Source organism: Pandoraea sp. (genome assembly GCF_041919235.1).
Classification (GTDB): Bacteria; Pseudomonadota; Gammaproteobacteria; order Burkholderiales; family Burkholderiaceae; genus Pandoraea.
Map to the genome: position 1 here is coordinate 56,902 of NZ_JAYRUC010000011.1, position 108,383 is coordinate 165,284.

The window sequence follows — 108,383 nt, forward strand, 5'->3', positions numbered from 1 at the left end:
GGCCACGAGCGGCAAAGACAGCATGAGCGCCAGCATGAAGAGCTGGCCGCCGAGCATGGCGAGATAGTGCCAGCCTGCGCTCGCGAGCGGTGCGGCCGAGATCGGCAGCACCGTGAAGCTTTGCACCAGCGTGGCGAACATCATCAAATGGCCGTTGGTGGCGAGGAACACGAGCATGGCCACCACGTTGAGCAGCATGCCGAGCACGGCGGTGCTGCCGTCGCTGTTCGGCGTGAGCAGCGTGGCGAAGGACAGCCCCATCTGCAACCCGACGAAGTCCCCCGCCATGCTGATCGCCGAGAACACGATCTGCATGCACCACCCCAGCGCCGCACCAATCATCACCTGTTGCGCGAGGACCCAGAGGCCTTCCCATGAGAACGGCGAGATGGCGGGGGCGGGCAGGGGGCCGAGCACCGGCGCGAGCGCCAGGGCGACAATGCCCGCCAGGCCGATCTTGACCGTGCCGGGCACGGTGGCGTCGCCGAACAGCGGCGCGCTCATGGACAGCGCAAGCAGGCGCGCGAACGGAAACAGGAACGTCGCGATGACGCCCGAGAGCTGTTCGTAAGTGAAGCTGATCAATGCGGGCGCGGCTTACCCGACGAGGCCGGGAATGCCGGTGAGCAACTGGCGCATGTAGTCGACCATCAGGTTGAGCATCCAGGGCCCTGCGATCACCAGGGTGACGAACACGGCGAGCAGCTTGGGGATGAACGACAGCGTCATTTCGTTGATCTGCGTGGCCGCCTGAAACAGGCTCACGAGCAGACCGGAGACGAGCGCGACGAGCAGCAGCGGCGCGGCGAGCAGCAGGGTGACCTGCATTGCCTGATGGGCCAGCGCCATGACGGTTTCCGGAGTCATCTCGTTCGCCTGGGCTACATGGTGAAGCTCTGGGCGAGCGAGCCCAGCAGCAGGTGCCAGCCGTCGACCACCACGAACAGCATCAGCTTGAACGGCAGCGACACCGTGGAGGGCGAGACCATCATCATCCCCATCGACATCAACACGCTCGCGACCACCAGATCGATGATCAGGAACGGAATGAAGATCGTGAAGCCGATCTGGAACGCCGTCTTGAGCTCGCTCGTGGCGAAGGCCGGCACGAGAATGCGCATCGGCACGTCTTCAGGCCCGTTCATCGGCGGTGTCTTGGCGAGCTTGGCGAAGAGCGCGAGATCGGCTTCGCGCGTCTGCTTGAGCATGAAGGCGTGGAACGGCTTGGCGCCGGTGTCGATGGCCTGCTCGAAACTGATCTTGTTGGCGGCGAACGGCTGATAGGCGTCGGTGTAGGCCTGGTCGAACACCGGCGACATGACGAAGAACGTCAGGAACAGGGCCAGTCCGATCAGGATCTGGTTCGGCGGCGAGGTGGTCACGCCGATGGCATGGCGCAGCAACGAGAGCACGATAATGATGCGCGTGAAGGCCGTCATCATCAGCAGCACCGCAGGCAGGAAGCCCAGCGATGTGAGCAGCAGCATCGTTTGCACGGACAGCGAATACGTTTGTCCGCCGCCGGGAGCCGGTGTGGTGGTGAGCGCGGGCAGCGTGGCCTGTGCGAGGGCCGTACCCGGCAGGGCGATGCACACGAGCGCCAGTCCAAGTGCCAGACCGAGCGTCACGCCCGCCGTACCCGACAGACGCGTCAGACGCGCCGGACCCGCCAGACGCGGCTTCGTCCCGGCGCACAGCAAGCCAAGCACCATCAGGAATCCTTTTTCATCGATTCGCGCAATTTTTGCGCAAACGCTTGTGCGGCACGGTTGGCTTGCGCGCCCGGATGGGCGGGCGTCGGGGCCGCTGGCATGTCGGCGACGCGTTGCGCATCGATCACATGCAGGCCGCGCACCTGACCGGGTGCAACCCCCAGCACAATCCAGTCTCCCGCGACCTCCACGACGACCACGCGTTCGCGCTGGCCCACGGCGGCGCTGCCGACGATGCGCACATTGCCGCCGCCCAGCGGGCGTTGCAGCCCGAAACGCTTGGCAAGCCACGCCAGGCCGAACAGCAGCGCCAGCACCAGCACGAGGCCCAGGCCCGTTTGCACAATGCCCGCACCGCCGAGACTCGGCACGGCTGCCGCCTGCGAGGCGGTGCCTTGCGCGTGGGCAGATGCGGTGCCCAGGAGGGCTACGGCGGCGAGAGCAGCGCCGCGAACGCGGGCCAGACCGGCGAACGGCCGCCCGGCCAGAGCCTGCGAGGCGCGCGCGGCACGTGGGGCATTCGGGGCACGCTCGGCGCAGCGCGCCCCGAGGGTGGCGATGGCCGTCGGCGTCGCGGCGGCTGCCACGGCACGCCGCACGGGGCTGCCGCGGACTTTTGTTGCAATCATCGGTTGAGCTTTCGGATGCGTTCGGATGGCGTGATGATATCAGTCAGGCGGATGCCGAACTTGTCGTTCACGACCACCACTTCGCCTTGCGCGATGAGGCAACCGTTGACCAGCACGTCCATCGGCTCGCCGGCCATGCCGTCGAGTTCCACCACGGAGCCCTGAGCCAGTTGCAGCAGGTTCTTGATGGCGATCTTCGTGCGGCCCAGCTCCACGGTCATCTGGACCGGGATGTCGAGAATCAGGTCGATGTCGTTGTGCGTGGCCGTCGCCGGATTGCCGGCGGTGGCCGCGAGCGGTTGAAACACCGGGGCGGGGGCCGGTTGCGCCGCCGCGTCCGTGGCCGTCTGCTCCGCCATGGCACTGGCCCACTCGTCCGCCATGGCCTGGGCGTCGTCACCGGGCGTTTGAGGGGTATCGCTCATCACTCGTTGTCCTTCGTGTAATCGCTGTGCGAATGGTTGATCATCTGGTTCACGCGCAGCGCGTATTGACCGTTGAACACACCGTAGTTGCAGTGCATCACGGGCACGCCGTCGACCTTGGCCTCCAGCACCTCGGGGACGTCGAGCGGAATCACGTCGCCCACGCGCATATTGAGCAACTGCGAGAGCGTCATGTCGAACTGCGCGAGATTGGTCACGATTTCGACGTCCGCCGCCTGCACCTGTTGCGAGAGCAGACGCACCCAGCGCTTGTCGACCTCGAGCGTCTCGCCTTGCAACGGGCTCGAGAGCTGGTCGCGCATCGGCTCGATCATCGAGTACGGCATGCAGATGTGAAGTTCGCCGCCGACCGAGCCGAACTCGATGTCGAACGTGGTCGTGACCACCACCTCGTTGGGCGTGGCGACATTGGCGAACTGGGTGTGCATTTCGGCGCGCACGTACTCGAACTCGACCGGATACACCGGCTTCCACGACGCGCCGTAATTCTCGAACACCAGATCGAGCAGGCGCGCGATGATGCGCTGCTCGGTCTGCGTGAAATCGCGTCCCTCGACGCGCGTGTGAAACCGGCCGTCGCCGCCGAACAGGTTGTCCACCACGAGGAACACGAGGTTCGGATCGAACACGAACAGCGCCGTGCCGCGCAACGGCTTGATGTGAACCAGATTGAGGTTGGTCGGGACCGGCAGGTTGCGGATGAACTCGCTGTACTTCTGCACACGCACCGGGCTGACCGAAATTTCGGCGCTGCGGCGCATGAAGTTGAACAGGGCAATGCGGAAGAGGCGCGAGAAGCGGTCGTTGATGATTTCGAGCGTAGGCATGCGCCCGCGCACGATCCGCTCTTGCGTCGCGATGTTGTAGGGTCTGATACCGGAATGATCTTCCGACTCGGACCGGTCATCCTGCTCGCCGGTGACACCCTTCAGAAGGGCGTCGACCTCTTCCTGCGACAGGAACTCCTCATGCGCCATGAATCACTCACTGAATTACAAACGCGGTGAACAGCACTTCGCCCACGGCCTGCGGCGGCATGTTGGCCGCGAACGGCTGCGCGACCAACGTGCGGATCTCGCTCGCCAGACGGCGCTTGCCGTCGATCGTGGCCAGATCCTGCGGCTGCTTGGACGACAACAGCAGCAACACGCGGCTGCGCACTTCGGGCATGTGCTGCGTGATGCGGGCCTGCGTCTCGGCGTCTGCCACCTTGAGCGAGAGGCCGATATGCAAATATCGCTCGCCGTCCTCGCCCGACAGATTCACCGTGAACGGATCCATGCCGACGAACACGGGCGGCGGCGGGGGCGGAGGGGCTTTCACCGTTTCGCCGCGCCCGGTCAGCAGATACACGGCCGTTGCCGCACCGGCAGCGGCCATGAGCGCTACCGCAACGATCAACAGAATCACTTTGCGCATGCCCCCTTTGGCGGGAGCCGCGGCTTGCGTCGGTGCGGGATTTGCCATGTGTTCGCCTGCTATTGGGTAATGATTGTCGGCCAACCCGTCAACGGGTGATCGGCCGAAAAGAAGGGACAATCGCGTCTAACTCGCGTCTTTGTCTTAACGGCAGGAAAACCCGCTGGCTTTAGGGCGGTGCGGCGCCCGGTCGCGCCGGCGGGGCCGACCCGGGCGATCAGGCGAAATCAGGCAAACGTGTCCACAAGCCCGTTGCGGGCGCGCACCGGAACGCTCACGGTCGTGGCAAGGGCGGCGTCATCGGTCTGGCCGAAGCCCGGCGTGCCCCTTCCGTTGCCACTGCCGTTCCCGCCGCCGTTGCCGTTCGCGCCCTGCTGTGCGAAAGCCTGCTGCTGCGAACTGTCACTGCTCACGGTCGCATTGCCCAGCGCGATGCCGTTGTTGGCCAGGCTTTCGCGAAGTTGCGGCAAGGCCGCCTGCACGGCGTCACGTACGGCAGCGTGTTGCGAGACGAACATCGCCTGAGCGGAGTCGTTCGCCACGTTCAACACCACGTGCAGGGGTCCGAGGTCGGGCGGATTCAGGCTCAACTGCGCGGTCTGCGCATGGGCAGACGAGAGCCACACCACTTGCTGCGAGAGCTGGTTGTTCCAGTCCTGGGTCCCCACGCGTGCGTTCAGGGCGAGCGCGGCCGGCAGATTGGCCTGGGCCTGCAACTGCGGTTGGGCGTCGATGGCAGGCGTGGCTGTCTGCACCGCCTGCGCGGCCGCTTGCGTGGCGGCGGTGGCGGTCTGTGCGGCGGTGTCGCGGCTGCCCTGCGCTTGCGCCAGGGCGTCGGCCACGCGCTGCGTCTGGGCGTCTGTACCTGCCGGGGCCGTCGCCGTCTTGGCATCGGGGCCTGCCGGTTGTGCGTTGGCCGTCGTCTGCGTTGCCGAGCCGTTCTTGGCCAGCGCGTCGAGCGACAGTCCGCCGGTCTTGCTGCCGTTCGATGCTGCCGGCGTCGCTGTACCGTTGACCGGTGCGCCCGCGTTGGCATTCTTGGCGTCGGTCGCGGCGCCACCGGCCGGCGCTTGGCCGGTCAGTTGTGCGGCCCCGTTCGCCTGCAATGCCCCGTTCACGGCGGCAGCGATGGCCGCGCCGGTGCCGGGTTTGCCGTCGGAAGCCGTGCTTGCGGCCGTCGCCGGTGCCGGCGTTTGGGGCGACAGCGGCGCATTGTTCATGGCGGCCAGCGCGACGGCCAATGCGGCTGCCGGGTCGCCGGGTGCAGCGGTGGCCTGCGTTTCGTCGTCGGCGTTCTTGTCTTTGTCGCTCTCGGCCGTCGTCGATTTCGACGGTTTGTTCGCGGCGTTGGCTTGTCCGGCTTGGCCCGTCTGTCCGGTCTGTCCCGCCTGTCCTGCCTGCGCGGTTTGTTCGGCCGATGTGTTGCTGTTCGCGGCGTTGTCCGCCGACCTCGTGCTGCCGCCCGACGCAGTCGTCTGACCCGACTGCGCGGCGGTGTCGTTCGCGCTGCTCGCGGCAGGCGGGGCGCTCTGGCGCGTCTGCTCGGAGAGCACGGCGGAGAAGGGCAGCGCACTACCGTCGTCGGGGTTCGACGCGCCAGCGCGATTGGATTTCACGGCCTGCAGGGCCGCGCCGGCGGAGTCGGTCAGGAAGCTCAAAATCGACATGGTGGGCTCCTCTTGTCCTTCAAATCGGGGATTCGGCACGACGGCGCAGGCTGCGCGCGGCGTACTCGTCGTTTTCCTTCTGCTCGCGCCGCGCCACTCGAACGGCCGTGCGGGCTTGCTCGCGCGAAGCGAGCGTGCCGAAGGAGTTCAGGCGGCGCTGCTGCGCCTGCCATTCGCGGCGCGCAGCCGCGAGGCGCTCCTCGGCCTGTTCAAGCAGCATCGCTTGCTGTCCGATGGCCGTATCGAGCGTGTCGATGAATTGCTGGAAGTTGCGCCAGTCGCAGCCTGCCATGCCCTGAATCGTCGCCGTCTGCATGCGCGTACGGTACTCGTGACGATACTGGCGCAACGCGACGAGCTGACGCTCAACGTCGGCGCGTTGCGTCTGACGCTCGCCGAGCAAGCGCGCGGCTTCGTCCACATCCTTCTGAGCGAGTTCGATGAGCAGCTTGAGGGGCAGGGTGGAGTTCATGGCCGCCTCCGGTTAGTGGAACAGCGTGTGCATCTGATGCACCGCGTCCGGATAGCTGGACCGCTCGCGCATTCCTTGCTGCAGGAAATTTTCGAGGCGGGGATACAGCTCGATCGCCTGATCGAGCATCGGGTCGCTGCCCGGCGCGTACGCGCCCACATTGATGAGGTCGCGGTTGCGCTGATAGCGCGAGAGCATTTGCTTGAAACGCCGTACCTTGTCGAACTGCGCGTCGTCGATGAGCGCCGTCATGGCACGGCTGATCGACTGTTCGATATCGATGGCCGGGTAGTGCCCCGACTCCGCCAACTGACGCGAGAGCACGATGTGGCCGTCGAGAATCGCGCGGGCCGAATCGGCGATCGGGTCCTGTTGATCGTCGCCTTCGGTGAGTACGGTGTAGAACGCCGTGATCGAGCCGCCGCCGTGGGGGCCGTTACCGGCGCGCTCAACCAGCGCGGGCAGTTTCGCGAACACCGAGGGCGGGTAGCCCTTGGTGGCCGGCGGCTCGCCGATCGCCAGCGCGATCTCGCGCTGCGCCATGGCGTAGCGGGTGAGCGAATCCATGATCAGCAGCACATCCTTGCCTTGATCGCGGAAGTACTCGGCCAGCGTGGTCGCATACGCGGCGCCTTGCAGGCGCAACAACGGCGAGACGTCGGCCGGTGCCGCCACGACGACCGAGCGCGCTAGGCCGTCCGGCCCGAGAATGTTCTCGATGAAGTCCTTCACTTCGCGCCCGCGCTCACCGATCAAGCCCACGACGATGACTTCGGCCTGCGTGAAGCGGGCCATCATGCCGAGCAGCACGCTCTTGCCGACGCCAGACCCCGCGAAGAGACCCATGCGTTGACCGCGTCCGACCGTGAGCAGCGCGTTGATGGCGCGCACGCCAACGTCGAGCACCGAATCGATGGGCGCACGGCCTAACGGATTGATCGGCACCGACGCGAGCGAGGCGCTGTCGGTCAGGCCGAGCGGGCCGAAGTCGTCGAGCGGACGGCCGGCGGCGTCGACCACGCGGCCGAGCAGCGCTTCGCCAACGGGCAGGCGCTTGCCGTTGTGACGTTGACTCGGCAGCGGGCCGTCGGCGGCGGGCTCCATCGGGAACACGCGCGCGCCCGGCAACAGCCCGGCGACTTCCGTCTGCGGCATGAGAAAGAGGCGGTCGCCGCCGAAGCCGACGACTTCCGCTTCCGCCGTGGCTGGCTCGCGGGTGGCGTCGTGCACCGGCAGCTCGATCAGGCAGCCTGCCCCGACCGGCAAGCGCAGGCCGACGGCTTCGAGCACGAGTCCGGCCGCGCGCGTGAGGCGGCCGCAGCGTCGCGTCGGCTCGACGGCGTGCACGTGCGCGATGCGCTCGCGCAGCGTGTTCTGCCAGCGTCGCAGATGCGCGTCGCGTGCAATCTCGCGGGCGTCCAGTGCGTGCACGGCCGCTTTGGGCGCGGCCGGCGCAGCAACGCCTTCCCGATCGATGTCGCCGGACGCGGTGGCCGCGCCAGACAGGCCGGAGGACCCGGACGAACCGGACGAACCAGACGAACTGGTCGGCCGAGCAGGCGCGTCTTCGAGATCGTCGGGTTGCAGGGCACCGGCCTGCGCGACGTGCGTGGGGTGATCGAGTTCATCCCACAGGCGCACCGAGGGCGTCGTGCTGTCGTTCGCCGGGGCGGGAGCGGGTTCGGGCGAGGGGGCAGGCGGTGGCGCGTCGACATGCGTATTCTCGGTGCCGGGGAGCACCGGTGCATGCGCGGTGAGCGGGGTGAGTTCGGCGTTCACCATGGCAGGTCCTTGCCAAGTGCCGCCATGACACGCTGCCAGCGCGTGGCCACGGTGGCGTCGACTTCGCCGCTCGCGGCTTCGGCTTTGCAGCCGCCGCGCTCGATGGTGGGATCGGCACGGACCGTCCAGCCGGCGGCGCGCAGTTCCGCGCCCACATGGTCGTCGACGAGCGCGACATCGTCCGGATTCAGAAGCAGTCGTGGCGAGCCGGTGAGCGGATCGTTGGAAAGCAGCTCGCGCACGATCGGCAGCAACGTTTCCGGGTGAATCGTGAGCGTCTGGCCCAGCGCTTGCCGCGCGATATCGAGCGCCAGCCCGAGCAGCGGCTCGGCCACTTCGCGATCGATCGCGTTGACGGCGTTGCCGAGACCATGGGCGATATCCGCGAGTTGTGCGGCGCGCGTGTCGACGGCCTGCTGACCGGCGGCTTGCCCGGCGGCGTAGCCCTCGGCGTGACCGGCCGCGTAGCCTTGCGCATGGCCCTCGGCGCGGGCGTCTTCACGCCACGCGGCGATCTGTTCCGCGAGTGCCGGATCGTCGAGCGGGCTGGGCGGCAGGGCTTGCGGCGGTGGCGGGGGCGGCGGCGGGTCGAACGACGCCATCTCCCAGCGTTGCCAGGCGGAGAGGCGTTCCTTTGGGATGATGGTCGACATGTGCGCGGGCCCGGTCCGGTTAGACGTAAGCGTCGTCGCCGCGACCGCCGATCATGATGGCGCCCTGATCGGCGAGGCGGCGCACCACTTGCAGCACCTTCTTCTGTTCGGCTTCCACTTCCGAGACCCGCACCGGGCCACGCGATTCGAGGTCTTCGCGCAGCAGTTCGGCCGCCCGGGCGGACATGTTCTTGAAGAACTTCTCGCGCAGCTCGACCGGTGCGCCCTTGAGCGCGATGATGAGCGACTCGGACTCGATTTCCTTGAGCAGCACCTGAATGCTGCGGTCTTCCACGTCGAGCAGGTTCTCGAACACGAACATCTCTTCGACGATCTTCGCCGCGAGGTCCGAATCGTAGTTGCGCACGGCTTCGATGACCGATTCTTCGTGCACGCCGCCCAGATAGTTGAGAATCTCCGCCGCCGTACGCACGCCGCCCATCGGGCTGCGCTTGATGTTCTCGCTGCCCGAGAGCAGTTTCGTCAGCACGTCGTTGAGCTCGCGCAGCGCGGCCGGCTGAATGCCGTCGAGCGTGGCAATACGCAGCACGACGTCGTTGCGCAGACGCTCGGTGAAGAGCGCCAGCACTTCCGAGGCTTGATCGCGGTCGAGATGCACGAGGATCGTGGCAATGATCTGCGGATGCTCGTGGCGAATGAGCTCGGCCACCGCCGTGGAGTCCATCCACTTCAGGCCCTCGATACCGCTGGTGTCGCCGCCTTGCAGAATGCGCTCGATCAGGCCCGCGGCCTTGTCGCTGCCCAGCGCCTTGTTGAGCACCGAACGGATGTATTCGGACGAATCGAGCGAGAGCGCCGAATGCTGTTCGGCTTCGAGCACGAAGTCCTGCAACACATCGGCGATCTGATCGCGCGAGACCTGCCGCAGCGAGGCCATGGCCGCGCCGAGCTTCTGCACTTCGCGCGGCGCGAGGTACTTGAAGACCTCCGCCGCTTCGTCTTCACCCAGCGACATCAGCAGGATGGCGCTGCGTTCAAGTCCCTCAGCCGCGCTCATCGCCACCACCCACCCATGATTTGACTACCGTTGCCACGATCTTCGGATCCTGTCGCGCGACCTGACGCGCGTACTGCAAATTGCGTTCGTAGGCACTGAGTTCGCCCCGCTTGCCGGCTTCGCCGTCGGCGCCCTCGCCATCGGCTGCGTCCTCACCCGCTGCGCCGGTTTTCGCCCCGGCCAACGACGGCTCGGCCGGTGGCGGCGGGCTCAGGTGCTTGCGGATGGCCGGACGTATGACGCCGAACCACAGATAGATGCCGACCAACCCGATCAACGCCCACTTGCCGACCTGTTTGGCCAGTTCGATGTTCTGACGCTGGCGCCACCACGGCAGGTTGGCTTCCGGGTCTTCCTCGACCGTGAAGGGGCTGTTGACGACGTTGAGCGTGTCGCCGCGCTGACCGGAGAAGCCGATGGCCTCCTTCGCCAGATTCTGGATCTGGTCGAGCTGGGCTTGCGTGAGCGCCACCATCGCGGCCTTGCCCTTCGCGTCGGTGCCTGGACGATAGTTCACCACCACGGCCGCCGACAGGCGCTTCAGGCCACCGGTGGCTTGCTGCATGTGGCGTATGGTGCGGTCGACTTCGTAGTTGACCGTGGCATCCTTGCGGTCGCTGCGCGGGCCTTGCGGTGCGCTGACGGCGCTCGCCGGGTTTGCGGCATTCTGCTGGGCGAGCGGCTGTTGGGGCTGCTGGGGCTGTGTAATCGGGGCGGTGGCCTGACCCGGCGGTTGATTCGACAGAGCGCCCGGCACACCGCCTGGCGGCGTGATACCGATCTGCGACGCTTCGCTGTTCTGCTGACTGCGCACGGCCTGCTCGCCCGAGTTCGGCTTGTAGTTCTCGGAGGTCTGCTCGACCTGGTTGAAGTCGACGTCCGCGGTCACCTGTGCATGCACGTTGCCCGGCCCGACGATCGGGTTCAGGATCGCCTCGATGCGGCGCGCATACGACTGTTCGAGTTCGCGAACGTACTTGAGCTGGCTGGCGTCCAGGCCCAACGCGTTGCCGCTCTGCGCGGAGAGCAGATTGCCGTTCTGATCGAGCACCGTGACGTTGTTGACCGGCAGATCCGGTACGGCCGACGCCACCATGTGCACAATCGCGCTGACCTGGCCGTCGTCGAGCACGCGGCCCGGATACAGCGTGACGAGCACCGAGGCGCTGGGCTTTTGCTGCTCGCGTACGAAGACCGACGGCTTGGGGATGGCGAGATGCACGCGCGCGGCTTGCACGGCAGCCAGCGACTCCACCGAGCGGGCGAGTTCGCCTTCGAGCGCGCGCTGGTAATTGACCTGCTCGGCAAACTGGCTGATGCCGAACTTCTGGTTGTCCATCAATTCGAAGCCGACCAGACCGCCCTTGGGCAGACCTTGCGAGGCCAGACGCAGTCGCACTTCGTGCACCTGATCGGACGGCACCAGAATGGCACCGCCGCCCTCGGCGAACTTGTACGGCACGTTCATCTGCTGGAGCGACGTAATGATGGCACCGCCGTCGCGATCGCCCAGGTTGCTGTAGAGCACCTTGTAGTCGGGGGCGCGGCTCCACAGGAAAACGGCGATCAGCAACGCGACGAGGGCCGCGCCACCCACGAGCAACGGCAGGCGCTCGCGCGAGCGCAACTGCGACAGCAGGGGCGGCTTGGCGGCAACGTCCGCCGCCTGGGTGGCGGCATTCATGCGCGGCTCCCCGCCAGGGGCGTTGACACGACGTTCTTCGCGGTGGAAGTGCTCACTAACATGCGACAGAATTCTCCGGATACGCTTGGCATCGCACGCGCGCCTGACGGGCGTTAAGGATTGGAAAGATCCATAACGCGGTGCGCACGATGCCGATGGTCCTGATTATTCGTTGGCGAATATGGAATCGTTTTGAGGATTAGGCGGGTGTTTTGCCGCCAATTAGGGTCTTGGGGGCTTGTCAGAGGGTGCTAAGCTCCGACCTGACTGATAAAGGGCAAACCGATGCGTGCGGCGCGATGTCGTGGCGCGAGCGTTGCCTGTCGAGGACAAGCAAGGACAAGCGAGGACAAGCGTCATGGCCATTCCGGGGATCGAGTCGGTATTGCAGAAGTTGGGCAGTGTGGCGTCGCAGGCAGCGGGCTCGATCATGGGCACGTCGAACGCCGGCGCGGGTGCGGCATCGGCGACGGGCGGTTTCGCGTCAGAGCTGGAGGCGTCGCTCAAGCGCGTGTCGTCGGCGCAGAACGGTGCAGAAGCACAAGCGAAAGCGTTCGAATTGGGCGAGCCGGGGGTGGCGCTCAACGACGTCATGGTCGATCTGCAAAAAGCCAACATCGGCTTCCAGATGAGCTTGCAAGTGCGCAACAAACTCGTTTCGGCCTATACAACCGTGATGAACATGCAGGTGTGACGCATCGCACGAGAGGGCGCGCCCTCGGCACCGGGAAGGCCCCGTTCAGATCGACGGGGCTTTTTTATCGTCTGTGGGTTCGTTGCCACGCTGAGGTTGGACGTCCGCGGGTGATGATGCGGTGCGACGGGTAGGGCACCCACCGGCTACGCCGCACCGGCGCAGAGGGGGTACGCCGGCATGATGCGCTCCAGAAACTCATGAAAGCGCGGAACGGTGAACGCAGCGTCGTCTAACGGGGTACTGTAGAGCATGCCTTTTCCGTCCCATTCCCATCGAACCGGTTCAAGCGCGTCGAAGGGCTTGCCGAGTTCGGCGGCGACGGCATGCAGGTCGTGCGGGCCCTCGCCCAACGCCGCCATGGCACGCAGATAGCGCTTTTCCATCAGGGTCAGACGCTCGAAGCGGAGGCGGTAGAAATTGTTATCGAGGGCATCGATGACCGCCGTCGACGCAAGTCTGACGTGTTCCGAGGTAATCGGACTTTCATCGACCGCCTTCCATACGAGCTATCCCCATCGCGGGATTGCCGGGGAAGCCGTTGCCCCTGGGTGTTCGCTGCTCGTCAGCGGTCAAGGGGCGGGACGGATACTTCACGTCATTCCCGCCAGACGTGCGAAAGGCGGGATCTAGCGCGTGCGGTGGTCTGTGGACGGACCGGCGAGACCGTTGGAAGGTGGCGTGGGCGCGGTCGCCGGCGTGTCGGCTTGATGTTCAGGGGCAGCGACACCCGGTGGCAGCGGCGGTGGATTGCCGCCCCGGCTCGCTTCGAGCTTATAGAGCCACGCCAGCAATTCCGCGACAGCCTGATAGAGCTGCGCGGGAATCCGTTGATCGAGATCGACCTGCATCAGCAGGCTCACCAGTTCCGGCGATTCGTGCACGTACAACCCGTGCTCGTGCGCCGTGCGCACGATCGTCTCGGCGAGCAGGCCGTAGCCCTTTGCGACCACGCGCGGCGCGGTGTCTTTCGCCCCGTAGGCGAGTGCGATCGCCGTTCGACGTTCGGGAGGCAAGGTCATGCGGTACCTCCGGCGGCTCCGGCATCGCGGGTCGCCGACGCGTCGCCTACAGAGGGCGCCGTCGACCCGGTCGCATCGGCGTGCGCCGGTGACGCAACCAGACTCGCGCTCGCCGCCTCGCTCGCTCCGCCCACATTGGCGAGCGCGCCGAACGACAACTGGCTCGCGACGAGTCCGACGGCGGCCAGTCGTTGACGCAAGGCCTCGCCCTCGTGCGACAGGACTTCCGCCGAGTTCGTCGAATCGGTCAACAAGCGGGCTTGCAATTGCTGCCCCGACAAGCCGAGCGTGACGTCGACCGTGCCCAGCAGCGGTAGCGTGAGACGCAGATGGGTATGCCACGTCGACGGGGCGGCCGGCTCACCGGGCGTCGTTTGCCCGGCGCGCTCTTCGACCTGCCATGTCATCGGCGCGCCCGGCCACGCCGCGCCGTTCCACTGAAATTGCGGATTCACCAACATGTCGAGCTGCTGGCGCACCAGTGTCACGCTCTCGGCAGGCGCATTCGCCACGGCGGCAATCGCCCCGGCCGGGCCATGCGGCGCGCCATTGGCGAGCGAGCCATTGGTGCTGGCCGCAAGCGTGGGGTCGCCACCCTGAGCGCCCGGCAGCACGCTGCTCGTCGCGTGCGCAACGCTGGCGGCATGGGCGAGGGCATTGGCCGAGTTCGGCAGATTGGTGCTCGCGTGCAGGCCGCCATCGGCGACCTCGCCCGTCGTGGACGATGTGGGTGATGCAGGTGAAGCGGGAGCGTCCGGCAGTGCCGGCGCAGGATTCACCGCAGTCGCGAGGGTCGGATGGCCGAGCGCCGGCCAGGCGGTGGCGAGTGCGGCTTCCGCGCCCGCCGGTCCGAGTAGCCGCGTGAGCGGCCCAGGGCCGGGCAGGGTGGCGTCGGCACCGGCCGCTCGCAACTGCGCAGCGAGATTCGCAGACGCGGGCCAGCGTAGCTGCGGTTCGGCCTGCAACTGCTCGAACGACCGGCTACCCGACGCCCACTGCGCCAGGTGCGATTCGTAAAAGAGACCGCTCGCGGACAACGCTTCCTTCAACGCGGCGGCGAGCAGCGGCGCAAGCGCTGGCGCGCCGGTGCCGGGGGCGGCAGGCCAGACCGGTGCGCTCGCCTGCACAGGGCCGGGCGAGTCGGGCGCCAGACGCAGAATCGTGTCGATGGTGCGCGCGGCGGCGGAGAGCGTCGCTTGCTGAACCGAGGTGGGGAGCCGATCGGTGCTCGGCGTGGATGTGTTGCCAAGACCCACGGCCGCTGGCGACGTTCTGGCCGCCAGGTTGCCAAGCGCGGAGGTCGCGTCGCCAGTCGGCTGCGAGCCGGAGACGGCGCTGGGGGCGTTGGTCGAGGCGACGCCCGGTCCAATGCCGAGTAGTGAATCGAGCCGCCGTGCGAGCGTTGTGGCCAGCACCGAGTCGAGACCGGCCATGTCTTGCTCCGAAGGGCGGACGACGAGACGCGCTGGCGCGTCAGGTGCCCAGGTTCAAGCCGTAGACTTCGTGCAGGGCACGTTGACGGCGTGTGCTGTTGATCATGGCGTCCAGATGGGCCAGACGCGGCACCACGAGATCGCGAATCGCGGCATCGTCCGCCAGAATGCGCCGGATGATGGCGTGTTTGCGCGCGCGTTCGTCTTCGGTGAGAGGCAGGGCGGCGTCGATCTGTTTGATCGAGTCGACCTGCGCACGATACCGGGACTCGAGATCGATGAGTGCATCCCAGTCGCCATCGCGCGCCACGCCAAGCATGCGCTCCGTGAGGCCGGCAATACTCTCGTAGCAGTTCAGCAAGGTCGTGGCTTCATTCATAGCGCACTCCGGTGCCCGCCTGTGCGGCGGGGGCGCCCGTGCCGGCCGCCGGGGCGATCTCGCGCCAGGCCGAGGCAATCGTATCGAGCAGGGTGTCGACTTCCTGAACCTTCGACACATCGTTCTCGAGATTCGCCTCGAGCAGCTTGCGCGTCATGTGATCGTACAGACTCGCCAGGTTGGCCGAGAGTTCGCCGCCGACCTCCATATTGAGGCCGTCCTTGAGTCCGCCGATGATCGAGATGGCTTTACCGATGGCATTCCCGCGCTCGGCGATATTGCCCTGTTCGAAAAACAGTTGCGCACGAAGCAGCGCGGCATGCGTGCCGTCGAACAACATCATGACGAGCTGGTGCGGGCTGGCGGCAAGCACCCCCGTCTCCAGCCCGACCTTGCGATAAGCATTGGCGGCGTTCTGGCCGTACATGAGCGTTCTCCAGGAGCCGGGCTTACTTCGATGACGACGAAGAAGACGACGAACCGCCAAGCACCTGCTTGAGATAGTCGCTGGTGTTCTGCAGCTTGGCCATCGTTGCGTCCAGTGCCGTGAACTGGGCGAGATAGCGGTTCTGCATCTGCGTCATCTGGTCCTGCCAATCGCTTTCCTGCTGCTGCACTTGCTTGATGCTGTCGTTCAGGTTCGACTGGGCGGTGCTGATGGCCCCCTTGGCGCTCAGGAAGTTGCTGACCTGGTTCGACAGCAGCGACGCATAGCCTTGCGAGAAGCTGATGGTGCCGCGATTGCCGAGATTGGTGCCGGTGACCTGAATCTTGAGACCGTCGGTTTGCGTACCCGCCGCGCCGGTCAGGAACTGGCCGCTGCCCGTCGCGATCACGCCACCGATCGAGCCACCGACATCCACGCCGTCGGTGCTGGGCGACGCGCCCGTGCCGAACAGCGCGGTCAGCGCATTGCCCGACGTGACACGCACGTTCGACGCAGAGCCATAACGGTTCGACGTAATCGAGAGCACCCCGGCGGTCTGCTTGACGGCCACCGTCGAGCCGTTGGCGACGAACTGCGAGTTCCCGTTGATCGCGGCCTGCAAGGCGGCGGCCATCTTGTCGGGTGTGTAGGTGCCGTTCGGGATGGTGATCGACGTGCTCTTGCCGTCGACTTGCACCGTGAGCGTATTGTTGGTCCCGTCGATGACGGTGTTCGCGCCAAGCGTCACGGTCGACGTGAGCGTACCCTGCGTCGCCAGACGCGTAACCACCACGTCGTACTGGCCCGGTTGCGTGTTGCTGGTCGAGCCCTGGTAGCTGATCAGGCTGTCGCTGGTCGTGCCGTTGGTGGCGAGCAGCGAGGCGAGTTGGGCAAACCCGCCCGAGGCGATGGCTTTTTGCAGCTTGCCCGAATCGACTGCGAGCTGACCCGACGTATCGGTGGCGGTGCCGCTGCCGTCGCCGGCCTGGAATGTCACACCGATGTCCGCGAGCGATGTCAGCACCGATCCCGAGACCCCCGGCAGCTTGCCGTTCAGGATCTGTTGAATCTGTGTCGTGATCATCTGCGTGGTCGAGTCGCCGATCAACGGACCGTTGTTATTCGAGGTGCTGCCGGGCGAGGCGCCCGACTTGTCGAAATACGTCAGTTGGGCGATGGCCGAATGCAGCGTGTTGTAAGCGGTGACGAAGTCGTTGACCGACTTGGTGACGCCGTCGCTGTTGTTGCTCACGCTGACGGTGGTCGTGCCGGTCTTGAGCAGGCTCATCGACAGACCTTGCACGGCGCTTTTCACCGTGTTGGTCGGGCTCGACACGGCGAGGCCGTTGATGGTGAGGCTGGCGTTCTGGCCCGCCGCCGTTTGCGTCAGGTTCTGCGTGCCGGTGGGGTCGTACGCCAGCATGTTCGTGAGCGTGGCGTCGCCGCCGGCGGCCACGTCGACCTTCATGCTCATGGTCTGACCGGTCTGCGTCGAGGTCAGGACCAGGCGGTTCGGCGTGGCGCTGCCGTCATTGACGATCGTGGCCGTCACGCCGCCGTTGGCGGCATTGATGGCGTCGCGAATGCCCTGCAGCGAGTTGTTCTGGTTCGTGATCGTGACGGTGAACGGCGACTGCTGGGCATTGGGCGAGAAGCTCGCGCCAGTGTAGGTGCCGTTCGCGAGCGTGCCGCCCGAAATCGTGCCGAAGCTGAAAGTCAGTTGGGTGGACGTGCCGCTGCCGATCGAGGCCGCGGCGTCCGACACGCCCGCCGTCGACAGGCTTTGCGCCTGCGCCAGTTGCGTCGTGTTGATCGTATAGCTGCCGGCCTTCGCCGTGGTATCCGCCGAAGCCGTGAGGAAGGTCGCATCGCCTGGCGTGGCGGTCATCTGAAGAAACGACGACGCAGACGACAGGTTCGACAGCGACGATTGAAACGTACTCAGCGCCGATTGCAGACTGCCGAGTGCCGAGACCTTGGTCTGATAGCTGGCCTCTTGCGACTTGAGCAAGCTTAGCTTTTTCGTAGCCGGCTGCATCAGGCTGGTGACGAGCGCGTTGACGTCCAGCCCGGAGCCAATGCCCGGAGACGAAATGGAGCCCGTTGTAGAACTGCCGCTACTCGCCATAATTGCTCGCTCTCAAAAATAGTTGCACTACTTGCAAAACACCGGCACTCAAGATGGCTGCCTTTGTAATGCTTGCGGCGGCGCCCCCCGCGAAGGTGGCGCCGCCGGCAGCCCGGCCAAGTGGCCGCCGGGCGTCAAACCCTGCCAAACAGGCGCTTACTGGAGAAGCTTGAGCACTTGTTGCGGCAGTTGGTTGGCCTGGGCCAGCATCGAGATACCGGCTTGTTGCAGGATCTGCGACTTGGTCAGGTTGGCCGTTTCCGCAGCGTAGTCGGTATCTTGCACGCCCGAACGCGCCGTGGTCAGGTTCTGCGTCGTGGTCGACAGGCTCGAAATCGTCGACTGGAAGCGGTTTTGAATAGCGCCCAGGGTCGATTGCAGCGTGTCGACGGTGCCGATGGCCGAGTCGATCTGCGAGAGCATCAGCGTGGCGCTGTTGACCGTCTTGACGTCGGCCTGTGCCAGGCTACCGCTCGTGGCGTAGGTCGTGGCAGCCGTCGGCAGGCCCAGCTTGGTCAGAATAGCCGGCGTGCCGCCGCTGATCTGGAATGCCGAACCCGAGCTCAGGTGCATCGCGCCCGTGTTGTCGACATACGCGTTCACGCCGCTGTTCGACGAGTTGATCGCGTTGGCCAGGTCGCTGGCGCTGTTCATCTTGCCAGTGATGTTCGTGGCCTTGCCGTTGACGGTCAGGACCAGATCGCCTGCAGCCAGCGTCTGCGAGAACGTCGAAGCGACGGCAGTCGACGTGGTCGTCACACCGGCGGCGGCACCGGCGACGGCCAAGCCCAGCGTGGTGGCGTCTGCACCAGCGATCGTCATCGTTTGTGCCGCGTCGGTGTTGGTGATGGCGATTTCACCGGCCGAGTTGACCGAAGCGACGTTGCCCGTGAAGCCCGCGGCTTGTGCGGCGGTGTTGATCGCCGTGGCCAGGTCGGCCGAGCTGTTGTACGTGCCGGCCTTGACGTTGACGGCGGTGCCCGTGCCCAGTTGAACGGTCAGCGCGGAAGCGGTGAAGCTCAGCGGGTTGGCGGCCGACGTCGTTTGCGCAACCGAGCCGATGCTGGCGATGGTCATGCTTTGTTGCAGGTTGACCGAGATGGTCTGGCCTGCGTTGGCGCCCACCTGGAAGTTCGCGGTGCCCATCGAGCCGTCGAGCACGTTCAGGCCGTTGAACGACGTTTGCGTGGCCAGGCGGTTCACTTCAGCCAGACGCTGTTGAACTTCCTGGTCCAGTGCGGCGCGGTCCGAAGCCGAGTTCGTCGAGTTGGTCGACTGAACGGCCAGCGTGCGGATGCGTTGCAGGTTGTCGGTGATCGCCGACAGGGCGCCCGCGGCGGTTTGCACCAGCGAGATACCGTCGTTGGCGTTGCGCTGCGCTTGCTGCGTGCCGTTGATCTGGGCCGACATGCGGTCCGTGATCGCGAGGCCGGCGGCGTCGTCGGCGGCGCTGTTGATGCGCATACCCGAGGACAGGCGCGTGATCGAGGTTTGCAGGCCCGATTGCGAAGTGCTCAGGTTACGTTGTGCAACCAGCGAGAAGATATTGGTATTGATGACAGATGACATTTAGCCACTCCTTTCCCAAAATTTTTGGCTCCGGCTTAAGCGCCGTAACTTCGGCTCCACAGCCAATCGCCGAAAGCCGCCGTTGTAGGGGATATCGGACGGCCATTGGGAAAATTTAGGGTGATTTCACAAAATGCTCGGTCACCCCCCACCGACGGGTGCCGTCGATGTAGGAAAAACGCTAGTGAGCCAGTCTACAAATTTCCTCCACGATTGATCGGCCAAGCAAAGGGGCAATGTGCCGCTTATTCATGCCCTGTAAGGCTTGGAGAGGCGGCGAAGGCGATTTCGAGCGCTCGACATGGCGCTCGATTCTCGATCGATGGGGGTGCTGTGGCGGTGTCTAAGAAATTTTTTTGTGCGCGCGAAAATTCTTCGTGGGGCGCGGTGCCGCCAGCAACGACACCCGGAAATGCGCATGGCCCGCTTGCGCGGGCCATGAAGTGATTGCTTACTTTTTGTGGCGGGCGCCGCCGCTTAGTTCAGGCGAAGACGGGCCCCATCTCGGCGCTGACCAGGCCGTGCTGCATCACGTAATACGTGAGTTCTGCGTTGTTGTTCAGGCGCATCTTCTCCAGCAGGCGCGTGCGATACACGCTCACCGTTTTGACCGAGAGCGAGAGCGCGTTGGCGATGTCCGTCAGGCGCTTGCCCGAGCCGATCATGCACAGCGTTTGATACTCGCGGTCGGACAGGCGCTCGTGCGGGGGCTGATCGGCGTCAGGACCGAGGAAGTCGGCGAGCGTTTCGGCGACCATCGGGCTCACGTATTTGCGGCCGGAGGCGACCTGCCGAACGGCCGAGACCAGTTGCTGCGCGTTCGAGCGTTTGCTCAGGTACCCGGCAGCGCCGGCCTTGAGCGCCCGAAGCGCAAACTGGCCTTCGCCGTACATGCTGAAGATCATGACCGGCAGGCGCGGGTGTTTGCGCCGCAGCGTCTTGAGAATTTCCAGGCCGTTGGTATCGGGCAGCGAAATATCGAGCAGGACGATGTCCCACTGCGCCGCGTCGGTCATCTCCAGCGCTTCCGCGCCGCAATCGGCTTCGCCAATGACGGCGATGCTCCCGCTATCGGAGAGCAACTGCCGCACGCCCTGACGCACGATGGCGTGGTCGTCGACGATGAGCACTCTGAGCGTCATGATGGGTATCCGTGAAGAGCCAGGGATTCCGGGACATGGCGCCCGGTGGCGGGGGCCGCCGCCGGGGCCGGCAGGATCTGATGCCAGGGAAGACGTGCGCTCACGAGCGTTCCCGATCCTTGACCACTGCCAATGCGTAACGTGCCGCCAAGCGCTGTGCAGCGCTCGCGCATGCCAACCAATCCGAAATGACCCTGCTTGCGACGAGCGCCGCGGGCCAGGCCGCAACCGTCGTCGGAAATCGTGAGTTTGAGTGAGCGGTGACTGCCGTCGAGTGCCACGACCACGCGCGAGGCGCGCGCATGCCGGGCGACGTTGGTCAGCGATTCCTGCGCGATCCGGTACAAGGCCAACACCGCGTCGGGGGTGAGGTTCGTGACACGCTCGCGCGTCACGTCGTCGCAGCGCCAGATGCACGTGAGGCCGCTTTGCTCGCCGAAGCCGCGCAGCCAGCGGCGCAACGAAGCGACAAGGCCTGCGTCGAGCGCCGGCGCACGGGTGCGGCCGACGAGTTCGTCGGCGGCCTCTTGCGCAGCGTTTGCGGCGCCTTGAATCTCGGCGCAGAGCGATTGCCATTCGGCGGCGTCAGCCGGGGCCCGCAGCGCAAGACGTGCCACCACCAGTTGCAACGCCGTGAGTTGCGCGCCCAGTCCGTCGTGCATCTCCCGTGCCAGACGCGCGCGCTCGGCTTCGCGAGCGGCGTCGATCTTGCGCGCCACGGCCTGCGCCAGCGAGCGCGTTGGCCCTACGCGCACAGTGCGCGCGGCAGGCTCGACCGGCAGCGGCGTGTCGCACCCGGCCGGCGAGTCCGAGATCGGCGTCACGGCGCGCGTGTGCAGCGCGTCGTCAAGCGACACGCGACGTCTCGCAACCTGTGTGGCACGATCGACGAGATACGGCATGAAGGCAAATCCCTGAGAGAAAAAGTCCCGTGCCGCACCCCGCGCGGCCAGACCCACATTCAATTTAACAAACTTTACATTTCGTCACAAATGCGTGCGATCAGCGCCCGAACGGCTGACGAAAGATCATAACTATTTGATTTGGATCAAGAAGTAGTCACTTCCCTAAGAAAGTTTCTGCAATGACCCCAAATCTATCAGGGTTTGTCCTAGCGAAATGCGTCGAGCGCATGTTTCAAACGAAATTTCCGATATAAACAATTGTAACGCCTTAATTTTTATCGCGACTTCATACAGTTGTGATTTTCTTGCAGACAACGACGAGGGTTTTCCGTGCGCATCATCGGTAACGTAGCGCGAGTGCCGTTCACTATGGGGCGTTGCGCTCGATATCAGCATCCAGCGGTAACGTCACGGTGACGATCAGGCCGCGGCCGTCGTCGCCCGGCGCCAGCGTCACCGTGCCGTGACTGGCCGCGACGATTTCCTTGACGATGGCCAGCCCCAGGCCGGTGCCGGGCTGACCCGGCGGCGCGTTGCGGTAGAAGCGTTCGAACACGCGCTGACGTGCCTCGGCGTGGATGCCCGGCCCGTCGTCGACGACGCGCAGGCGGGCCGTGCCGTCCTGGCCGTCGATGGCGACGGTCACGCGTCCGCCTTCGTGGATATAGCGGATCGCATTGTCGACAAGATTCATGACCATCGCGTGAAACAGTTCGCCATTACCCGCGACCCACACATGCGCCTCGACCGTCTCGAGTCCCAGATCGATATTGCGCCGTTGCGCGAGCGCGACGAGTTCTTCGAGCACGCCGGAGGCTGCGGCCACCAGATCGACGCGCGAGCGCGAGAACGCGGGGGTATCGGCCGCCTCGGCCTGCGAGAGCAACAACAGCTTGTTGGTGAGGTCGGCCAGCCCGCGGCTGCTCGTTTGCATGGCGGCGAGCACGTCGACGAGGGCGGCGCGGTCGTCGAGCTGCGCGGCGAACTGCAATTGCGTGTCGAGCAGCGTGAGCGGCGTGCGGAGCTGATGCGCAGCGTCGGCCACGAAGCGCCGCTGTTGCTGGGCCTGCGCCGAGAGGCGTTGGATACACAGGTTGATGGCGTCGACGATTGGGCGCAGTTCGGTTTGCAGATGGCCGGCGCGAATCGGCACCAGCTCCTGCGGCGCGCGTCCGGCGACCTCATCTTTGAGGCGGATGAGCGGATGCAGCTCGACCGTGAGTCCGATGAGCACCAGCACGGCGGCCAGCGCGGCCATTGCGATCTGCCGATGCAGCGACGGCTCCCACAACTGCGCGAGCATCTCGTCGTGGGCGTGCATCGTCTCGGCCACCACGACCGCCACCTGATAGGGCGTGCCCGAGTTGTACATCGTGCGCACGTAGCTGACCGCCCGCAGCGGTTCGCCATCGACGACGACGCTCGAGTAAGCGGGCGACGTGGGGGGGAAGAGCGCGGGACGCGGAAAATCAGGGGGGCCGGCGAGCAGTTGGCCGTCTTGTGTGACGACCTGATAGAACACCCGGTCCCGCGCAGGGGACGCGAACAGTTCCAGCGCGGCGGGCGGCACGCTCACACGCAGCGCGCCATCGACCCAGGAGAGTTCGCCGGCGATGACCTGTGCCGAGGTGAGCAGTGCCCGGTCCTGCACGAGTGCGGCGGTGTCGCGGGCGCTGCGATAGGCAAGCCAGCCGCTCGCGCCGATATAGAACGAGAGGGGCAGCATCAGCCACAGCAACAGCCGCACGCGCAGGCTAAGCATCTTTCTCGCGCAGCAGATAGCCCAGGCCGCGCAGCGTCATGATGGCGGCGTGGCTCGTCTCGAGCTTCTTGCGCAGACGATGAATATAGATTTCGATGGCGTCGGCGCTCGGTTCGTCGTCGAGACCGAATACGCCGTCGACAAGTGCGCTCTTGGCGACCGTTTTGCCCTGCTTGCGCATGAGAATTTCGAGCACCGCGTGCTCGCGCGATGGCAGCGCGAGCGGTGCCCCCGCGATCGTGAATTGCCGCGTGCCCGCGTGATAGCTCAGATCGGCGCATACCAGATCGGCGCTTTGCTCGGGCGCATGGCGACGCGCGAGCGCTTTGACGCGCGCGATCAGCTCGCGCACCTCGAACGGCTTGACGAGATAATCGTCGGCGCCGGCGCCCAGGCAGTCGACCTTTTCGTCGACGGAACCGCTGGCCGTGAGAATGATGACCGGCACGTTGTTGCGCCGCTCGCGCAGCCGTCGCAACACATGCTTGCCGCCCAGCTTGGGCAGCATGAGATCGAGCAGCACCACGTCGTACGTCTCCGTTTGGAGCAGACGGTCGGCGGCGTCGCCGTCGCGCGCGGCGTCGACCGTGAAGTTGTCGTCGCGCAGCATGCGGGCGAGCCAGTGGGCGAGAGTATCGTTGTCTTCGATCAGCAGCAGTTTCATGACGGCAAAAGCGTAATGCGACGGCGAGTGTGCCCGCGTAACCCGCACAAGCCAACAGCGGGTAAACACCCACCTGCCGCGAACGAAAACCTGCATGGAGCGAAAGCTCGATGAAAGCTTCGATTTTCTACAATCGGTACCAAGGCAGAGGACACGATTCAGAGGACCGCTGCCCGGGCCCTGCGGCGAAGCACGCGGGGCCGGCCGGCGCCGCAACCCGACGCTTGAGCCATTATCCCTAAAAACGATGGAGACACCATAATGCGAGCAAGCCTTGGCGTGCATACGCCGAAAGCCTTCGTGAAACCTGTTCTGGCCGCCGTGTTCGGCGCATCGCTGGCGATGGCCGCCGTGCCGAGTTTTGCCGCCGACAGCGGCAAGATCACGATCATGGTGGGCGGCATCACGAAGATGATCTATCTGCCGGCCAAACTTGCCGAACAACTCGGGTACTTCAAGGACGAAGGTCTGAACGTCGAGCTGCTCTCGCAGCCGGCCGGTGTCGACGCCGAGAACGAATTGCTCGCCGGCGCCGTGCAGGCCGTGGTCGGCTTCTACGATCACTCGATCGACCTGCAAAGCAAGGGCAAGGAAATCGAGGCCATCACGGTCTTCGGCCAGGTTCCGGGCGAAGTCGAACTGGTCAACGCGAAGAGCCGCGACACCATCAAGAGCATGGCCGACATCAAGGGCAAGACCCTTGGCGTGACCGGCCTGGGTGCGTCGACGAACTTCCTCACGCAGTACCTCGCTGCCAAGCACGGCATCACGTCGTCGCAGTTCTCGGTGCTGCCGGTCGGTGCGGACAATACGTTCATCGCCGCCATCAAGCAGAACCGTATCGACGCCGGCATGACGACCGAGCCGACCGCATCGCGACTGATCAACACGGGCGATGCAGCGGTGCTCGTCGACATGCGCACGATGAAGGGCACGGTCGATGCGTTGGGCGGCGCTTACCCGGCGTCGAGCCTGTACGTGCAGCGTGCGTGGGCCGAAACCCACAAGGCCGAGGCGACCAAGCTTGCCCGTGCATTCGTGAAGACGCTCAAGTACATCAACACGCACACGGCTGCCGAGATCACCGAGAAGATGCCGAAGGACTACTACGGCAACAACAAGGCGCTTTACTTGCAAGCGCTGCAGAACTCGCTGCCGATGTATTCGCCCGACGGCCGCATGCCCAAGGACGGTCCGGAGACGGTGCTCAAGGTGCTCGCCGCGTTCAACCCGAACGTCAAGGGCAAGCACATCGACCTCTCGAAGACCTACACCAACGCGTTTGTCGACGCCGCGAACGCTGGCAAGTAAGCGTTCGATCGCTCGTCACCCTTTGACGCTGCGGTACCGACTCTGTAGTACCGACCCTGTAGTACCGGCCGCGCGGTCCCCTCGACGCGCTGCCCACCGAGCCGCCCGCACCTGACAACCGTCCGGTGTGCGGGCGGGCTCACCCCTAGAAAACCGCAACGACACCGTTCGCCCTTCGACGTAACTGAGGAGCCGGGCATGACCCAGACCATCACCCCCACTGCGCCGGCACGCGCTGCGAGTACTGTCTCGCGTGACACGCCGGCCATCGAATTCGACAACGTGTCGTGCCGCTTCATCTCGGCAGACGGCCACGCCACCATCGCGCTGCGCAACTTCAACATGTCGGTCGCGCGCGGCGAGTTCGTCGCCATCGTCGGGCCGACCGGCTGCGGCAAGTCGACCACCCTGTCGATGATCACGGGCCTGCTGCGCCCGACCGCCGGCAGCGTGCGTGTGATGGGTCAGCCGGTCAACGGCATCGATCCGCGCATCGGCTTTGTCTTCCAGAACGACGCCGTATTCCCGTGGCGCAGCGTGCGCGAGAACGTGGCCGCCGGCCCGCTCTTTCGCGGACAGTCCAAAGACGCTGCCTATGCCCTGGCCGACCAATGGATCAAGCGCGTAGGCCTGGACAAGTTTGGCGATCACTACCCGCATCAACTCTCGGGCGGCATGCGCAAGCGTGTCGCGCTGGCACAGACGTTCATCAACAATCCCGAAATCCTGTTGATGGACGAACCGTTCTCCGCACTCGACATGCAAACGCGCACGCTCATGCAGGACGAGTTGCTGCAACTGTGGTCGTCGACGTCGGGCTCGGTGGTGTTCGTCACGCACGATCTGGAGGAAGCGATTGCGCTGGCGGATCGCGTGTTTGTGCTCACTGCGCGTCCGGCCACGTTGAAGAGCGTGTACACGATCGATTTGCCGCGTCCGCGCGTGATGTCCGAAGTTCGCTATGAGCAGCGCTTCATCGACATTTCGCGTGAGATCTGGGCGGATCTGCGTGAAGAAGTGAAGATCGGTTGAATTCGAGGTCCCCGCCGGGGCATCGACAGTGATTTTGCGGGCCGCGCAACGACGCGCGCGCCTACGCCGTCAGGAGGAGGGCATGAACATGAGTGAACAGGCCATGCTGGCAGGTTTCAGTGACGCAGATCTCGCGCGCGAGGAAGCCAACGCGCAGCGTCGCATCAAACAACGCCGCGCGCTGGTGATTTTCCTGCGCGTGGCCATTCTGGTGATCGGGCTGGGCGGTTGGGAAGTGGGCGCCCGCGTGGGCTGGATCGATCCGTTCTTCTTCTCGCAGCCGAGTCAGATCGTCGCGCAGATCTACGAGTGGTGCGTGGAAGGCACGTCGCAGGGCCCGCTCTGGACACAGGTGCTCGTCACGCTCGAAGAAACCGTGCTGGGCTTTCTGATCGGCGGTGTGGCCGGTGTGATCTGCGGCATCGTGCTTGGACGCAACAAGCTGCTCTCCGATGTCTTCAGTCTCTACATTCAGATCGCCAACTCGATTCCGCGCGTGGTGCTGGGGTCGATCTTCGTGATTTCGCTGGGTCTGGGCATGGCGTCGAAGGTGGCGCTCGCCGTGGTGATGGTGTTCTTCGTTGTGTTCGCCAATGCGTTCCAGGGCGTGCGTGAAGCCGACCGCTACATGATCGCGAATGCGCAGATCCTGGGGGCGTCGCGTCGCCAGGTGACGATGTCGGTGGTGATTCCGTCGGCGCTGTCGTGGATTCTCGCGAGCCTACACGTCAGCTTCGGCTTCGCTCTGGTGGGCGCGGTGGTCGGTGAGTTCCTCGGCTCCAAACAGGGCATCGGTTTGCTGATCTCGACCGCGCAGGGCGCGTTCAACGCGAGTGGCGTGTTCGCCGCCATGATCGTGCTCGCGGTCGTCGCGCTGGGAGCGGATTACCTGCTGACCTCGCTCGAGAAGCGACTGCTGAAATGGCGTCCGGCGGCGTTCGCCAACGAGTGATGCCCACGCTCATCGCCGGCGCCTGAAGCAAAACGGCGCCACCCATCGCGGGTGGCGCCGTTTTCATTTGAGGTGGGACGCGAGGTGACTCGACCTCCCGGCGTCGTCAAATGTTGAGCTTGGAGACCTTCGTGCCTTCGATGTTCAGGTTGGCCATGAGACCGGCGTTGGTCATGACGATCACTTCGACCGGCGAGGTCGCGGTGTTCAGATCGACGGCACCGTTCGCGCCGATCTTGACCAGGGCGACGGATGCATCGGCACCGGCGGTCCAGCCGTCGGTACGCTGGAACTTGTCGAGGGCGTCCTGCGTCATGAACAGGAAGATGATGGCCTTCGACTGTGCGCCGATCTGCAGGCCGAACGACGCCGTCACGGTGTTGTAGTAGCCCCTCGTGGCCCCGCCTGAGCGCAGTGCGCCTTCACCATATTGACCACCCACGACGAAGCCGGCTTGCAGCACCTTCGGGAACACGAGCACGCCGCGGGCCTTGTTCATCAGCTCGCGCGACCCCATCACGGACGAATACATCTTGGCGAGCGTGGCATCGACGGCGGCATCGATCTCACGGCGCTTGTTGGCGTTCGCGCCGGGCGAGTTCTCGCTCATGCTGGATTGCGACGGACTCGTGGTCGTGCAGCCGGCGAGTGCGAGCGCGGCGGCGGCCGCCGCGACGGAAGTTTTCATCAGGAATTCGCGTTTTTGCATTTTCTCCCTCCAGATGGCATGTGCCGCACGTCGGGCGTGACGGCATGGATTTGGATAAAACGTCGGGCCTGTCAGGCCGATGAAGCGGGTGACGAGGACGATGAAGAGGATAATTCGGCGTCCGACGGATTGCGCTGTCTCGTGAAGCGCGGTGAGTGACGGGCAACGCGTCCGTATGACGTCGATTATGCGGTCTTCGCCTGTATTGTCAAGATAATAGTGCGATAAGTTCCGCTAACTAGCGTTGATCTTTCGCTAACTTGTAGGCCTTCGCCTACATGCACTTGCGCGCGTACTCTTCCTTGAGCGCCTTGCGTGGGTTTGTGCGTTTTGGCATGTCGACGCGATCTCCTGCGGGCGACTCGACTCGCCGCCCACGCGTGTAGACCGGTTTGTCGGGGGTGTTGGCGATCTTGTCCGCGAGGGCGCGGCACTCTTCCTGGAGGGACGGCGATCCCGTGCCGGACGCGGCGGCTTGCGATGCCGCCTGATCGCGTGCGGCCTGCGAGCATTGCTCGGACGGCAGCGGGTGGCCGAAGCTATCGAAACACACGGGTGTTTGCGCGAACGCAAAGCTGCTGACACCGAACAGGGCGGCGGCCGCGACGGTTTGAAAAAGACGTTTGATCGGAGCGCGCGACGACGTTGGCTGGGCAGTGCCGAGCATCGACCGCGCGAAGGGGGGAGCAAATGAAGCGGACATCGGAGGTATCGGGAGCATCGGGAGCATCGGGGACAGCGTGGCGGCGCGGCGTGGCATCGTCTATCTCCTCAATGGAACCGCGCCGAGGCGCGGATGGACCTATTCTGGCATTGCCCCGGCCAGCTTGTCGATAGCCGCGACGCTATGCCACGCCGCGCGCCCCTGCGGGAGCGTCCGTTCGCAACTCGAGCCGATAGCCCACACCATAGATCGACCGCACGATTTCCTCGTCGGGGCGGATCGCCTGCAACTTGCGACGCAGGTTCTTGATATGACTGTCGACCGTGCGGTCCGCGACCACGCGGTGATCGTCGTACATTCTGTCGAGCAAGTGCGCACGCGGGAACGTTTTGTCGGGATGACTGGCGAGCGTGGCGAGCAGTCGCAGTTCCACGGGGGTGAGCGGTAATTCGTGTCCATCGAGTTGCGCATGATGCCGCACGGCGTCGATGACGAGCGCGGGCGGCTGCGGTGTGATGGCGAGGGCGGCCGCCCCCTGCGCTGCCGAGGCGATGGCAGCACCGCGAACCCGGCGCAGGATCGCCTTGACGCGCGCCACGACCTCGCGCGGGCTGAAAGGCTTGCAGATGTAGTCGTCGGCACCGAGTTCGAGGCCCAGCAGCCGGTCGGTTTCCGCCGCGCGGGCCGTCAGCATGACGATCGGCACTTCGCTGATCTCGCGTACGGCGCGACAGACTTCGAGACCGTCCATGCCGGGGAGCATCAAGTCGAGCAGCACCAGCCGGGGCTGCGTTGCGCGTACGGCCGGGAGCACCTCGCGTCCGTCCGAGAGAAGGCGGCACGGCATGCCGGCCACACGCAGGTATTCCGCGAGCAACGCGGCGAGCTTGGGCTCATCTTCGACGATCAGAATCGGGGCTGTGCTGGAGGCTGGCATCGCGTCGGTCGGGAGATCGGAGGGCGGGGAATGCGGTTGCGCAAACGGTGAGGGAAACGAAGCGTTTGAGTGCATGGGCGGCGGGCTCAACACAGGGTTGACGGTGCTTGGGAACCGTGGCCGCAGCGGTGCGTGGCGCCGGACGATCCGCAGCACGCATCGTTCGCGCCGCCGGGCACGGGGCGTCGGCAGGGCAGCGTGATCGCCAACGCCAGCCCGCCCAGCGGGGAATGACGCGCAGCGATCTGGCCGCCGTGCGCTTCGACAATGTGTTTGCATAGCGCCAGTCCAAGACCCGCGCCTCCGCTGCGCCGGCTGCGCGAGGCTTCCACGCGGAACAGGCGTTCGAACAGGCGCGGGAGCGCGTCGTCCGGTACGCCGGGGGCCGAGTCTTCGATTTCCAGCCGCAGTTGCGTGTGCGTCGACGACAGGTACACGCGCACCGTGCCGCCGCCGTCGGTGTAGCGCAGCGAATTTTCGAACAGATTGCCGAGCAGTTGCGTCACGCGGTGGAGGTCGCCGTCGATGACGAGCGTGTCGTCGGGGAGGTGCACGTTGAGCGCGATGCCCTTGGCGTCGAACCAATCGCCAAACGCCGCCACCGTTGTGGCGACGCGCTCGGTCATGTCGACGGGGGCGAACTGATAGGTGAGCGCGCCAACGTCGGAGAGGGACAGTTCGTAGAGATCGTCGATCAACTTGGAGAGCAGCGAGATTTCGACGCGCAGCGAGGCAAGCGCGTTCTGCGTGAGCGGACGTACGCCGTCTTCCATCGCTTCGATTTCGCCGCGCAGAATCGAGAGCGGCGTGCGCAACTCGTGCGAGATATCGGCGAGCAGGTCGCGGCGCAGGCGGTCGTTGCGGATCAGGGTATCGGCCAGGCGGTTGAGGTCGACCGCCAGGCGGGCGAGTTCGTCGGTGCCGGCGGTCGGCGCGCGCACGCTGTAATCGCCCATCGCCATGCGGTGGGTGGTTTCCAGCAGCGGGGTGACGGGCACGAGCAAACGTTTGGCGAGGCGCAATGCAACGGCGCCGAGCAGTGCGACGCCCAGCAGCGCCAGATACATCAGGTTGTCGCCGCGTAGCCAGCGATGCCCGCCGACGGCGGCGCGCACGACGAGCGTGGTGGCCGTCATGGTGATCAGGCCCGTCGCGAAGATGGCGACGAACAGTTTGCGGGCGATACCGGAGTTCATGCGCTTGGTGACTGGGCTAACGGTGACGACTCGGGAAAACGGCGCCTGACGGGTGCGCCTGCGTGGCCTGGCTGGCCGTGGCGCGCCATTTTCTCAGCTTCGGGGCGGTGCGCGATGGGCCTCCACAAATTTTCCTCTATTTGTGCTTAGTGGCTGCACGCGCGGTCCTTACTATCCCTAACGAAGCTGGCCGTCGAGCCGTCTTCGCCATTTGCATATCGTTGATACACCTATCGAAGACGACCGGATAAGGCATCCGGACGCGGCGCGGGGGCGCCTCACCATGTCGAAGCTGTCGATGCCACCGCGCGCTACCGCGTGCGACGCACTCCGCACGGCCGCGCTGTTGGCGGCGACGGGCGTGATGCTGGGCGCCTGTTCGAGCACTGCGCCGGCGCCCACGCCGATGGCCGTGATGCCGATGCCGCGTGTCGCTAACGTGCAGACGGCTGGGTCCATCTACCAGCCGGGCACCGCCACGAACTGGTTCGAAACACCGGTTGCGCATCGGATCGGCGATCTGCTCACGATTGCGGTATCGGAAAGCTCGTCGGGCAGCAACAAGTCGCAGAGCGATATCTCGCGCAACGCGAGCGTCACGGCCAAGAGCGCGAAGGCCGATGGGGCCGATTCGGTGCTGGAGCGGTGGTTCAACATCGGTCAGTCGGCGAGCAGCTTCAAAGGCAATGGCACGAACAGCACGACGACGGCGCTCACGGGCACGATCGCCGTGGCGATTGTGGAGGTGCTGCCCAATGGCGCCTACGTCGTGGGCGGTGAGAAGCAGGTGATGCAGGGGCGCAACATGGAGACGTTCCGCGTGACTGGCGTGGTCAACAAGTTCGATATCTCGCCGGGCAATGTGGTGGCGTCGAGCAAGGTGGGTCAGGCAAAGGTAGTGCGGGTGGAGGACGGCCAGGTCGCCGATGGAAGCAGCGGCGGCTGGCTGCAGGGCATTCTGCTTGGCGTGTCGCCATTCTGATGAAGCGACTGGCGAGGGTGTTGGCGCTGGCGGCGGCGGCCAGTGCGACCTTGAACGGGTGTCTCTTCGCGACGCCGGTGCCGGTGCTGGCTGCGCAGGTGGCGTCCAGCGTGGTGACGACGGGGATGGCGCTGTCGGACCAGTTGCCGTCCGTGACACCGCCGACGGAGCCTGCCGCGCCGGAACTGCTTTCGCACAATGTGTGCATCGAGTTGGCGCCGGACGGCATCTCCGATCTGCTGCCGGCCATTCAGGGACGGTTGCGCGCGTACGGCATCATGAGCGCGATTTATAGCCCGGGCACATCGCCAACGGGCTGCCTCGTGCTCAATTATTCGGTGCGCCGGGCCTGGCGCAATTCGTTGTGGGGGAACGCGCCGAGCGAGTACCTCGCCTACGCAACGCTGACACTCAGCCAGAATGGCGCGGTCATCAATACGGTGTATTTCGACGGCAGATCGAAGTCGGTCGAATCGTGGTCGGCGTCAAACTCGCGCATGGCGCAACTGGTCGACCGGCTGGTGGTGTTTTGAGCGACGTGGACGGGGTGAAATGCGGTGAGTGGGGCGAATGGGGTTGGTACGGCAATTTGGTGCGCCCGACTGGAATCGAACCAGTGACCCTCGGCTTCGGAGGCCGATACTCTATCCCCTGAGCTACGGGCGCTGTGTTGACCACCGGAGAAGAGGGCGCGAACGCGCGACCGGCAGGCAAAGAGGTAGAAGCATAGCGGTTTTGTGGCGCGCCGTCCATGCCCCGTGCATTCTCATGCCCCACAATGCGGCAATTCAATGCCAGGCACCTCGCACGCGCGGATTTGCTGTGCATGCAGTGCCCCCGCACTTTGCGCACGAAGTACGCGGAACACCGCTTTGGGTTTCGCGTAAGCTAGGGAAAACACGGGACTTTTGCGGCGTCTGCGCACCGCCTTGGCATGTCATCGGCCAAGCGTTTGTTGCTACAATGGCTCGTTATTTTGACTGGATGGTGCCTGCTATCCGGTGTGACGCACTCGGTTTCCACAAAAACTATTGAGAGATCCCGCATGAGTGAAGCACATAACGAGCACGAGTCCCTGATCAAAACACCGAAGCAACTCATTCTCGCCGTCATTGCCGGTTTTCTGGTTCCGATCGTTATCATCGTCCTGCTGGTCAATTACGTGGGCAACAACGCCCTGACCGGCGCCGGCAGTGGCGCCATGACCGAAAAGGCCATCGCAGCGCGTATCGCGCCCGTGGCGAAGGTCGAAATCAAGGATGCCAACGCGCCGCGCGTCTACCAAACCGGCGAGCAACTCTACAAGGCCGTTTGTGCCGCCTGCCACGCGACCGGCGCGGCCGGTGCGCCGAAGGTGGGCACGGCCGACTGGGCCCCGCGCATTGCGCAGGGCTACGACGGAATGCTCAAGATTGCGCTCGCCGGCAAAGGCGCCATGCCCGCGCGCGGTGGTACCAGCCCCGACGACGTGACGGACTACGAAATCGGCCGTGCCATCGTCTACATGGCAAATGCATCCGGCGGCAAGCTGCAGGAACCGGCCGAACCGGCTCAGCCCGCGTCGGGTGCTGCTGCGGCCGCCCCGGCATCGGGGGCGCCTGCTGCGGCCTCGGGCGCGGATGCCAGCGCTGCGGCCACCGCCGCTGCCGCGATGGCCTCGCTCAAGACAGCCGCCCCGGTGGCCGCCAGCGCAGGCGGTAATCTCGAAGCGGGTAAGCAGCTTTACAACACCGTTTGTATGGCCTGCCACGCGAGCGGCGTAATGAATGCCCCGAAGTTCGGCGACAAGGCCGCGTGGGCGCCACGCATCGCCACCGGTATCGACACCCTGCACAACGCCGCCCTCAAGGGCTTGAACGCCATGCCGCCGAAGGGCGGTGCCACCAACGCGTCGGACGACGACGTCAAGGCCGCCGTCGACTACATGGTGAGCGCTGCCAAATAAGCGTCAAGCGTCGCGCCTCGCTCGCGCGAGCACTGAAAATTTCCGCACCGCAGCGGGTCATGCCGCTTCGACGTAGATCGAAGCGGCATTTTTTCAGGTTCGTCGTGGATTAGCGAGACGCGTGACGCATCGCTGGGGCTGCCGAGCCCCCTGCCTGCATGCCCAACTCAATGGCATTACCCGCCTCGGCGGGAATACGCATTCGGCGTCCGAACGCGTAGCTGCGCCGCATTACACCCGGACAATCATCCGTGGATCGAACGCAGCATTCTCAATGCGTCCCTCGAAGCAATAGCCACGCGGATTGCATAGCACCCGCGTGTCGCCAACACGATAGTCGAACGAATCGTGCGTATGGCCATGCACCCACAAAGCCGCGTCGGATTGCTCGACGAATGAGGTCAAATCCGAAATGAAGGCCGGGTTGACGAGCGATCCTGCGAAGCGCGGATGAATGCTCTGCGGTGTCGGGGCGTGGTGCGTGACCACGACCGTCGCCCCGTCGTGCGGTATGCCGAGCACGCGCCCGAGCCACGCGACATTCTCGCGGCACAGCGCCGCGCAGTCGTCCGGTGAGAAGAACGGCAGATCCGACCATGGCGCGGCCGGATCTCCAACGCGAATCCGGGTAAAGTCGCGCACGAATTTGAGCGACTCGTCGACAGCGACATCGTGTTGGCCCTGCGCATCGTACAACGCGAAGTCGGTCCACAACGTGGTGCCGACGAAACGCACGCCGTCAATGACCACGGACCCGCGTTCGAGCAGATGCACGTTGGTGCCTGCCGCGAGACGTCGCAATTCGGCCAGCGTCCCCGCGAGCGTCGCGCCGTAGAACTCGTGATTGCCGGGAACGTAGATGACGGGGCGCCCCAGTTGCGTCGCCCATTCGATGGCTTGCGCCGGCCGGCTGATATCGCCCGCGAGAATCGTGACGTCGGCCTCAACCTCGGGAATGGCCAACGGCGCCACGGACAAATGCAGGTCGGACAGAATATGCAGTTTCACGTACCACGCTCCACAAAAGCTTGAGGATCGGTGTCACCCACGCGACGCCGCCGTGGGTGCCAGACGCAGCACGCGTGCAAAGGAGTCGTGTGGGCATTGGGCCGAAATCGACGCAATTCACGTCTTCTTTCGCCCGTTTTTTACTGACTATCACCCGCGTCGAACCGATGGTCAAGATGTCTTTGTCATCGAAAGGATACGCCTCTATAGTGAAACCTCACCTGACGAGTGGAGGCGAGCCTATGCGGAATCTGTTGGTTGCTGTTCTGCTTTGTTTGACGGGTCTGGTGGGCATGGTCGTGGCGTCGAGCCCGGCAGCCGCTTGTGACCAGATGTCTTCGGGTAGTGGCAAATAGCAGCAAGCATTGACTTCACGGCGTTGCGTGCCGCCGCCGACAGCCCCGGTACGCATTCGCCGTTCCTCAAGCCAGCCCCCGCTCGCGGGGGCGCTTCGTTTCAGGGCGACGAGTGGCTTAGGCGCCCGACGACGGGGGTGTCTTGTTCGCCCCGCCGGCGAGCATCGCCTTGAGGCTGGCGAGCCGGTCCTTCGGCGACATGGGGGCGTCTTCGGGCGGCGGAGGCGGCGCTTCGTCGAGTTGCATCTCGGGCACGAAGCGCGACACTTCGCACGAGTAAGTCTCCCGGGCACGCTTGCGCTTTTTGCACCAGGACAACTGCAGCGAGCGTTGCGCACGTGTGATGCCGACATACATCAGCCGACGCTCTTCTTCGATCTTCTCGGCAGTGACTTCCTCATCCTCGCGGATGTGCGGCAAGATGCCTTCTTCCATGCCGACGAGAAACACGTGGGGATATTCGAGGCCCTTCGAGGCGTGCAGTGTCGAGAGTCGGACAGCGTCCGGGTCGTCGCCGTCGCGGCCGTCGAGCATCGACATCAGCGCAATGGTTTGCGTGAGTTCCATCAGGCTCTTGCCGTCGTCGTCGAGGCCGTCGGCCGTGTCGAGACCGGTCGTGGCCGACGCATCGCCGCGCGTGCCCTTGCGCTTCATCCATTCGAGGAATTCGAGTACGGTCGTCCAGCGCGATTGGGCCTGGCGCTCGTCGAACGTGTCGTAAAGATAGGCCTCGTAGTGGATACCTTCCATCAAGTCGTCGATGACCTCATTGGCCGGGTCACGCGCCGCGCGTGCCGCAATGCGCTGAATGAAATCGCAGAAGGCGCGCAGTGGCTCGAGCTGGCGCGGTTGCAGTCGCGCCTCGACGGCGCCCATGTAGACCGCCTCGAACAGCGACACCTTCGCCTGCCCCGCGAAGCTGCCGAGCACTTCGAGCGTCGTGCTGCCCACGCCTCGGCGCGGTGTGGTGACGGCACGAATGAATGCAGGATCGTCGTCGGCGTTGGCCAGCAGACGCAGATACGCGCACAGGTCCTTGATTTCCGCCTTGTCGAAGAACGACTGGCCGCCGGAGAGCACGTAGGGAATGCGCTCGCGCCGCAGCACCTGCTCGAAAATGCGCGCCTGATGGTTGCCGCGATAGAGGATGGCATAGTCGCGGAACTCCGCGCGCCGCTCGAACTTGTGCGCCGAGAGACGAAAAACGACCGACTCCGCCTCGTGCTCTTCGTCGTTCATCGCCGTGACGGTGATCGGATCGCCCAGACCGTGCTCACTCCAGAGTTTCTTCTCGAAGAGTTTCGGATTCTTCGCAATCACGTTGTTCGCCGCCGTCAGAATGCGTGACGTCGAACGGTAGTTCTGTTCCAGCTTGATGACCTTGAGCGTGGGGAAGTCGATCTGCAACTGCTTGAGGTTTTCCAGCGTGGCGCCGCGCCAACCGTAAATTGCCTGATCGTCGTCGCCCACGGCAGTAAACGCCGCGCGCTTGCCCGCGAGCAGCTTGACCAGCAGGTATTGGCAGGTGTTGGTGTCCTGGTACTCGTCGATGAGCAGATAGCGCAGCTTGTTCTGCCAGCGCTCGCGCACGTCTTCGTCGCGCTCGAAGAGTTGCGCGGGCAACCGGATGAGGTCGTCGAAATCGACCGCCTGATAGGCTTGCAACGTCGCCATGTAATTGCGATAAACGAGCGCGGCCTGATGCTCGTCGGCGGTCTCGGCGGCGGCCAGCGCCATCTCCGGTGTGACGAGTCCGTTCTTCCAGAGCGAAATGGCTGTCTGCACGCCGCGAATCATGGCCTTGTCGGTCGTGCCCAACTGTTCCTGAATCAGCCCGAAGCAGTCGTCGGCATCGAGGATCGAAAACTGCGGCTTCAGGCCGACATGCTCCGCCTCGCGTCGCAGAATCTGCACGCCCAGCGAGTGGAATGTGCAAATCGTGAGCTGGTTGACGGGCACCTTGCGGCCCGCCTTGCCCGGGGTGGTGAGCAGCTTGCCTTCCAACTGTTTGGCCACGCGCTCGCGCATTTCGGCGGCAGCCTTGTTCGTGAAGGTCACCGCCGCGATGTGCTTCGGCTCGAACCCTTTCGCCTCGATCAGCCACGCGATCTTCTGCGTAATGACACGCGTCTTGCCGCTGCCCGCCCCGGCCAGCACGAGGCATGGGCCGTCGAAATAGCGCGTGGCTTCGTTCTGAGCAGGATTGAGGGGGAAGGAGGACATGATGTGACGCGATGGGGGATGAAGGCGATGGCCGGTGACGGCGCGCGGATGGCAACGCACGCGCATCGGCGCGTCGGCTTGAGTGAAGCATCGGCATGCGCCGGGCGGTGGGCAAGTCTATCACGCGGCATGCGCGTGGCCGTGACCTCCCGGCGGACGTTGTGCGTGCGCCACCTGTGGGGCTGGCGCGACGACGCAGGCTGGCGTCGATGGCGGCCGGATGCCTATAATAAAGAACGTTGCCATCGTGGTGAGGTCGCCGTGCTATGTCCAACCTGTGGGACGAACAATGCGCCGCGTGCGCTGCACTGTGAGAAGTGCGGCGCGAGGCTTGCGGATGCCGAACCCGGTTTTCGGGTCGACCGCTCAGTGGCGGGGGCAGCGGGTGCCGTCGGCACCCTCGACGGCCTGAGCGCGCCACCGCCCCGTGGCCGAGACGAAGCGGTCGACGCGCTGGGCGCCACCGCCGCCACCGCGACTGCCACCACCGCCGATGACGTCGCCCCCGGCCACAATGTCAGACCCGCGCGCGGCGAAACGCCCGGCTGGATCAACGGTGCACTCGTGCTCGGCACGGCAATTTTCGCCGCCATCGCTTTGCTCGGCATCTGGTGGAATCTGCGGGCGCCGTATGTCGACCCGATGCCCAAGCCACCTGGCGGTCTAACCATCACCCCCTTCAATACCGGTAACGGCACATTGCCGGTTTCCGCTGCGGGCAACGCGCCAGTGGCGGCATCCGAGCGTGCTGCAAGCGAGGTGTCGGCCGCCCTGGCGGGAGCGCAGGCGGCGGTCGATGCTGCGGCGTCCGGCGCGGCTGCCGACGCGGCCTCGGCGAGCGCGCCCGCACCGCTCACCGCGTCTGCCGCCACTGCGGCGTTGACCGCCGCCGCCACGGCGCCGCCCCCGGGCGCGGCCCGTCACAATGCGCCGGACGACATGATGCAACTGCTCAGTCGTCGCGGCACTGGCGGCGCGCCCGGCAGTTCGGCGCGTCCGGTGACCAATGCCGACCTGCCGGCGCATTACGACAACAACGATATTGGCGCCATTGCTGCCGAAGCGCAGCATGCGGAGGCACCGGCGGCGCTCGCCTCGGCACCGTCGGCGGCAAACACCGTTGCCGCAGCGCTTGCACAATGCGACCGCTATCGCTGGTACGAGGTGATTCCGAAGCAGCGATGTGTCTGGGCGGTGTGCAACGGACGTTGGGGCAAGAACGGTTGTCCTGCCGGCGCGAACCCCGGCGAGGCGCGCTGAGCGGCAAACCGGATCGGCGAGCTCAAAAAGCCCGCCATTTCCGCGGCGCGACGACAAGCGTGAAACGCCCGCCCAGCGCTGCTCGGGGCCGATGCGCGCTCAGGAAACCTGTGTCAAATTGACAGCCCTCGGCTTTCCTCGTAAAGTGCGCAAGCGTGGTCGGGAGAGCGCACCGGGAAGCACATGCCGGCGCCGCCGAAGGGGTAATACCCATAAACTCTCAGGCATCAAGGACCGTCCGCGCCGAAGGCATCGCCTTCGATCTCTGGAGAGCGGTTGCGGCGTGCGTGGCACGCGGGCAGCCCACCGAAGGGGCCGGCACAAGCGGCATGGCGCACAGCGCGCCACTCGCACCGGGCAATCTCTCAGGTACCAAGGACAGAGGGGTCATCTCGCCAACTGGCATTGCGCCGGGTACGTGCACCAGCACGTGCCTGACGCGGAAAGTGCCGGTCGTCGAGATGACCCCTTTTTGCGTTTTCGGACGGTGTTTTCCGAAATCCCTGAACCTTGAGCCCCTGAGGCCCCTGAGGCCCCGACGCCCCGATGACCGAACTCAAACGTACCCCGCTCAACGATACGCACCGCGCTGCAGGCGCCCGCATGGTCGACTTCGGCGGCTGGGACATGCCGGTGAACTACGGCTCCCAGATCGAAGAGCACAACGCCGTGCGTACCGACGCCGGCATGTTCGACGTCTCGCATATGTGCGTGGTCGATGTGCACGGCCCGAGCTGCCGCGAATTCTTGCGCTTTGCCGTCGCCAATAACGTCGACAAGCTGCAGACCCCGGGTAAGGCGCTCTACACCTGCATGCTCAACCCGAGCGGCGGCGTGATCGACGATCTCATCATCTATTTCATCGCCGAAGACTGGTTCCGCGTGGTGGTGAACGCCGGTACCGCCGACAAAGACCTCGCCTGGCTCGGTCAACTCAACGCCCACGGCGATTACAGCCTGACGATCACCCCGCGCCGCGACCTGTCGATCATCGCCGTGCAGGGGCCGAACGCGCGCGCCAAGGTCTGGCAGGCGGTGCCCGGCAGCCAGGCGGACAGCGAAGCGCTCAAGCCGTTCAATGCCGCGTTCGCCAAGGACACGCCATTCGGCGAATTGATGATCGCGCGCACCGGCTATACCGGCGAAGACGGCTTCGAGGTGCTCGTGAGCGCCGACCACGTGGCGGCGCTGTGGAAGGCGCTGGTCGCGGCGGGCGTGCGTCCGGCGGGGCTTGGCGCACGCGACACGCTGCGCCTCGAGGCAGGCATGAATCTGTACGGTCAGGACATGGACGACGACGTGTCGCCGCTCGACGCCGGCCTGGGCTGGACGGTGGAGAAGGAGAGTGAGCGCACGTTCGTCGGCAAGGATTCGCTGCTCTCGCGCGGCCAGACATGGCGCTTCGCGGGCCTCGTGCTCGACGGCAAGGGCGGTGTGCTGCGCGCGCATCAGGTCGTGGCGACCGAGGCGGGCGACGGCGAAATCACCAGCGGCACGTTCAGCCCGAGCCTGCAGCAATCGATTGCCTTTGCCCGTCTGCCGAAGGGCGTGCCGGACGGCGCCATCGTCCATGTGCAAATTCGTGACAAGCAATTGCCCGCACGTGTGGTCAAATTACCGTTCGTGCGTCACGGCAAGGCCGTGGTGGCCTGAGCAACATCGGCGCCACGGTGCGGCGGCACGAATCACCGATAACCGAATACCCCAAACACTGAATCCCGGAGCGTCAACATGGCGAATATCCCCGACAACCTGAAGTACACCGAGTCCGACGAATGGGCCCGCCTCGAAGCCGACGGCACCGTGACCGTGGGCATTACCGATTTCGCGCAGGAGTCCCTGGGCGACATCGTGTTCGTCGAGCTGCCGGATACCGGCCGCACGGTGGCCGCCGACGAAGCGTCGGCCGTGATCGAATCGGTCAAGGCCGCAGCCGATGTGCACTCGCCGGTGAGCGGCGAGATCCTCGAGACCAACACGGAAGTGTCGGGCTCGCCGGATCTCGTCAATACCGATGCCTACGGCAACTGGCTGTTCCGCGTGAAGCCGTCGAACGCTGCGGAGCTGGACAAGCTGCTGGGCGCCGAGCAGTACGCCAAGAAAATCGGCGGCTGATGCCGGCACACGGCGCCGCGCGACCTTCGGCTCGCGCGGCGCCGTCTGCGTTTGCAATACCCCCGCCGTCACTTGCCGTGATCGAACGAGAGATTTGACCCATGAATGCTTTGACTGACCTGCAAGCACCGCGCCGCTCGCTCGCCGAGCTTGAGCAGCGCGACAACTTTTCCGCGCGCCACATCGGCCCGGACACCCCCGAACAACAAGCGATGCTCGCCGAACTGGGCTATGCATCGCGCGCCGCACTGATCGACGCCGTCGTGCCCGCGTCGATCCGCCGCGACGGCGCTCGCTTTGCCACGTCGCTCGGCCAGTTCGCCGCACCGCAAACCGAGTCGCAGGCGCTGGCGCAACTGCGCGCGCTCGCCGACCAGAATCAGGTCTTCAAGTCGTTCATCGGTCAGGGCTACTTCAACACGTTCACGCCGGGCGTGATCCTGCGCAACGTGCTCGAGAATCCGGCCTGGTACACGGCCTACACGCCGTATCAACCGGAAATCTCGCAGGGCCGTCTCGAAGCGCTGCTCAACTATCAGCAGATGATCATCGACATGACGGGGCTGGCGATCGCCAACGCGTCGATGCTCGACGAAGCGACCGCCGCCGCCGAAGCGATGACGCTGGTCAAACGCACGGGCAAGTCGAAGTCGAACACGTTTTTCGTGGCCGACGACGTGCTGCCGCAAACCATCGAAGTGATACAAACGCGTGCCAAGCCGCTGGGCATCGAGGTGCAGGTCGGCCCGGTGGCCGCAGCGACCGAAATCGATGCGTTCGGCGTGCTGGTGCAATACCCCGGTGTCGGCGGCGACGTGCGTGACTATCGCGCGCTGGCCGACGCGATTCACGCCAAGGGCGGCATGCTGATCGCCGCCGCCGATCTGCTCTCGCTCGCGCTGCTCACGCCGCCGGGTGAGTGGGGGGCAGATGTGGCCGTCGGTAACAGCCAGCGCTTCGGCGTGCCGATGGGCTTCGGGGGGCCGCACGCGGCCTATCTGGCCACGCGCGACGAACTCAAGCGTTCGATGCCGGGACGTCTGGTCGGTGTGTCGATCGACTCGCAAGGCAAGCCTGCGTTGCGTCTGGCGCTGCAAACGCGCGAGCAACACATCCGCCGCGAGAAGGCGACGTCGAACATCTGTACCGCGCAGGCGTTGCTCGCCATCATGGCCAGCATGTACGCCGCTTATCACGGTCCGCAGGGGCTGCGTGTCATTGCCGAGCGCGTCCATTGCCTGACGGCCGTGCTCGCCGCCGGTCTCACCGCACTCGGCGCCGCTCCGCGCAACGCCACGTTCTTCGACACGCTGACGGTGCCGGTGACCGGTCGCGCCGACACGGTCCACACGGTGGCCGCCGCGCGCCGCTTCAACCTGCGTCGCGAAGATGCCGACACGGTGGGCATCTCGCTCGACGAGACAAGCACGCGCGAGGACGTGATCGCGCTGTGGGAAGTCGTGGCCGAAGGTCTCGGCAAGAGCGCCGTCGCGCTGAACTTCGACGCCATCGAGACCACCGTCTCGAACGGTTTCCCGGCGGCGCTCGCACGTCAGAGCGCATACCTGACGCACCCGGTGTTCAATCGCTATCACTCCGAGCACGAAATGCTGCGCTATCTGCGTAGCTTGTCCGATAAGGATCTGGCGCTCGACCGCACGATGATTCCGCTCGGTTCGTGCACGATGAAGCTCAACGCCACCTCGGAAATGCTGCCGGTGACGTGGCCGGAATTCGGTCAGATTCACCCGTTCGCGCCGACGGAACAAACGGTCGGCTATCGTTCGATGATCGACCAGCTCGAGCAGATGCTGGTGGCGGCCACCGGCTACGCCGCCGTTTCGTTGCAGCCGAACGCGGGCTCGCAGGGCGAGTACGCCGGCTTGCTCATCATTCAGGCGTACCACGCGTCGCGCGGTGAATCGCATCGCGACATCTGCCTGATTCCCGCTTCGGCGCACGGCACGAACCCGGCGTCGGCCCAGATGGCCGGCATGCAGGTCGTGGTGGTCGCGTGCGATGCCAACGGCAACGTCGATCTGGCCGATTTGCAGGCGAAGGCCGAGCAGCACCGCGACCGTCTGGCCGCGATCATGATGACGTACCCGTCCACGCATGGCGTGTTCGAAGCGGGCGCGCGTCAGATCTGCGAAATCGTGCATGCCAACGGTGGCCAGGTGTATGTCGATGGCGCCAACATGAACGCGATGGTCGGTCTGTGCGCACCGGGCGAATTCGGCGGCGACGTCTCGCACCTGAACCTGCACAAGACATTCTGCATTCCGCATGGCGGCGGCGGCCCGGGCGTGGGTCCGGTGGCCGTGGGCGCGCATCTGGCGCAGTTCCTGCCCAACCAGCGCTCCACGGGTTACTCGCGCGATGCCCACGGCATCGGTGCCGTGTCGGCGGCGCCCTATGGTTCGGCGTCGATTCTGCCGATCTCCTGGATGTATGTCGCCATGATGGGCGCGCAGGGTCTGACGGCCGCGACGGAGACGGCCATTCTCAATGCGAACTATCTCGCGAAGAAGCTCGCGCCGCACTATCCGGTGCTGTACTCCGGTCCGGGCGGGTTGGTTGCGCACGAGTGCATTCTGGATCTGCGCCCGCTCAAGGACACCAGCGGCATCACCGTCGACGACGTGGCGAAGCGCCTGATGGACTTCGGCTTCCACGCCCCGACGATGAGCTTCCCCGTGCCGGGCACGCTGATGGTCGAGCCGACGGAGTCGGAATCGAAGCACGAACTCGACCGTTTCATCGAGGCGATGGTCGCGATCCGCGAAGAAATCCGTGCGGTGGAAGAGGGCCGCGCCGACCGCGAGGACAACCCGCTCAAGCACGCGCCGCACACAGCCGATGTCGTGACGGCGGACGAATGGCCGCACGCATACGCGCGCAGTCAGGCGGCGTACCCGGTGAAGGCCCTGCGCGAGCGCAAGTACTGGCCGCCGGTCGGACGTGCCGATAATGTCTACGGCGACCGGAATCTGTTCTGCGCCTGTGTACCGATGAGCGACTACGAGTAAGCGTCGCAACATCTCGACAAACGGGGGCTGGCAGAAACTTGCCGGCCCCTTTTTGTCACTATGGACATTCCGCGAATGCGCCGGTCCGGTGGCATTCTTTGCGTCACAACTACGTTTCAGAACTTCAGGAAAGTCCCATGGCCGTTTCAGTCTTCGATCTGTTCAAAGTCGGTATCGGACCGTCGAGTTCGCACACCGTGGGGCCCATGCGCGCGGCGCTGATGTTCGTGCAGGGGCTCGCGCGTGACGGCCTGCTGCCGCAGGTGGGGTCGCTGCGCGCCGAGCTGTACGGCTCACTGGGTGCCACGGGCAAGGGCCACGGCACCGACAAGGGGGTGCTGCTCGGCTTCATGGGCGAGGCGCCCGATACCGTCGATCCGTCGACGATTGCGCAGCGCTTGGCCACGCTGCGCCGCGAGAAGGTGCTGTCGATTCTCGGCACGCACGAGGTGCCGTTCGTCGAGAAGGAACACATGGTGTTCTATCGTCGCGAGGCTATGGCGGAGCATCCGAACGGCATGAAATTCCACGCGTTCGACGCCGACGGCAACACGCTGCGCGAAGGCCGGTATCTGTCGGTCGGCGGCGGTTTCGTTGTGACGGCCGGTGCATCGAACGCGCAGGTGCTTGCGGCCCACGACCAACTGCCGTATCCGTTCCGTACGGGCAAGGAACTGCTGGAGATGTGCCGCGCGAGCGGCAAGAGCATTGCCCAACTGATGTGGGAGAACGAGAAGGTCTGGCATCACGGCGAGACGGCGGAAGAGGACATTCGTCGCGGGTTGCTCAACATCTGGCATGTCATGCAGTCGTGCGTGACGCGCGGTTGCGGCATCGGTAACGACGACGCCGACGGCGAACTGCCCGGGCCGTTGCATGTGCGCCGTCGCGCGCCGGAGCTGTATCGTCAGCTCACGCAACGCGCCGAGCGTACCTTGTCCGATCCGCTGTCGGTGATGGACTGGGTGAATCTGTACGCGATTGCGGTCAACGAGGAGAACGCAGCGGGCGGTCGCGTGGTGACGGCGCCGACGAACGGTGCGGCGGGCATCATCCCGTCGGTCTTGCATTATTACGACCGCTTTGTGCACGGTGCGAACGAGCAGGGGGTGATCGACTTCCTGCTGACCGCCGGGGCGATTGGCATTCTGTACAAGCTCAACGCGTCGATTTCCGGCGCGGAGGTCGGTTGTCAGGGCGAAGTCGGCGTGGCGTGTTCGATGGCGGCGGGGGCGCTTGCTGCGGTGCAAGGCGGTACGGTCGAGCAAGTCGAGAACGCTGCCGAGATCGGCATGGAGCACAACCTTGGTCTGACGTGCGATCCGGTCGGCGGGTTGGTGCAGATTCCTTGCATCGAGCGCAATGCGATGGCGTCGGTCAAGGCGGTGAACGCGGCGCGCATGGCGTTACGGGGCGACGGCGCGCATTACGTGTCGCTCGATTCCGTCATCAAGACGATGCGTGAGACGGGCGCCGACATGAAGACGAAGTACAAGGAAACGGCGCGCGGCGGGCTGGCGGTGAATATCGTGGAGTGTTGAATTTGCGTCGATGGATGGGAAAGCTGCGTGGCGAGCGTCACGCAGCTTTTTCTTTTTGCGGCGCGACTTCCGTATCTGGGTCAGCCGCTGATGCTTATCGGCCATATCCCAACCCCAAAGCGAGTCGCGCCGCGCAGAATGTCACCTTTTAACGCCGCTGCAATCGTCGACGCCTCCACGCGGAGCGTTTGTCAGCTGTTCCGGAGGGGCACAACAATGCGAAGAAATCAGTCAGGGATCTTCCTCGTTTCCGCCGCGATCGCGATTGCTGTGGTCGGCATGCTGATTACATTCTGGGGAGTGAACCAGATGCGGCAGATGCGGATCGAGCGGGCAGAGCGCGTCGGTCAAGGACTCAAGATCATCGGCAGCGCGGCGGATACGTTCGTGGCGAAGCACTACAAGCAGCTCGAAGAGCTGCTATCGACGCCGGGCAAAAAGCTCCCGATCAACGGGCATACGTTCACCAACGTGCCCGCTTCGGCGTCGTTCGCCTACTCGCATGTTGGCAATCTGGACGCGGCAGCGCTCATCAAGGTTCTCGATATTTCCGGAGTGGGCAGCAAGCCGCCGCATGGTCTGGGCAACTACGAGATTCGCATCTACCGAAAATGCGATCAGAAGAACCCGACAAGTTGCCAGATTAATTCGCTGACGTATCTCACCGAGCCGGCAAAGCGAGCGTATTCGACCGCGCCCGACTACGCGTTTGCGGCAATTGTCGTGAAGACGGTCGGTGCGTTCGGTGGGACGTCTACGATGGAGAAGCCGCAGGAATTCCGCTTTGTCGACGAGAATATGCAGCCGATTCCGCAGGCGGTGCCCAATCCGTTGGGGAAGCCGGGATTGGTCGCGATGCGGGGCGGTTTCCTCACGCATAGCCTGGACGTCAATGTCCGGCGCGATGGATCGCGCAACATCACGGGCGATCTGGACTTCGAGAACGGTAGCACGCACCAGAGCATCAAAGGGATCAAGAACATCGTCGGCATGGGCAAGCTCAGCATGAACGAACTTGAGATCGCGGGCACGGCCAGAGTGAAGGGCACGCTACACCTGAGCGACGAGACAGGCCGGAGCAGGCAGGACATCGTTGGGGCTCGCAATATCGAAGGCGATGGCATGCTTACGATGAGAGGCCTCGAGGTAGAGGCGGCGACGGTGTCGGGCGATGCGACAGTCAGCGGCCGGCTGACGGCGCAACGCGGGGCGACCGTCGGCGGTGCGCTGAAAATGCAAAGCAACAATATCGAGCGCGCGGGGCAAGTGACGGCCAACAGACTTCAATCCGAATCGGGCGTCATTCGGCTGGATCGATCCAACGAGCAAAACAAGTCCTGCCAACCCGGCGAAATCGGGCGTGACCACAGCGGCAAAATGCTCTCCTGCCAGAACTCCAGCGACGGTTGGACATGGCAACTTGCTCGCACCACCGAATACGTCACCAGAGTCGTGCATAAAGAGGTTGAGCGAGTCGTTGAAAAGGACCGGCCGCTCATCATGGCGAAATGGACCCAGTCATGGGGCGGTTGCAACGGGTACAAGAAGATCCGGGGCGGCAGTTGGCGGTGGAGCGGGTGGTTCGGATCAATTCCCGGCGCGCAGTTCTGCACCATCGTCTCGAGAGGATGGTGTAGTTCAGTGGGCTATTCCGATACTGCGGTCGTGTACAACGTCAACGAGAGGGGCCAAATGGTCACCGTGGGCGGTACGCCCTACGCCGAATTCGGGAACACCTATGGTGAACTGATCTGTGCTTTCAGATCGAAGGAAGACGCGCGCGCGCGAGGCTTTTCGCTCTGCGACCCGCATACACAGAATTGCTCCCTAAACTTCTAAGCGCGGCGGGCACCCCCGTCTTGCGTGTCTCACCCATCTTCGTTTTGCGTCGGCCGCTCACCACTTTCGAGCGGCCATATCGCCCGCGTCTGCCCTTCTGCCCTTCTGCCCTGGGGCATCCCCGTGACTGACACATGACCGACACATTCCTCGGCTAACCTGCTTGCCGATGTCTCCTTGCCTTGTCTTTGAGCCGCGCGGCGTTTGCCGGGCGGCTTTTTTCTTGTCGCGCAGTTGCGTATGGGCAATGGCTCAAAGTTATGCCTGGTCCTGTCGTGCGGGACCAAATCTTGAGATTCTTCGTCGCTTACCCCTTTGTTCCGGGGGTCGACAAGTGGTTGCGACAGGAGACACGAGACATGGAGAGCTGGCTCAAACCGTTGGTCGATGCCGTCGGCGGGGTACTTTCGGGGTACCCGCTGGTGATTGCCTTGTTAGGGGCGGGGCTTTACTTCACCGTGCGGTTCGGCGGGATTCAGATTCGGGCGCTCTGGCATAGCATTTGCCTCCTGCGCACCTCCGGTAGCACCTCCGGCATCTCGCCGTTTCAGGCGTTCGCCACGGGACTCGCGAGCCGCGTCGGCACGGGCAATATCGCGGGGGTCGCCGTCGCGCTGACCATCGGCGGGCCGGGCGCCATTTTCTGGATGTGGATGACCGCGCTGCTCGGCATGGCGTCGGCGTTCGTCGAATCGACGCTGGCGCAGATCTTCAAAGTGCCACGCCACGACAACACCTTCCGTGGCGGTCCGGCGTATTACATCCAGATCGGACTCGGCTCGCGCAAATTCGGCATTCTGTTTGCGTTGGCGCTGCTCTTCACCTTCGGGTTCGCACTCAACTCCGTGCAGTCGCACTCGATCGCCGAGGCGCTGGAGGCGTCGTTCGGCTGGGAGCGAACGTGGATCGGCATCGCACTGGTGTTGATGACGGCGCCGATCATCTATGGCGGCGTGCGACGCGTCGCGCGCTTTGCACAATGGATCGTGCCGGTCATGGCGCTTGCCTACGTCGGGCTTGCGGCCTACGTGTGCATCGTGAACCTCGATCGGATTCCCGGCATGATCTCGATGATCTTGCGTCACGCGTTCGGGCTGGAGCCCGCTGCGGGCGGCATCGCCGGTTACGCCGTTAGTCAGGCGGTGTTGATGGGGGTGAAGCGTGGCCTGTTCTCCAACGAAGCCGGCATGGGCAGCGCGCCCAATGCCGCCGCCGTGGCGACGACCAGACATCCGGTGCAACAGGGACTGATGCAGATGCTCGGCGTGTGCTTCGACACCATTGTGGTGTGTTCGGCCACGGCGTTCATGATTCTCCTCTCGGGCGAGTTCATGCCGGGCGCCGCGCCCGAAGGCGCCGTGCTCACACAACGCGCACTCGCCGCGCACGTGGGCCCCTGGGCGGTCGTCTTCACCGGGGTGACCGTGTTCTTCCTCGCTTACTCGAGCGTGCTGGGCAACTACGCGTATGCCGAAGTGAACATGGACTACCTGACGCAGCGGCCCTGGCTGCTCAACATCTTTCGCGCGCTGGTGCTGCTGGCGGTGATGCTGGGGTCGGTCGCGAGCTTGCCACTGGTGTGGAGCTTTGCCGATGTCGGGACCGCACTGATGGCGTTCATCAATCTTGTCGCCATCGGCATGCTGATGAAGTATGCGCTGATCGCGTGGCGCGACTACCAGGCGCAGCGCAAGGCAGGTATCGCAGAGCCGGTCTTCACGCGCGATGTGCTGCCGCCGGAGATGCGCGAGCGTCTGCCAAAGGATGTCTGGTGACGTGTCTCGCTGTCATCTTGTGAAGGCGTACCGTCGTCGGGTGATGCGGCGACGGGGCGATGCCGTAATACCGTAATGTAGTGATGCAGTGATGCAGTGATGCAGTGATGCAGTGATGCAGTGATGCAGTGATGCAGTGATGCGGCGTTGCAGCGATGCCATGATGCAGGCATCAAGGACAAGGGCCGGTGAGTCATCCTCACAGGCCCTTGTTGCTTGCCGCTACCGGAACCTCGTCAGGCGCTTACTTGCCGCCGACGGTCTCCAGCACAGTCCACTTGCCGTCGACCACCTTGTAGAGCGTGATCGAACCGTACTTCAGATCGCCAAACTTGTCGTAAGCCAGCTCGCGCGTGGTCACGCCCGGCATGCTCGTTTTCGCAAGCACCGGCAGGTACTTCGCCGGGTCGGTCGAGTTGGCCTTCTTCATGGCCGACATCATGGCCATTGCACCGTCATAGGCGTACGGCGAGTACGTTTCCGGACCCGTGCCGAACTTGGCCTTGTAGCGCGACTCGTAAGCGGCACCGCCAGGCATCTTGTCGAGCGGCAGGCCGGCGAGCGAGACGACCGAACCGTTGGCAGCGTCGCCCGCGATCTTCAGGAACGCGTCGGACTTGACCATTTCACCGGCCATCAGCGTGCTCTTCATGCCCAGTTCGCGCATTTGCTTGGCGAGCGGGCCGGCTTGCGCGTCGGCGCCGCCGTAGAAGACCATGTCCGGATTGGCGCGCTTGAGGTTGGTCAGAATGGCGCGGAAGTCCACGGCCTTGTCGTTGGCGTACTCGCGGCGCACGATCTTGCCGCCCGCCGCCTTGGCCGCCTTCTCGAACTCGTCGGCCAGACCTTGACCGTAGGCGGTGCGGTCGTCAACGATGGCGATGTTCTTGAAGCCCAGCTTCTTCACGGCGAACGTGCCGACGACCGAGCCCTGCTGGATGTCCGAGGTCATCATGCGGAACGTCGTCTTGAAGCCCTGCTTGGTGTATTCCGGAGCCGTCGCCATGGCGATTTCCGGAATACCCGCTTGCGCATAAATGCGCGAAGCGGGAATCGTCGTGCCGGAATTGAAGTGGCCGAGCATGCCCTTGATGCCCGAGTCGACCAGCTTCTGCGCGACCAGCGAGCCCTGACGCGGGTCGGCCTGATCGTCTTCCGACTGCAACACGAACTTCACCGGCTTGCCTTCGATGGTCGGCTTCGTGGCGTTGTACTCGTCGACGGCGAGCTGGATGCCGTTCTGCATGTCTTTGCCGTAGTGCGCCTGAGCGCCCGTGAGCGGTGCGGCAAAACCCAGCTTCACTTCCTGCGCCTGCTGCGCGCTGGCCGTGCCGTACGCGAGCAGTCCCGCGACTGCGACTGCGCTGAGCGTAAGCTTCGATTGCATCAACCCTCTCCTTGCATGTGTATGTCATTGAGTGGCGTGCCTGCGGGATCGCCGCGGCACGCCTTTCTTGGAACGCCGTCTGCAAAAGGCCGGTCGGCCCGAGACGGCATCAATCGCAATCAAACGCATAATGCGTCCGACGCGGCAGTATTGGATGGCTGCGCGCGCTGGTCAAGAGGGAGATATTCCGATGGCAGGTGCTACTCGATTATGGCGACGGTTGCGCCGCCGGACCGCCGGTGCTACCCGTACCGTCCGGCGCGCTCTGCCGGATCTCGCGCAAGGTCGCCTCGGCGGCCGCGTAGCGGGCGAGCACGTCTGCGCCCGGCGCCCGGTCGAGGCGGCTCACGACGATGAGCGCCAGGCCGCCCAGCACGAAGCCCGGCAGGATCTCGTACAGGTCGAACCAGCCGAACTGTTTCCAGATCAGGACCGTGGCTGCACCGACGACAATGCCTGCAAGCGCCCCGTTACGGGTGACGCGTGGCCACAACAGCGTGGCCAGCACCAGCGGACCGAAGGCCGCCCCAAAACCCGCCCAGGCGTAGCTCACCATGCCGAGAACCCGGCTTTCCGGGTCGAGCGCCAGTAGCACGGCGATGACCGCCACGCTCAGCACCATCGCCCGGCCGATCCACACGAGTCGGCGTTGGCTGACCGGCCCGCGCGCAAACGTCTTGTAAAGGTCCTCCGTCAGCGCGCTCGCACACACGAGCAATTGGCAGGACAACGTGCTCATGACGGCCGCGAGAATGGCCGCCAGCAACACGCCCGTGAGCCACGGGGTGAAGAGCTGGGTCGTCAGCGCGATGAAAATGGTCTCCGGGTTCGCCGCCACGCCAGCACCGAGATCCGGTCGCGCACTGTAAAACGCCAGGCCGAAGAAGCCTACGGCGACGGCACCCGTCAGGCACAGCACCATCCAGGTCATGCAGATGCGGCGCGCCTGCGGAATCGCCGCGGCCGTGCGCGTCGCCATGAAACGCACGAGGATGTGCGGCTGGCCGAAATAGCCCAGCCCCCAGGCGAGCATCGAAATCACGCCGATGGGGGCAAGATCGCCGAACCAATCGGTGTGCGCCGGGTGCACGGCGGTCACCGCGTCCACGGCCGCTGCCGGACTGCCGTCGAGCGCAATCACGGCAATCGGGGTGACGACCAGCGCAGCGAACATCAGCGACGCCTGCACCGTATCCGTCCAGCTCACCGCGAGAAAGCCGCCGATGAACACATAGGCAATGGTCGCCACGGCACCGATCCACAACGCCGTGCGATAGTCCAGGCCGAACATCGTCTCGAACAGACGGGCGCCGGCCACGACCCCCGAGGCGCAATAGATCGTGAAGAAGATGAGAATCACGAGCGCCGTGACGATGCGCAGCACATGGCTGCGGTCGCCGAAGCGCTGCGTGAGGTACTCGGGCAAGGTCAGCGCGTTGCCGCACACCTCCGTGTGCACGCGCAGGCGCGCGGCCACGAGATGCCAGTTGGCCCATGCGCCGATGGCCAGGCCCACGGCGATCCAGACGCCCGACAGGCCGCCGATGTAGATGGCGCCCGGCAAGCCGAGCAACAGCCAGCCGCTCATGTCCGAGGCGCCGGCGGAGAGCGCAGTGACGAAGCTGCCAAGGCGGCGTCCGCCGAGGATGTAGTCGGAAAGATCATGGGTGGCCCGGTAGCCGAGCCATCCGATCACCAGCATCAACAGCAGATACACGGTGAACGACACCGCTGTGGGATTCCAAAGGGACATGTAGCCTCCTTGAGCGCCGGTATCACGCGCGGCGGGCACCTCTTCCGGCATGACGAAAGAGGCCTCGACGCGGCATGACGACCGCGATGGCCGGCGATACGTGTCGCCGGCACGGGTTGACCGCACGAAGGCGGTGAGACGCGTGATATGTCGGGGGCGGGCGCGAAGATAGCGCGAATGCGCGTCATGCGCGTGGCTACGGGTGTTGCGTGGGGGCGCAGAGAGCGGTGAAGGTGGTGAGGACGGTGACGGAGATGGCGGTCGAGGGGCGCGTGGGAATGGGCGGGTTGCTCACGCGATGCGGCCGCCAGTGTCCCGAAACGCGGGATGCCGGCGGCCGCGAGTGACGGCGCGAGTGGTGGCGCAAGTGACGGCGCGATTGGACGATTCGACCGGTCGGTCGACCGTCAAGTCGCCCTTCCGGTCGTCAAGGCGCGCGGTCAGATTTCAGACGAATCCGAAGGAATTCGTTACGAGACCTGACGGCTTGCCGTGATCATCCGATGGTCATGAGGTTGGCGTTACCCCCTGCGGCGGCCGTGTTGACGGACACCGAGCGCTCGCACAGCAGTCGCTCGAGTGCGTAGTCGTCGCCGGCGGCCAGCGCCTCGGGCGAGAGGCCTTGCATCGACAGGATCGGACCGTTGCGGGTCGCGATGCGGCGGTTCAGGGCGCGTAATTCGTCGCTGTCGCCCTCGAACAATACGGCGCAGAGCGACGCCTCACCGGCCGCGTCCGTACCGGCCGCGAGCATCGACGCGCGGTCCTTGAGCGCGGCGGGCAGGGTGCTCACCAGTTCACGGGCGGCGGCGCTTTCCGTGAAGATCGCGTTGTTGCCCGTCGCCAGCGCTGCGGCGAGTTGCGTGCGCGCGCCCAGCGGCGTGGCAGCCACGCACAGCACCGGGCCGCGCGGCTCCAGGCCGTAGGTATTGCGCTCGCCGGTCGGCCCCGGCAGCACGGCGGTGGCGTCGAGCGCCGAGGTCGCCAGGTAGCGGTCGACGCGATCGATCGCGGCGGCGTTGTCCACCGCGTTGCCCTGTGCATGCAGCCAGTCGCGATAGCTCACCAGCGGCGAGAGCGCGGCTTCGTTGCGGTTCAGCTCCGGGGGAAGCGCGGCCGGACGCGTCGCGAGCAGACGCGGCAAATACATCGGACCGCCTGCTTTCGGACCCGTCCCAGACAAACCTTCTCCGCCGAACGGCTGCACGCCGACCACAGCGCCAATCACGTTGCGGTTCACGTAGATGTTGCCGACGTGGGCGCGCTCGGTCACGTAGGCGATGGTCTCGTCGATACGCGTGTGTACGCCGAACGTCAGGCCGTATCCGGTGCCGTTGATCTGGTCGAGCAGCTTGCCGAGTTGTGCGCGCTTGAAGCGGATCACGTGCAGCACCGGTCCGAAGACTTCGCGTTGCAGGGCCGTCAGATCGGTCAGCTCGATGAGCGTTGGCGGCACGAACGTGCCATGTCGGGCGGCGTCGGGCAGCGGCAGTTGTTCCACGGGGAAGCCCTTGCCGCGCATCTGTTCGATGTGACGGTTGATGCCGTTCTGGGCTTCGGCGTCGATCACCGGACCCACGTCGATGGACAGGCGATCCGGATTGCCGATCGACAGTTCCTGCATCGCGCCCTTGAGCATGTGCAGCGTCTTGTCGGCAACGTCGTCCTGCAGGCACAGCACGCGCAGGGCGGAGCAGCGTTGACCGGCCGAGTCGAATGCCGACGCGAGCACGTCGTACACGACCTGTTCGGGCAGCGCCGACGAGTCGACGATCATCGCGTTCTGGCCGCCGGTCTCCGCAATCAGGGGAATGGGACGGCCGTTGGCGTCGAGCCGGTCGGCCAGCGTGCGCGCAATGATGCGGGCCACTTCGGTCGAGCCGGTGAACATGACGGCCTTGGTGCGGGCGTCGGCCACGAGCGCGGCGCCGACCGTCTCGCCCGTGCCGGGCAGCAGTTGCAACGCCCCGGCCGGAACGCCGGCGGCATGCATCAGGCGCACGGCTTCGGCGGCGATGAGCGGCGTCTGCTCGGCCGGCTTGGCAATGACGGGGTTGCCGGCGGCCAGGCCTGCGGCAACCTGCCCGACGAAGATCGCCAGCGGGAAGTTCCACGGGCTGATACACAGCACCGGGCCCAGCGGGCGGTGCGTGTCGTTGGAGAAGCCCTGGCGGATCTGCGCGGCGTAGTAGCGCAGGAAGTCGACGGCTTCGCGGACTTCGGCCACGGCGTTGGGCAGCGACTTGCCGGCTTCGCGTACGCACAGGCCCATGAGGGTGGGCATGTGGGCTTCGAGCAGATCGGCAGAGCGCATCAGGCAGTCAGCGCGCTCCTCGACCGGCGTGGCTTGCCAGATCGGTGCGGCGGCCACGGCGTGCAGCAGCGCGGCATCCACGTCTGCCGAGGTGGCTTCGATGACCTGACCGACGGTGTCGCGAAGATCGGCGGGGTTACGGACAGCGCGCGGCGTGCCGGCGGTGCGTTCGCCGTCGGCGAGCATGGGGGCGGCGCGCCACGGCGTGCCCGCGCTGGCGAGCAGGGCCGACGACAGTGAGGCGAGACGGTGCTCGTTCGACAGATCGAAGCCCGCCGAGTTGGCGCGCGCCACGCCATACAGATCGCGTGGCAGCGGAATCTTGGCGTGCGGTGCGCCGAGCGGTTGCACCTTTTCGGCTTCCGAGATCGGATCGGCGATCAGTTCGTCGACACTGACGGTCTCATCGGCAATGCGGTTCACGAACGACGTGTTCGCGCCGTTCTCGAGCAGACGGCGCACGAGGTAGGCGAGCAGCGTCTCGTGCGTGCCGACCGGGGCGTACACGCGGCACGGACGCGCGAGCTTGCCGGCCGCAACGGGGCCGACGACTTCTTCGTAGAGCGGCTCGCCCATGCCGTGCAGGCACTGAAATTCGTACTGACCCGGGTAGTAATTGTTGCCCGCGAGATGATAGATCGCCGAGAGCGTGTAGGCGTTGTGCGTGGCGAACTGCGGGTAGACGGCGTCGGGCACGGCGAGCAGCTTCTTCGCGCACGCGAGGTACGACACGTCGGTGTAGATCTTGCGGGTATAGACCGGATAGCCTTCGAGGCCGTCGACCTGGGCGCGCTTGATCTCCGTATCCCAATACGCGCCCTTGACGAGACGCACCATGATGCGATGGCGGCTGCGGCGGGCCAGATCGATGATGAAGTCGATCACGAACGGGCAACGCTTCTGATAGGCCTGCACCACGAAGCCGATGCCGTTCCATCCGGCCAGTTCGGGATCGAAGCACAACGCTTCGAGCAGATCGAGCGAAATTTCGAGGCGATCGGCTTCTTCGGCGTCGATATTCAGGCCGATGTCGTAGCTGCGCGCCAGCTTGGCGAGCGCCTGCACGCGCGGCAGCAGTTCCGTGACCGTGCGCTCGTGCTGGCTGCGCGAGTAGCGCGGGTGCAGTGCCGAGAGCTTGATCGAGATGCCCGGACCTTCATAGATGCCACGGCCCGCCGAGGCCTTGCCGATGGCATGAATCGCTTGCTCATAGCTCGCGTAGTAGCGCTGCGCGTCTTCGTCGGTCGTGGCCGCTTCGCCGAGCATGTCGTATGAATAGCGGAAGCCCTGTGCTTCGTACTTGCGGCTGTTGGCGAGCGCTTCGGAGATGGTCTCGCCCGTCACGAACTGCTCGCCCATCAGGCGCATCGCCATGTCGACACCCTTGCGGATGAGCGGCTCGCCGCCACGGCCGATCAGACGCGTGAGGGCCTTGGTGAGGCCGGCTTCGCTGGTGGTGGTGACGAGCTTGCCGGTGATCATCAGGCCCCACGTGGCGGCGTTGACGAACATCGACGGCGAATTGCCCATGTGCGCGTGCCAGTCGCCCTTGCTGATCTTGTCGCGAATGAGTGCATCGCGCGTGGCCTTGTCGGGAATACGCAGCAGGGCCTCGGCCAGGCACATGAGCGCCACGCCTTCCTGGCTGGACAGCGAAAATTCGTGAATCAGACCTTCCACGCCGCCGCCGGTGCTCTTGCCGCGCAACGCCACCACGAGCTTGCGAGCGAGTTCGGAGGCCGACGTTGCGGTGGCCGAGGCCAGCTTGGCCTGACCGACCAGCACGGGCACGCACTCCGGCTCGGGACGGCGGTAGGCCGCCGTGATCGCCGCGCGCAACACCGATTGCGGTTGCACGTTCTGGGCAAATTCGAGGAACGGGTGCGCGACGGTGTCATCGCTCGCGTCGCCATCGATCACCTCGGTGCCGGACTGGCTCGCTCCGCTCAGTTCGGGCGGCAACACGCCGCTCTCGATGCGTTCCAGGTACGCGAAAATGGCCTGTTTGATAAGCCAATGCGGGGTGCGTTCGATTTTCTGGGCAGCCGTCTTGAGCCGGGTGCGCAAGACGTCGTCGACCTTGACGCCGAGGGTGGTGTTAGCCATGAAAGGGTTACCTGAAGACGCGAAAGCATGACACCCATAGCGGGTGAATGGCGGCATCGTAACCGGGTTTCAAAAGAGGTGCAACCATCGCCAATATTAGGGTTGCACCTTATGGGTGCCCGAAATCACCGCAGGCTACGGAGGCGTGCCGACATGCGATGTCAACGCATTCGATGTTGGCGGTGCAAGCGGAAACGGGCAAAGCGTCATGGCACGGTGGCACCCCGGCCCTCGGGCCGGGGCCGGAGGGCGCTATTTCTGATCGTTACCGTACGTTTTTCCGAGATACTCCGAAATCAGCTTGACCTGATCTTCCGGAATCGGCGCGCCGTAGACCTTCACCATCTTCGCGACTTCTGCATGCCAGAAGGCAGCGGGCATGGGCGGTTGGGTGTTGACGTAGTCGAGCGAGTGGCACATTACGCACCACGCGTTCGCCGACTGGTAGCCGGCCAAGGTCGAGGCCTTCAGTTGCGACGTCTCCTGCGGCAGCTTGATGTCGAGGGCATGGGCGGGGGCGGAGGCGAGTGCGCCGAGCAGGCCGCACAGCACGGCCGAGTGGCTCGCGAGCTTCGAAAGATTCATGGTCGTCCCCGTCTCAAGCCGCGATCACGCGCACGGTTTCCACCCCGTTGCGCAGATAGCCGGCCGGATTCCACAGCGATTGCAGCGGTTGTGTGACCCCTGCGCGATTCGTCGCGCGCACTTTGAGTGCGTACTCGCCGGGTTGGGGTGGCGTGAAGGACGCCGTCCACTCCCGGAACGAATACTTCGACAGTTCGGTGCCGAGTTGGGCGGCCTGCCAGGTCTGGCCGCCGTCGGCCGAGAACTGCACGTCGCGAATGCCCTCGCCGCCGTCGAATGCAATGCCGCGCACGCGCAGCGCCTTGCCTGCCGCCACATGCTGACCGTCGGCAAGGCTCGTGACGAACGAGCGCACCGTGAAGCGCTCGATCGGCTTCGTTTTCTCCGGGGCCTTGCCGGGGGGGACGCAATTGCAGTCGTTGTCGGGAATGCGGTATGCGGTGGCCATCCAGAAGCCGTCGAACACCTTGTCGATCACGTTGATGTCGGCCAGATGTTTCACCCAGTAAGTGCCGTAGTAACCCGGCACGACGAGCCGCACCGGAAAGCCGTTGAGCATTGGCAGGTCCTGGCCGTTCATGGCGAATGCAATCATCACTTCGCCGTCCATCGCATGCTCGAGGTCGAGCGCCTTCACGAACTCGGGCGTCGTGGGGACGATGGGCCGGTCGAGGCCTTCGAACGTGACTTGTTTTGCACCGGCCGATACACCTGCACGCTCGAGAATTCGCTTGAGCGGAATGCCCCGCCAGCGGGCGTTGCCCATCGCGCCGTTGGCGATCTGCCCGCCCGCGACGCGCGGATCGAAGAAGCCGCGGCTATTGCCCGAACACTGATGGACGGCCACGATTTCCACCGGCGCGCCGAAATCCTTCTTGAGCGATGCGAGCGAGATGTCGAGCGGCTTGGCAACACTGCCACCCACACGAATCCGATGCTTCGCCGGGTTGATGTCGGTCGGAATGCCCGCCAGGTGATAGCGAACGAAGAACGCGTCGTTCGGCGTGATCAGCCCCTCGTTGAAGATCTCGAAGGGCGTTTCCAGTTGTGGCGGACGCGCCGTCAAACGGATCAGCGGACGCTTCTGCGGATACGCAATGAGTTCACGCTCCCCATTGGCGAACGGCAGCGTGACCGTCTGCGGTGCGGCGGCCGCGGCAAGCGCATCGAGCGCGCGTCCGGCGAGGCTGGCCCCAACGCCCAGTGCGCCTGCGCGACGCAGGAAGCGGCGACGCGAGGCCTCGGCGAGCGGAGATTCCGTGGGAAGCGATGCCGGTGCGGCAGATGCAGAAGGGGGGTGCGGCGCCGTGGGACTGGCGCTCGGATCGTGCGGCTTCATCGGAATGTCTCCTGTAGGACTTCTGATTGCGCGAATGACGTGAACCGTTCTGGTGCGGCTTTCGGCTGACGCTTGCATCGTCGGAGATTTCGATAGCGATGTCAAATTTCCGGAACGCTATATACCGATTTATATTTCGAGTGGGTCGACTTCGAGATGCCAGCGCACGGGGGCCTTGAGTGCACGCAATTCGCTCATCCAGTGCGTGAGAAAGCGCTGGAGGGCGCCGCGATGCGGGCTCTCGACCACGAGTTGCGCGCGCTCGGTGCCCGCGATCCGGACCATGGTCATCGGCACCGGGTCCCAAAGCGAAATGCGCGGGTCGTTCAGCGCGGGCGCGGCGGCGATCTCGCGGGCCTGCTTGAGGAACGTCATGGCGTCGTCCAGGCGCCGTGCCTCGGCGCGCAGCAGCGCCTGATGTGTGAATGGCGGCAGCAGGGCGACGCGGCGTTCCTCCAACTGTTGGGCTGCAAAGCCCGCGTAGTCATGGCGCATGAGCGACGCGAACAGCGGGTGCGATGCGTAGCGTGTCTGAATCAACACGTCGCCGGGACCGTCGGCGCGTGCTGCGCGCCCGGCTCGGCCGGCGACCTGCATCAGTTGCGCGAAGAGGCGCTCGGCGGCCCGGAAGTCGTGAGAGAAGAGGGCGCTGTCTGCGTTGACTACGCCCACGAGCGTTACGCGACGGAAGTCGTGGCCCTTGGCGACCATCTGCGTGCCGATCAGAATGTCGACTTCGCCGGCGTGGACCTGAGCAAAGAGCGCTTGGGCGCTGCCTTTGCGGCGCGTGCTGTCAGCGTCGATGCGAGCGAGTCGCGCCTCGGGGAAGTGTTCCGCGAGCGCTTCTTCGATGCGCTGGGTGCCGCGCCCGAGCGGCGCGAGATCGAGGTTGCCGCAGTCAGGGCACGCGTGAGGAATGCGCGATTCCGCGCCGCAGTGATGGCAGCGCAGCCGTCGTTCGGGCTTGTGCAGCACCATATGGGCGCTGCATCGGCGGCAGTCGCTGATCCAGCCACAGGCATCGCAGTTGAGCACCGGCGCATAGCCGCGACGGTTCAGAAACAGCAGGCTCTGCTCACCGGCGTCGAGCCTGGCGCGAATGGCGGCAAGCAGCGATTGCGACAGCCCTTCGTGGACCGTGCGCTGGCGCTTGCGTTCGATATCCATGTCGATGAGCGAGACGCGCGGCAGCACGGCATCCGGGGTGGCGCGTTCGGGCATCGCGAGACGTACGTAGCGGCCCTGGTCGGCGCGCCGCCAGCTATCGAGCGAGGGCGTGGCGGAGCCGAGGACGACGGGGATGCGTAGCCGGTTCGCGCGCCAGATGGCGAGATCGCGTGCCGAGTATCGCAGTCCTTCCTGTTGCTTGTACGACGGGTCGTGCTCTTCGTCGACGACGATCAGCCGCAGATGCGGCAGCGATGCCATCACGGCGAGACGGGTGCCGAGCACGATGCGCGCTTCGCCGCGATGGGCAGCGAGCCAGTGTCGCGCGCGTTCGCCTTCGGCCAGACCGCTATGCAGCGTGACGAGCGACTCATCGGGGAATCGCGCCCGGAAGACGCCTTCGAGTTGCGGCGTCAGATTGATTTCGGGCACGAGGACGAGGACCTGAGCGTTGCACGCGCCAGGCTTGTGCAGGGCTTCGGCCACCGCACGCAGATAGACTTCCGTCTTGCCGCTGCCGGTCACGCCATAGAGCAGGAACGGCGGGCAGGCAGTGGACTCGCCCGCTTCGTTTCCCTCGACCGACGGTGTGCCATCGACGCATTGAACCCCTGCGGCGTCGTGGGCGTCGAGGGCGTCGTGGATGGCGGCGACGGCGTCGGCCTGTCCGGCGGTCAACGTCTTGGTCGTGCGGGGGGCGCCCTCGGAGCCGATTTCGACCCCGGCAGGCGCCTCGGTGGCGTCGGTCTGTCCGGTGCTCGATCCGTCGTCGTCATCGGCATGGCGCACCGCCTGATGGAATGGCACGGTGTCGACGACGACCCATCCGGCGTCAGCCCACTGTTTGAGCACATCGGGGGCCTTCGAGTACAGGGCCCGCGCTTCGTCGGCATCGAGCGTGCCGGCCTGTGCGAGGCCCTCGGCCAGTCGGCGCTGCGCGCGCAGCCGGGCGGGAACGTGCGTCATGAGCGTGGCGAGCGCGCCGTCGGCCAGCCGGTAACGTTGCAGGCCGCGCTGGGCGAGGAGCCGCGCCCAGCGCATCGACGTGCGCAGATGCGCGGGAATGGCCGGCAGCGCCACTTCACCGATGCCGCGCTGGTAGTAACGCGATGCGAATTGCATCAAGTCGCGCCAATCGTCGCCGAGCGGCGGTAACGCGTGCCAGACGGCGGTCACGTCGCGCAGCTTGGCGGGGTCGACTTCGCTGCGCTGCGTCAATTCCCAGACAACGCCTACGACCTGACGCCGGCCGAACGGCACCTGTACCAATTGCCCGGGGCTTGCGGCCTGATCGAGCCGGTAGTCGAACAGCGTGAGAAGCGGCGTATCGAGTGCAACGCGGGCGATCGTGGGCACGCCGGTACGCGGACTGGCTACCAGAGAAAGGGCCTCCTCAGTCGATGCAGAAGACGGTACGGACAAGTCGTCGGCGCGAGTCAAACTTAAAGTAAATCCTGAGAAGTTTCGGTAAACCCCGGATTTGAGTCGGGTTTCCAGTGGGCTGGTGGCGCTTGTGGATAACTATGTTGAGAACTGTGGGGATTATCGCCTGCCTGCCTCACCACACGGCCCTTGCGTCGCGCGAGCCCTCGACTTTGCCTGAATTAAAAACGCTTTTCGATCAATGGCTTATGAACAACGTCCACGGCACCTCCCCTTTGCCATGCACTTGCGGCGGCGCAGCGAGAATTTGTGCATAAGTGTTCTGGACAACTCCGCAAATTGGAGCGGTTCCTCGACAGGTTTTCCCTTGACATTCCCCGCTTGAAACGGCGGTTTGGGTTTGCGTGGCGAAATGGCCTGCAAACCCGCACCATCGCTTGTGGGAAGGGCCGATCATGCCGACTGGCGCAGCTTCCGGCTGTATTGATGCACTTCGTCGACGAGCGCCGCAACGTGTTCGGGGGGCGTGAACTGCGAGATGCCATGCCCAAGATTGAAGACATGGCCGGGGGCATTGCCGTAGGCGTCGAGCAGACGGCGCGCCTCGGTGCGAATGGCCTCGGGCGGTGCGAAGAGGGCGGTGGGGTCGAAATTGCCTTGCAGCGCACAACGATCGCCGATACGACGGCGCGCGGCGGCGAGATCGACGGTCCAGTCGAGCCCAATGGCGTCGGGTCCGGTGTCGGCAATGGCGTCGAGCCATTGGCCGCCGCCTTTGGTGAAGACGATGTGGGGAATCCGGGTCCCGTGCCATTCGCGGTGCACCTGCGCGAGCGCCTTTTGCATATAGGCGAGCGAGAAGCGCTGGTAGAGGCCGTCGGCCAACGCGCCGCCCCAGGTGTCGAACACCATGACGGCCTGCGCCCCCGCTTCGATCTGGGCGTTGAGGTAGGCGGCGACGGCGCGCGCGTTGGTCTCGAGGATGTGCGTCATGAGGTCGGGGCGCGCGTACATCATCGTCTTGACGGTGCGGAAGTCGGCCGACCCGGCCCCTTCGACCATATAGCACGCGAGCGTCCAGGGGCTGCCGGAGAAGCCGATGAGCGGCACGCGTGCGTTCAGGGCGCGGCGGATCTCGGCGACGGCGTCGAAGACATAACGCAGGCTGTCGAGGTCCGGCGCCTGCAAGCGGCGCACGTCGTCCTCGGTGCGCAGGGGGTGGGCGAAGCGTGGGCCTTCGCCGGCTTCGAACGACAGCCCGAGGCCCATGGCGTCCGGAATGGTGAGGATGTCCGAGAACAGGATGGCGGCATCGAGCGGGAAGCGCTCCAGCGGCTGCAACGTGACCTCGGTGGCGTAGGCGGGGTTCTTGGCGAGCGCCAGAAAGCTACCGGCCTTGGCGCGCGTGGCATTGTATTCGGGCAGGTACCGGCCCGCCTGGCGCATCAGCCAGATCGGCGTGTACTCGGTCGGCTGGCGCAGCAGGGCGCGCAGGAAAGTATCGTTTTGCAGAGCTTGGGACACGTCGCGGCGGTGGGTTGGATGATTGGGGCAAGCGGCTATTTTACTCGGGTATCCTGAGGCCGGTCGCATTGCGGGCGGTTATGCCGCACATCAGGCGCGCCGTTGAATCGACGTGGCTTGTGCGACGGCAGGCGACGTTCAGATTGGCGGCGGCCGAGAGTCTCATTAGTATTAAGCCCCACGGGCTGCGTCAGACGGTTCGCGAGCGCAGTGCGTCACAACGTCAACCATCAGGAGACAAGTATGAAAGTCATGATGACGGCCGCCAGTGCGGCCCTCGTGGCGGGGGCGGCGCTCGCCGTTTCTGCCGCCCAGGCGCAATCGGTCGCTGCCGTGAGTCCTTCTGCGGCCCCGGCCATCCACTCCCGGCTTGACGACATCGTGAAGTCGGGCACGCTGCGCGCGTGTGCTACGGGCGACTACAAGCCTTACTCGTATCGTCGTCCGGACGGTCAGGTCGAGGGCATCGACGTGGATCTGGTCGCGTCGCTGGCGAAGTCGCTCGGCGTGAAGCCCGTGATCGTGCCGACCACGTGGAAAGGGTTGATGGATGACTTCACCGGCGGCAAATGCGATATCGCGGTCGGCGGGATATCGGTCACGCTGGATCGTGCGGCGCGCGCCTATTACAGCAACGTCGTCATGGTCGACGGCAAAGCGCCCATCGTGCGCTGCACCGACGTCGCCAAATATCAGACGCTTGCCGATCTGAACCAACCGAGCACGCGCGTCATTGCCAACCCTGGCGGTACGAACGAACGGTTCGCCCGCCAGTACCTGCCGAATGCCACGCTCACGATCTATCCCGACAACGTCACGATTTTCAAGCAGATCGTGGACGGTAAAGCCGACGTGATGGTTACCGACGCGTCGGAGACCCTGCTTCAGCACAAACTCAATCCGTCACTGTGCCCGGTGAACCCCGACAAGCCGCTTCAGTTCGGCGAGAAGGCCTACCTGCTGCCGCGCGGCGACGACATCTTCAAACAATACGTCGACCAGTGGCTCAACCTCGCGCAGAAGACCGGCGAGTATCAGAAGGTTGTGGATAAGTGGTTGAAGTGAGGGCGCTGGTTTTATCCCAGCCAGTCTCGCAGGCGCTGGGCCGCATCGTGCATGACCAGCCTCGCCTGCGGGACGAACGGCTGTAACCTCGCAAAACTGTGCGTCAGGCCGGGCGCTTCGATGACCTCCGCCCGGCCGCCCGACTGTGCCACGAATTGCGCATACGATAGGGCTTCGTCGTGCAACGGATCGTATTCCGCTGCAATCACCAAGGCGTGAGGCAGCGCGTGACGCGGCGCCTCGCCCGTGAGATTGATGCGCGGGTCGCTCGCCGACGGTTTCTCGCTCCCGAGAAACGTTGACCAATACCAGCGCATCTCGTCGCGCGTCAGGCCCACCCCGTTCGCGAGACGCTCATAACTCGGCGTGTCGAACCGGCACTGCACCACGGGATAGATCAGCAATTGCGCGCCCACGATCCCCGGATGCCGGTCGTTGAACCACGCGGCCGCCTGCGCCGCCAGATGGCCCCCTGCGCTGTCGCCCGCCACGGCCAGACGATCGACACTCACGCCCAGCCGTGCCCGCTGCTCCGCCGCCCACGCCAACGCTTCGCGCGCGTCGTCGATCGGCGCCGGGAACGGGTGCTCAGGCGCCAACCGGTAATCGACACTCAACACCGCCACGTCGCCGTCCTGCGCCAGAAACGCCGTCAGCGTCCCATGGGTATCGACGTCTCCCACCACCCACCCCCCGCCGTGGAAGTACACGACAAGCGGGACTTCCCGGCCGACCGGGCGATAGAGCCTGGCTCGCAGGGTGCGGCCCGGCAGTGGAATATCGAATGTCTCGGTACGCAAGCCAGCCGGCAATGGGCGCAAGGCCTCGGTCGCGATGGCGGCAAACCGGGCGCGCGCGTCTTGCGCGCTCGGTGTCTGCGCGTCGGTGGATGCGGGGTACTTGCGCGCCATTTGGTCGTAGTAGGCGAGTAGATCGGCGTCAATGGTCATGTCGGCAGGCGATGGCTTGGCGTAAAGAGGAGGGAGGGAAGGGGCGAACGGATGCGAACGGGTCCTGGGTTCTGAGTCGGTGCCATGGGGACGCGACGGCGGTTTAACGATCGACGGCGGCGTTGCCACCCCGCATCTGCCAGCGCTGGTGTTCGATCTTGACGCAGCGATCCATCACGACGTCGAGTCCTGCCGCCAGCGCGACGGCGGCGGCTTCATCGTTTTCGATCCCCAACTGCATCCATAAGCTGTTGGCACCGATGGCGACCGCTTCGTCCGCGATCGGCGCAATGTCGCCGCTGCGGCGGAAGCAGTCGACCATCTGGATCTTCACGCCCTCGGCACGCAAGGCGTCGGCCGCGTCGGTGAGGCTGGCGTAGACGGTCTCGCCCAGAATTTTCTCACCCGAGTCCGCCGCCTGCGGGTTGATCGGCACGATCCGGTAGCCATGCAACTGCATGTAGCGCGACGTGGTGTGGCTTGGCCGGTCCGGCCGCGGGGACAGGCCCACGACGCCAATTACGCGGTCGCGCGCCAGTATCTGTCCCAGACGTTCAATGGTTTCCATGCGAGTGTGGGCCGTTCGGGCCGGTGCTGTCGGTGGACGAATCGCTGCTCTCGGTGCGCTGCCGAACCGCGAAGTGGGTGCGCCTCCGATTGCGCACGCCCACTTTGCTGCCACGCACAAAGAATGAAGTTAGCACATTGACGAATCGGGCGTGAAATGCGGTGGTGCCACGTCCCTGAGGTGAGGCGGTGTCCAAGGGCGCCGCCCTCGGCGATGCTTCGTTGGACGAGTTACTCAGGATGGCGAACAAAATGGACGTTCTGGTGTCATCCTTGAAACCCTTGTCGGACAAGGCGGGCAGACGGATCGAAAAGGTGATGGAACGCGCTAGGTGTTACAACCTGAAACACTTTGTTACCCCTCCCCCCATACGTTTGAACCACAATGCTTCTCAACGCTGACGTGCTTATCCCCCGGTAACACGGCAGCGCGACTGTATCGGCAAAGCGCGTCCCCCGGCGCGGTTTGCAAGGCGGTTCGATACAGTGCTCCGAATCTGGTCTCCTCGCGCTAACCCCGTAGCGTGTGGTTTTGGCGGGCCTAAGTGTCCCGCCATTTTTTTGACCACGGCGTCCTACATCTTTCCTCATCCTTTCTCCCGCATTCGCTCATTTCGGCATTCCCGCGTCCTCGCATTCCTGATCTCCAAGATTGCTTCGCTCTCCGATTCACTTTCGGAAATCGATTTGGCCCTGCGTAATTTGGCGTGCGCGATTCGGGGGGGCAGCGGGAACGCTCCAGGGCGGGGTCCGACGGCTTACCGCGTGGCCCTGAGCCACGGTTTGAGCCAGCCGAGCCCGGCTCGCGTGGCACCCTGCGGCCGATACTCGCACCCGACCCATCCGGCATAGCCCAGTTCGTCGAGCAGGCGAAAGAGGAAGGGGTAGTTGACCTCGCCGGTGTCAGGTTCGTGACGTGCGGGCACGCCCGCGACCTGTACGTGTCCGATATGGTCGATGTGCTGACGCAGCTTGACGGCCAGATCTCCCTCGACGATCTGGCAGTGATACGCATCGAACTGCACTTTCAGATGGCTTGCACCCACCGCCTGACGAATGGCATGGGCCTGATCCTGGCGCGTGAGGAAGTAGCGGGGGAAGTCGCGCGGATTGATCGGCTCGATGAGGACCGTGATGCCGTGCGCGGCCGCTTGCCCGGTCGCGTAGGCGAGGTTTTCGAGATAGACGGCGTGGCAGCGCTCGGGTGACGCCGACGCGTCCGGGCACCCGGCCATCACGTGCAACTGACGGCAGCCAAGCGCGTCGGCGTAGTCGAGCGCGCGTTCGATTCCGTCGCGAAACTGCGCTTCACGGCCCGGCAATGCGGCCAGCCCGCGTTCACCGCTGGCCCAGTCGCCGGCGGGCGTGTTGAATAGCACCTGTGTGAGTCCCGCATCGTCCAGACGTGCCCGCACGTCTTGCGCGGGATAGTCGTACGGAAACAGGAATTCCACGCCTCGGAAGCCGTCGTTCGCGGCTTCGCGAAACCGGTCCAGAAACGGCACTTCCTGATACAGCAGAGTCAGGTTCGCGGCAAATCGCGGCATGCGCATCTCCGTGGCCCAACGCGGGCCGGGTAGGGGGCTATGCCCGTCACAATATCACTGCCCGTCGATCTGAGGTGCTGCCACGCTGCGCACCTGGAAGCGGCCGTCATCGTTGAAGAGCCACGTCTCGACGGCTCGCACGCGGCCGCTGCTGTCGACCAACGCCCGGCTCGGCGCGGGTAGCGGGTTGGCCCGTCGCAGGCTCGTGACGGCGATGCGTTCCGCTTCATGGTCGCCGTTGCTGCGATAGAGGGCCACACGCGTGAGGTTCCCGTTGCGATCGACCCAATATTCAAGCGATACCACCGAGCGGAGCATGGGCTGGGGATTGCCCGGCGTGATTTGCCGGGCGTTGACGTCGGTCACGCGTTGCGCTGCCGCGATCTTGTACTGATCCAGCGCGGTGTGCGGGACCTGACGGGGCGTCAGGTTCAGCACCAGCGGCTTCTTGGGTTCGAAGTCCGGATTGGCGCAGCCGGCGAGCGTCAGCGTACCTGCGATGACGGTGGCGCATACGACGGCCCATGGTGCGCGCAGGCATTGAGAAAGCGATGTATTCATGCACTGACTCCCACTACGTTCGCGACACGTTTCTGGCTGCTCGCATACCGACATACCGGCATTCCGGCATTCCGATGTATCGGTTGCGCCGATAGCGAACGCGTGCGCACGATTCGTGTACCCGCGCGATTCGACTTGTCGTGCGGACCGATCGCAAAACTCAAAACGCTCATTGCTATCTTACGTGGCCCAGGCGAGTCGCGCAGCGCGGTTAACACGTAGCGTCATGCGGCGGCAGTGTGCGCTTTGGACGATGGGCCAAGTCTGGGGGGCGCGGGGGCCATCCGTGCCGCGCGCCGATGGTCGTCGGTAGCGGCATGCAGCGATACCATGCATACTCGGAGCGCGCGATTCAGGTACGACGGACGATGTCGCACCAGACGCATTTTGGACGCATTGGAGTAACCATGATTACCGTGTATCACAACCCGCGCTGCTCGAAGTCGCGCGAAGCGCTGGCCCTCGTCGAGGGCTCCACCGACGTGGGCGGCAGCGATCTGCAAGTCATCGAGTACCTGAAGACCCCGCCGACGCTCGCCGACCTAAAACGCCTGCATCGGCTGCTGGGTGTGCCTGTGCGCGAGATGATCCGCAGCAACGAAACCGAGTACGCGGAGCTCGGACTGGCCGACGCAGCGCTAACCGACGACGCATTGCTCGAAGCCGTGGCGCACCATCCGAAGTTGTTGCAGCGTCCCATCGTGGTCAATGGCGCCAAGGCCGTGATTGCGCGGCCGCCGTCGCTCGCGAACAGCGTCCTGTAAGCGACTCGGTGCGGGAACGGACGAACCTGTCCGCGTTCGACCGTTCCGACAGCACCGCAGCACCGCAGCACCGCAGCACCGCAGCACCGCAGCACCGCAGCACCGCAGCACCGCAGCCCAGTGCTTCAGCCGTGGGCCGTGCTGTCCTTTCCGGGACCGGTGGCTGGCGATTCCGCATCGGCCGCTGCGGCCGCAGCCGCTTCTGCAGCGGCCGATCCGAATACCGGCGCGTCGGCGTTCGCCGTGAGTCCGGCACCGCGCCAGCCGGGGAGTTCGGTCAGCGTCTTCTGCTGCTCCCGCAATTCGGCGAGCATATTGCAGAAAAGCGCCCCTTGTTCGAGCGCGTCGTCGAGCGCCACGTGGGTATGCGGCAGCGGATCGAGCCAGACTTGCGGCAGACGCGGCTTGATGCACTTGCGATAGGGCATTCCGGTCATGGCGAACGCGAGCGTCTTGATATCGAGCGCCGACCATGAGAACGGACAGCGTCCGACGAAACGCATCATGTACCAGAACATGAACGTGAAATCGAACCCCGCCGGATATGCCACGAACACCGGCTTGCCCGGTAACTTCTCCACCCATTTGACATAGGCCTTGAGCGCCGCCGTCGGATCTTCCTGATCGGCTCGGCAGGCGGCCCACGCATCCGGCTCGGTCTTCCACCACTTCATCGTCAGCGGGTGGCCCTTGGCCTCCGGCAGACATTCGAGGTTGGCGCTGAACGTGCCGATCAGCTCCTTGTCGGCCGTGTAGGCCGCCGACGCGAAACTCAGCATCGAATGCGGGCCGGGAATCGGGCCATCGGCCTCGACATCGGTACTGACGAAAATCTCCTCATCGACGGGAATGATGCGCGAGGGGGTGCGGGACATCACCTGACTCATACGGCGCTCCCGGCAAGGACGGCGTCCGCCACGTACGGATTCGTCTGACGTTCCTGACCGAAGGTGGAGACAGGGCCGTGCCCCGGAATGAAGGTCACGTCGTCGCCGAGCGGCCAGAGTTTGTTGCGGATCGATGCGATCAGATCGGCATGATTGCCGCGCGGGAAATCGGTGCGGCCGATGGAGCCGGCGAACAGCACATCACCTACGCTGGCCAGGCGCTCGTCCGCCGCGAAGAACACAACGTGACCCGGCGTGTGCCCCGGACAGTGCAGCACATCGAGGGTGATGTCGCCAAACGTGACGGTGTCGCCGTCGCCCAGCCAGCGATCGGGCGTGAACGGTTCCGGTTCGGGAAAGCCGAAGCGCGCGCTCTGCGCCTGAAGCTGGTCGATCCAGAAGGCGTCGTCCGGATGCGGTCCTTCGATCGGCACCTCGTACTTCGCGGCCAGCGCACCCGCGCCGCCGCAATGGTCGAGATGGCCATGCGTCAGGAAGATCTTCTCGAGCGTTACCCCTTGGCGCTCGATCTCACCCGAGATCCGGTCGATGTCGCCGCCGGGGTCGACCACGGCGGCGCGCTTCGTTGCGTCGCAAACGAGCAGGGTGCAGTTTTGCTGGAAAGGCGTGACAGGAATCAGGGTGACGTTCATGAGATATCGGGGACGCGGTTTTCGTCTATTGTAATTCGGGCTGGGGGACGCCCGCCCGATGTGCCGCAACGCGCGGCATCGTCAACCTTTGCCGCCGATGTCGGCGGCAGCCTCCGGGCGTCGCCGATCAGGACCATCGCCCTGCGAGGGTAACGCTTTGTAAGCAGGTCTCGGCACGTAAGTGAACGCTCGCTGATGGGTTGACTTTGACGGCGTGTTAAACTTGCGCCCTATGCGAACACGCGACATGCTCACACGGTTCGCGGTCGGCTGCGCCCTCGCCCTGACGTTGACAGCCTGCACAACGCCGCTCGAACCCTCCAGCCAGACGGCTGCCGCCCCTTCGGCGACAGGCGAGCGCACGCGCGCGCGCGAAGCCAACGCCCCGGTCGGATCGAGTTTCGACCTGCATTGGCCCGGCGGCACATATCGCAACGAGGGCCTCAATCCCGGCAATCCCGGCAATCCCGATGCGCCGGATCGCGACGGCGAAGCACGTCTGCGCGCAGACGCCGGCACGTTTTACCAGACCGGCATGGCGTCCTGGTACGGCAAGAATTTTCATGGGCGTCGCACGGCGACGGGCGAGACATTCGACATGAACGCGCCGACGGCCGCGAATCAGACCCTGCCACTGGGAAGCTACGCGTTGGTGCGCAACCTGGCCAACAAGAAGACTGTCGTCGTCAAAATCAACGATCGCGGCCCCTACGCACGCAATCGCATCATCGATCTCTCCTACGGCGCCGCCAAGCAACTCGGCTTCATTCGCGCCGGACATGCCAAGGTCGAAATTCGTCGCCTTTCCCGCAGCGAAGTTGCCGCCCTCGGTCTGGACGACGACAACAACGCGCCCTGACCCGGGCATCCCCACCACGCGCGCCGCGCGTCGGCCTGAATTCGTGCTGAGAGCTGTCTGAAAAGTGGGACGCCTCATGTACGATATTTGCGCATTTCGGGGGGTTGTTCGTCAAAATTCTCCGATTGTTTCTTTAATCGGCGTATTTCGTTGGCTGAACGCGCAACACGAACGTGCGCGCATCGGATTTCCTGCGACCGAATCGACTATTTTTTTTCCGATTGCCGCATCAATCTGCCAGTGTTTGGGCGCAATCCGATGTTCCACGGGCCTTCCAGAAAGTTGCGTTGACAATCGTTGTTCGCTACTGGGGATGTGGGTAGACTGTGCGCCACGCGCCGGTGCACGCTTTCTGTGCATCCGAACGAAGCCCGCCGAGACACGGGCACGGCGCACCTATCAAAGAGCATTCCTGGAGGAGTTTTGATGTCGACGATGGGCAAATACGCCAAGCGCACGTTGTTGTGCGCAGTGGCAGCAACGTTGTTGGGCACGACCGGCGCGGCATTCGCGCAGGCGACGAAGTCGGTGGCGGTGTTGGCGATCGTGGAGCATCCGGCACTCGATGCCATCCGCGATGGCGCGCGCGACGAACTCAAGGCTGAAGGTTACGAGGTCGGCAAGAATCTCAAGTGGGAATATCAGAGCGCACAGGGCAACGTCGGCACTGCCGCGCAGATCGCGCGCAAGTTCGTGGGCGACCAGCCGGACGTGATCATCGGCATTGCCACGCCGACGGCGCAGGCCGTGGCGGCCGCGACCAAGTCCGTGCCGCTGGTCTACTCGGCGGTGACCGATCCGGTCGCGGCCCAACTGGTCAAGAACTGGGGACCGTCGGGCACCAACGTGACCGGCGTATCCGACAAGCTGCCGCTGGACAAGCAGGTCGCGTTGATCAAGCGCGTTGTGCCGAATGCCAAGCGCGTCGGCATGGTGTACAACCCGGGCGAAGCGAATTCGGTCGTGGTCGTCAACGCGTTGAAGAAGCTGCTGCCGGCGGCCGGCATGACGCTGGTCGAAGCCGCTGCGCCGCGCACCGTCGACATCAGCTCGGCGGCCAGCAGCCTGGTCGGCAAGGTCGACGTGATCTACACGAACACGGACAACAACGTGGTGTCGGCATACGAGTCGCTGGTGAAGGTCGCGAATGACCGCAAGATCCCGCTGATCGCATCGGACACCGACAGCGTGAAGCGCGGCGCCATTGCGGCGCTCGGCGTCAACTACTACGACCTCGGCCGTCAGACCGGGAAGGTGGTTGGCCGCATTCTGAAGGGTGAGAAGCCGGGTGCGATTGCTTCGCAGACCAGTACGAACCTGGAACTGTTCGTCAACACGGCGGCGGCGGCCAAGCAGGGCGTGAAGCTGTCGGACGATCTGGTGAAGGAAGCCAAGACGGTCATCAAGCAGTAAAGCGCGCGTGACAGCGGCGGGGCGGGCCAGCGCTCGCCCCACCGCAGAGCGACAGGGCGGCGCCCGGACACGATCTGTCCCCGCCGCTCTTTTCCTATCGAATGGGCGAGACGGCTCCCCCCGAAAGCGCTCGCACATCGACCGGCGATGACCCGAACCGGCCGACGTCGGCCGAGCGAGCGCGGATGCCGAGACCCGGCATGGGCCGTCTTGCGCAGTGGAATTACGAAAATGTCTCTTTTCTCTATGATGGGCGCCTTGGAGATCGGTTTGATCTTCAGTCTCGTGGCGCTCGGGGTGCTGATTTCCTTTCGCATCCTCAATTTTCCCGATCTGACCGTTGACGGCAGCTTCGCCCTGGGCGGTGCGGTGGCGGCGACGCTGATCGCCGCAGGCACCAATCCGTTCGCCGCGACCGCGGCGGCGATGGCCGCGGGCGCATTGGCGGGCTTCATCACCGGCTGGCTCAATGTGCGCCTGAAGATCATGGATCTGCTCGCCAGTATCTTGATGATGATCGCGCTCTATTCGGTGAACCTGCGCGTGATGGGCGCACCGAACGTGCCACTGATTACCTCACCGACCGTGTTCACGATGCTCCTGCCGGAGAACGCACCGGCGTGGTTGCCGGACTTTGTGATGCGTCCGCTGCTGCTGTTGGTCGTCGTCGTCGCTGTGAAGCTCGGTCTGGATTACTTCTTCTCGTCGCAGCAGGGCCTCGCGATGCGCTCGACGGGCGCGAACTCGCGCATGGCGCGTGCGCAGGGCGTGAACACCGGTCGCGAGATTCTCGCGGGCATGGCACTCTCGAACGCGCTCGTGGCGCTCGCAGGGGCGCTGTTCGCGCAGTCGCAGGGGGGCGCAGACATTTCGATGGGGATCGGTACCATCGTGATCGGTCTGGCGGCGGTCATCATCGGCGAGACGATTCTGCCTGCACGGCGGCTCATTCTCACCACCCTGGCAGTCGTCGTCGGTGCGGTGCTTTACCGCTTTTTCATCGCGCTCGCGCTCAACAGCGATTTCATCGGTCTGAAGGCGCAGGATCTCAATTTGGTGACGGCATTGCTCGTGGCGGTAGCGTTGGTGCTGCCGGCGACGCGTCGCAAGCTGTTCGCCCGCAAGAACGGAGGTGCCTGATCATGTTGAGCGCAAAAGACCTCAAGATCACTTTCAACCCGGGTACGCCCATCGAGAACCGCGCGCTGCGCGGCATGTCGCTGGAGATTCCGACAGGCCAGTTCGTCACGGTGATCGGTTCGAACGGTGCGGGCAAGTCGACTTTCCTGAACGCCATCAGCGGCGACCTGTCGGTCGATTCGGGCACGATTTCCATCGACGGCAACGACGTCACGAAGAAGACGGCGTGGCAGCGGGCGAGTCAGGTGGCGCGCGTGTTTCAGGACCCGATGGCCGGGACGTGCGAGGCGCTGACCATCGAGGAGAACATGGCGTTGGCGGTCAGGCGCGGCGAGCGTCGGAGCTTCCGTTTCGCGCTGAACCGGGATTTGCGCGAACGCTTCCGCGCGAAGCTCAGCCTGCTCAATCTCGGGCTGGAAAACCGGCTCTCGGACCGGATCGGGCTGCTCTCCGGTGGACAGCGTCAGGCGGTGAGTTTGTTGATGGCGTCGTTGCAGCCGTCGCGAATTCTGCTGCTCGACGAGCATACGGCCGCGCTGGACCCGAAGACAGCGGCGTTCGTGCTGGAATTGACGGCGCGCATCGTGCAAGAGAGCAAGCTGACGGCGATGATGGTCACACACAGCATGCGTCAGGCGCTCGACTACGGCGACCGCACGGTCATGCTCCATCAGGGCAAGGTGGTGCTGGACGTGTCGGGCGACGAACGTAAGGGGCTGGACGTGCCCGATCTGCTGCAGATGTTCGAGCGCACGCGCGGCGAACAGCTCGACGACGACGCGCTGCTGTTGAGCTGATCGTCGGATTGCCATGGAAAAAACCCGCTTCGGCGGGTTTTTTCTGGCGCGGCGTTTGGGTGAAGGGCGCAACCGCGGTCGGAAACATCCAATTTCTGATGCCGTCCAACACCGCAATCCGCGCTGCGGGTTAAGTCATCCGCTGTTCTTGAGTGCCAGCGCGCGCTCGTAGAGGGCGTTCTTGGGTGCGCCGGTGATCGCCGCCGCGAGCTTGGCGGCGCTTTTGGTCGGCAATTCGGCCACCAGCAATGCGAGGACGCGTTGCGCTTCGGCGTCGACGCCATCGTCGCTTGCGCTCGCCGACGCGCCCGAGACCGCCAGCACAAACTCCCCGCGCTGCCGGTTTGCGTCCGCCTTCAGCCAGGCTACGCCTTCGCTCAGCGCACACGCGTGAATCTCTTCGAAGCGCTTGGTCAACTCGCGCCCGATCAGCAATCGCCGCTCACCGCCGAGGCCTTCGGCCAGCGCCGCGACCGTCTCCACGATCCGATGCGGCGCTTCGTAGAAGACCTGTGCCGACGTCGAACTCGCGAGCGCGGTAATCGCCTGCGCGCGTTGCTGCGCCTTCGACGGCAAGAACCCCACGAACGTGAACGTGTCCACCCACGCCCCGGCCGCAGAGAGCAGCGTAATCACCGCGCTCGCACCCGGTACCGGCACCACACCGAGGCCCGCCGCGCGTACCGCGTCGACCAGCCGCGCGCCCGGGTCGGAGATGCCGGGCGTGCCCGCGTCCGAGATGTAGGCGATACGCTCACCGCCACGCAGACGCTCGACGAGTCGCGATGCCGCTTCGTTCTCGTTGTGCTGATGGGCCGCAATCAACGGCCGGTCGATGCCATAACGCTGCAGCAACTGTGCGCTGTTGCGCGTATCTTCACAGGCGATGGCGTCGACCATGGCGAGGACGTGAAGCGCGCGCACGGTGATGTCGGCTGTATTGCCCAGCGGTGTGGCGACGACGTAGAGCGTGCCGGGCGGGTAATGCTGGCCCTCGGCCAGCGACATCAGGCGGTCATCCATGGGGTCGGACTCCTGCAAACGAAGGCGTCGCTTCGCGGGGCGTGCAGGCTTTGGCAACACTGGCATTGCCGGTAACGGTAAACATCGGAACAACCATGTCGAATCAACTGGGAGAATCGTTCGAGGGGCACGCCCAATCGCTGCTGGAGCGGCGCGGCTGGCGACTTGTCGCGCGCAACTATCGGTGCCGTGGCGGCGAAATCGACCTCATTATGCGGGATTGCGCCGGTGTACTGGTATTCGTCGAGGTGCGCGCGCGTGCGCGCAACGACTTCGGCGGGGCCGCCGAGAGTATCACGCGCACCAAGCGACGTCGCCTTGCCTTGGCCGCTCGCCACTATCTGCTGCGGCGTCCTGCGGGACGTTGCCGGTTCGACGTGGTGGCGTTCGACGGCCGCCCGCCCGTGGTGCGCTGGCTACCCGACGCCTTTCGTGTCGACGATCTCTGACGAGGCCCGTGCCGGCCGGCCCTGTTACACTTGCGAACGTGCCGTTTTCAAGACTGACGGCCTCTGAACGCCGGTTCCTGCAGGTCATTGCCCATGGGGCAGCCATGTGGGTCCGGCCGCTTTTGCGACATCCTGGCAAACGACCATGTCGATCGAACGAATTCAGCAACACTTCACAGATAGCATCAAAGCCAAGGAGGCGGCGAGCGATGTGCTGCCCGAGTACATTGCCGCGGCGGCGGACGTCATGTTCGAAGCGCTGTCCAATGGCCACAAGATTCTTGCTTGCGGCAACGGCGGCTCGGCGGCAGACTGCCAGCACTTCGCGGCGGAACTCGTTGGCCGCTTCGAGCGCGAGCGCCCCGAATTACCGGCGATCGCGCTGACCACGGACTCGTCGATCCTGACGGCGGTCGGCAACGACTATAACTTCGATGCCATCTTCTCGAAGCAGGTCCGCGCGCTCGGCCACGAGGGCGATGTGCTGCTCGCCATTACCACGTCGGGTAATTCCAGCAACGTGCTCACGGCCATCGAGGCCGCGCACGAGCGTGGCATGCATGTAATTGCGCTCACCGGCAAGGGCGGCGGCAAGGTCAATGCCGCCCTGGGCGAGTTGGACGTGCATATCTGCGTGCCGGCCGATCGGACTGCGCGCATTCAGGAGGTTCACCTGCTGACGATTCACTGCCTTTGCGACCTGGTCGACGCGGTGCTGTTCGGCGAAGCGTGAACCTATTGCCGTCATTCGGCGTCAAGAGCATGACGGGCACCGCTTCGCGGGGGCGGGCGGTGCCGGCAGTGCGCGGCGGGGGCCGCGCCGTTCGTCCATCCAACCAGGAGAAAGCCCGATGAATTTCCAACGCGTGGTCAAGCCGCTTGCTGCGGCAGCGTTGATTGTTGCAACCTTGGGCGGTTGCGCCCCCATCATTCTCGGCGGTGCCGCGACCGGCGCACTGATCGCCACTGACCGGCGTTCCGTCGGCGCGCAGACGGAAGACCGCGAAATTCAGGTCAAGGCCGAAGCCAACATCGCCAATACGCTGCCCGACGCGGCTCACGTCAACGTGACGGTCTTCAACCGCCGCGTGCTGCTCACCGGCGAAGTCCCGAACGACGCCAGCAAGCAACGCGCCGTGGAGATCGTCAAAGACATCAGCAACGTGCGCGGCATTGTCGACGAACTCGCCCTCGGGCCGGCTTCTTCCTTCGGCTCCCGCTCGAACGACGCCTGGATCACCAGCAAGGTCAAAGCCAACCTGATCAACACGAAGGAAATCTCGGCCAACGTCTTCAAGGTGGTCACCGAGCGTGGCGATGTCTATTTGCTCGGCCTCGTATCGGAAGAGGAAGGCCGCATTGCCGCCAACGTGACCAGCCGTATCGACGGCGTGCAGAAGGTCATCAAGCTTTACGAATACGTGAAGCCGGAGGAAGCCCAGCGCCTGTCGACCGAAGCGCAGAAGAGTCCGGCCCCGGTGACCGACGATTCGAGCGCCGCCACGGTCACGACCACGCCGATCACGACCGATACGGTGACGGCCAAACCGCTGTCCTCGCCCGCGCCGATCAGCGATGCACCGGTCAAGCCCGGTCCGTCGAACAAGACCGGTAACTGACGCGCCCCCGGACGTCCCGGACACCGGTCGTGAGCGCCCAAGCCGTCACCGGCCCGGAACCGAGCCGCCGCCGCGCGCGTGCCTATGCCCATCGCCTGTCGACGGGACGCACGCGCGCGGCAGCGCTCGTTCTGATAATCGGCACAGGAGTATTCGCCACGGGCGCAGCGTCGGCATCCCCCGAATCCGGTATTGCCGCCGCCTCACCCGTGTATGTTGCGCAAACGACGTCGCCGGCATCCCAACCCGACTGGCAGGCCCGCGATTGGGCGATGGCGTGCATGAGCTGCCACAACGCGTCGGCGCCGGTGCGCGCGGGCGAGGCGACATTGCCAAAGTTGGAGGGGCGCTCTGAGGCGGACCTCATGACCGCGCTGCTCGCCATGCGCGATGGGCGGCGGTCGGCCACGCTGATGCCTCAACTCCTCAAAGGTTATCGCGACGACGAGTTGCAGCGCATCGTCGCGTATTTCGCGTCGCAGCCGGCGGCCAAGGCCGCGTCCGCTTCGGCGCGTACGTCTCGGTAGGGCACCCGATGCGTCGCCGCGACTTTCTTCTCGGCTTGGGCTCGACGGCCGCACTGACCGGGGCGCGCCCCGCGCTGGCGGCTCCGCTCTGGCCGACGCCGGTCAAGGCGCGCGCGCGAGTCGTCGTCATTGGGGGCGGATTCGGCGGTGCCACGGCCGCAAAGGCGCTACGCGTCCTCTCAGGCAACACGATCGAGGTCACCCTCGTCGAGCCGAATCCCGCTTTTGTCTCTTCCCCGTTGTCGAACCTCGTGGTGGGCGGGAATCTGCGTGTGAGCGACCTGACGGTGCCCTACGATACGCTCGTCGCACGACACGGTGTGGTCTGGCGGCGTACGCGCGCCAGCGCCATCGACGCGGACAAAAAGCAGGTGCAACTCGCTGACGGCGGGCGCCTTTCCTACGACAAACTGATCGTTGCCCCAGGCGTGTCGCTGCGCCGGGAGGCGATTGGCGGGCTCAACGATCCGGCGATGCGCAACGCACTGCCGGTCGGGTGGACCGACGCTCGCGAAAGCGCCCTGTTGCATGCGCGACTGCAGGCCATGCCCGACGGGGGCGTGTTTGCGCTGACCATTCCCGAAGCGCCGTTTCGATGTCCGCCCGCGCCGTACGAGCGCGCGTGCCAGGTGGGCGCGTGGCTCAAGCACCACAAGCCGCGCGCGAAAGTGCTCATCTTCGATGCGAACGATCAGGTGTTGGCCGAAGCGGAGCAGTTTCAGTCGATCTGGCGCACGCAATTGGCCGGGATCGTCGAGTATCACCCGCAATTCAACTGCACCGAAGTCGCGGCCGATGGCGCGAAGACGCTGGCGCGCTTCGAATTGGGCGAGGAAATCCGGGCCGACGTACTCAACGTCATCCCGCCGATGCGCTCGGGCGATATCGCCGTGCAGAGCGGACTGGCGACGGCCAACGGGCGCTGGTGCGACGTCGATTTTCTGACGTTTGCGTCGACGGCACAGCCCGACATTCATCTCCTGGGCGACGCCATTCAGATCGCGCCACAAATGCCGAAGTCCGGCCACATGGCCAATCAGCACGGCAAGGTGTGCGCCGCTGCGATCGTGGCGACGCTGTCCGGGCGTCCGATCAACCCTGAACCGCTTTACAGCAACACCTGCTACACGTTCGTCTCGGCGACCGAGGCGATGCATGTGGCCAGCGTGCACCGATACGACGCCACACAGCGCACCATGCTCCCGGTGCCGGGCACGGGCGGCGCGTCGCCATGCGCCACCCGGGACGAATTTGCCCTGGGACTCGCATGGGCGCAGGGCATCTGGGCCGACATGCTGGCCTGATGCGGACTTCAGCGGCATTTGCGCTCGACGAAATGCGTTTGGAATAGATTCTCTAAGCGGCGCAAAGTACGTACTGCGGTCACGCGCGATCGTGTTGTTGTTTGGGGGCCGCACCTTCCCGAATTCCCACGTTGACGGGGCCTTACGCCTCTCGGTTACACTGGCCGCACGAAAAATAAGCGTGATGGGGGCATAGGGATGGCGTATCGCCAGGGGGGGGCTCATTTTGCGTCGCGCGTTGCGCGTGGAGATTCGGCCAAGTCGGCTCGCGACCGCAGGGTCGTTCAAGTCATTGCCTTGTCGCTTTCCGCTGCCAGCCTGCTGAGTGCGCAACAAGCCTGGGCCGATGGCAGTCCGGTGCGCGGCGATCCCTTGCAAAGCATCCCGAAGATCGACGTGCCCAAGGCGCCGGCCGCCACGATCCGCATTCAGCCGCCGACGCAGGAAGATGCCCTCAAGGCACTGCTCGCCCGGAAGATCACGCCCAAGCGTTTCGGCATCGAAGGCGTCAAGTCGCTGCCGTTCAATGAGGTGGCTGCGGTCTTCGCGCCGCTGGCGGGCAAGGAAGTGACCATCGGCGATCTGGTCGAGAAGGCCAATCAGGTCACGAAGATGTATCAGGACGCGGGCTATCTGCTGTCCTTCGCCTTCGTCCCTGCGCAGTCTTTCAACGACGGCTTCGTGCGGGTAACGGTCGTCGAAGGCTACATCTCCGGCACGAAGATCACCGGCAAGCCGGGTCCGTCGGAGCAGCGGCTACGCGACATCGCCGCGCATATCGAAGCCGAGCGCCCGCTCAAGCGCGCCACCTTCGAGCGTTATCTGAATCTGCTCACGCTCGTGCCCGGCATGAAGATCAAGGCCGACGTGCAACCGCCCACACAGACCGACGGCGCGACCGAGCTTTCGCTGGACGTCTCGCGTCAGCCGGTGGCGTTGGGCACGTCGCTCACCTACAACAATCCCGGCATTCGCGGCGTATTTACGGTGACGAGCAACGCGCTCACCCCGCTCGGCGAACAGATTCAACTCACCGCGATTGCACCGAAGGGGCATAACGACGAAGAGTTCTACGCCGCGTCGTACATCCAGCCGCTGGGCTCGAAGGGTTTGCAGGCGCGTGTGGATGCGTCGCATTATCGCGGCCAGCCGGACGATCAGGCGCTCGCCGGCCTGACACGGCACCTCGACACCAAACGTGTCGCCGTGAGCGTGTCGTACCCGATCCTGCTGAACAATCAACGCAACCTGACGGTCAGTGGCGGCATGTACGGCGTGAATTCGCGCGATCGCTACGAAGTGCCGAATTCGCCGAACAACATCAATTCGCAGACGAACGTGCGCGCCGCGCAGGTGCAGCTCTCGTACAACGAAGTCACCGACAAGCAGACCCGCAGCGCCACGCTGGGCGTGTTCAAGGGCTTCACTGGGATGGGCGCAAGCCAGTCGTACACAACGCAGCCCGCGGGCGTTGCGCAAGTGCTCGGACCGTACGATCTCGGCTTCTGGCGCTTCACGTTCGACGGCAAGCAGGGCGTGGTGCTGCCATGGGATTTCGGCGTCATCGTCTCGGCGGGCGCGCAATACAGCAGCAATACGCTGCCGACGTCCGAGCAGGCGACGTTTGGCGGTCAGCGCTTCGGTCTCGGCTATCCGGCGGGCGAAATCGCTGGCGACAAGGGCTGGGGCGCATCGATCGAGATCAATCGGATGTTCCGCACCGACTTCCGCTTCCTCAAGACGATCCAGCCATACCTGATGCTCGATACGGCCCGCGTCTATGTGAATTACGGACAATTGTTCCACAATCAGCTCGCTTCCGTCGGGCTTGGCGTGCGGATCTCGGACAGCAAGTACTACTCGCTCGACCTGTCGGTCGCCAAGCCGATGGCCGACGCCCCGACGAACTCGCCGAGCCGCCCGCTGCGGTTCAACGCGAACTGGTCGTATCAATTCGAGTGAGGCCGGACGTCACCTCCCCGCGTGATGGCCACCGGCAAGGGACGAAGTGCGCTAGGTGCGCTAAGTGCGTAGCGCCGGCGCCTCGTTTCCTTTCATCTTTCTGATCGGGTTTTTCCCTGATGTCGCAAACCCCTGAGTCGTTCCGCGTGCGGCTGCGCCGGTTGGCGTGTGCGACGTCGCGCGTCGATGAATCGTATGCGCAGTGGTGCGCTATATCCGTCGGTATATACGGAAAAGCGTCTGGCGAGCGTGAAGTGCGCGTCGTCCGCCGCGATGCATTGGCATCCGACATGTTGCAGTGCAGCTTGCTTACTTCGCCTAATGTTTTGATTATCTGTATATGCGTATTTAGGCATATACGACATTCCTTCTGCCTTCGTACGAACCCAAAGACTGACCGCCATGGAAGAACTCGATCGCGTATTCGAAAAGGTGTCGCACTACTTCAGCCTGCTCTCCGAGCCGACCCGGTTGCGGATTCTGCATGCGCTGTGCGGTGGCGAGCGCTCGGTCAACGAGGTGGTGACGCAGGTGGGTTCGTCGCAGACGAACGTCTCCCGGCATCTCGGGGCGATGTATCAGGCGGGTGTGCTGGCGCGTCGTCGCGAAGGGAACCAGGTGTATTACGCGATTGCGGATACAGGGGTGGTCGAGATTTGCCGTGCCGTGTGCGTGCAGGTCGCGGGCCGACTCGAGGAGGAGGCGCTGCCGGGGCGAGCCGTCGATGGCTTCATGCCGCGCGTCGGCTGACGTTCGCAGGTTGCTGTGAAACCGTAGTACTGCCGCATTGCAAGACCCGTGGGACCCGTAGGACAGCGCAGCGACGAGACTGCGCGCGGATATTCGAACGCAAGCGGTAAGGTGCCAGTGTCCTCGCGATGCTGGCGCACGCCACAAAACGCGAGGAGACAGGGTGAGCAAGACCAGCGATAGCGCATCGCGAGCCGGCCGTTTGCGCCGGGCTCCGGAGAATTTCGTCGACGGCACGCTTGCCGCCGACATTGGCCGCGACGGGTTGAACCCAACGCGACGCAGCTTCCTGCAGCGCAGCTTTCTGGCCGCCGGTGCCGCGCTCGCCGGGGGCGCCGCCTTTGCCGCCGACGCGCCCCAGGGGGCCGGTGATCCGATGATTCTCGAGCCGCGGCCGTGGGCCACGTCGCTGGGCCAGCCGGTGGCCGCGCGCCCCTACGGCGTGCCGTCCAAATACGAAGCAAATTTGCAACGCCGCCAGTCGCCGGGGCTGACGCAGACCACGCAGGCATCGGTCGCGTTCGCGCCGTTGCAGGGTCTGTTCGGCATCATCACGCCGAGCGGCCTGCACTTCGAGCGCCATCACCAGGGTTGGCAAGAGATCGATCCGACGCAGCATCGCCTGATGGTGCACGGCCTCGTACGCGAGGCTAAGGTGTACACGATGGATGACATCATGCGCTTGCCTGCGGTGTCGCGCATGCACTTCATCGAGTGCGGCGCGAATACCGGCATGGAATGGGGCAACGCGGCGGTGCCGACGGTTCAGTACACGCACGGCATGCTGTCGTGCTGCGAATTCACGGGGGTGCCGCTCTCGGTGCTGCTTGACGACGTGGGGGCCGACACGAAGCGCGGCCAATACGTGCTCGCCGAAGGTGGCGACGGCTCGGGCATGACGCGCACGATCTCGATGGAAGCGGCGCTCTCCGACGTGCTCGTCGCCTGGGGCATGAACGGCGAGATGCTGCGGCCGGAGAACGGCTATCCGCTGCGACTGGTCGTGCCCGGCGTGCAGGGGGTGTCGTGGGTGAAGTGGCTGCGTCGCATCAAGGTGGGCGACGCGCCGTGGAATACCAAGGACGAAACGAGTCACTACGTCGACTTGATGCCGGACGGGCAGCATCGTCAGTACACATCGATCCAGGAATGCAAGTCGGTCATCACGTCGCCCTCCGGCGGTCAGGCACTGCTCGATCGCGGTTATTTCAACGTGACGGGTCTTGCCTGGTCGGGCCGGGGGCGCATCAAACGGGTTGACGTATCGACCGACGGCGGCAAAACGTGGCGCACGGCGCGACTTGAATCGCCCGTATTGCCGAAGTGCCTGACGCGCTTCAACTTCGACTGGCAATGGGACGGCTCGCCGGCGCTGCTGCAAAGCCGCGCGATCGACGAGACCGGCTTCGTTCAGCCGCGTTATCGGCAGTTGCGCGAAGTGCGCGGCACGAAATCGATCTATCACAACAACGCGATCCAGACGTGGCAGGTGGCGGCGAACGGGGAGGTGACCAATGTCCACGTCGATTGAACGCAAGTCACTGCACAGCGTGCGTCGGCGCGCGCAGTCGGTGGTGATTACCGGGCTCTGGGCGGCGGCGCTAACGCTCGCGGGGCTGACCGTGGCGGCCTGGATCTCGGCCCCCGCGCAGGCGGCGCCCGCCCATGCGACCAAGACCGCGCAGACGGCGGCGTCCGTGCCGATCAAGGCGCCGCCGGGGATCGGACGCGACGCCACACCCGCGGAGCTGAGCGCGTGGGACATCGACGTGCGTCCCGACTTCAAGGGGTTGCCCAAGGGGCATGGCTCCGTCGCAGACGGCCAGAAGTTGTTCGACTCGCGCTGCGCGTCGTGTCACGGCACGTTCGGCGAGAGCAACGAGGTGTTCAATCCGCTGGTGGGGGGAACCACGGCCGACGACATCAAGACGGGGCATGTGGCGTCGCTGCGCGCGAACAATCAGCCGGTGCGCACCACGCTCATGAAGGTCGACACGATCTCGACGATCTGGGACTACATCCGTCGCGCCATGCCGTGGAATGCGCCGCGCTCCCTGACGCCCGACGAGGTGTATGCGGTCACGGCGTACATTCTGAATCTTGGGGAGATCGTGCCATCGGACTTCGTGCTCTCGGACAAGAACATCGGCGACGTGCAGAAGCTCATGCCCAATCGCAACGGGATGACGCGCGCGCATGGCATGTGGCGCGTGGGCGACAAACCGGATACTCATAACAAGGCGTGTATGCAGGATTGTCCCGAGGCTGGTATCGTGACGTCCGCACTCCCTGCGTACGCCCGCGACGCACATGGAGATCTGGCCGCGCAAAACCGGATCATCGGTCCGGTGCGCGGTGTCGATACGAAGCTGCCGCCGCTGTCGGGCACCGCCGCGCAAAATGCGTCGATGCGCAAGACTGCGGCCCTCGCCACGCTCGGCATGGCGAGTCCGGACGCGCCGGCCCACACCGCCGCTGCGACGTCACCGGCAGCAACGCTTGCGGACAAGAATGGTTGTCTGGCCTGTCACGGTGTGACCGACAAGAAGATCGGGCCCGCCTTTTCGGAGGTTGCCGCCAAGTACCATGGGCAGTCGGATGCGGCTGAAAAACTGGTGGCGAAGATACGTGCCGGAGGCGCTGGTAACTGGGGCAGCATGCCAATGCCGCCGCAGTCGCAGGTCGCCGAGACCGACGTCCGTACGATGGTCGACTGGATTCTCCGTGGTGCCCATTGAGCGGGCAGGGGTGTCTGCGGATGCGCGCCGGTATGCCGGCGCCGCTGCGGAACCCCGTCCCCTACACAAACCGAAGGAGAAACGATGAAGAAGATGCTGATCGCTGCGGCCATGGTGGCCGGCACCTCGCTCGCGCACGCCGGTGTCGACGTTGCAGCGGCGACCAAGCTCGCGGGTGCCAATGCTTGCATGGGTTGTCACGCCGTCGACAAGAAGCTCGTGGGCCCGTCCTATCAGGATGTCGCTGCCAAGTACAAGGGTGACAAGGACGCCGTGGCCAAGCTGGTGAAGAAGGTGAAGGGTGGCGGTTCGGGCGTTTGGGGTCCGATCCCGATGCCGGCGCACCCGAACCTGTCGGATGCCGACGCCAAGATCCTCGTCGAGTGGGTTCTGGCTGGCGCCCCGGCGAAGTAAGGCCGGGGCAGGGGGCTCGTTGACCGGTCGCGATGCAGTATGCGCGGCGGGTCAGGCGAGCGAATGGCAGCCGGTGCGTTGCGTCCGTCCCGGACAATTCGCACCGGTGGCCTTTAGAGAAGGAAACACACAGAGATGAACCAACAGCGACGCGACATGCTGCGGTTTTCCGCGGTAATGGGACTGGCGGTAGCCGCCGGGCTGATCAAGCCCGAAGAGGCGCGCGCGGCAGAGGCGCATTGGAACAAGGCGGCGTTTTCGACCCGGAGCGTGGCGGACACGGTCAAGGCGCTTGGCGGCACTGCTGCCAGCCCGAGCGATCTGGTCGTGCTGACTGCGCCCGACATTGCCGAGAACGGTGCGGTCGTGCCGGTGGCGGTGACGAGCAAGGCGCCGAATACGCAAATGATCGCGATTCTGATCGAGAAGAATCCGAACACGCTCGCGGCGTCGTTCGACATTCCCGACGGCACCGAGCCGGCGGTGACGACGCGCGTGAAGATGGGCCAGACCTCGAAGGTCTATGCGCTCGTCAAGGCGGACAACAAGTACCTCGTGGCCGAGAAGGAAATCAAGGTCACGCTGGGCGGCTGCGGCGGTTAAGCGACGCATCGTAGAACAGAGGAGCCACAACATGGGTAATCCGATGCGCATTCGCGCAACCGAGGCGGGCGGTGTCGTCGAGGTGAAGGTGTTGATGAGTCACATCATGGAAACCGGCCAGCGCAAGGACGCTTCCGGTAATATCGTACCGGCACACTTCATCCAGAACGTTACGGTCACGTGCAATGGCAAGACGGTGCTGTCGGCCGAATGGGGGCCGGCGGTCTCGAAAGATCCGTTCATGGCGTTCAAGTTCAAGGGCGCAAAGAAGGGCGACAAGGTCACGGTGACGTGGGTCGACAACAAGGGCGATTCGCGTACCGACGAGACGACCATCGCTTGATGGGCAGGAGGCCGGGAGGCCGGGAGGTGCACGGCGGCGGGCGACCTACGCTGCCACGCGGGCCCGGCTGGGTGGGACGGCGTGATGTCGAATCCGCGCCGCGCAGTGTGCAAGCACGAGCGCTCCTGGGGATCCTCCCCGTTGCGCGCGGACCAACCCCACGAAGAGGAGATCGAGATGAACGAGGCGCAACATAGCGCACGGGCGAGTGTACGAATGAGCGCGGGAGGCCACGCAGCTTGGCTGCGGGGGACCGTGCTCGGCGGCATGCTCGTCATTGCGGGCGTCAGTGCCCCCGCATTCGCTGCGGAGAGCTCGACGGCGGACGCCATCGCGCAATACCGCGAGATGCTTGCCGACGGCAATCCGGCGGAACTCGTGGAGATGCGAGGCGAAGAACTCTGGAAGACGCCGCGCGGCCCGAACAACGTGTCGCTCGCACAGTGCGACCTGGGTCTTGGCGCTGGCGTCGTGAAAGGTGCTTACGCGCAACTGCCGCGCTACTTCCCCGATACGAAGCGCGTACTCGATGCAGAGTCGCGCATTGTCGAGTGCATGGTGCATCTGCAGGGCTTCAAGCGGGCAGACGTCATCAAGCAGCCGTTCTCCAAGGAGGGGCAGGACCCGACCGATCTCGAAGCGCTCACCGCCTACGTGTCGGGTCAGTCGCGTGGCGCGACGATACATTTGCCGCAATCGCACAAGGAAGAGAAGGACGCGTACGCGCGGGGTCAGAAAATCTTCTATTACCGTGCGGGCCCGTACGATTTTTCGTGCGCGTCGTGCCACGGGGCGGACGACAAGCGAATCCGGCTTCAGGACCTGCCGAATCTGACGAAACCTGCGGCGGCCCGCCAGGCATTTGCGACATGGCCGGGCTATCGGGTATCGCAGGGTGCGCTGCGCACGATGCAGTGGCGGATGAACGATTGCTTCCGTCAGCAGCGCATGCCTGTGTTGAATTACGGCTCGCAGGCGTCCATTGATCTGATTACCTTCCTCGGCGTGATGGCCAACGGCGGCAAGATGGACGCCCCTGGCCTGAAGCGCTGACCGATTGCGAGGCATACCCATGAAATCATTCGCATTGCGCGCGACGGGCGTCGCGCTGGCAGTGGCCGGGGCACTCGTTGTCGGCACGGCCTTCGCCGAGGGCGAGAGCACGAAGCTGGTGACCGGCACCACCGACGCGGCCGTCGTGCAGGAACTGCGCGACTCGTTCCGAGCTTCGGGCATTGCTCAGCTCGATCGCATCGATCAGAGCGAATTGCAGAAGCTGTGTACGCAGTACGCAACCAAGCCGATGCCGGCGAAGATTGCGGAGCGTCTGCAAAAGGCCGAGATGGCGAACGTCAAGGCACCGGCCGATGGTCAGTATCTTGGCGACTGGAAAGAAGGCGAGAAGGTCGCGCAGAACGGCCGAGGCATGCAGTTCACGGACAAGGCCGATACCGTCAACGGGGGTAATTGCTACGCGTGCCACCAGTTGACCAAGAGCGAGATCTCGTTTGGCAACATTGGGCCTTCGCTGTATCACTACGGCAAGTTGCGCGGCGACTCGCCCGAAGTGCTCAAGTACACGTGGGCGAAGGTCTACGACTCGCACAGCTACACGGCTTGCTCGAACATGCCGCGTTTCGGTGCGGCGGGCATCCTGACGGAAAAGCAGTTGAAGGACGTCATGGCGCTGCTGCTCGACCCCGCGTCTCCCGTCAACCAGTAAGCCACCGCCGTTCAGGCGGGCGACCTGAGATCGTTGCGATCGACGGTCGCCGCCGGCTTCCGGAGTGCTGCAAGCATGAGATCCCTGAGCTTTTCGACTCCTCACGTCAGTGCGCGCGCGCGACGGGGGATGTTGGCCGCCGTGCTGGGCGTGGGGGTGATGGCCGCCGCGTGGCCCGCACAGGCGTTGGAGGTTGGCGATACCGTCGTGCTGCCGTCGCTCACGTTGCTCGATGGCAAGACGTTGCCCGCCAGCGCGTTTAAGGACCGCACGGTCATCGTCGAGTATTGGGCGTCGTGGTGCCCGTTCTGCGCGCAGCAGAACCCGTATCTGCAGAAGCTCTACGACGCCACGCGCGGCAAGCCGATCCAGATCGTCACCCTCTCCATCGACAAGAAGCCGCAGGAAGCCGCCGACTATCTGAAGACGCATGGCTACACGTTCCCCGCGGGCATGGAGAGCGATGCCTGGCAGGCGGCGCTGGGCAAGCGTCGCGGCCTGCCGGAGTTGTATGTGATCGGTCGTAACGGGCGCGTGTTGCGCAAGGAGGTGGGCGAGATGTTCGGTGAGGATGTGGCGGCGCTCGCGGATTACGCGGGGAAGTAAGCGAACCGAATTCGTAGAATGACAATGCAGGCGCGCCACGTCGTGCGCGTGCCACGGAGACGAAATGAATCGACGCGAGTTCATGCAGGTGTTGGCGGTGGCGGCGGCGGGCGGGATGGCGTTGTCGCATCAGGAGATGGCGGCGGCCAAGGCGGCAGACGTGTTCTACGATCTGCCAGCGTTCGGCAATGTGCATCTGCTGCATTTCACCGACTGCCATGCGCAGTTGCTGCCGATGTATTTCCGCGAGCCGAGCGTCAATCTCGGGATTGGCGAGCAGGCGAACAAGCCGCCGCACCTGGTGGGCGAGGCGTTCTTGAAGGCGTACGGCCTGCAGCCTGGCACACCTGACGCGTATGCGTTCACGTACCTCGACTTTGCGTCGGCGGCGCGCACGTATGGCAAGGTTGGCGGGTTTGCGCACCTGGCGACACTGGTCAAGCGCATGAAGGCGTCGCGCCCCGGCGCACTGTTGCTCGATGGCGGCGACACGTGGCAGGGGTCGGGCACGTCCATGTGGACGAAGGGCCAGGACATGGTTGACGCCACGCTGGCGCTGGGTGTCGATGTGATGACCGCGCACTGGGAATTCACATACGGTGCGGACCGTGTGAAGTCTGTTGTCGAGGCGCAGCTCAAGGGCAAGATCGACTTCGTTGCGCAGAACGTGCAGACGAACGATTTTGGGGATCCGGTCTTCGCGCCTTACACGATGAGAACGATGAACGGCGTGCCGGTGGCAATCATCGGGCAGGCGTTCCCATACACGCCGATTGCGAACCCGCGTTACTTCGTGCCGGACTGGACGTTTGGCATACAGGAAGAGCGTTTGCAGGCGATGGTTGACGAAGTGCGCGGCAAGGGGGCGCAGGTCGTGGTCGTGTTGTCGCACAACGGCATGGACGTGGACTTGAAGCTGGCGTCGCGCGTGCGGGGTATCGATGCGATTCTGGGCGGTCATACGCACGATGGAGTGCCGAAGCCTGTCATCGTTGAGAATGCTGGCGGCAAGACGCTTGTGACGAATGCCGGGTCGAACGGCAAGTTCCTGGCGGTGCTGGACTTCGACGTGAAGGGTGGCAAGCCGGTGGACTTCCGTTACAAGTTGTTGCCGATTTTTGCCAATCTGCTGCCGGCCGATGCGCAGATGCAGGCGCTGATCGAGCGCGTGCGTGCGCCATTTGCGGCGAAGCTGGCGGAACCGCTGGCGGTGACGGAAGGTGTGCTGTATCGGCGGGGCAACTTCAACGGGACGTTCGACCAGTTGCTGCTCGATGCGGTGATGGCGGAGAAGGACGCTGAGATCGGGTTCTCGCCGGGATTCCGTTGGGGAACGTCGCTGCTGCCGGGGCAGACGATTACGATGGAGCAGTTGCTGGATCAGACGGCGATTACCTATCCGTACACGACGCTGACGCCGATGACGGGCGAGACGATCAAGACAGTGCTCGAGGACGTTGCGGACAACCTGTTCAATCCCGACCCGTACTACCAGCAGGGAGGGGACATGGTGCGGGTGGGCGGCATGGACTACACGATCGACCCGATGGCGCCGATGGGGCAGCGGATCAGTGAGATGCGTTTGAACGGCAAGTTGATCGAAGCGGGCAAGACATACAAGGTGGCGGGCTGGGCGCCGGTGGCCGAGGGAGTGCAGGGCGAGCCGGTATGGGACGTGGTGGCGCGATACCTGCGTGCGCAGAAGACGGTGGTGGCAAAGGCGCCGAAAGTCCCGTCCATCAAGGGGATGAAGGGGAATCTGGGGGCGGTTTGAGGGAAGAGGGTGCTTCTATGGAGGCACGTATTCCGATGAAAAGGCAGCAAGTTCGGCAATTCCCGAGCAATTTGGTCGGTTCCTCGCCGTCCGGGGAAAAACCGCTATAATCGTTGCTTCGTGTGGGGCGGTAGCTCAGCTGGGAGAGCGTCGCGTTCGCAATGCGAAGGTCGGGAGTTCGATCCTCCTCCGCTCCACCAAGCATCCCAAATCCGGACCGCTATCTGGTCGAGATTTCTTGAAACATCCGAACCACGACAGTCACTTCCGTGCGCCGATGGGGTGAGCCAGCAAGCTTTCGAACAGTGAACTCGGCGGGGTAAATTCAGTCCTCCACGATAAACCTGGCTCCGAAAACAAGAGACCCCGCTTCACCTTTGTGCCCGATTTGGCGCGAAGGTGAAGCGGGGTATTTTTTGTTCCATACCCGGAAGTTACTCCGTGTAGAAAACGTCCTCATTTTCGTGAGATTCGATGAACTCGTAGCGCACGGTCTGCGCAAGCGCTTCCTCTAAAGGAACGGGTGGTACGAAGCCTGTCTGATCGATAGCGGTGTCGTAGACGGAGTTCGCGCAGAATTTCTTAATTCGTATCGAGCTGATCGCGAATCTTTTTCCAGTAAGCGTGGCAACTAGATCGAAACCTTTTCCAATCAGGAGCCCAACTGCAAAGGGAAGCCTAAATCGGATCGTTCCAGCGCGGCCAAGTATGCGATTCACGTTTGCAACCAAGCTATTCATCGTGAAGTCCGGCTTATCTATGAAGTTATAAGTGTGGACTCCTGGTTTGAAGCGCATACTGTATTCGATAAAGGCTGCTACGTTTTCAACGTAGGCCACGGACTTGCGGTTCTTGCCGTGACCGATCATGAAAAAATTACCTGATGCAATTTGACGCAGCAAGTTGTAAACATTGCCCCGATTTTGTTCGCCGAAGACTACAGTGGGCCGAATTATGACCAGCGTTCGATCGTCTGGAGCGTCAGCTTGCCACGCTTTGAAAATTTGTTCGGCCTCGTATTTAGTGCGCCCGTAATCATTAAAAGGGGCAATTTTCCCAGATTCATCGGTTCCAATCGGAGCGAAGCCATAAACTGCGACGGTGCTGGTGAAGATGATCGTCTGGACGTCCTTCTCGTTGGCGATAGAGCAAATATTCTTCGCACCACCAACGTTTACCTCGTCATAAAGGCTTAAGGGTCGAACATCATCACGATGCTCGGCGGCCAAATTGACGATCACGGAGTTCTGGGAAATCGCTTCCCTTAACTGCTCCATGGATCTCACGTCACCCAACGTCACCAGATCGGAAAACGCTTTGCTGGGTACTTTGTCAATTATCTTTATAACGGCGTTGTCATTATTAATTAGCCGGCGAATCAGGCGCGTACCAATAAAGCCACTACCGCCTATAACGTTAACATTGCGCATGAGATGGAATATTTTGAAAAGATAAATAGATTTCGGATGATAACTGTTCATAAGTTAAATCGCTGTGCTGCGCATCCGCACTCGGATTGTGAGAAGAACGATTTAACGGTCTCACGCGGTTTTTGAATCCGACGCGGGATTTCAAGCGCGAGATTTCTCATGTCATCGCTGTCTCACGCGAGGCGCGGGCAGATATGGCGTTTGACATGCGCCTTTACTTGTTCGTCGGGGTTCAATTGTGGCGCGTATGGCGGCAAATAAAACGGCTTGACTCGACCATCGTGCGACGTGACGTAGTTGCTGAGATGCTTGGACTTACGGATGGGATGATCATTGACGATGAGGAGCACAAGCGTTATCGCGCCGATCATCAGGCGCGTGATAGATAATCTAGGCCGTTGTTACAGTGAATGCCCTTTGGTTTCCTCGCTATTCGATGTGCTGCTACAGCGTGCGAATTTTGCCAGGGCCTCCGCGACTATTTCAGCCTTGAGCTTTTCCTCGATGTACATCTTGCGCAGGTGGGCAATCTCCGCTGCAATCTTTTTCATGCGCGACTTCATCGAAGTATCCATCCCTCGAATTTCGAACGCAGCTTGTGACGCGTTGTTGAACTGATACCCAGTTCCCCGGCATACCTCCGTCACCGCCACGCCGGCTTCCGCACGCTTGAGCGCCTCCATGATCTGGCTGTCCGTGAATCTTGACTTCCTCGTCTGCCGAACGCGCTCATAGCGAGAAAATTCTACTTCTTCCAGCGCCGGTTTGTGGGGCGACATTGCCGGGACGCCTCTACTCCTGCGATATTTTGTTGTGTCGGTGTGGGTTGAACAGCGGCCCGCAAGGTACAATGTTCAAGTTCTTACAGAACTTGAACTCGCCACCCCGTGTGACCGCGCTCGCTGAACGTGACATGACATGGCGGTGGCGTGCACATATGAACACTCACGCATCGCAGAGGAAACTCGTCGATTTTATGACAAGTCGTCAAGCCAAACTACAGGAAGATACATATTTCCGGGTAATGCACATTCTCCAAGAGAACCCAGACTTCACGCAGCGAGAACTGGCCGAAAAGCTGGGCATCAGTGTCGGCGGGCTGAACTACTGCCTCAAAGCGCTGATGGAAAAGGGCTTGGTGAAAATGAAAAACTTCACCAATTCCAAGAACAAGTTCGGCTACGTCTATGTGCTCACTCCGACAGGTATGGCAGAAAAAGCTGCCATCACGCACCGGTTCCTCCAGCGAAAGATAGAAGAGTACGAAACATTGAAGGCTGAAATCGAGGCCCTGACGTCCGAAGTTGAAAAGCCTGGCGACGAAGGAGCGCAAAAAGCATGATCGACGTTACCCCCGTTATCCTCTGCGGTGGTTCCGGCACGCGTTTGTGGCCGCTTTCCCGGACCGGCTTTCCCAAGCAGTTTCTTTGCTTGACTGGGAACGAGAGCCTATTTCAGGCGGCTACGCAGCGTCTGTCAAACCTAGGCAATGCTGAAATTCACGTTGCCCCGCCGCTCATCGTTACGGGTGAAGATCATCGCTTCTTGGCGTCGGAGCAGTTGCGCGAAGTGGGGATTGATCTGGGGTGTGCCTTGCTGGAACCGGTGGGCCGCAACACCGCCCCTGCGTTGACCCTCGCAGCACTGGCAGCTATCGAGCGGGGGCAAGACCCCATTCTTGTTGTCACCCCCGCTGACCAGGCGGTGGCCAACCTTGCTGCGTTCACGGTTGCCATGCGGCAGGCCATCACTGAAGCTGCCACGGGCAGCATCGTTATTTTGGGCGTCAAGCCTGATCGAGCCGAAACCGGCTACGGCTATATCAAAACCGCCGTCTCGCCGGCGCCCGCTTTAGCGGTTGAACGATTTATCGAGAAGCCCAATGCCGTCACCGCTCAAACTTACCTCGACGAAGGTGACTATTACTGGAACGCTGGCATGTTCGTGCTCAAAGCCTCAGTCTGGCTCAAAGCACTCGAACTGTTCCGTCCAGACATCGCTCAGGCCACCCAGCAAGCTTGGGACAAGCGCACCGCCGATGCGGCCTTTATTCGCCCAGGCAAGATCGAATTTACGGCCATCCCAAACGAATCCATCGACTACGCCGTCATGGAGCGCTGCACAGGCAGTGCCTTCCCGATCAAGATGGTGCCACTGGACGCCGGTTGGAACGACCTAGGAGCATGGGATGCCGTCTGGAACGTGCTGCCCAAAGACGAAAATGGCAATGCCCATTTAGGTGATGTGCTCACCACTGACAGTCGCGATACATTGGTGCACGCAACTAGCCGTCTCGTGAGCCTGGTGGGTGTTGAAAACCTCGTCGTCATTGAAACCGCAGACGCCATACTAGTCGTAGACAAATCTCGCAGCCAGGACGTCAAGCACATCGTCAATGAACTCAACATCAATGGCCGCAAAGAACACACTCTACACCGTAAAGTACACCGCCCCTGGGGTTGGTACGACAGCATTGACGAAGGCGACCGCTTCAAGGTCAAGCGTATTCAGGTCAAGCCGAAGGCCAGTCTTAGTCTTCAAAAACACCATCACCGTGCAGAACACTGGATTGTCGTCACCGGCACGGCCGAAATTACTAACGGCGACAAGGTGCTAACCCTGACCGAAAACCAGTCCACGTACATTCCGCTCGGCGAAGTTCATCGACTAGCGAACCCCGGCACCATACCGCTCGAAATCATTGAGGTCCAGTCAGGCAGCTATCTGGGCGAAGACGACATTGTGCGTTTTGAAGACCACTACGGGAGAACCGGGGCGTGAAAACCTCCAAAATTTATGTTGCGGGACATCGAGGTATGGTGGGTTCTGCCATCGTCCGGCAGCTCAAAGCGGCTGGTCACGACAACATCGTTACCCGAACGCATGACGAGCTTGACCTCACCCACCAAGCAGCAGTGAATGATTTTTTTGTTAAAAACAAACCCGAGGAGGTTTTCTTAGCTGCTGCAAAAGTTGGCGGTATTCACGCGAACAACACTTACCCGGCCGATTTCATCTACCAAAATCTGATGATCGAGGCCAACATCATTCAGGCGGCCCACGCCAACGATGTGCAAAAGCTCCTCTTCCTCGGCTCAAGCTGCATCTACCCGAAGGCAGTGCCTCAGCCAATGCGCGAAGATGCTTTGCTTACTGGCGTATTGGAGCTTACCAATGAACCCTACGCCATCGCCAAGATTGCCGGCATCAAGCTGTGTGAGAGTTACAACCGACAATTCGGCCGCGACTACCGCAGCGTGATGCCTACCAACCTGTATGGCCCCGGCGATAACTACCACCCGGAAAACTCCCATGTTATCCCCGCCCTAATACGGCGCTTTCACGAAGCCAAGGTCAACAACGCACAAAGCGTCACGATTTGGGGAAGCGGCACGCCAAAACGCGAGTTCCTCTATGTCGACGACATGGCTGCCGCCAGCGTTCATGTGATGAACCTCAGCAAAGCAAGCTATGACCAACACACCCAGCCGATGCTCAGTCATATCAATGTAGGGTGTGGATACGACGTCACTATTAAGGAATTGGCTGAAGCAGTTAGGAAAACCGTCGGCTACCAAGGCGAAATCACCTTTGACTCTACTAGACCCGATGGCACCCCGCGCAAGCTGATGGACAGCTCACGAATCAATGCACTTGGCTGGCAAACCAAAGTAGATCTCGAAACGGGATTAGGTTTGGCGTATGCGGATTATCAAAAGAATCACGTATAAAAATTTAAGGATAGCAAAATGACAGAGCAACACAAAGTGGCCCTCATTACTGGCGTCACCGGTCAAGATGGCTCCTACTTGGCCGAACTTCTGCTTAATAAAGGCTACATCGTCCACGGCATCAAGCGCCGTACCAGCCTTTTCAATACAGACCGTATCGACCACCTCTATCAAGATCGACACGATAAGGGTGTTCGCTTCTTTCTTCATCACGGTGATTTAACCGATAGCTCAAGCCTGATTCGCATAATCCAGCAAATTCAGCCTGACGAAATCTACAATCTTGCCGCACAAAGCCATGTGGCAGTGAGTTTTGAAGAGCCGGAATACACCGCAAACTCAGATGGGCTTGGTGCACTGCGCATCCTTGAAGCCATCCGCATCCTCGGCCTCGAACGGAAAACCCGCTTTTATCAGGCCAGTACCAGCGAACTCTACGGCCTAGTTCAGGAAATACCTCAGAAAGAGACCACCCCTTTTTATCCACGCAGCCCGTACGCTGTCGCAAAACTTTACGCGTACTGGATCACCGTCAACTACCGCGAGGCATACGGCATTTATGCCTGCAACGGCATCCTCTTCAACCATGAAAGCCCCGTCCGTGGCGAAACCTTCGTCACTCGCAAGATCACTCGCGCCTTAGCACGCATCAAACTTGGCCTTCAAGAGTGTCTGTATCTCGGGAACCTGGACGCAAAGCGCGACTGGGGCCACGCCAAAGACTACGTTGAAATGCAGTGGCTCATGCTGCAGCAAGATCAACCGGAAGACTTTGTCATCGCCACCGGAGTGCAATACAGCGTACGTGATTTTGTCAATGCTGCCGCGAAAGAACTCGGCATTGAAATCCGCTGGGAAGGGGGGGGGGTGGAAGAGAAGGGTTACGACAATCAAGGTAAATGTATCGTCGCCGTCGATCCACGCTATTTCCGCCCAACCGAAGTTGAAACATTGCTCGGCGATCCAACCAAAGCCAAAGAAAAACTTGGGTGGACGCCTCAAACAAGCTTCGAGGAACTTGTGATTGAAATGGCGAGAGAAGATTTAAAATCTGCCAAATGCGATGAGCTAATAGAGAGTCACGGCTTTAAAGCAATGAATTATAACGAATAATAATGTTAAAAATAAAACTCCTTAATCTCTAGCTTCAAGTGCAACACCTCAAATCAGGTAAGGTGTTGCAATGCGGACGCACAAGCATCTGAGAGCGAAGGAACGCGCGGTCATCATGATTGAACATCGAAACGGCACCAGCACGAGCGCCAGCGCACAACGTCTCAGGCGAAGCATCTCGACAGTTTCGCGTGAACTAGCGCGCAACGGCAATACGGCGTCGTACTACGACGCGACGCTTGCGGCATTGGCGTACTGCATTTGCCGCAAGGGTTGCACGACCGGGTACGCTGCTTGTTGGCAGCGTCCTTTACCGGCATGTTCGTGCCGGATGGTCAATGGCCGCTGGTTGCCGCAGCAGATTCCTGCCAGACTTCGCCGTATATGTATATGCCCCGCCGATCCCGACCAACGCGTCAGCCATGAAACGATTTACGCCGCAATCTACGCTCATCCGCGATGTCGGGTCAAGCGGGCGATGATGGACGGATTGCGCCAGGCAAAGCCAGGGCGTGGGCGACGGCGCCTCACGCCCGTTGGCAGCGGATTCGTTCCCGAAGCCCTGCGAATCGTTCGCTGGCCTGAGGAGATTGAGTTGCGGCAGCTGCCGGGGCATCGGGAAGGCGACCTCATCAAGGGCGCGTTCAACCGTTCTGCGGTGAGCACTCTGATAGAGCGCAAGACACTTTTCGTGGCGCTGTGCCTTTTGACGGCTGCACGTCGCAGAACGCCCTGGAGGGTTTCACGCGCCGGATGAAGAAGCTGCCGGCTCTTCTGCGCGAGAGCCTGACCTACGATCGGGGAATGGGAATGATCTTCCATGTCGAGCTGTTCAAGAAATTGAATTTCAATATCTGCTTTGCCGATTCGCGTGCGCCCTGGCAGCGAGGCAGCAACGAGAATATCGACGGTTTGTTGCGCCAGTTTCCGACCAAGGGCATCTAACTTTCGGCAATCACATAGACCCAGCTAAATGAAACGTCTAAATTGCGCAATGAGCGGCCCCCCAAACCTCCGGGCTGAGATGCGGCAGAGGAAACATTGGACGAGGAGATGAAATTCAATGGGTTTGCGAATCGGCGCATTTGATTCTTAAGGCCGCCACCCGCTTCATGCAGGGTGCGTACGCACAAGTCATAGCTATTTTATTAGCAGGGTCAAACAAATGAATAATTTAGAAATTGAGTTCTTAAAATCTGCAACAACGATAGATTCATCGATATTCCCAAATTCAAAAATTCCGAACTGGATCCAAGACCGGCGGGATGCCGTTCGGGTACTTGTCAAAGAAATGCCGCTTGAAAATATGCGGCAATGGAAGATAGATGAATCAACTAGAAATCTGAAACACGATAGCGGCGGGTTCTTCACAATCGAAGGCATAAAGATACGAACCAATTGGGGTCAAGTGTCTAATTGGACGCAGCCTATTATTAATCAACCTGAAATTGGATTCCTCGGATTTATTGCGAAAAAATTCGATGGAATTTTACATTTTCTTGTTCAAGCAAAGATTGAGCCTGGCAACATAAATACCGTCCAAATTTCACCAACTCTACAAGCAACAAGAAGCAATTATTCTCAATTACATAAAGGTAAGCGACCGAGGTATTTAGAGTATTTTAATGGGGAAGTAAGCGTGAACTTACTTCTTGACCAACTGCAATCTGAGCAAGGCGCGAGATTTCTCCGAAAACGCAACCGAAATATTATTGTTGAAATTGAACCTGAGAGGGAAATTGAATCAAACGAAGATTTTATCTGGCTGACTATCGGTCAGATCAAGCAACTGATGCGTCACGACAATATTGTCAACATGGATACCCGAACGGTACTTTCGGGAATTAGTTATGGCTCATATTCGGCTGACACTTTGGAAGGATTGTTTGTGCTGGTGCCTGGGCCGCGACGCACGAGACTGATGCTTGAATCAGCATTGAATCGAGAGTGCGCCTTTAATAATTTCCGAAACATTGTGTCCTGGATTACCCGCATAAAATCAACTTATGATCTGTTTGTAGAGCGAATACCCATAAGGCAAGTCGAACAATGGTTCGAGCGAAACGGAACGATTTGCCGAGACGACGGAAAATATTTCACCGTGATAGGTGTAAATGTCTCGATTGAGAACCGCGAAATTGTGAGTTGGGATCAGCCGATGATAAAGCCGGCCCAGGAAGGTCTGCTTGCGTTCATCGTACGACCAATCAACGGCGTCTACCATTTCCTCGTTCAGGCGAAGCTCGAGGCAGGGAACTTCGACATCATCGAATTGGCTCCGACTGTACAGTGCCTTACCGGCAACTACAGAACCGGGAAAAATGAGTATTCTGTTCCCTATATTAAAGAAGTCTTATCCGCTCCCCAAGATTCCATTCTCATGGATGCCATGCAAAGCGAAGAGGGTGGGCGCTTCTTCAAGGAGCAGAACAGAAACATGATTGTTGAGGTGGACGAAAGCTTTCCGCTTGAAGTGTCTGAAAACTATTGCTGGATGACGCTCAATCAGATGTTACGATTAATTGAATTCAATAATTACTTAAATATTTCAGCGAGAAGTCTCATCTCTGCGATAAGTTTTGCCTAAGGTATTGACCATGATTCACAAGAGAATCCGCATTGGCGTATTGGGGTGCGCAAAAATTGCACGCCGCTCTGTAATACCTGCCATACGAGAATTAGGTGAAGAATATGAACTGAAAGCCGTCGCCAGTAGGACCAGCGCCAAGGCAGTTGAATTTGCCTGCGAATTTGCATGCGAAGCAATTGTTGGGTACGAAAATATTGTTAACCGAGAGGATATTGATGCGCTATACATTCCTTTGCCAACCGGAATGCACTATGAGTGGATCAGCAAGGCAATTGCAGCAGGCAAGCATGTATATGCCGAAAAATCATTTTCTTCGACATCAGCAGAAACACAGTCGCTGATTTCATCGGCAGCGAGTAAAAGTGTTGCCCTCATGGAGGGATATATGTTTCTCTACCACAAACAACAGGAATTTGTATCGAACTTAATACGGGAAGGCGAGTTGGGAGAACTTCGCCATTTTTGTGGCCATTTCGGATTTCCTCCTTTACCGTCAGATGATTTTCGGTACAACGAAGATCTTGGCGGAGGCGTTTTGATGGATGCGGCAGGATATCCTTTACGAGCAGCCCGCTATTTTTTGGGTGAGTCACTGGCTGTACAAGCGGCATCGATCTTCCGCGACCCGCGAAAATCGACTTCTCTCTGGGGTAGCGCATATCTTTCTAATGGTGCTGGGTTGGGTGCATCCATTGCGTTTGGGTTTGACAACGCTTATCAATGTCGGTATGAAATCTGGGGATCCAAAGGCAGGATAATGGCAGAACGTGCATATACACCCGGACCGACGTTTTCGCCGCGTCTTGTATTTGAGGGTGCGGCCGGCCCCCGAATCGTCAACATTGAGCCAGACAATCACTTTGTTGGCGCGATGCGTGAATTTCGCAGATTGATCGTGGCCCCAGCACGACGACAAGATCATTATCGACACATTTTAAATCAGAGCATAGCACTTGAACAAATTAAAACGTTATCCACACTTGGTCTAATAAAGCATTGAGCGCACTATGAGATGTTTATTTTTTGGTGCTAGCGGTTATCTGGGCAGGCATTTAGTTAATACACTGAACCAGACAGGACATGAAGTTATCATCCCGTTGACAAAAAACGGTGATCGTTTGGATTTGTCAGTTCTTGAATCGCTTGCAAATATCGATTGGAACGTAGACGTTGTCTACATGTTTGCTGGTGTTACGGGTACAGGAGCGTCCTTCGAACAATATAAGAGGTTCCTGCTCGGTAACGAGCTCAGCTTGCTGAATGTCTTGGACTCGATTCGTCGGTCATCAGCACGACCGAGAGTGATATTTCCTTCAACACGCCTCGTTTATCGCGGATCAGACAGCCCGTTAACGGAGAATGCCGTTCAAGAATCTAAGACACCATACTCAGCAAATAAAATTGCATGTGAGAACTATATACACGCCTACTCCAATGCATTTGATGTCCCTTATACTGTTTTGCGGATTTGCATCCCCTTTGCAAGCGAGCTCGGCCAAGAATATTCGTACGGCACGGTGGGAAATTTCATAAGTCAGGCCCAAGGAACAGGACGTATCCGGATTTACGGCGATGGGTCGGTCCGACGAACGTTCTCACATATCCAAGATTTGTGTCGAATCACACTTTTAGCGACGGAGCTCCCGTCAACCATTAACAAGACTTATAACATGCCGGGAGATGAGCTAAGCCTTTATGATGCCGCTTCGCTAATTGCTTCTAGATTTGGCGCGGTCGTGGAAAGCGTTGACTGGCCGGAACTGGATGCTCGCCTAGAGTCAGGCAGTACAGTATTTGATAGCACCCATCTCCTCGAAACAATTCAGACGGTAACTCATCATAGATTTTGTGACTGGGCCGCCAAAATTCCTTCGTTATTATGAATGACAGTAATCGGCGCACTCATCTGTTGAAATTGGCGGTTATTACGAGTCTATCTGGTAAGGGATTTTCGGCCGTTACTCAGTTGCTGGCGCTTCCGTTGGCGGCTGGCGCACTAGGGTTGGGGCGATTTGGCGTATACGCAATGATGACCGCCATTTTCATTTGGGCAAATACGGCGTCAGCCGTAGTAGGTGCATCTCTTTCACTGCGGATCGTAGCAGCGCGTGCGAATAACGACAAATTGGTGGAGTCGCAACTATTCGCCACCGCATTCTTCTTCGCCATAGCTTCGGCTACGGCATTAATAGTGGTTTTTCAAGCAATCCTTAACAAAGCAGATCTGAGTGGACTGTTTGGGTTAAAAAATAATGCATATGACGCCGACCTTCGAGTCGCGGCGTTATATATGTCGTTTTTGCTTCCAATAAATATCGTTGCATCACTATCCGATTCAGCTCAAGCCGGTTACCAGAGGCAATACGTCACAAATGTGCTGATGATGGCGTCAAATGTTGCGGTAATTGCTTCGTTGGTTTGGGTCCAGACGCATCCAAGTATTCATTCGATGGTTCTCGCCGTTTTCGCCCCTCCTGTGGTTGCGCGCACGGTAAATATGGCCCTTTTATGGCGGTCTCATCCTCACATCGTCCCTCGATGGCGGTTAGTAGGCCGGCGCTCACTATGGTCGTTGGTAAATCCCGGAGCAGGCTTCGCTCTTATGCAAGTTGGATCCTTTGCCTATTTGCAATACCCCATATTCTATGTCGGTCGGGAGATAGGCCCTAACAGTGCCGCCTATTTCGCGGCGATGATGCAGGTCATCGCGATGTCCGGAAGCTTTCTCATCCTCTTTACGCAACCTCTGTTACCTGCACTACGTGATGCTAGTGTCCGGAATGATTCATCCTGGACGCGAAATACATTTCGCCTTACGTTGACTCGCTTAGTACCCTACATCGCCGTAGCGGCTATTGCCATAGTACTACTCGGCACCTTCATCATATCAGTCCTATTAAGACATTCGATAAAAATAGATCTAGCTACTAGATTACTATGGGCGGCCTTCTTTTTCATTGTCGCGTGGGAACACCTAGGATATAGCTTTCTGGCCGGCATAGGGAAAGTATGGTTAGCTACCGGATTATATTTGGCAGGGGCATTATTGATGTTAATTATCATGGTGATTTTAATTCCAAAGTTTGGGATAATTGGTGCATTTGCAGCAATGTGCTCTGGACCAATCCTATCGACAGTGCTAGGGTATCCTTACGTAATTAAGAGGTATTTCATGCACACAAGCTCGTGAATTCATAGCGTACGCGAAAATTTATGACAATTAAATCCTCGCCGTGTTCTTATATTGCACAAACTCAATACGCTAAGATGCGAGATGAATGCGCAATAGTTTCATCAAGCGACTCAAAGCATTCTCCATACCTTGCGAACGCAATAGCATCTCTAAAGATTAACTTTCCCGATCACCCGAGAATCATTATTTATGATATCGGATTAACCAAAGCGGAGAAGCATGAGTTTCGCAGCATTGACGGTGTAGAACTACGCGAAACGCCCGCATTTATTCCGCACTGGCGCCTGAATTGGTCTTGGAAATTACACACTTTGACTAATAACTTGCCACGTTACAGCTTGTATTTGGATCTACCAAATTTCGTTGTAATGCGGAGTTTGGCTCCACTCTTCTGTTCGATAAAAGCCAGCGGCTATCTATTGGTTAGCAATGGACAATTTTTACGCGAAATTACGCCGTCTGATTATTGGAAGTTCTACGAACTGGATTCTGAGATATTTAAAAATTCCATAACATTTGGCGCTGGGATCATTGGATTCGACTCAAGCTCAAACGCGCGAGAAGCGATTTTTAGAGCATTAAATGATGTTATTCTGGGTTTGAATCTCGGTCGATCAGCCTGCGAAGCAAATAAAAACTACAAGCCAAATATAATCAGGGACTGCACATGCTTCCGGGCGGATCAGACATTATTGAATCTTGCCTTTCGCAAGGAGTTCGGCGAAAAACTCGTCATCCGAAAGCCGGCGCCGATTTGCGGATTCGGAAAGAGTAATGACCATCCAGGCCAATATCTCTGGTACGCCCGAAGAAGTGTTGAATCGCTGCGTTACATTTACGAAAATACTGGCCGATCAAAACTATGCTTTTTAGTCAATAGATGTTTGTGGTTATTGCGAATAACATCCCGGATTTTCGCGAAAAAAATAGTTTTTTCAATTAAGCCAAAATCTTCTTCCGGAGCGAAAAATATCTTATGAATGTTCATTCGCAAAAAGAACAAATTTCTCACGTCGATAGCGGTCGCATAATTCTCTCAGTTGTCTGTGCCGTATTCAATGGATCTAAGGTTATTGGTGACCTGCTTCAGTCTTATGCGAAACAGGATCGAAAAAATACTGAGCTAATCGTAATTGATGGAGCGTCATCGGATCGCACCGTAGAGATTGTCCGTGCGTCTGGCGTTGCCAACTTAGTGCTCTCCGAACCGGATTGCGGGATCTACGATGCTTGGAATAAGGCAATACGGCATTGCTCTGGAACTCACGTCGCATTTATTGGGGCTGATGACCTTCTCGCTGACGGCAGTCTTCAGCACATTGTCGAGGCGTGCCAGTGCGCATCTGGGTCGGTAAATATCATCGCCGGATTCAACATTCTTACTCGCAACCGAATTCCCGTTCAGCTACTTGGCGAAGTGTTCGATACCTCAAAACTATTGCGTCGAATGCCCATGGCCCACGTTATGAGTGCGCATTCGCTCAATTGGCTTCGTGAGCTTGGTGGTTTCGATGCAAGTTTTCGCTCAGCTGGCGATTATGAATTATTGCTCCGATCATCAAAGGCGTTATCCGTTCAAACGATCCCTTATATACTCGCATATATGGAAGACGGTGGCACGAGTCGGAGTGCATTATTGCCACACTTCGAAACTTGGCGTGCCCGCCGGAAAAATGAAGTTTCTACCGTACTGGCTGGCGGGTTATTAATGCGGGCACTGGGCGGTTCATTGCTTCGAGAAATTGGACTAAAGCGATGATGCATGTCCTGCTAGTTATATTTTATCTATTTGATGAAATAATCAACAAATATCTGCCGGTTAGCAGTGGGTCGTTTTTTATTGTTTTGCTGTTATTTTTTATGACGCGAACCACCTTTTCAATATCGAAAGTTAAGGTGTGTAAAACCGCGATCGCAGGTTTATTGATTTTGGTGGCCGGTGTTATCGGTGGATCTATTTCGGGATCGCCGACGAATTGGATGTTTTTCGTAACCACAATTATCATGCTTCTATTGTGGTTAATGGGTACGTCCTGTGCCGGTCGCGGTTTAGTTATCAATCCCAGTCATGCCTTGTTCGGAACGCTTGTTAGCGTTTTTGTGCTATATGCGTCAATTTTGTTAAACATTGATGTGTTTTCTATTTTGACCAACGAGTCTGTTAATCGGTCTGGAGGACTATTTTCTGAACCGAGTCATCTGGCACTTTATGTCATGCCACTTATGATGATTTCTTGGAGTCGTCGATCGTACAGAAAGTTCGTTGTCGCGGCGTGGTTAGGTTTGGCCTACGGTGCATTCTCACTCACATTTGCTCTTTGCACTTTTGTGGGCGTGGCTATGATGGGATGGCACGGAAGATCCCTTCGCAACAAGCCATTCCGGCATCTGACTTTCAATATAATAAAATTTTTATCGGTTACGGTTCCGATAGCGGGGATACTACTTGTACTAAATCGGATTGAAGCGCTTTCTGCTTTTCATTATCTCTCCGACCGTATTTCCGGTGTTTTTTACGGAGATTCCGCGAAGAATTTAAATTTATCTGCGTTAGCTTATTTGCAAGGAGTGCAGATTGCGACCCAATCGTTTATAAAAAGCTACGGCCTTGGAGTCGGATTAGGGAACATGGGATTGTCGAATTCCGTTCTTGAAGGTGTTAGCTATCGTGAAATTATTCGGTCTCTGGCGTCCATGGACTTGAATCTTCGAGATGGGACTTTCTTGCTCAGTAAAATCGTGTCGGAACTCGGAGTTCTTTCACTCTTTCTTCTTTGGGTCTTGGTAGTAGCTATCTGGCGTTTAAGGTACGGATTCGCGTCATATTATTCGGCATTTTTGGGGCTCGCCATTTGCTTGCTATTTGTTCGTGCCCTACCATACTTTGCCGCGCCAACGTGTCTAACTCTAATCTGCATATCATCGGTATGGAACAACCTCGTGAATCAGCGGACGCGGCCGCCCGCGTAAAATTTCGGGGCGGCATCAGCCCGTGTTTTTTACTTACAACGAGCATGAAGTGATGGACGTACTGACGGGGCCAAAGCGTAGACGGCGGTGGTTGCCTGATGAGAATCTGGCGATGATGCGAAAGAGTAACGAGTCCGGCAAGACTTTCTCGATGGTGGCGCGTCGGGACGTCGTTAGCTCCAATCAGCTATTCCATGGTCGCCAGATGCACCAGGACGGCCGCCCATCGGCGGTCAGTGGCGGAGAGGAAGTCGTGCCCGCGTCGGAATTGAGCTACGGGCTCAAGCAAATCCGGGAGCTTCAACGGATGTTGGGCAAAATGACTATGGAGAACGAGATTCTTCGTGAGCCGGTGGAGGTAGCGACGCCTCGAAAGTGGATGCGCGCGCGCCCTCATTGCCTGGGGCCGAGCAGCAGTGAAGCGGGTTTGGGACGGTCTCGGTGTAGCGTGCTCAAATGTGGCAAATAGGCTGGCCCGTCCTTCCAATTAGCGGGACGGGCGCACAGTCCGGCAGGCCACGATGCACCGCTGATTGACGAGATTCGGCAGACCATCGCGGACCTGCCGAGCTAAGGCTTTCGTCGCGGATGTGGGGCTACTACGCTGAGCCTTGGAGCAACGAAGCGTACCGCTGGTCAACGTCGTGCGGGTCTATCGGGTGAAGCGCGTACATGGACTGTTGCTGCAGCGCAGGCCCACGTCACCTCGGCGGTAAGGTGGGCTGTGCACAAGAGCAAACAGCGCTGGTGCTCGGATGGCTTCGAGTCCCGCTGTGAGAACGGTGAGCCGTTGCGCGTCACTTTTGCCCTCGATTGCTGTGACCGTCAAGCGATGAGCGAGGCGGCAACAACGGGCGGTCACACGGTGGTAACGTGGTGCGCGATGTCATGCTGGATGCCGTGAAGAACCGCTTCGGCAGCCCTATGCGGGCGTAGGAGAAAATCGAACGGCTCAGCGACAACGGCTCGGGCTACATCGCGCACAAGACTCGCTCGTTTTACCGTCGGCATCGGGCTGAAGCCGTTGACGAGGCAGGTCTGCAGCCCGCAAAGTTACGGCATAAAAGAACGCTTCGTGAAGACGACGAAACACGATTACGAGGCCTTCATGCCCAAACCTGATGTCGCGACGGCCATGCGAAATCTCGCTGTCGTGGTTGGAGCATTACAACGAACAGTATCCCCACGGCGTGCTGAAACATCGCTCACAACGCGAGTCTCGGCCTAGGAATGGTTCACCAACTCAAGTGTGAAACAACGTCTGATGATACAGGTAAAAATCCACATTGACGGTGGCCGTGATCAGCCCGGCCAGTTGATGCGCGTCCGACACATGACGGAACCTGCGAATTCTGACGCGGTCGGGCGGGGGCTTCATATTGGAATGGCCCACGGATTCCCGGTACGGCGCTATCTTAGACAGGGTTTCCTACGTGTCCATGGAGGACAAACTAAACCGTTACTTGGCGAAGTGAATGCGCAGCCTAGTCTTGAGCTAGAGCGGCAGTCGGCAAATCTTGGCTCGTGGTGGGTGCGAAGCAATCAATGCCAGCAATTCCGGTCACGGCACTGCCAGACCGATCTCGTGCAGAACGCGGCCTTGCGTGTACGTCGCTTGTTTAGCTTTAGCTAAGGGCTTTCCTGCTTCAGGTTGCTGTGGTCAGGTACTAAATGGCGGTTCAGACAACACGGGGGCGGTGTTTTTGAATTTCCCTTAATAGAGATGTAGTTTATGCGCAAAATCATTGTTATTTCAGCGGTGAATATTGTTGAGGGTGGGACGCTAACGGTCTTGAGAGATTGCGTCAATGCTGCCAGGGAATCGTTAAAAGACTGGCGAATTATTGTAATGGTTCATGATTCCGAACTAATTAAAACAGACGGCGTTGAAGTTCGCGCGTTTCCTCGAGTAAAATCAAGTTGGTTGCGCCGCATATGGATAGAATGGGTTGAATTCAGAAATATTTCCGAGGAGATTCGCCCGGATATTTGGTTGTCTCTGCACGACATCACACCAAGAGTTAAAGCAGTTCGGCAAGTTGTATACTGCCATAACCCTGCCATATTTTATCGAGTCACTTCACGGGAGGCTGTTTTCGAGCCGAAATTGCTTTTATTTAATTGGTTCTATGGAATTATCTACAGAGCATTTATACATCGCAACAGTCACGTAATCGTTCAGCAGCAATGGATTCGCGATGAGTTCAAGCGGCGATTTGGGAATCTTCCTTTGGTTGTTGCTCAGCCATGCTCGGATTCTTCCGAAAATCATGGCGAGGTGCGTCCTGGCAAACCTGTTGTTTTTCTATATCCAGCGCTTCCACGAGTTTTTAAGAATTTCGAAATATTGGGCGAGGCCGCAGAGATTCTTCAATCCCGGGGTGTTAGCGGCTTCGAGGTTCGACTGACTGTTTCCGGAAGGGAGAATCGCTACGCTCACTGGCTAAAAAAGCGATTCGGCCGCACACCTCCCGTTCGCTTTATTGGCAGACAAAATTTCCAGCAAATGAAATTTCAATATTCAGAAGCCTCTGCGATCGTATTCCCGAGCAAACTTGAAACGTGGGGCTTGCCAATAACCGAGGCGAAATCATACGGCCTTCCGGTGCTTGTCGCCGATGCGCCGTATGCGAATGAGACAGTTGGCAATTACGATGCGGTCTCCTTTTTTCCACCAAATCGCCCCGAGATTCTTGCTAATCTCATGCAGGATTTGATTGTGGGGACTTGGAATCCCACGGGAAATATCGGCAAGCCGCTTGATAGTCCTTTTGCAAGAAATTGGTCGGAATTGTTTCAAATAATAACAAAAAATCTTAACGATTGGTGATGATATCGTAGAATTTTAGCAGAGATTTTTAATTATCGTTTTGATCACACTAATGAAATATTTCCTTTCTATCAGTATAGTTTTGTATAAAACGCCCGTCGGTGATATTGAGAAAATTCTGGCATCTTTAAGAAATTTTTCCGGCAGTTATCACTTATATATCATTGATAATTCCCCTACAAATGAATTAATGAAGATTTTGCCGTCTGATTTGCAATTTGAATACATTCATCTCCCGAGGAATCCGGGCTTTGGTTCTGCGCACAACGTAGCTATCCGAAAGGCCCAGCTATTGGGAAGTGAATACCATTTGGTTATCAATGCGGATGTGAAGTTCGATTCGGATATTTTGACCCCGATGCTGGCGTACATGGAAGAGCATCCGGAAATTGGTCAAATGATGCCCAAGGTACTGAACCCTGATGGAAGTGTTCAGCGTCTTTGCAAACTTTCGCCCACCCCGTCCGACCTCCTGCTGCGCCGCTTTTCCAAGCGAAAAACTGCCGATACCAACAATCGGCATTTCGAACTCCACAATAGTGGATACGATCGTATCATGTTCGTTCCCTATCTTTCTGGGTGCTTTATGTTGTTGCGTCAAAGCGCCCTACGTGAAATAGGCCTGTTCGATGAGCGATTCTTTATGTATCCCGAAGATATTGACTTGACGCGCCGTATGGCGGAAAGGTATGAGACGATTTTTTTCCCTCATGTTAGCGTGGTTCACGAACACGGCGCCGCGTCTTATAAATCGCTGAAAATGCTCATAATTCACATTGTTAATATTTCGAGGTACTTTAATAAATGGGGGTGGTTTTACGATCCAATTAGAGACAGTCTAAACAAAAGGACACTGGATCAGTTCTCCAATAAATAGTTACTATCTTTATGAATAATGTCAGGCATAGGGGATGGTCTCGCAAAGCGGGTTGTGCAACAGCGCTGGGTGTCGATTCGTGTGGCGTACGCAGTGTTCGGAATCTGCGGGTCGTGCTAGCGGTACGAGGTGAAGTTGAACACGGAGAATGAAGAGATCTTAGTCTCCAGTTTCAAGTGCAACACCACGAATGAGGTAGGGTGTTGCGATGAAGAAGTACAAACATCTGAGCGCGGAAGAACGGGCGGTCATCATGATCGAGCCTGGCAAAGGCAGCAGCACAAGAGCTATTGCCCGATTGCTTGGACGCAACGCGTCGAGCGTTTCGCGTGAACTGTCGCGCAACATTGACGCGAGCACGCCGTGCTACGACGCGACGCGCGCTGCAACGGCATACCGCGTCCGTCGCCAAGGCAGCGTGCGTCGGTGCAAACTGGTGGCGGGACATGCGCTGTATCAACACGTGCATAACCGGCTGGTGTGCTGGCGCTGGTCGCCGCAGCAGATTGCTGCCAGACTTCGTCGGATGTACCCCGACGACCTCGACCAACGCGTCAGCCACGAAACGATTT

At 62.1% G+C, this 108,383-nt stretch carries 99 protein-coding genes, 2 tRNA genes, 1 pseudogene and 2 riboswitches (1 of these 104 running past the window's edge); of the genes and pseudogenes, 54 read left to right on the forward strand and 48 right to left on the reverse strand.

Annotation, left to right across the window (positions count from 1 at the left end; genetic code table 11):
- From fliR to fliF, 13 genes are all read right to left on the reverse strand, one after another.
- Positions 1-585 carry the 5' portion of a flagellar biosynthetic protein FliR gene (gene fliR, locus ACE3UG_RS10820; RefSeq protein ID WP_374623437.1) on the reverse strand. It extends 213 nt beyond the left edge of the window, so only the first 585 of its 798 coding nucleotides appear in the window; the start codon lies at positions 583-585; the stop codon falls past the left edge of the window.
- Positions 586-597: 12 nt separating this feature from the next.
- Entirely contained in the window at positions 598-867 is a 270-nt protein-coding gene (gene fliQ, locus ACE3UG_RS10825; RefSeq protein ID WP_010807718.1) for a flagellar biosynthesis protein FliQ, read from the reverse strand.
- Between the two features lie 14 nt (positions 868-881).
- Entirely contained in the window at positions 882-1,712 is an 831-nt protein-coding gene (gene fliP / locus ACE3UG_RS10830) for a flagellar type III secretion system pore protein FliP (RefSeq protein ID WP_374623440.1), read from the reverse strand.
- Positions 1,712-2,341: a flagellar biosynthetic protein FliO gene (gene fliO / locus ACE3UG_RS10835; RefSeq protein ID WP_374623442.1), complete on the reverse strand. Its 630-nt coding sequence runs from the start codon at positions 2,339-2,341 to the stop codon at positions 1,712-1,714. Before fliO ends, fliP begins: the two co-directional genes overlap by 1 nt.
- Positions 2,338-2,766 (reverse strand): flagellar motor switch protein FliN, encoded by a 429-nt coding sequence (fliN, locus tag ACE3UG_RS10840; RefSeq protein WP_374623445.1) that lies wholly within the window; start codon positions 2,764-2,766, stop codon positions 2,338-2,340. The genes fliO and fliN overlap by 4 nt, the downstream gene beginning before the upstream one ends.
- Entirely contained in the window at positions 2,766-3,764 is a 999-nt protein-coding gene (gene fliM, locus ACE3UG_RS10845; RefSeq protein WP_374623447.1) for a flagellar motor switch protein FliM, read from the reverse strand. Before fliM ends, fliN begins: the two co-directional genes overlap by 1 nt.
- A gap of 7 nt (positions 3,765-3,771) precedes the next feature.
- On the reverse strand, positions 3,772-4,254 hold the full coding sequence (gene fliL, locus ACE3UG_RS10850; protein ID WP_374623450.1) for a flagellar basal body-associated protein FliL: 483 nt from the start codon (positions 4,252-4,254) through the stop codon (positions 3,772-3,774).
- A gap of 179 nt (positions 4,255-4,433) precedes the next feature.
- A complete protein-coding gene (locus tag ACE3UG_RS10855) occupies positions 4,434-5,873 on the reverse strand; it encodes a flagellar hook-length control protein FliK (protein WP_374623453.1) in 1,440 nt (479 codons plus the stop codon).
- Positions 5,874-5,892: 19 nt separating this feature from the next.
- Positions 5,893-6,345, reverse strand: coding sequence for a flagellar export protein FliJ (fliJ, locus tag ACE3UG_RS10860; protein ID WP_374623456.1), 453 nt, complete (start codon positions 6,343-6,345; stop codon positions 5,893-5,895).
- A 12-nt stretch (positions 6,346-6,357) separates the two neighbouring features.
- On the reverse strand, positions 6,358-8,127 hold the full coding sequence (gene fliI, locus ACE3UG_RS10865; RefSeq protein ID WP_374623458.1) for a flagellar protein export ATPase FliI: 1,770 nt from the start codon (positions 8,125-8,127) through the stop codon (positions 6,358-6,360).
- Entirely contained in the window at positions 8,121-8,780 is a 660-nt protein-coding gene (gene fliH / locus ACE3UG_RS10870; RefSeq protein ID WP_374623460.1) for a flagellar assembly protein FliH, read from the reverse strand. Before fliH ends, fliI begins: the two co-directional genes overlap by 7 nt.
- 19 nt (positions 8,781-8,799) lie before the next feature.
- Positions 8,800-9,798: a flagellar motor switch protein FliG gene (fliG, locus tag ACE3UG_RS10875; protein ID WP_374623463.1), complete on the reverse strand. Its 999-nt coding sequence runs from the start codon at positions 9,796-9,798 to the stop codon at positions 8,800-8,802.
- Positions 9,785-11,482, reverse strand: coding sequence for a flagellar basal-body MS-ring/collar protein FliF (gene fliF / locus ACE3UG_RS10880; protein ID WP_374623466.1), 1,698 nt, complete (start codon positions 11,480-11,482; stop codon positions 9,785-9,787). The genes fliG and fliF overlap by 14 nt, the downstream gene beginning before the upstream one ends.
- Before the next feature lie 358 nt (positions 11,483-11,840).
- Here fliF and fliE point away from each other — a divergent pair, with 358 nt between their 5' ends.
- Positions 11,841-12,176, forward strand: a complete 336-nt coding sequence (fliE, locus tag ACE3UG_RS10885) for a flagellar hook-basal body complex protein FliE (protein WP_374623469.1) — start codon at positions 11,841-11,843, stop codon at positions 12,174-12,176.
- Positions 12,177-12,322: 146 nt separating this feature from the next.
- Here the strand turns inward: fliE and ACE3UG_RS10890 are convergent, their stop codons facing one another.
- The 11 genes from ACE3UG_RS10890 to ACE3UG_RS10940 all read right to left on the reverse strand — a co-directional run bounded on the left by ACE3UG_RS10890 (position 12,323) and on the right by ACE3UG_RS10940 (position 23,607).
- Positions 12,323-12,562 carry a hypothetical protein gene (locus tag ACE3UG_RS10890; protein WP_374623471.1) on the reverse strand — a complete coding sequence of 80 codons (240 nt, stop codon included), beginning with the start codon at positions 12,560-12,562 and terminating at the stop codon, positions 12,323-12,325.
- A 243-nt stretch (positions 12,563-12,805) separates the two neighbouring features.
- The gene (locus ACE3UG_RS10895; RefSeq protein WP_374623474.1) at positions 12,806-13,198 is read right to left on the reverse strand and encodes an EscU/YscU/HrcU family type III secretion system export apparatus switch protein; all 393 of its coding nucleotides are present in this window, start codon (positions 13,196-13,198) and stop codon (positions 12,806-12,808) included.
- On the reverse strand, positions 13,195-14,631 hold the full coding sequence (locus tag ACE3UG_RS10900; RefSeq protein ID WP_374623476.1) for a flagellar hook-length control protein FliK: 1,437 nt from the start codon (positions 14,629-14,631) through the stop codon (positions 13,195-13,197). The genes ACE3UG_RS10895 and ACE3UG_RS10900 overlap by 4 nt, the downstream gene beginning before the upstream one ends.
- 40 nt (positions 14,632-14,671) lie before the next feature.
- Positions 14,672-15,010 (reverse strand): flagellar protein FliT, encoded by a 339-nt coding sequence (locus ACE3UG_RS10905; protein WP_374623478.1) that lies wholly within the window; start codon positions 15,008-15,010, stop codon positions 14,672-14,674.
- The gene (gene fliS, locus ACE3UG_RS10910; RefSeq protein WP_374623480.1) at positions 15,003-15,437 is read right to left on the reverse strand and encodes a flagellar export chaperone FliS; all 435 of its coding nucleotides are present in this window, start codon (positions 15,435-15,437) and stop codon (positions 15,003-15,005) included. Before fliS ends, ACE3UG_RS10905 begins: the two co-directional genes overlap by 8 nt.
- 22 nt (positions 15,438-15,459) lie before the next feature.
- Positions 15,460-17,565: a flagellar filament capping protein FliD gene (fliD, locus tag ACE3UG_RS10915; protein WP_374623482.1), complete on the reverse strand. Its 2,106-nt coding sequence runs from the start codon at positions 17,563-17,565 to the stop codon at positions 15,460-15,462.
- A gap of 156 nt (positions 17,566-17,721) precedes the next feature.
- A complete protein-coding gene (locus ACE3UG_RS10920; protein WP_374623485.1) occupies positions 17,722-19,134 on the reverse strand; it encodes a flagellin in 1,413 nt (470 codons plus the stop codon).
- Positions 19,135-19,616: 482 nt separating this feature from the next.
- On the reverse strand, positions 19,617-20,276 hold the full coding sequence (locus ACE3UG_RS10925) for a response regulator (RefSeq protein WP_374623487.1): 660 nt from the start codon (positions 20,274-20,276) through the stop codon (positions 19,617-19,619).
- Positions 20,273-21,178, reverse strand: coding sequence for a sensor histidine kinase (locus ACE3UG_RS10930; RefSeq protein ID WP_374623490.1), 906 nt, complete (start codon positions 21,176-21,178; stop codon positions 20,273-20,275). The genes ACE3UG_RS10925 and ACE3UG_RS10930 overlap by 4 nt, the downstream gene beginning before the upstream one ends.
- Before the next feature lie 370 nt (positions 21,179-21,548).
- Entirely contained in the window at positions 21,549-22,943 is a 1,395-nt protein-coding gene (locus ACE3UG_RS10935; protein WP_374623493.1) for a sensor histidine kinase, read from the reverse strand.
- Positions 22,936-23,607, reverse strand: a complete 672-nt coding sequence (locus ACE3UG_RS10940) for a response regulator (protein ID WP_374623496.1) — start codon at positions 23,605-23,607, stop codon at positions 22,936-22,938. Before ACE3UG_RS10940 ends, ACE3UG_RS10935 begins: the two co-directional genes overlap by 8 nt.
- Positions 23,608-23,868: 261 nt before the next feature.
- Here ACE3UG_RS10940 and ACE3UG_RS10945 point away from each other — a divergent pair, with 261 nt between their 5' ends.
- The 3 genes from ACE3UG_RS10945 (at position 23,869) to ACE3UG_RS10955 (ending at position 26,902) form a co-directional block, all read left to right on the forward strand.
- On the forward strand, positions 23,869-24,918 hold the full coding sequence (locus ACE3UG_RS10945) for an ABC transporter substrate-binding protein (RefSeq protein WP_374623499.1): 1,050 nt from the start codon (positions 23,869-23,871) through the stop codon (positions 24,916-24,918).
- A gap of 198 nt (positions 24,919-25,116) precedes the next feature.
- On the forward strand, positions 25,117-25,950 hold the full coding sequence (locus tag ACE3UG_RS10950) for an ABC transporter ATP-binding protein (RefSeq protein WP_374623502.1): 834 nt from the start codon (positions 25,117-25,119) through the stop codon (positions 25,948-25,950).
- Positions 25,951-26,032: 82 nt separating this feature from the next.
- Entirely contained in the window at positions 26,033-26,902 is an 870-nt protein-coding gene (locus ACE3UG_RS10955; protein ID WP_374623505.1) for an ABC transporter permease, read from the forward strand.
- Between the two features lie 106 nt (positions 26,903-27,008).
- On the opposite strand, the gene ACE3UG_RS10960 is transcribed toward ACE3UG_RS10955, so the two are convergent.
- The 4 genes from ACE3UG_RS10960 to ACE3UG_RS10975 form a co-directional block, all read right to left on the reverse strand.
- Positions 27,009-27,611, reverse strand: a complete 603-nt coding sequence (locus tag ACE3UG_RS10960) for a YSC84-related protein (protein ID WP_374623507.1) — start codon at positions 27,609-27,611, stop codon at positions 27,009-27,011.
- Between the two features lie 274 nt (positions 27,612-27,885).
- Positions 27,886-28,314, reverse strand: a complete 429-nt coding sequence (locus ACE3UG_RS10965; protein WP_374623510.1) for a hypothetical protein — start codon at positions 28,312-28,314, stop codon at positions 27,886-27,888.
- Between the two features lie 142 nt (positions 28,315-28,456).
- The gene (locus tag ACE3UG_RS10970) at positions 28,457-29,212 is read right to left on the reverse strand and encodes a response regulator (protein WP_374623512.1); all 756 of its coding nucleotides are present in this window, start codon (positions 29,210-29,212) and stop codon (positions 28,457-28,459) included.
- An 86-nt stretch (positions 29,213-29,298) separates the two neighbouring features.
- Positions 29,299-30,408 (reverse strand): ATP-binding protein, encoded by a 1,110-nt coding sequence (locus ACE3UG_RS10975; protein ID WP_374623515.1) that lies wholly within the window; start codon positions 30,406-30,408, stop codon positions 29,299-29,301.
- 283 nt (positions 30,409-30,691) lie between these two features.
- Between ACE3UG_RS10975 and ACE3UG_RS10980 the strand changes: the two genes are divergently transcribed.
- Positions 30,692-31,390 (forward strand): flagellar basal body L-ring protein FlgH, encoded by a 699-nt coding sequence (locus tag ACE3UG_RS10980; protein ID WP_374623518.1) that lies wholly within the window; start codon positions 30,692-30,694, stop codon positions 31,388-31,390.
- On the forward strand, positions 31,390-31,923 hold the full coding sequence (locus ACE3UG_RS10985; RefSeq protein WP_374623521.1) for a hypothetical protein: 534 nt from the start codon (positions 31,390-31,392) through the stop codon (positions 31,921-31,923). Before ACE3UG_RS10980 ends, ACE3UG_RS10985 begins: the two co-directional genes overlap by 1 nt.
- A 57-nt stretch (positions 31,924-31,980) precedes the next feature.
- Here the strand turns inward: ACE3UG_RS10985 and ACE3UG_RS10990 are convergent.
- Positions 31,981-32,056: transfer RNA gene (locus ACE3UG_RS10990), tRNA-Arg, on the reverse strand.
- Between the two features lie 379 nt (positions 32,057-32,435).
- Between ACE3UG_RS10990 and ACE3UG_RS10995 the strand changes: the two genes are divergently transcribed.
- Positions 32,436-33,335 carry a cytochrome c5 family protein gene (locus tag ACE3UG_RS10995; RefSeq protein ID WP_374623524.1) on the forward strand — a complete coding sequence of 300 codons (900 nt, stop codon included), beginning with the start codon at positions 32,436-32,438 and terminating at the stop codon, positions 33,333-33,335.
- Between the two features lie 231 nt (positions 33,336-33,566).
- On the opposite strand, the gene ACE3UG_RS11000 is transcribed toward ACE3UG_RS10995, so the two are convergent.
- Both ACE3UG_RS11000 and ACE3UG_RS11005 read right to left on the reverse strand, forming a co-directional pair.
- Complete coding sequence (locus tag ACE3UG_RS11000) at positions 33,567-34,343, reverse strand: metallophosphoesterase (RefSeq protein ID WP_374623527.1); 777 nt, start codon at positions 34,341-34,343, stop codon at positions 33,567-33,569.
- Positions 34,344-34,816: 473 nt separating this feature from the next.
- Positions 34,817-36,922: a UvrD-helicase domain-containing protein gene (locus tag ACE3UG_RS11005; RefSeq protein WP_374623530.1), complete on the reverse strand. Its 2,106-nt coding sequence runs from the start codon at positions 36,920-36,922 to the stop codon at positions 34,817-34,819.
- 369 nt (positions 36,923-37,291) lie between these two features.
- Here ACE3UG_RS11005 and ACE3UG_RS11010 point away from each other — a divergent pair, with 369 nt between their 5' ends.
- The 7 genes from ACE3UG_RS11010 to ACE3UG_RS11040 all read left to right on the forward strand — a co-directional run bounded on the left by ACE3UG_RS11010 (position 37,292) and on the right by ACE3UG_RS11040 (position 48,481).
- The gene (locus tag ACE3UG_RS11010; protein WP_374623533.1) at positions 37,292-38,182 is read left to right on the forward strand and encodes a hypothetical protein; all 891 of its coding nucleotides are present in this window, start codon (positions 37,292-37,294) and stop codon (positions 38,180-38,182) included.
- Between the two features lie 150 nt (positions 38,183-38,332).
- Positions 38,333-38,429, forward strand: a riboswitch (glycine riboswitch).
- Between the two features lie 8 nt (positions 38,430-38,437).
- Positions 38,438-38,574, forward strand: a riboswitch (glycine riboswitch).
- Between the two features lie 154 nt (positions 38,575-38,728).
- Positions 38,729-39,835, forward strand: a complete 1,107-nt coding sequence (gene gcvT, locus ACE3UG_RS11015) for a glycine cleavage system aminomethyltransferase GcvT (protein ID WP_374623536.1) — start codon at positions 38,729-38,731, stop codon at positions 39,833-39,835.
- Positions 39,836-39,913: 78 nt separating this feature from the next.
- Positions 39,914-40,297 carry a glycine cleavage system protein GcvH gene (gene gcvH, locus ACE3UG_RS11020; protein ID WP_374623539.1) on the forward strand — a complete coding sequence of 128 codons (384 nt, stop codon included), beginning with the start codon at positions 39,914-39,916 and terminating at the stop codon, positions 40,295-40,297.
- 101 nt (positions 40,298-40,398) lie between these two features.
- The gene (gcvP, locus tag ACE3UG_RS11025; RefSeq protein ID WP_374623542.1) at positions 40,399-43,326 is read left to right on the forward strand and encodes an aminomethyl-transferring glycine dehydrogenase; all 2,928 of its coding nucleotides are present in this window, start codon (positions 40,399-40,401) and stop codon (positions 43,324-43,326) included.
- A gap of 137 nt (positions 43,327-43,463) precedes the next feature.
- The gene (locus ACE3UG_RS11030) at positions 43,464-44,867 is read left to right on the forward strand and encodes an L-serine ammonia-lyase (RefSeq protein ID WP_374623545.1); all 1,404 of its coding nucleotides are present in this window, start codon (positions 43,464-43,466) and stop codon (positions 44,865-44,867) included.
- A 27-nt stretch (positions 44,868-44,894) separates the two neighbouring features.
- Entirely contained in the window at positions 44,895-46,706 is a 1,812-nt protein-coding gene (locus ACE3UG_RS11035) for a hypothetical protein (protein WP_374623548.1), read from the forward strand.
- 359 nt (positions 46,707-47,065) lie between these two features.
- On the forward strand, positions 47,066-48,481 hold the full coding sequence (locus ACE3UG_RS11040) for an alanine/glycine:cation symporter family protein (protein WP_374623551.1): 1,416 nt from the start codon (positions 47,066-47,068) through the stop codon (positions 48,479-48,481).
- Between the two features lie 244 nt (positions 48,482-48,725).
- Here the strand turns inward: ACE3UG_RS11040 and ACE3UG_RS11045 are convergent, their stop codons facing one another.
- The 7 genes from ACE3UG_RS11045 to hemE form a co-directional block, all read right to left on the reverse strand.
- Positions 48,726-49,868, reverse strand: coding sequence for a branched-chain amino acid ABC transporter substrate-binding protein (locus ACE3UG_RS11045; RefSeq protein WP_374623554.1), 1,143 nt, complete (start codon positions 49,866-49,868; stop codon positions 48,726-48,728).
- A 208-nt stretch (positions 49,869-50,076) separates the two neighbouring features.
- Positions 50,077-51,621: a sodium/proline symporter PutP gene (gene putP / locus ACE3UG_RS11050; RefSeq protein WP_374623557.1), complete on the reverse strand. Its 1,545-nt coding sequence runs from the start codon at positions 51,619-51,621 to the stop codon at positions 50,077-50,079.
- Positions 51,622-52,117: 496 nt separating this feature from the next.
- Positions 52,118-56,041, reverse strand: a complete 3,924-nt coding sequence (putA, locus tag ACE3UG_RS11055; protein WP_374623559.1) for a trifunctional transcriptional regulator/proline dehydrogenase/L-glutamate gamma-semialdehyde dehydrogenase — start codon at positions 56,039-56,041, stop codon at positions 52,118-52,120.
- A 252-nt stretch (positions 56,042-56,293) separates the two neighbouring features.
- Positions 56,294-56,626, reverse strand: coding sequence for a sulfite:cytochrome C oxidoreductase subunit B (locus ACE3UG_RS11060; RefSeq protein ID WP_374623562.1), 333 nt, complete (start codon positions 56,624-56,626; stop codon positions 56,294-56,296).
- 13 nt (positions 56,627-56,639) lie between these two features.
- The gene (locus tag ACE3UG_RS11065) at positions 56,640-57,965 is read right to left on the reverse strand and encodes a molybdopterin-dependent oxidoreductase (protein ID WP_374623565.1); all 1,326 of its coding nucleotides are present in this window, start codon (positions 57,963-57,965) and stop codon (positions 56,640-56,642) included.
- Positions 57,966-58,094: 129 nt separating this feature from the next.
- The gene (locus tag ACE3UG_RS11070) at positions 58,095-60,488 is read right to left on the reverse strand and encodes a primosomal protein N' (RefSeq protein WP_374623568.1); all 2,394 of its coding nucleotides are present in this window, start codon (positions 60,486-60,488) and stop codon (positions 58,095-58,097) included.
- A 480-nt stretch (positions 60,489-60,968) separates the two neighbouring features.
- Positions 60,969-62,039 carry a uroporphyrinogen decarboxylase gene (gene hemE / locus ACE3UG_RS11075; RefSeq protein ID WP_374623571.1) on the reverse strand — a complete coding sequence of 357 codons (1,071 nt, stop codon included), beginning with the start codon at positions 62,037-62,039 and terminating at the stop codon, positions 60,969-60,971.
- Positions 62,040-62,282: 243 nt separating this feature from the next.
- Here hemE and ACE3UG_RS11080 point away from each other — a divergent pair, with 243 nt between their 5' ends.
- Positions 62,283-63,104: a transporter substrate-binding domain-containing protein gene (locus ACE3UG_RS11080; RefSeq protein WP_374623573.1), complete on the forward strand. Its 822-nt coding sequence runs from the start codon at positions 62,283-62,285 to the stop codon at positions 63,102-63,104.
- An 11-nt stretch (positions 63,105-63,115) separates the two neighbouring features.
- On the opposite strand, the gene ACE3UG_RS11085 is transcribed toward ACE3UG_RS11080, so the two are convergent.
- The 4 genes from ACE3UG_RS11085 to ACE3UG_RS11100 all read right to left on the reverse strand — a co-directional run bounded on the left by ACE3UG_RS11085 (position 63,116) and on the right by ACE3UG_RS11100 (position 66,729).
- Positions 63,116-64,054, reverse strand: a complete 939-nt coding sequence (locus tag ACE3UG_RS11085) for an alpha/beta hydrolase (protein ID WP_374623576.1) — start codon at positions 64,052-64,054, stop codon at positions 63,116-63,118.
- Between the two features lie 103 nt (positions 64,055-64,157).
- Positions 64,158-64,622 carry a CoA-binding protein gene (locus tag ACE3UG_RS11090; RefSeq protein ID WP_374623579.1) on the reverse strand — a complete coding sequence of 155 codons (465 nt, stop codon included), beginning with the start codon at positions 64,620-64,622 and terminating at the stop codon, positions 64,158-64,160.
- Between the two features lie 757 nt (positions 64,623-65,379).
- Complete coding sequence (gene otnI / locus ACE3UG_RS11095) at positions 65,380-66,168, reverse strand: 2-oxo-tetronate isomerase (protein WP_374623582.1); 789 nt, start codon at positions 66,166-66,168, stop codon at positions 65,380-65,382.
- A gap of 54 nt (positions 66,169-66,222) precedes the next feature.
- Complete coding sequence (locus ACE3UG_RS11100; protein ID WP_374623585.1) at positions 66,223-66,729, reverse strand: energy transducer TonB; 507 nt, start codon at positions 66,727-66,729, stop codon at positions 66,223-66,225.
- 407 nt (positions 66,730-67,136) lie between these two features.
- Here ACE3UG_RS11100 and arsC point away from each other — a divergent pair, with 407 nt between their 5' ends.
- On the forward strand, positions 67,137-67,493 hold the full coding sequence (gene arsC, locus ACE3UG_RS11105; protein WP_374623588.1) for an arsenate reductase (glutaredoxin): 357 nt from the start codon (positions 67,137-67,139) through the stop codon (positions 67,491-67,493).
- Between the two features lie 125 nt (positions 67,494-67,618).
- Here arsC and ACE3UG_RS11110 read toward each other — a convergent pair whose 3' ends face one another.
- Both ACE3UG_RS11110 and ACE3UG_RS11115 read right to left on the reverse strand, forming a co-directional pair.
- A complete protein-coding gene (locus ACE3UG_RS11110) occupies positions 67,619-68,368 on the reverse strand; it encodes an exonuclease (protein ID WP_374623590.1) in 750 nt (249 codons plus the stop codon).
- 8 nt (positions 68,369-68,376) lie between these two features.
- The gene (locus ACE3UG_RS11115; RefSeq protein ID WP_374623593.1) at positions 68,377-69,033 is read right to left on the reverse strand and encodes an MBL fold metallo-hydrolase; all 657 of its coding nucleotides are present in this window, start codon (positions 69,031-69,033) and stop codon (positions 68,377-68,379) included.
- Positions 69,034-69,280: 247 nt separating this feature from the next.
- Between ACE3UG_RS11115 and ACE3UG_RS11120 the strand changes: the two genes are divergently transcribed.
- The 4 genes from ACE3UG_RS11120 to ACE3UG_RS11135 all read left to right on the forward strand — a co-directional run bounded on the left by ACE3UG_RS11120 (position 69,281) and on the right by ACE3UG_RS11135 (position 73,242).
- Positions 69,281-69,892 (forward strand): septal ring lytic transglycosylase RlpA family protein, encoded by a 612-nt coding sequence (locus ACE3UG_RS11120; protein ID WP_374623595.1) that lies wholly within the window; start codon positions 69,281-69,283, stop codon positions 69,890-69,892.
- Between the two features lie 426 nt (positions 69,893-70,318).
- Entirely contained in the window at positions 70,319-71,305 is a 987-nt protein-coding gene (locus tag ACE3UG_RS11125) for an ABC transporter substrate-binding protein (protein ID WP_374623597.1), read from the forward strand.
- A gap of 231 nt (positions 71,306-71,536) precedes the next feature.
- A complete protein-coding gene (locus ACE3UG_RS11130) occupies positions 71,537-72,445 on the forward strand; it encodes an ABC transporter permease (RefSeq protein ID WP_374623599.1) in 909 nt (302 codons plus the stop codon).
- A gap of 2 nt (positions 72,446-72,447) precedes the next feature.
- The gene (locus ACE3UG_RS11135; RefSeq protein ID WP_374623602.1) at positions 72,448-73,242 is read left to right on the forward strand and encodes an ABC transporter ATP-binding protein; all 795 of its coding nucleotides are present in this window, start codon (positions 72,448-72,450) and stop codon (positions 73,240-73,242) included.
- A gap of 135 nt (positions 73,243-73,377) precedes the next feature.
- On the opposite strand, the gene rsmI is transcribed toward ACE3UG_RS11135, so the two are convergent.
- Positions 73,378-74,265 carry a 16S rRNA (cytidine(1402)-2'-O)-methyltransferase gene (gene rsmI, locus ACE3UG_RS11140; protein WP_374623604.1) on the reverse strand — a complete coding sequence of 296 codons (888 nt, stop codon included), beginning with the start codon at positions 74,263-74,265 and terminating at the stop codon, positions 73,378-73,380.
- A gap of 95 nt (positions 74,266-74,360) precedes the next feature.
- Between rsmI and ACE3UG_RS11145 the strand changes: the two genes are divergently transcribed.
- From ACE3UG_RS11145 to ACE3UG_RS11225, 17 genes are all read left to right on the forward strand, one after another.
- On the forward strand, positions 74,361-74,714 hold the full coding sequence (locus tag ACE3UG_RS11145) for a YraN family protein (RefSeq protein WP_374623606.1): 354 nt from the start codon (positions 74,361-74,363) through the stop codon (positions 74,712-74,714).
- 145 nt (positions 74,715-74,859) lie between these two features.
- On the forward strand, positions 74,860-75,447 hold the full coding sequence (locus ACE3UG_RS11150; RefSeq protein ID WP_374623609.1) for a phosphoheptose isomerase: 588 nt from the start codon (positions 74,860-74,862) through the stop codon (positions 75,445-75,447).
- 118 nt (positions 75,448-75,565) lie between these two features.
- Positions 75,566-76,333, forward strand: a complete 768-nt coding sequence (locus ACE3UG_RS11155; RefSeq protein WP_374623611.1) for a BON domain-containing protein — start codon at positions 75,566-75,568, stop codon at positions 76,331-76,333.
- Positions 76,334-76,362: 29 nt separating this feature from the next.
- Entirely contained in the window at positions 76,363-76,860 is a 498-nt protein-coding gene (locus ACE3UG_RS11160) for a cytochrome c (protein WP_374623613.1), read from the forward strand.
- Between the two features lie 8 nt (positions 76,861-76,868).
- Entirely contained in the window at positions 76,869-78,164 is a 1,296-nt protein-coding gene (locus ACE3UG_RS11165) for an FCSD flavin-binding domain-containing protein (protein ID WP_374623617.1), read from the forward strand.
- Between the two features lie 297 nt (positions 78,165-78,461).
- Positions 78,462-80,126: a ShlB/FhaC/HecB family hemolysin secretion/activation protein gene (locus tag ACE3UG_RS11170; RefSeq protein ID WP_374623620.1), complete on the forward strand. Its 1,665-nt coding sequence runs from the start codon at positions 78,462-78,464 to the stop codon at positions 80,124-80,126.
- 402 nt (positions 80,127-80,528) lie between these two features.
- Positions 80,529-80,876 (forward strand): ArsR/SmtB family transcription factor, encoded by a 348-nt coding sequence (locus ACE3UG_RS11175; protein ID WP_374623623.1) that lies wholly within the window; start codon positions 80,529-80,531, stop codon positions 80,874-80,876.
- Between the two features lie 163 nt (positions 80,877-81,039).
- Positions 81,040-82,407, forward strand: coding sequence for a sulfite dehydrogenase (gene soxC / locus ACE3UG_RS11180; protein WP_374623626.1), 1,368 nt, complete (start codon positions 81,040-81,042; stop codon positions 82,405-82,407).
- Positions 82,391-83,614, forward strand: coding sequence for a c-type cytochrome (locus ACE3UG_RS11185; RefSeq protein ID WP_374623629.1), 1,224 nt, complete (start codon positions 82,391-82,393; stop codon positions 83,612-83,614). The genes soxC and ACE3UG_RS11185 overlap by 17 nt, the downstream gene beginning before the upstream one ends.
- 84 nt (positions 83,615-83,698) lie before the next feature.
- Positions 83,699-84,028: a c-type cytochrome gene (locus ACE3UG_RS11190; RefSeq protein WP_374623632.1), complete on the forward strand. Its 330-nt coding sequence runs from the start codon at positions 83,699-83,701 to the stop codon at positions 84,026-84,028.
- Positions 84,029-84,163: 135 nt separating this feature from the next.
- A complete protein-coding gene (soxY, locus tag ACE3UG_RS11195; protein ID WP_374623635.1) occupies positions 84,164-84,631 on the forward strand; it encodes a thiosulfate oxidation carrier protein SoxY in 468 nt (155 codons plus the stop codon).
- 31 nt (positions 84,632-84,662) lie between these two features.
- A complete protein-coding gene (gene soxZ / locus ACE3UG_RS11200; protein WP_374623638.1) occupies positions 84,663-84,974 on the forward strand; it encodes a thiosulfate oxidation carrier complex protein SoxZ in 312 nt (103 codons plus the stop codon).
- Between the two features lie 267 nt (positions 84,975-85,241).
- Positions 85,242-86,027 carry a sulfur oxidation c-type cytochrome SoxA gene (gene soxA / locus ACE3UG_RS11205; RefSeq protein WP_374623713.1) on the forward strand — a complete coding sequence of 262 codons (786 nt, stop codon included), beginning with the start codon at positions 85,242-85,244 and terminating at the stop codon, positions 86,025-86,027.
- 19 nt (positions 86,028-86,046) lie between these two features.
- Positions 86,047-86,697: a sulfur oxidation c-type cytochrome SoxX gene (gene soxX / locus ACE3UG_RS11210; RefSeq protein WP_374623641.1), complete on the forward strand. Its 651-nt coding sequence runs from the start codon at positions 86,047-86,049 to the stop codon at positions 86,695-86,697.
- Between the two features lie 75 nt (positions 86,698-86,772).
- Complete coding sequence (locus tag ACE3UG_RS11215) at positions 86,773-87,303, forward strand: TlpA family protein disulfide reductase (RefSeq protein ID WP_374623644.1); 531 nt, start codon at positions 86,773-86,775, stop codon at positions 87,301-87,303.
- A gap of 64 nt (positions 87,304-87,367) precedes the next feature.
- Positions 87,368-89,077, forward strand: coding sequence for a thiosulfohydrolase SoxB (soxB, locus tag ACE3UG_RS11220; protein WP_374623647.1), 1,710 nt, complete (start codon positions 87,368-87,370; stop codon positions 89,075-89,077).
- 124 nt (positions 89,078-89,201) lie between these two features.
- Positions 89,202-89,277 (forward strand) — tRNA-Ala (locus ACE3UG_RS11225).
- 234 nt (positions 89,278-89,511) lie between these two features.
- Here the strand turns inward: ACE3UG_RS11225 and ACE3UG_RS11230 are convergent.
- The 3 genes from ACE3UG_RS11230 to ACE3UG_RS11240 all read right to left on the reverse strand — a co-directional run bounded on the left by ACE3UG_RS11230 (position 89,512) and on the right by ACE3UG_RS11240 (position 91,286).
- Entirely contained in the window at positions 89,512-90,558 is a 1,047-nt protein-coding gene (locus ACE3UG_RS11230; RefSeq protein ID WP_374623650.1) for an NAD-dependent epimerase/dehydratase family protein, read from the reverse strand.
- Positions 90,559-90,680: 122 nt separating this feature from the next.
- Positions 90,681-90,878 (reverse strand): transposase, encoded by a 198-nt coding sequence (locus ACE3UG_RS11235; RefSeq protein WP_374623653.1) that lies wholly within the window; start codon positions 90,876-90,878, stop codon positions 90,681-90,683.
- 30 nt (positions 90,879-90,908) lie between these two features.
- Positions 90,909-91,286 (reverse strand): transposase, encoded by a 378-nt coding sequence (locus tag ACE3UG_RS11240; RefSeq protein ID WP_374623655.1) that lies wholly within the window; start codon positions 91,284-91,286, stop codon positions 90,909-90,911.
- A 158-nt stretch (positions 91,287-91,444) separates the two neighbouring features.
- Between ACE3UG_RS11240 and ACE3UG_RS11245 the strand changes: the two genes are divergently transcribed.
- The 17 genes and pseudogenes from ACE3UG_RS11245 to ACE3UG_RS11325 form a co-directional block, all read left to right on the forward strand.
- Positions 91,445-91,849 carry a MarR family EPS-associated transcriptional regulator gene (locus tag ACE3UG_RS11245; RefSeq protein WP_374623658.1) on the forward strand — a complete coding sequence of 135 codons (405 nt, stop codon included), beginning with the start codon at positions 91,445-91,447 and terminating at the stop codon, positions 91,847-91,849.
- Complete coding sequence (locus ACE3UG_RS11250) at positions 91,846-93,288, forward strand: mannose-1-phosphate guanylyltransferase/mannose-6-phosphate isomerase (protein ID WP_374623661.1); 1,443 nt, start codon at positions 91,846-91,848, stop codon at positions 93,286-93,288. The genes ACE3UG_RS11245 and ACE3UG_RS11250 overlap by 4 nt, the downstream gene beginning before the upstream one ends.
- Positions 93,285-94,238 (forward strand): GDP-L-fucose synthase family protein, encoded by a 954-nt coding sequence (locus tag ACE3UG_RS11255; protein WP_374623664.1) that lies wholly within the window; start codon positions 93,285-93,287, stop codon positions 94,236-94,238. Before ACE3UG_RS11250 ends, ACE3UG_RS11255 begins: the two co-directional genes overlap by 4 nt.
- An 18-nt stretch (positions 94,239-94,256) precedes the next feature.
- Complete coding sequence (gmd, locus tag ACE3UG_RS11260; RefSeq protein WP_374623666.1) at positions 94,257-95,351, forward strand: GDP-mannose 4,6-dehydratase; 1,095 nt, start codon at positions 94,257-94,259, stop codon at positions 95,349-95,351.
- A gap of 70 nt (positions 95,352-95,421) precedes the next feature.
- Positions 95,422-96,108, forward strand: a complete 687-nt coding sequence (locus ACE3UG_RS11265) for an IS30 family transposase (RefSeq protein ID WP_374623669.1) — start codon at positions 95,422-95,424, stop codon at positions 96,106-96,108.
- Positions 96,105-96,296, forward strand: coding sequence for a hypothetical protein (locus tag ACE3UG_RS11270; RefSeq protein ID WP_374623671.1), 192 nt, complete (start codon positions 96,105-96,107; stop codon positions 96,294-96,296). Before ACE3UG_RS11265 ends, ACE3UG_RS11270 begins: the two co-directional genes overlap by 4 nt.
- Positions 96,297-96,516: 220 nt before the next feature.
- Positions 96,517-97,938: an NDP-hexose 2,3-dehydratase family protein gene (locus ACE3UG_RS11275; protein WP_374623673.1), complete on the forward strand. Its 1,422-nt coding sequence runs from the start codon at positions 96,517-96,519 to the stop codon at positions 97,936-97,938.
- A 10-nt stretch (positions 97,939-97,948) separates the two neighbouring features.
- Positions 97,949-98,941: a Gfo/Idh/MocA family protein gene (locus ACE3UG_RS11280; RefSeq protein WP_374623676.1), complete on the forward strand. Its 993-nt coding sequence runs from the start codon at positions 97,949-97,951 to the stop codon at positions 98,939-98,941.
- 7 nt (positions 98,942-98,948) lie between these two features.
- Positions 98,949-99,824 carry an NAD-dependent epimerase/dehydratase family protein gene (locus tag ACE3UG_RS11285; RefSeq protein ID WP_374623679.1) on the forward strand — a complete coding sequence of 292 codons (876 nt, stop codon included), beginning with the start codon at positions 98,949-98,951 and terminating at the stop codon, positions 99,822-99,824.
- 143 nt (positions 99,825-99,967) lie between these two features.
- Complete coding sequence (locus ACE3UG_RS11290; RefSeq protein WP_374623681.1) at positions 99,968-101,131, forward strand: polysaccharide biosynthesis C-terminal domain-containing protein; 1,164 nt, start codon at positions 99,968-99,970, stop codon at positions 101,129-101,131.
- 23 nt (positions 101,132-101,154) lie between these two features.
- Positions 101,155-102,114: a hypothetical protein gene (locus ACE3UG_RS11295; RefSeq protein WP_374623684.1), complete on the forward strand. Its 960-nt coding sequence runs from the start codon at positions 101,155-101,157 to the stop codon at positions 102,112-102,114.
- Positions 102,111-102,893, forward strand: a complete 783-nt coding sequence (locus ACE3UG_RS11300) for a glycosyltransferase (protein ID WP_374623687.1) — start codon at positions 102,111-102,113, stop codon at positions 102,891-102,893. Before ACE3UG_RS11295 ends, ACE3UG_RS11300 begins: the two co-directional genes overlap by 4 nt.
- On the forward strand, positions 102,890-104,104 hold the full coding sequence (locus ACE3UG_RS11305; RefSeq protein WP_374623690.1) for a hypothetical protein: 1,215 nt from the start codon (positions 102,890-102,892) through the stop codon (positions 104,102-104,104). The genes ACE3UG_RS11300 and ACE3UG_RS11305 overlap by 4 nt, the downstream gene beginning before the upstream one ends.
- A 52-nt stretch (positions 104,105-104,156) precedes the next feature.
- Positions 104,157-105,357 (forward strand): annotated as a pseudogene (locus ACE3UG_RS11310) (DDE-type integrase/transposase/recombinase).
- 479 nt (positions 105,358-105,836) lie between these two features.
- Positions 105,837-106,934 carry a glycosyltransferase gene (locus ACE3UG_RS11315; protein ID WP_374623693.1) on the forward strand — a complete coding sequence of 366 codons (1,098 nt, stop codon included), beginning with the start codon at positions 105,837-105,839 and terminating at the stop codon, positions 106,932-106,934.
- Between the two features lie 52 nt (positions 106,935-106,986).
- Positions 106,987-107,811, forward strand: a complete 825-nt coding sequence (locus ACE3UG_RS11320; protein ID WP_374623697.1) for a glycosyltransferase family 2 protein — start codon at positions 106,987-106,989, stop codon at positions 107,809-107,811.
- Between the two features lie 208 nt (positions 107,812-108,019).
- On the forward strand, positions 108,020-108,383 hold a 364-nt coding region (locus ACE3UG_RS11325; protein ID WP_374623700.1), incomplete at its 3' end, for a transposase.

Bases quoted from the DNA above. Each gene is read 5' to 3' on its own strand.
- ACE3UG_RS11175 (WP_374623623.1), top strand. From the start codon at position 80,529: ATGGAAGAACTCGATCGCGTATTCGAAAAGGTGTCGCACTACTTCAGC.
- ACE3UG_RS11065 (WP_374623565.1), bottom strand. From the start codon at position 57,965: ATGAAGCCGCACGATCCGAGCGCCAGTCCCACGGCGCCGCACCCCCCT.
- fliJ (WP_374623456.1), bottom strand. From the start codon at position 6,345: ATGAACTCCACCCTGCCCCTCAAGCTGCTCATCGAACTCGCTCAGAAG.
- soxA (WP_374623713.1), top strand. From the start codon at position 85,242: ATGCTCGTCATTGCGGGCGTCAGTGCCCCCGCATTCGCTGCGGAGAGC.
- ACE3UG_RS11110 (WP_374623590.1), bottom strand. From the start codon at position 68,368: ATGTCCCGCACCCCCTCGCGCATCATTCCCGTCGATGAGGAGATTTTC.
- fliI (WP_374623458.1), bottom strand. From the start codon at position 8,127: ATGGTGAACGCCGAACTCACCCCGCTCACCGCGCATGCACCGGTGCTC.
- ACE3UG_RS10900 (WP_374623476.1), bottom strand. From the start codon at position 14,631: ATGGCCGGTCTCGACTCGGTGCTGGCCACAACGCTCGCACGGCGGCTC.
- gcvH (WP_374623539.1), top strand. From the start codon at position 39,914: ATGGCGAATATCCCCGACAACCTGAAGTACACCGAGTCCGACGAATGG.
- ACE3UG_RS11190 (WP_374623632.1), top strand. From the start codon at position 83,699: ATGAAGAAGATGCTGATCGCTGCGGCCATGGTGGCCGGCACCTCGCTC.
- ACE3UG_RS11045 (WP_374623554.1), bottom strand. From the start codon at position 49,868: ATGCAATCGAAGCTTACGCTCAGCGCAGTCGCAGTCGCGGGACTGCTC.
- ACE3UG_RS10940 (WP_374623496.1), bottom strand. From the start codon at position 23,607: ATGAAACTGCTGCTGATCGAAGACAACGATACTCTCGCCCACTGGCTC.
- ACE3UG_RS11100 (WP_374623585.1), bottom strand. From the start codon at position 66,729: ATGAATACATCGCTTTCTCAATGCCTGCGCGCACCATGGGCCGTCGTA.
- ACE3UG_RS10945 (WP_374623499.1), top strand. From the start codon at position 23,869: ATGCGAGCAAGCCTTGGCGTGCATACGCCGAAAGCCTTCGTGAAACCT.
- fliL (WP_374623450.1), bottom strand. From the start codon at position 4,254: ATGGCAAATCCCGCACCGACGCAAGCCGCGGCTCCCGCCAAAGGGGGC.
- ACE3UG_RS11250 (WP_374623661.1), top strand. From the start codon at position 91,846: ATGATCGACGTTACCCCCGTTATCCTCTGCGGTGGTTCCGGCACGCGT.
- ACE3UG_RS10925 (WP_374623487.1), bottom strand. From the start codon at position 20,276: ATGACGCTCAGAGTGCTCATCGTCGACGACCACGCCATCGTGCGTCAG.
- ACE3UG_RS11040 (WP_374623551.1), top strand. From the start codon at position 47,066: ATGGAGAGCTGGCTCAAACCGTTGGTCGATGCCGTCGGCGGGGTACTT.
- ACE3UG_RS11265 (WP_374623669.1), top strand. From the start codon at position 95,422: ATGCGGACGCACAAGCATCTGAGAGCGAAGGAACGCGCGGTCATCATG.
- ACE3UG_RS11300 (WP_374623687.1), top strand. From the start codon at position 102,111: ATGAATGTTCATTCGCAAAAAGAACAAATTTCTCACGTCGATAGCGGT.
- putA (WP_374623559.1), bottom strand. From the start codon at position 56,041: ATGGCTAACACCACCCTCGGCGTCAAGGTCGACGACGTCTTGCGCACC.
- ACE3UG_RS11120 (WP_374623595.1), top strand. From the start codon at position 69,281: ATGCTCACACGGTTCGCGGTCGGCTGCGCCCTCGCCCTGACGTTGACA.
- fliH (WP_374623460.1), bottom strand. From the start codon at position 8,780: ATGTCGACCATCATCCCAAAGGAACGCCTCTCCGCCTGGCAACGCTGG.
- ACE3UG_RS11275 (WP_374623673.1), top strand. From the start codon at position 96,517: ATGAATAATTTAGAAATTGAGTTCTTAAAATCTGCAACAACGATAGAT.
- ACE3UG_RS10960 (WP_374623507.1), bottom strand. From the start codon at position 27,611: ATGCAAAAACGCGAATTCCTGATGAAAACTTCCGTCGCGGCGGCCGCC.
- ACE3UG_RS10890 (WP_374623471.1), bottom strand. From the start codon at position 12,562: ATGGAAAAGCGCTATCTGCGTGCCATGGCGGCGTTGGGCGAGGGCCCG.
- fliO (WP_374623442.1), bottom strand. From the start codon at position 2,341: ATGATTGCAACAAAAGTCCGCGGCAGCCCCGTGCGGCGTGCCGTGGCA.
- fliF (WP_374623466.1), bottom strand. From the start codon at position 11,482: ATGAATGCCGCCACCCAGGCGGCGGACGTTGCCGCCAAGCCGCCCCTG.
- ACE3UG_RS10920 (WP_374623485.1), bottom strand. From the start codon at position 19,134: ATGTCATCTGTCATCAATACCAATATCTTCTCGCTGGTTGCACAACGT.
- ACE3UG_RS10995 (WP_374623524.1), top strand. From the start codon at position 32,436: ATGAGTGAAGCACATAACGAGCACGAGTCCCTGATCAAAACACCGAAG.
- fliS (WP_374623480.1), bottom strand. From the start codon at position 15,437: ATGTACGGCCAGAACGCCGCCAATGCTTATCGCAAGGTCGGGCTGGAG.
- fliE (WP_374623469.1), top strand. From the start codon at position 11,841: ATGGCCATTCCGGGGATCGAGTCGGTATTGCAGAAGTTGGGCAGTGTG.
- ACE3UG_RS11060 (WP_374623562.1), bottom strand. From the start codon at position 56,626: ATGAATCTTTCGAAGCTCGCGAGCCACTCGGCCGTGCTGTGCGGCCTG.
- ACE3UG_RS10950 (WP_374623502.1), top strand. From the start codon at position 25,117: ATGACCCAGACCATCACCCCCACTGCGCCGGCACGCGCTGCGAGTACT.
- arsC (WP_374623588.1), top strand. From the start codon at position 67,137: ATGATTACCGTGTATCACAACCCGCGCTGCTCGAAGTCGCGCGAAGCG.
- ACE3UG_RS11165 (WP_374623617.1), top strand. From the start codon at position 76,869: ATGCGTCGCCGCGACTTTCTTCTCGGCTTGGGCTCGACGGCCGCACTG.
- gcvT (WP_374623536.1), top strand. From the start codon at position 38,729: ATGACCGAACTCAAACGTACCCCGCTCAACGATACGCACCGCGCTGCA.
- ACE3UG_RS11005 (WP_374623530.1), bottom strand. From the start codon at position 36,922: ATGTCCTCCTTCCCCCTCAATCCTGCTCAGAACGAAGCCACGCGCTAT.
- ACE3UG_RS11185 (WP_374623629.1), top strand. From the start codon at position 82,391: ATGTCCACGTCGATTGAACGCAAGTCACTGCACAGCGTGCGTCGGCGC.
- ACE3UG_RS11285 (WP_374623679.1), top strand. From the start codon at position 98,949: ATGAGATGTTTATTTTTTGGTGCTAGCGGTTATCTGGGCAGGCATTTA.
- ACE3UG_RS10965 (WP_374623510.1), bottom strand. From the start codon at position 28,314: ATGTCCGCTTCATTTGCTCCCCCCTTCGCGCGGTCGATGCTCGGCACT.
- ACE3UG_RS11315 (WP_374623693.1), top strand. From the start codon at position 105,837: ATGCGCAAAATCATTGTTATTTCAGCGGTGAATATTGTTGAGGGTGGG.
- ACE3UG_RS10935 (WP_374623493.1), bottom strand. From the start codon at position 22,943: ATGCTTAGCCTGCGCGTGCGGCTGTTGCTGTGGCTGATGCTGCCCCTC.
- soxY (WP_374623635.1), top strand. From the start codon at position 84,164: ATGAACCAACAGCGACGCGACATGCTGCGGTTTTCCGCGGTAATGGGA.
- ACE3UG_RS11270 (WP_374623671.1), top strand. From the start codon at position 96,105: ATGAAGAAGCTGCCGGCTCTTCTGCGCGAGAGCCTGACCTACGATCGG.
- ACE3UG_RS11145 (WP_374623606.1), top strand. From the start codon at position 74,361: ATGTCGAATCAACTGGGAGAATCGTTCGAGGGGCACGCCCAATCGCTG.
- ACE3UG_RS10970 (WP_374623512.1), bottom strand. From the start codon at position 29,212: ATGCCAGCCTCCAGCACAGCCCCGATTCTGATCGTCGAAGATGAGCCC.
- ACE3UG_RS11155 (WP_374623611.1), top strand. From the start codon at position 75,566: ATGAATTTCCAACGCGTGGTCAAGCCGCTTGCTGCGGCAGCGTTGATT.
- fliP (WP_374623440.1), bottom strand. From the start codon at position 1,712: ATGGTGCTTGGCTTGCTGTGCGCCGGGACGAAGCCGCGTCTGGCGGGT.
- fliM (WP_374623447.1), bottom strand. From the start codon at position 3,764: ATGGCGCATGAGGAGTTCCTGTCGCAGGAAGAGGTCGACGCCCTTCTG.
- ACE3UG_RS10980 (WP_374623518.1), top strand. From the start codon at position 30,692: ATGTCGAAGCTGTCGATGCCACCGCGCGCTACCGCGTGCGACGCACTC.
- fliG (WP_374623463.1), bottom strand. From the start codon at position 9,798: ATGAGCGCGGCTGAGGGACTTGAACGCAGCGCCATCCTGCTGATGTCG.
- ACE3UG_RS11230 (WP_374623650.1), bottom strand. From the start codon at position 90,558: ATGAACAGTTATCATCCGAAATCTATTTATCTTTTCAAAATATTCCAT.
- ACE3UG_RS11290 (WP_374623681.1), top strand. From the start codon at position 99,968: ATGATGACCGCCATTTTCATTTGGGCAAATACGGCGTCAGCCGTAGTA.
- ACE3UG_RS10930 (WP_374623490.1), bottom strand. From the start codon at position 21,178: ATGCCGTATCTCGTCGATCGTGCCACACAGGTTGCGAGACGTCGCGTG.
- ACE3UG_RS11130 (WP_374623599.1), top strand. From the start codon at position 71,537: ATGTCTCTTTTCTCTATGATGGGCGCCTTGGAGATCGGTTTGATCTTC.
- ACE3UG_RS10985 (WP_374623521.1), top strand. From the start codon at position 31,390: ATGAAGCGACTGGCGAGGGTGTTGGCGCTGGCGGCGGCGGCCAGTGCG.
- ACE3UG_RS11125 (WP_374623597.1), top strand. From the start codon at position 70,319: ATGTCGACGATGGGCAAATACGCCAAGCGCACGTTGTTGTGCGCAGTG.
- ACE3UG_RS11280 (WP_374623676.1), top strand. From the start codon at position 97,949: ATGATTCACAAGAGAATCCGCATTGGCGTATTGGGGTGCGCAAAAATT.
- ACE3UG_RS11235 (WP_374623653.1), bottom strand. From the start codon at position 90,878: ATGATCGGCGCGATAACGCTTGTGCTCCTCATCGTCAATGATCATCCC.
- ACE3UG_RS11150 (WP_374623609.1), top strand. From the start codon at position 74,860: ATGTCGATCGAACGAATTCAGCAACACTTCACAGATAGCATCAAAGCC.
- fliD (WP_374623482.1), bottom strand. From the start codon at position 17,565: ATGGCGAGTAGCGGCAGTTCTACAACGGGCTCCATTTCGTCTCCGGGC.
- ACE3UG_RS10955 (WP_374623505.1), top strand. From the start codon at position 26,033: ATGAACATGAGTGAACAGGCCATGCTGGCAGGTTTCAGTGACGCAGAT.
- fliN (WP_374623445.1), bottom strand. From the start codon at position 2,766: ATGAGCGATACCCCTCAAACGCCCGGTGACGACGCCCAGGCCATGGCG.
- soxX (WP_374623641.1), top strand. From the start codon at position 86,047: ATGAAATCATTCGCATTGCGCGCGACGGGCGTCGCGCTGGCAGTGGCC.
- fliQ (WP_010807718.1), bottom strand. From the start codon at position 867: ATGACTCCGGAAACCGTCATGGCGCTGGCCCATCAGGCAATGCAGGTC.
- soxB (WP_374623647.1), top strand. From the start codon at position 87,368: ATGAATCGACGCGAGTTCATGCAGGTGTTGGCGGTGGCGGCGGCGGGC.
- ACE3UG_RS11030 (WP_374623545.1), top strand. From the start codon at position 43,464: ATGGCCGTTTCAGTCTTCGATCTGTTCAAAGTCGGTATCGGACCGTCG.
- ACE3UG_RS11295 (WP_374623684.1), top strand. From the start codon at position 101,155: ATGACAATTAAATCCTCGCCGTGTTCTTATATTGCACAAACTCAATAC.
- ACE3UG_RS10905 (WP_374623478.1), bottom strand. From the start codon at position 15,010: ATGAATGAAGCCACGACCTTGCTGAACTGCTACGAGAGTATTGCCGGC.
- ACE3UG_RS11240 (WP_374623655.1), bottom strand. From the start codon at position 91,286: ATGTCGCCCCACAAACCGGCGCTGGAAGAAGTAGAATTTTCTCGCTAT.
- ACE3UG_RS10895 (WP_374623474.1), bottom strand. From the start codon at position 13,198: ATGACCTTGCCTCCCGAACGTCGAACGGCGATCGCACTCGCCTACGGG.
- ACE3UG_RS10855 (WP_374623453.1), bottom strand. From the start codon at position 5,873: ATGTCGATTTTGAGCTTCCTGACCGACTCCGCCGGCGCGGCCCTGCAG.
- gcvP (WP_374623542.1), top strand. From the start codon at position 40,399: ATGAATGCTTTGACTGACCTGCAAGCACCGCGCCGCTCGCTCGCCGAG.
- ACE3UG_RS11080 (WP_374623573.1), top strand. From the start codon at position 62,283: ATGAAAGTCATGATGACGGCCGCCAGTGCGGCCCTCGTGGCGGGGGCG.
- ACE3UG_RS11115 (WP_374623593.1), bottom strand. From the start codon at position 69,033: ATGAACGTCACCCTGATTCCTGTCACGCCTTTCCAGCAAAACTGCACC.
- ACE3UG_RS11245 (WP_374623658.1), top strand. From the start codon at position 91,445: ATGAACACTCACGCATCGCAGAGGAAACTCGTCGATTTTATGACAAGT.
- putP (WP_374623557.1), bottom strand. From the start codon at position 51,621: ATGTCCCTTTGGAATCCCACAGCGGTGTCGTTCACCGTGTATCTGCTG.
- ACE3UG_RS10975 (WP_374623515.1), bottom strand. From the start codon at position 30,408: ATGAACTCCGGTATCGCCCGCAAACTGTTCGTCGCCATCTTCGCGACG.
- ACE3UG_RS11215 (WP_374623644.1), top strand. From the start codon at position 86,773: ATGAGATCCCTGAGCTTTTCGACTCCTCACGTCAGTGCGCGCGCGCGA.
- ACE3UG_RS11320 (WP_374623697.1), top strand. From the start codon at position 106,987: ATGAAATATTTCCTTTCTATCAGTATAGTTTTGTATAAAACGCCCGTC.
- gmd (WP_374623666.1), top strand. From the start codon at position 94,257: ATGACAGAGCAACACAAAGTGGCCCTCATTACTGGCGTCACCGGTCAA.
- ACE3UG_RS11090 (WP_374623579.1), bottom strand. From the start codon at position 64,622: ATGGAAACCATTGAACGTCTGGGACAGATACTGGCGCGCGACCGCGTA.
- ACE3UG_RS11135 (WP_374623602.1), top strand. From the start codon at position 72,448: ATGTTGAGCGCAAAAGACCTCAAGATCACTTTCAACCCGGGTACGCCC.
- soxZ (WP_374623638.1), top strand. From the start codon at position 84,663: ATGGGTAATCCGATGCGCATTCGCGCAACCGAGGCGGGCGGTGTCGTC.
- otnI (WP_374623582.1), bottom strand. From the start codon at position 66,168: ATGCCGCGATTTGCCGCGAACCTGACTCTGCTGTATCAGGAAGTGCCG.
- ACE3UG_RS11305 (WP_374623690.1), top strand. From the start codon at position 102,890: ATGATGCATGTCCTGCTAGTTATATTTTATCTATTTGATGAAATAATC.
- rsmI (WP_374623604.1), bottom strand. From the start codon at position 74,265: ATGGATGACCGCCTGATGTCGCTGGCCGAGGGCCAGCATTACCCGCCC.
- ACE3UG_RS11085 (WP_374623576.1), bottom strand. From the start codon at position 64,054: ATGACCATTGACGCCGATCTACTCGCCTACTACGACCAAATGGCGCGC.